The sequence below is a fragment of the Porphyrobacter sp. ULC335 genome (assembly GCF_025917005.1).
Lineage (GTDB): Bacteria > Pseudomonadota > Alphaproteobacteria > Sphingomonadales > Sphingomonadaceae > Erythrobacter.
The window spans coordinates 3,537,078-3,618,402 of the sequence record NZ_CP078091.1 but is presented as its reverse complement, the minus strand read 5'-3'; the positions used below and the strand labels follow the sequence as shown (position 1 = coordinate 3,618,402).

Sequence of the window (81,325 nt, the reverse complement as noted above, 5' to 3'; positions counted from 1 at the left end):
GATCCTGCGGAACCCCCCTGTCAGCCAGTATGTAAATCACCCGGGCTGTCCCGCGCCGGGTGGAGTGCATGTAAAGAACGCATCGGCTCTTTGCGCAAGCGAGGACTTTTAAAAAAAGTGAAATAATCCTGTTGACTCACCTGTGACCCGCAGGCTTGCGTTGAAGTATCTGAAATACATCAATAATCACCAAATTTCGGGTGCGAATCGTGGTGAATCCTGAGATTTGCGCGGGATAGATGTGTCGCGTTTCGCGCAAACGAAAAGAGCCGCGCTGATCCAGCGCGGCTCTTGCGGTTCGGGAACCGGTTTCAACCCGTATTCGCGCCTATGCGCGACTAACGGGATGACCGCGATTCGAATCAGAGAGTGGCGACTCGGCGCGTCAGGCGCGAGAGCTTGCGGGCCACGGTGTTCTTGTGCAGCACGCCGCGTGCCACGCCGCGGGCCATTTCCGGCTGAGCCGCCTTGAGCGCGACAGCGGCCGCTTCCTTGTCACCGGCTTCGCATGCCGATTCGACCTTCTTGATGAAGCTACGGATGCGGCTGATGCGCGCACCGTTGATTTCGGCGCGGGCGGTGTTGCGACGGATGCGCTTCTTGGCTTGCGGCGTATTGGCCATAATTCGTGTCTGTCTCGCGGTTGGTTCGGGCCGCTTGGGGCGACCAGGAAAGTGATGACGGTTTGCTCGAAAACGGGCGAGCGGACGCATGGTCCAACCGCCGGAAAGCAGCGCGCATAGTCAGAACTGCCCCGAAGGTCAACGATTCTCAGAGGCCACGCGTTTCGGCAGCAGATCCATGCTTGTCGGCGGCGTGTGCCGACGCAAGGGCGACCGCCCGCCCGCAGGCGCCCGCAGCGGAGCGAAGGAATAGCGCCGAGGACGCGCCCGCGGAGGCGGGCGCGCAATCAACGTTGGCACACGGGACAAAACCACGTGCTGCGCCCGCCTTGCGCGATGCGCTGGATCACGCCCCCGTCATCGCGGCGGCAGGCTTCCCCTTCGCGGCCATAGACATCGAAGCTGCTGGCGAAATAGCCCAGCTCGCCATCGGGCCGGGCATAGTCGCGCAAGGTCGAGCCGCCGTCGCGGATCGAGGCTTCGAGCACGTCGATGATCGCAGGCACCAGCCGTGCCAATTGCGGCCCGGTGACCTTGCCGGCCGGTTTGGTCGGACGGATGCCCGCGCGCCACAGCGCCTCGCAGACATAGATATTGCCGAGCCCCGCCACGATGCGCTGATCAAGCAGGGCAAGCTTGATCGACAGCACCTTGCCCGCCAGCGCGGCTTTGAGATGCGCCGCCGTCAGCCCCGGCCCCAGCGGCTCCGGCCCGAGCGCGGCGAATTGCGGCCAGCGCTCCAGCACATTGGTTGCCACCAGATCGACCGAGCCAAACCGGCGCGGATCGCACAGCGCGAAGCGGTGGCTTGCGGTCTCCAGCAGCAGATGGTCGTGTGTGTCAGGAGTCTCGGGATCGATTCGCCAGCGCCCGCTCATGCCGAGGTGGAAGATCATCGTCGCACCCCGGTCGAGATGCAGTAGGCCGTATTTCGCCCGCCGCGATAGCGCGGTGACGCTCGCTCCGGTCATCACCTGCACCAGATCGGCGGGGAAGGGGCGGCGCAAGTCGGCGCGATTGAGCTGCACGCGCGTGATCCGCTCGCCCTCAAGGAACTTTGCAAGGCCGCGAACGGTTGTTTCTACTTCAGGTAATTCCGGCATGGTTTGCGCCTGTAACACCCTTTGCCTCGGCGGCAATTGTCTCTAGGGAACCCGGCATGAGCGACACCAACGACGAAACCGTCTCCTTCGGCTACACCCAGGTCACCCCGCAGGAAAAGACCCGCAAAGTGGGCGAGGTCTTCTCCAGCGTCGCGCGCAAATATGACATCATGAACGATGCGATGTCGGGCGGGATGCACCGGCTGTGGAAAGACCGCTTCGTCAAGCGCGTGAAGCCGCAGGCTGGCGAGCAGATTCTCGACATGGCGGGCGGCACCGGCGACATCGCCTTCCGCATGGCGGCGAAGGGCGCGCATATCACTGTCGCCGACATCAATCAGGACATGCTGGACGTGGGCGCCGAACGCGCACTGGAGCGCGGCTTTGACGAGGAAGACGGCAGCCTCGTCTTCACCTGCCAGAACGCGGAAAGCGTGAGCTTCGCCTCCAACACCTTCGATGCCTACACCATCGCTTTCGGCATCCGGAACGTCACCCACATCGACCGCGCTTTGGCCGAGGCGCTGCGCGTGCTGCGCCCCGGCGGACGGTTCTTCTGCCTCGAATTCTCGACCGTTGAATGGTCGGGGCTGAAAGAAGCTTACGACATCTATTCCGAGCATCTGCTGCCGCGCATGGGCCAGATGATCGCCGGTGATGCGGACTCCTATCGCTACCTCGCGGAGTCGATCCGCAAATTCCCGCCGATGCCCGCCTTCGAGCAGATGATCCGCAGCGCGGGCTTCGCCAATACCAAGGTTGAGCCCATCATGGGCGGCCTCGTCGCAATCCACTCGGGGTGGAAGATCTAGGCACGTGACCAGTTCCGTCGTCCATCTTTCGCGGCTTGCCCGCTGGGGCGTGACGCTGGCGCGCCGCCGCGCGCTGGTGGGGATCGAGAATGATCCCAATGCGCCGCTCCCGGTGCGCCAGTTCGTCCGCCTGGCGCGGCTCGCCACGCTGACGGGGAAGAACGGCCCGCGCGATTATGCGGGCGCGTTCCGCGCCATCGGCCCGGCGGCAATCAAGCTTGGCCAGAGCCTTGCCACGCGCCCCGATCTGGTCGGCGACGAGGCGGCGAATAATCTGCTGAGTTTGCAGGACAGCCTGCCGCCGGTCCCGTTCTCGCAGATCAAGGCGGCGATCGAATCGAGCTTCGGTCAGCCGATCGAAAAGCTGTTCAGCGAGATTGATCCCGCGCCCGTCGGCGCGGCCTCGATCGCGCAGGTCCACAAGGCCGTCACCACCGACGGCCGCAGTGTCGCGGTCAAGGTGCTGCGCCCCGGCATCCGCGAGAAATTTGCCCGCGACATTACCACCTATGAATGGGCCGCCGCTCATGTCGAAGCGATGGGCGGGGAGGCCAGCCGCCTGCGCCCGCGCCTCACCATCGCCAATTTCAAGCGCTGGACCAATTCGGAACTCGATCTGCGCCGCGAAGCCGCCTCGGCCAGCGAACTGGCCGAGCAGATGGCGGGCGTTCCCGGCTATCGCATCCCCGGCATCGACTGGGACCGCACCAATGGCCGTGTGATGACCATCGAGTGGATCGACGGCATCAAGATCAGCCGCGTCGATGAACTGCGCGCGCGCGGCCATGATCTCGCCGCACTTTCGGAAAAGCTGGTGATCAGCTTCCTGACGCAGGCGATCAGCGCCGGGTTCTTCCATGCCGACATGCATCAGGGCAACCTGTTCGTGGAGGATGACGGCACCATCGTTGCCATCGATTTCGGCATCATGGGCCGGATCGACCGCCGCGCGCGGCAATGGCTGGCGGAGATCCTCTACGGGCTGACCACTGGCAATTACCAGCGCGTCGCCGAAATCCATTTCGAGGCGCAATATGTGCCCAGCTACCATTCGGTCGGCGAATTCGCCACGGCGCTGCGCGCTGTGGGTGAGCCGATGCGCGGCAAGCCGGTGAAGGAACTCTCTGTCGGCCAGATGCTTGACGGGCTGTTCGCGATCACCCGCGATTTCGACATGCAGACCCAGCCGCATCTGTTGCTGCTACAAAAGACGATGGTGATGGTCGAAGGCATCGCCACCCAGCTCAATCCCGACATCAACATGTGGGATACCGCCGCGCCCTATGTCCGGTCGTGGATCCGTGACGAGCTGGGGCCGGAAGCGGCGCTTGCCCAGCGGATCAAGGACGACACCGACACGCTGCTGCGGCTGCCCGGCCTGATCCGGCGGCTGGAGGAGAAGTACCCGCCCAAGGGCGGCGCGCCCGAAACGCCGCCGCTGCCGCACATCCCGCTGATCACCGACAGGCGCGAAGGGCGCGGATGGCTCGGCTACCTCGTCACGGCTCTGGCCGGCGCGGGCGCGGTGTGGGGCGCAGTCGCGGCTGGCTGGATCGGATGATCCTGCCGGTCGGCGGGACCCTATCGCTGCTGGCAAGGTGGGAGGCGCTCGGCCGCCCCTTTGCACATCTTTCCCGCCGGGGCGCGGCGCTGGTGCTGGCCGTGCTGATGGCTGCGATGGCATGGAGCGCGTGGGCGAATGCGCCGGACGAGCAAGCCGTGCCCGCGCGTGTCGCCACGACAACCGCCACGCCCGCTACGACTGACAGGCCGAGAGGCGACATGGCGCTGTATGCCCGCATCAACGCGCGCATGGCGGCGGGCGCGGGCTATTACGCCGCAGCTTTGAACGAGCAGCGGGAAAGCCATTACCCGACGCGGCCCTTCGTCGCGGTGCGCCTGCCGACGCTGGCGTGGCTGCAAGCGCTGATCGGCGCAGACGGTGTGCGCTATCTGGCGATGGCGGTGGTGCTGGCCTGCCTGTGGGCGCTGAACACCCGGCTGGCGACTCTGGCGAGCCTTGAGGAACGGATCATTGCCAGTGCGCTGCTGGTGGCGGGCGGCGCCGCGGCGCTGTCGCCTGTGGCGGGGTTCGACCATGATTTCGTCGCAGGATTGCTGCTCTCGCTGGCGCTGCTGCTCTACCGGGCGGACCGCTGGTGGCCTGCGCTGCTGGCGGCAGGCGCGGCGCTGGCGGTGCGCGAGCTGGCCGCGCCTTTCGTGCTGCTGTGGCTGGGCTTTGCCATCGCCGGGCGACGCTGGCGCGAGGCGGGGGCGCTCGCAGTGCTGCTGGCATTCTTCGCCGCCGGAATGGGCCTGCACGCGCTGGCGGTCGGCGCGGAGAGGCTCCCCGGCGATCTCGGCTCGCAGGGATGGGGCGCCCTGTCGGGCTATGGCCTACCGCTGACCGGACTGGGCCAACTGACCGGATTGCGATTTCTCCCCGCCAGCCTCGCCGCGCCCATCGCAATTCTGCCTCTCCTTGGCTGGGCGGCAATTGGCGGACGGATTGGCCTGTTCGCGCTGCTATGGTTCGGCGGGCTGGCCACCATGTTGGCCCTGTTCGCGCGGCCCGAGAACTTCTACTGGGTGGAGCTTGCACTGCCCGCCTATGCCATCGGCCTTGCCTTCGTTCCGCGAGGGCTTGCCGAACTGGGTCGCGCCGTTGCAAGGCAAACTTAACCAAGCTTTGCCATGGAAGTGGCTTCGACTATGTCTGACACCCCGGAGCGTGGCGCGAAAGGCGATTGCGAGATGAGCGTACAGGAGGCGGCAGCGGGAAAACACCCTCGCATCCTGCTGGTCGTGGGCGGCGGGATCGCGGCCTACAAGGCCTGCGAACTGGTTCGCCTGATCCGCAAGGGCGGGGGCGATGTCACTTGCGTGATCACCCGCGGCGGGCAGCAATTCGTCACCCCGATGGCGCTTGCCGCCTTGTCCGAGAATCAGGTCTACACCAACCTGTTCGACCTCAAGAACGAGGCCGAGATGGGGCATATCCAGTTGAGCCGCGAGGCCGATCTGGTGGTCGTCTGCCCGGCAACGGCGGACCTCCTTGCCAAGATGGCGACCGGCATTGCCGATGACCTTGCCACCACGCTGATCCTCGCCACCGACAAGCCGGTGATGGCCGTGCCCGCGATGAACGTGCGGATGTGGGATCACGAGGCAACCCAGCGCAATATCAATCTGCTCAAGGCGGCGGGCGTCAATGTGCTCCAGCCCGACGAGGGCCCCATGGCCTGCGGCGAGTTCGGCTATGGCCGCCTGCCCGAGCCCGAGGCAATCTGGCGTGAGATTGCCGCGCATTTCGGTATCGAAGTTCCCGAACCGCAGCAGGCGTTGCTGGCCGCGCCCGCGAAGCAGCTTGCCGCGCCGATGGTCGAGGTCGAAGCGCTCGAGCCCGAGGAAGAGGATGATGGCGACGCCGCTATCCCTGCGGGCGGCATTGGCGGCTTCTTCTCGCGCATCATCCCGCGCTCGACCGCCAAGCGCACGCATGACGAGATCGAGGCCGAATACGAAGACCTGCCCGATCCGGCGGAAGAGGATCTGCCTTTCGAAGAGGAACCCGTTCCGGACTTCGCGCCGGATCTGGAGGGCCCGCTGCTCGCCCGCAAGGGCAAGGCCAACGCCGCGCCCCCGATGGACGCGGCCGCGCTCAACCACCTGATCGATCCGCGCCGGTTGCCGCCCGAACGGCAGGCCCCCGAAGTGCCCGAGGAGATCGAGGCCGATCTTGGCGAAGTCACCGAAGGCGAGGATTTCGGCCTTGCGCCCGCGCACCGTCCGCTGGCGGGACGCCACGTGCTCGTCACCGCCGGGCCGACCTGGGAAGCGATCGATCCGGTGCGCTACATCGCCAACCGGTCGAGCGGGAAGCAGGGCTTTGCCATCGCCGCCGCCGCCGCAGCGATGGGCGCGCGGGTGACTCTGGTGGCAGGGCCGGTGGCGCTCAAGACCCCGGCGGGTGTCAGCCGTATCGATGTGGAAAGCGCCAACGACATGGCCGCCGCGGTCAAGCGCTCGCTGCCCGCCGATGTCGCGGTGATGGTCGCCGCGGTCGCCGATTGGCGGCCCAAGGAATATCGCGGCGAGAAGATCAAGAAGCGCGGCGATGCCCCGCCTGCGCTGATGCTGACCGAAAACCCCGACATCCTCACCAATGTCGCCACCGCACAGCGCCGCCCCGAACTGGTGATCGGCTTTGCCGCCGAAACCGAGAACATGCTCGAACACGCCAAGGCCAAGCGCAAGCGCAAGGGCGCCGACTGGATCGTCGCCAATGACGTGAGCGGAGACGTGATGGGCGGGGATCGGAACCGCGTCACCATCATCCACGGCGATGGCATCGAGGTGCTGGACGACATGCCCAAATCGGCGGTCGCGATGGCGCTGGTCGAACGGATCGCGGCAACATTGCACGCTGAGGCGGCGGAATGAGCCTTCCCGTCGGCGTGCAAATCAAGCGCCTGCCCCACGGCGCAGGCCTGCCGCTGCCCGCCTATGCCACGGCGGGCGCGGCTGGGATGGATGTGGTGAGCGCCGAGGAGGTGACAATTGCCCCCGGCGCGCGCCATGCCGTCGCCACCGGCTTGGCGATGGCGATTCCGGCCGGATACGAAATCCAGGTCCGCCCGCGTTCAGGACTGGCGCTGAAGCATGGCATCTCGGTGCCTAACACCCCCGGCACCATCGATTCTGACTATCGCGGCGAGTTGAAGGTGATCCTCATCAACCTCGGCACTGAACCCTTCGCGATTCAGCGCGGCGACCGCGTGGCGCAGCTGGTGCTGGCCCCGGTGGTGCAGGCGGCGTGGGACGAGGTTGCGGAGCTTGACGCAACCGAGCGCGGCGAGGGCGGCTTCGGCTCGACCGGAGGGCATGCCAAGCTCTGAGGCTTGACGCCGCGCCCCGCGCGCAGCAAACTTCCTGCTGTCCGACCTATTGGAAGCTTCATGTCCGAGAATGTGATCCGCTGACGAGCCTTTGCGCGGTCTGATCCCGCGCAAGGCTGATCGTGTCGCCGCCGCAAGCAAGGCTTGCCGCGGCGCCTGTCAGCGTATCTTCTCAGGATAATTCCCTTGAACATCTCAAGAAACGAGCAGCGCACGCTGCACGCGCTCGCGCAGGGCGGGCAGATCCATTACCGACGCGATGCACATGGCAAGATCTACGAAGTCGATTGCTTCAACCGTGACGGCTTTCGGCTCGTCGACTGCAATCTGGCGGTTTTCAACCGGCTGCTGCGGCGGCGACTGATCCGCAGCGAGGCGGGCCAGCCCTATCGCATCACCCGCGATGGGCTGGCGGCGGTCAGGGCGCAGGTGGATAACCGCTAGGACAGCTTCGCCAGCAATGAATAGGCGGCGACCCTCGCGGCGCCGCCTATTCATCGGCAAGGCCTTGCCAAGGATCATCGCAAAAACCCCGCGACTTGCCGCCAGTCACTTGTCAACTAAATAAGTTGAGTTACTTTCTCCTGAGTCGGACCATACCAATGGACGGTCATTCACACGCTTTAAGGAGCGCCGAAATGGCCCATCAACTTGAACTCGACGCAGACCGGCTGCGGGATGATCCGCTGATCCTCGTCATCCCCGGCCTCAACAACAGCAACGAAAACCATTGGCAATCGCATTGGGAGGCAAAAATCCCGGATTGCGAGCGGGTGGATCTGGGAATGTGGGACGATCCGCATCGCAACACCTGGGTCAACAAGATCAACCTTGCGGTGCACCGCGCCGGGCGTCCGGTGATCCTCGTCGCGCATTCGCTCGGCTGCCAGGCGGTCGCGTGGTGGGCGGAATACGAGCAGCCCGCTTATGGCAACCCGGTGGTCGGCGCGCTGCTGGTGGCGCCGCCCGATGTCGAGCGGCCCGGCGTGGACGAACGCCTCGCTCGGTTCGCCCCCGCGCCGCGCCGCGCATTGCCGTTTCCCGCGTTCCTCGCCGCGAGCGAGAACGACCACCATTGTTCGCTGCGCAACGCGCGCGGGCTCGCGCAGGATTGGGGTGCCACCTTCGCCTATGCGGGCTCGATCGGCCATATCAACGCGGATTCCGGGATCGACGACTGGGCCTTCGGCCAGCTCCTGCTCGCCCAGCTGCTGCGCGAACACCGCACCCGGCAGGGCACTGGGCGGAGCGAGGAAACGGCGACCCGCCGCCGCGCTGCCGCGCGCTACACCCGCTTGCCGTGGATCCAGAGCGCCGAGGACGGGCGACGCGCGAGCGAGTGGTGACGGCCTCGGCGGGGCGCAGGCGGGCCTAGTCCGCCTGCGGCGCCGCTGGCTGCGGCGGTTGATCCGGCACCCGCCAGTGCATCTGCGATTCCCACCTGCCTTCGACGGGCTTGCCCTGCTTGTCCTGTGCCGGAGTGAACCGCGCGCGGCGGGTCAGGAGCTTGCAGGTGTTTTCGTCAATCCGGAAATTGCCGCTGCTCTCGATGATCTCGCAGGTCTTCACCCGTCCCTGAGGCGTGACGGTGAGGGCGAAGCGGACCGATCCTCCGCCATCGCAGCTGTGCCAGTCGCAGGCCCAGTCGGACCCGTTGAACCATGTCGCGGGCGACCGCGGCACCGGAGCAGTCTGGGCGAGCGCTGCGGCAGGCAGGCACAGCGCGGCGAGTGTGAAGGCAGGGAAAAGGGCAGGGCGGATCACGCGACCGACTTTACGCTGAAAGCAGGCAACAAAAAAGGCGGCGCGATCCCCTGCGCCGCCTCTCTTTTCCCGTCCAAGGGTCTGTTAGGCGCTGCCTTACACCATCAATCGGTGGGGCGCACGGTCTTTTCGTCGTCGCGGATGGTGATCCGCAGGGTTTCGCCCGAATTGCCCGGAAAATCGGTGAAGATCGCGTCCACCAGATTGGGCACAAGGCGCGGCAGGCGGTTGGAACGCGACACCGCTTCGGCCTTGCCTTCGAACAGGCGCTGGCCATCGGCGCGGCGATCAATCTTCACATCGACGCCGCTGGTGTAGACGGTGTAGCTGCGCACATCCGGCCCGCCGAAGAACGGATCGTTGAAGCCAAAGCCCCAGGCGCCGAAGCCGCCGCCCCAGCCGCCCCACCGGCCCCAGCCGGGACCGGCAAAAGCGCCACCATTGAAATCGGTGCGAACGCGCTCGCGCCCGCCATCAACGCGGTAATCGAAGCGGACCAGCATGTCGGCCGTTTCGGGCGAGGCGGCGCGGGCATAGCCCAGCTCCGACAGTTCGGCCGCAACAGCATTGGCATAGGTCGCAAATTCAAGCCCGCCGGCAAGCTTGGGATCCTCGGCGACAACCGCAAAGGTCTGTCCCTGCGGCGCAGGCAGCGGCACGGCGAAGCGCGAAACATCCGCCTTGAACGGCGTGGCGCACGCCGAAAGCCCGAGGGCCAAAGCGACGGGAAGGGCGAGGCGGGTCAGGGTCTTGATCGAAGTCATAGGACGCAGCATGGCATAACCTCTGTCAGATATCCATTGCCATGACAGCAACGGCTCTTGCGCGGGATATCTTATGACATCGGGATGAACGGCAATTGAATATCGCCGCCACCCAGCCTCGCTTCGTCGCAAGCTGCCGCGCTGATCAGTGACGCACCAGCCCCAGCGCCTGATAGGCGGCCGAGAGCGTCGGGGTGCCGCGTTCGCGCGCTTTGGCCGCGCCGCGCGCGAGGATCGCGTCGAGCGCCTCGCTGTCTCCCTTCAGTGCCACGAAGCGGTCGCGAATCGGGCCGAGGCTTGTGACCAGCAATTCGGCCAATGCCGGCTTGAAGCCGCCGAAGCCCTGTCCGCCATATTGGCCGAGCACCGATTCGACCGACTGCCCGGACAGCGCGGCGTAAATGCCGACCAGATTGCGGGCCTCGGGCCGGTCAGCCAGTCCGGCCTCTTCCGAGGGCAGCGGTTCGGGATCGGTCTTCGCCTTCTTGACCTTCTGCGCCATGGTGTCGGCATCGTCGGACAGGTTGATGCGGCTCATGTCGGAAGGGTCCGACTTCGACATCTTGGCGCTACCATCACGCAGCGACATGATCCGCGCGGCCTCGGCCGGGATGATCGGATCGGGCAGGGTGAAGACGGGGGCGTCTTCGGTACAGAAATCATTGTTGAACTTCTGCGCGATGTCGCGCGCCAGCTCGAGATGCTGCTTCTGATCCTCGCCCACCGGCACATGTGTCGCCTGATACAGCAGCACGTCGGCGGCCTGCAGCACGGGGTAGGTGAAGAGGGCGACCGACTGCCCCTCGCGGTTCTTGCCGGCCTTGTCCTTCCACTGGGTCATGCGGTTCAGCCAGCCCATGCGGGCTGTGCCGTTAAGCAGCCATTGCAGCTCGGCATGCTGCGGCACCTGCGCCTGATTGAACAGCACCGAGCGATCGGGATCGATCCCGCAGGCGACCAGCGCGGCGGTCATCTCCAGCGTCGCGGCCTTGAGCCCGGCCGGATCATGCGGCTGCGAGATCGCATGGAGATCGGCGAGGAAGAAAAGCGTCTCCGAGCCTTCCTCCAGAGCATCCTGCATCGCCACCCAGTTGCGGATCGCTCCCAGATAATTGCCGAGATGCAGATTGCCGGTGGGCTGGATGCCGGAAACGACGCGCATGATTGTCCTGACGAAGTAAGGTTAGCTCTTGCGGCGCATTAGGCGCTGGACCGTTGCCTTGTCGAGTACGCCGAGCACCACGGTCGCCGCGCCATAGGTGACAAGGCTGACCAGCAGGATCGCGCCCACCGCCGCAAGCCGCATGGTGAAAGCGCCGTCGAGCCAGGGTGTGATCACCTGCATCAATGCCACCAGTGCCGCTCCCATCAGGCCCGCGGCAAGCGCGATCCGCCCAATCCGGCCCAGCACGCGGGCAGGCAGGCGGAAATAACCGCGGCGGGCAAGGATCGCGCCCAGCAAGGCGATGTTCGCCCACGCCCCCACCGCTCCGGCCAGTGCGAGGCCCACCACGCCCAGCGTCGGGACCAGCACGATATTCAGGCCGACCGTCACCACCAGCGACGTGGCGGCGGTGTAGACGGGGGTCTTCGTGTCGCGGCGCGCAAAGAAATTGGGGGTCAGTACCTTGACCAGCACATAGGCCGGCAGGCCCACCACCAACGCCGAGGTGACCATGCCGGTCACGCGCGCATCCTCGGCCGTGAAGGCCTGCCCTTCCATGAACGCCTTCACGAAAGCGAAGCCGGTGATGAACAGCGCCACCGCGCAGGGCAGGGTGAGCAGCATCGCCAACTCGATCGCGTTGGCCTGAAGGCGCACCGCCTCCTCGTCCTCGGCCTTGGAGATGTAGCGCGACAGGGCGGGCAGGATCGCCGTGCCCAGCGCGATCCCGATGATGCCCAGCGGCAGCTGGTTCCAGCGGTCGGCCATCGCCATGTAGGTGAGGCTGCCGTCGGGCAGGCCGCGGATGAAGGCAAGGTCGATGAAGCGGCTGATCTGGTACACGCCCGCGCCGAACACGGCTGGCACGATCAACACGCCCATCTCCTTGACCCGCTGCGTGATCCGGGGCGTGCCCCTCGGGATGTGGAAGCCCGCGCGCCGCATGAACCAGTAAAGCCACAGCAATTGCAGCAGACCGCTGACCGAAACCGCGATGGCAAGGCCCACGCCGGTCGCCGCGCGGGTCGCCTCGCTGCCGGGTTGCAGCGCGCCCCACACCAGTGCGGTCAGCAGGCAGATGTTGAGCAGGATCGGCGCCGCCGCCGCCGCGGCAAAGCGTGACAGCGAATTGAGGATCGCCGCCACCAGCGTCGCCAGGCTCATGAACATCAGATAGGGAAAGGCGATCCGCCCCATCGTGACCGCCAGATCATAGGTCGCGGCATCGCCGCGCAGGTCTTCATTGGCGAAGGCCCACAGCACCCACGGCATCGCCAGCATCATCAGCGCGCCGAACACGACGAGGATCGGCAGCAGCACCGCCAGCACTTCGCCCGCGAACCGTTTTGCCGCGTCCTCGCCCTCGGTCATGTGGCGGTTGAACAGCGGCACGAAGGCGCTGGCGAAGGCACCTTCGGCAAACAGGCGGCGGAACAGGTTGGGAAGCTGGAAGGCGAGCTGCCACGCATCGGCGACACCGCCCGCCCCGAGCACACGGGCGAGCAGGATGTCGCGGGCAAAGCCGAACAGGCGGCTGACCAGAGTCAGCCCGCCGATTGTGCCGACGTTTCTCAGCAGGCTCATGCTTGGTTACGCCCGCCTAGGCCCGGATCAGGCGTTGCCCGTGACCGGCGTTATCGGCTTGCCGCCCGCGGCTTCCTCTTCCCGGCGCGCGGCGAGCTGCTGCGCGTAGAGTCCGTTGAAGTCGACCGGATCGACCATCAGCGGCGGGAAACCGGCATCGCGCACCGCATCGGCGACAACGCGGCGGGCAAAGGGGAACAGCAGGCGCGGCGCTTCGGCATAAAGGAAGGCGTGGGCCTGATCCTCGGGCACGTTGCGCATGCCGACGAGGCCGGAATAGGCAAGGTCGACGATATACAGCGTGCCGCGCTGCGAGGTGGCGGTCAGCGTCAGCTTCAGCGTGACTTCGTGCACGTCGGCGGCGACGACTTCGGAGGCAATGTTGAACTGCACGTCGATCTGCGGCGGCTCGGGCCACTGGTAGACGTCGGGCGCGCTCGGATTTTCGACCGAGAGATCCTTCACATACTGGGTGATGATCCCCACCGCCGGGCTGGTGTCGGCACCGTTCGGCTGCGGCCCTGCGGCGTCGTTGTTGTCGAGATTGGTGAGGACGCCTTCTTCGTCGGCCATGCTGTTCGTGTCTTTCAAAGTGGGTAACAGTTCATGCACCTGACGCATGCTAAAGGCGTCAGGACGCTTGGCTGCGCGCCTAGCAGGGGCGCAAGGCTCCCGCAACCACAGCGCAACGGCTCACCGGATTTGACCCGCGCTGCAACCTATCGGGCGTTGGCGAATTGTAATGAGACCCTATTTAAGGCAGGGTAATACTTCCTAGGATGGTGCGGCGTCCCCCCCCGCGAGCGCGCCAGGCTTGATGATCGGACTGACACAGTGCTCGAAATCGTTCTCCTCGCCATGGTGGCCGCTTTTCTTGGTCTGCGGCTTTATTCCGTGCTTGGCCGCCGCGCCGAGCATGAAGAAGAGCCTGTGCCACAGCGCTTCGAATCGGACGATAAGCCCGCGATCCGCCCGGCGGCTGTGCCTGCGCCCGTCGTCAGCCCGCGTGCTGCCGAGCTTGAAGGCGTGATGCCCGCGGTGGAGCGTGCGCTGCGCGAAATCGCTTCTGCCGACAGCAAGTTCAATCTCGCCCAGTTCCTTGAAGGCGCGCGCGGGGCCTATCGCATGATCCTCGAAGCCTATTGGAAGGGCGACCGTGAGACGCTGCGCGAATTGTGCGATGATGACGTCTACGCCGGTTTCGTCTCCGCCATCGAAGCGCGCGACGCGGCGGGCGAAACGCTGGCCAATTCGCTGATCCGGATCGAGGAAACGCGCATCCATTCGGCGGTGCTGGACGGCAAGACGGCGCGCATCGCGCTGCTGTTCGTCGCCGATATCGCCGCCGTGACCCGCGACAAGGATGGCACCGTGATCGCCGGTTCGCTCGACGATGCGATCGAGAGCCGCGATGTGTGGACCTTCTCGCGCAATATCGCCGCGCGCGATCCCAACTGGCTGCTCGACGAAACCGATGAAGGTTGATCGGCGACGGAGTTGATCGGCGGGTCTTGCGAGGCCTGCTTACGATAAGGAGCCGATAATGCGCGCGGTGCTCGCTCTGGCCATGCTGCTGGCGCTGGGTGCCTGCGGGCGTTTGATCCCCCAAGGGACAATGCCCCCGCCTGTTGCAAGGCCGCCAGCCGCGCCCGTCGCCCCGGTTCCGCCCGCCGCTGTGCCGCTCGCCGCGAATGCGGCGCTGGCAGGTGTCGCGCTTGGCCCGGCCTTTGCCGCTCTATCGGTCAGCGATGTCGATGCACGCGGGGCGCTCTCCAGCTTCATCGAATCCTGTCCGCGTCTGCTGGCGCGGGATGACGCGAGCGGGCTGACCCGGCCTGATGATTGGCGCGGCGCCTGTGACGCGGCGCGCAGCTGGGCACCGGCACGCGCCCGCGCCTTCTTCGCCGAACAGTTCACCCCCGTGCAGGTGGGCGACGGCAAGGCCTTTGCCACCGGCTATTTCGAGCCCGAGATCGCCGGAAGCCGTACGCGGCGTCCCGGCTTCGAAGTGCCGGTCTATGCCATGCCGACCGATCTGGTGCGCGGCTGGCCCGATGACGTGGCCCTTTCCGAGCGCACCGGCCGCCCGCCCTTGGGGCGTTATGACGAGGCGGGGCGGTTCGTGCTTTATCACGACCGTGCCGCGATCGAGGACGGGGCGCTCACCGGCAAGGCGCAAGTGATTGCCTGGGCTGCCGATCCGGTCGAATTCTTCTTCCTCCAGATCCAGGGTTCGGGCCGCCTCCGCACGCCCGAAGGCGAGGTGATCCGCATCGGCTATGCCGGGCAGAACGGGCGCGAATATGTCGGCATCGGCGGGGTGATGCGCGAACGCGGCCTGCTGGGCGAGGGGCCGGGCAAGTATTCGGGATCGATGCAGGGCATCATGGCCTATATCCGCGATAACCCGCGCGATGGCCGCGATCTGATGCGCCTCAACAAGAGCTGGATTTTCTTCTCCGAGCTGAACGGCGATGGCCCGCTGGGCGCGCTCGGCGTGCCGGTGCGGCGCGAGTCGTCGGTGGCTGCCGATCCTGCCTTCGTGCCGCTGGGCGCGCCGGTGTGGCTCGATCTCGACCGGGCCGAGGCCGATGGGCTGTGGGTGGCGCAGGATACCGGCGGGGCGATCAAGGGCGCGAACCGCTTTGACACCTTCTGGGGCGCAGGAGAGGATGCGCGGCGGATTGCAGGCGGGATGAGCGGGCGAGGGCGGGCCTATGTCCTGCTGCCGCGTGCCGCCGCCGCGCGGCTCGCAGAGCGATGAGGCCGCCGCGGGGGCTGACCACGGGCGAGCAGGCGGCCTGGGCGCATCTCGCGTCGAGCGTGAAGCCGCTGCCGGGGAAGAAGCGTCCTGATCCTCCGACGCTTCCCAAAGTTGCCGCTCCTGCCCCAGCCAAGCCCCTTGCCGCATCCAAGCCCGCCAAACCCGTTGTCAAACAGCGCCCGCCCCTCCACTCCCGGGTTGCGCCCGGCGGTCCCCCTCCGCGTACCGGGGAGGATGCAGGGCTCGATTCCCACTGGGACCGGCGGATGAAGGCGGGGCGGCTGGAGCCTGATCTGACGCTGGACCTGCACGGTCACACGCTCGATACCGCTTATGACCGGGTGATGACCGCGCTCGATCAGGCGCGGATGATGGGGGCGCGGGTGGTGCTGGTGGTGGCGGGGCGTGAACGTCCGGTCGATCCCGCCGACCGCATGGCCAAACGCGGCGCGATCCGCGCCAAGCTGCTCGACTGGCTGGCGGCAAGTCGCCATTCGGATGCCATCACCGCGGTACGCCGCGCCCATATCCGCCACGGCGGCGAGGGCGCGCTCTACCTGATCCTCAAGCGGCGCTAGACCCCCTCTAGACCCCCTTTAGACCCCTTCCAGGGTCGGTTTGGTGATGTTTCACGCGAAACATCAGGCGGTAAACGAGGCGATGTTCCGTCAGTCGCGGCACTTCATGGCGATCACCCGCCACGCAAGCTGCGAAGGTCGGCCCCCGACACTGCGGACTTCATTATCGATGCACTGCTGCTTTGGTGACCGGTCATCCGGCATGTTGCCGCGCAGTCTCCGGTCGAGTTCCAGCACGTCCTCAAGCTCCTCCGGGGTGAGCTCGCTGACGGCGCGCCGCCCGTCCCTCAGGGCAACATAATTGTCCCGGGCGCGGGCGAATCGATCAACGGCGGCCTGCGGCTGTTGCACACCAGACGTACCCTGCGCCTGAACCGGCACGGGCAGCGCCAGAGCGAGCGTTGCGGCGGAGAGGAGAAACCGGATCATCATGCGCGCAAACATCCAATGCCGGCGCTTTCAAGAACCTGAACAAAACGGCTCAGGATCATGCACTTGACGGGTTCGTGATCCTGATCAGCGCGGGACGATGCTGATGCCGCCATCGCTTTCGAGCATCGCATGGCGGACCTCCGCAGTCTCGATGATTCCATGCCTGAGTCGCACGGTCCAGAACCACTCCTGGAATGAATCATCCGCTGCGGTCGGCCGCTGTGCACGGGCGGCGTCCGAATTCACCATCGAGCTGTCTCCCTAGGATGCAATGATGTCGGACAGTGTGTTGCATGCTCCACAACATAAGTGAGGGCGAAATGCCCCCATCCTGTCAGGCAGGCCGCGTCGAAGCCAACCGGCGGGCGCCCGAAATATGGGCCTCTGCGGGGTGGGATCACCTCTCGGCAAGGAGAAAGCTCATGAACTTCCTACTGATTATCATTGTTGGAGGCATCCTCGGATGGCTCGCCAGCATGGTGATGCGGACCGATGGCCAGCAGGGCATCTTCCTCAACATCGTGGTGGGCGTGGTTGGCGCGTTGCTCGCCGGTTTCATCATCAGCCCGCTGCTCGGTCAGACGCCGATCACGTCGGGTGATTTCGACATCGGTTCGCTGCTCGTCTCGTTCCTCGGCGCGGTCGTGTTGCTCGCCATCGTCAATCTGTTCCGCCGCGGTTCGGTGCGGTAAATTAAGGAAATAATCCTATGAAAAAGTTTGTTACTATTGCCACCTTCGCTGTGGCTGTCACCGGTCTTGCTGCCTGCAACAATGCCGACGACCAGCGTGAAGACCAGCTCGAAGCGCAGGCCGATGACGTGCGCGAGGGCGCCGATGCAACCGCTGACGCTATGGAAGATCGTGCCGACACGCTCGACCAGACCGTCGACGGGGTGGATTCGACCGCCGAGCAGAATCTCGAGAACAAGGCGGACAACGTTCGCGACAATGCCGAGGTGAAGGCCGACAATCTCGAAGAAAAGGCCGACGAGCAGTAAAACTCGTCACTGCATCATTACAGACGGGGCGGGGTCCGAGGCACATCGCTCGCCCTGTCTGCATGCGGGCCTGCTCTATGAGCGGGCCCGTATTTACATGCTGGCCCGGGCGTGTTCCGGCCGTGTTTCCCCACCGTCCATGATCGCCCGCATCGCGGCTCGTCCGCGATTGATCCGGCTCTTGACGGTCCCCAACTTGCAGTCGGCGATCACCGCCGCTTCTTCGTAGCTCATCCCCGAGGCCGCGATCAGCAGCAGCATTTCGCGCTGGCTGTGTGGCAGCTGGCTGAGCGCGTCCTGGATATCCTCCAGATGGATCCCGGTTTCCTGTTCGGGTTGCTGGACCAGCAACCGTTCGGCGGCTTCCGGCTCCCAGCTCACCAACCGGCTGCGCTTGCGCAGCGTGTTGTAGAACTGGTGGCGCAGAATGGTGAACACCCACGGCTTGAAATTGCTGCCGGGCAGGAAGGTATGGCGCGATGACCATGCCCGGACCATTGTTTCCTGCACCAGATCCTCGGCCATGTCGCGTTGGCGGCACAGCGACCGTGCGAAGTTGCGCAGTGCGGGCAGGGAGGCGATCATCTCGGCGGTGAAACTGGGCGAGTCACATTCGCAGGTTCTACTGGGGGCTGGCATGGGTATCGCACCTTGTCCGTTACGTTCATCCCCCTGTCCCTCTTCGGCGACCTTCCCCGCGGGTTCACTATACTCGGCAAGGATTTGGCGGCGCGGACCTGACGCCCGGCGCTAAAGCGAGTCATTGGCCTATGTGAATTCGCTCTCCCTCTGCCGTTCCTATCAAAGGTCGCCCCCGTCTCCGGGGAACGACGAGATTGAAAGGACAGACAATGCGGATAGCACTACTGATCGCCGGGAGCCTGCTGGCGACCGCTTGCGGTGGCCGCGACGCGGCGGAACAGGCCCCCATGGCAGACACCGGCATGACCGAAGGCGACGCTGGCGGTGCCTTTGCCGAACAGCCGCCGAGCGCGCCGGAATTTGCCCAAACCGCCGCGATGTCGGACATGTACGAGATCGCCACTGCGAACCTCGCGCTCGAGAACGCCGATAGCGAAAAGACGCGTGAATTCGCGCAGATGATGGTGGCGGATCACACCAAGTCCTCGGAGGCGCTCAAGCAAGCGATCAGCGCATCCGGTCAGACCCTGCCCCTCCCCGCAAAGCTTGATGCCGAGCATCAGGCACAGGTCGATATCCTCGAACGGCTCGACGGGTTGGACTTTGACCGCGAATATATCAGCCAGCAGATCACCGCGCACCGCAAGACGCTGAGCCTGCTCAAAGCCTATGCCGGAAACGGCGATGTCGCCGAACTGCGGCAGTTCGCGCAGGCGACCATTCCTGCGGTGCAGAAACACCATGACTGGCTGGAAGACAATTCACCCGTATCCGGCGCGACAGGCGGTACGCCGGGCGCCACGCTGGGTGCGACCCCCGCGCCATAGGCCGGGGCCTTGCCCATTGTGCAGCAGCCCCCGCGCGAGTTCTCCCCTTGCGCGGGGGCTTTTGCTGGCAGTCGTATGGTCAGCCCTTGTTGCTTGCTGTCTTGAGAAGGCGCGGCAACTCCTCGGAGTCCGGGCCTCCTGTCAGCGCCTCCATGAACTTGCGCGACCACCACTGCACGTCGTGCTGGGTGATGCATTCAAGCATCGCACGGTGCCGCTCCTGTCGTTCGGCCAGCGGCATGGCAAGCGCGCGGGCAATGCCATCGGCCATGTCTTCGGTACTGTGCGGATTGACGATAACGGCTTGCTCAAGCTGCGCGGCAGCGCCGGCAAAGCATGACAGCACCAGAACACCCGGATCGGCCGGATCCTGAGCGGCGACATATTCCTTGGCGACGAGGTTCATCCCGTCGCGCAAGGGGGTAACCAGACCAACCCGGGCCGCGCGGTAGATGCCGAAAAGTTCGTCGCGCGAATGGCCGTGATTGACGTAGCGGATCGGCACCCAGTCGATCGAGGCAAACTGGCCGTTGATGCTGCCTGAAAGCGTGCTCAGTTCGGTGCGGATCTGCTGGTAGCTCGGCACATCCCCGCGCGAAGGCGGGGCGATCTGGAGGAGGAACACCTTCTCGCAGAGTTCGGGATGGTCGGTCAGCAACAGCTCGTAGGCGGCGAAGCGTTCCTGCAGGCCTTTGGAATAGTCCAGCCGGTCCACCCCGACGATCACGTCCCGCCCCACCGCGCTGACCGCCAGCCGCGTTTGCGCCTGCTTGGCGGCAAGACTGTGCACCGCGCCGCAGAAATCGGCCGTATCGAGCCCGATCGGGCAAACCAGCAGGCGCGTGCACCGCCCATCAAAGCGGACGCAATCGCCATCGCATTCGCAATCGAACTGGGCAGTGACATAATCGATGAAGGCCTGCCGCCATTCATCCGTCTGGAACCCGATTACGTCGTAATCGAGCATGCTTTTGACTAGTTCCTGATGATTGGGCAGCGACATCAGCAGGCTGGGCGGCGGCCAGGGGATGTGCAGGAAGAACCCGATGCGATTGGCAAAGTCGCGCGAACGCAGGTGCTGGCCCAGCGGCATCAGATGATAATCGTGCACCCAGATGAGGTCATCGGGCTCGATCAGCGGCGCAAGCGTCTCGGCAAAGCGCCAGTTCACCCGGGCATAGCCGCCCGCAAAGTCACGCGCGATCTCGGTCAGGTCCAGCCGGTAATGGAACAGCGGCCACAAGGTGCGGTTGGCAAAACCGTTGTAGTATTCGTCAACGTCCTGCGCTTCGAGGTCGATAGTCGCCGTCGCAACGCCGTCAGCGCGGCGGAAGGTGATCTGACCGGTGAATTCCTCGGTCTGTTCTCCCGACCAGCCGAACCAGATGCCGTTGCTGGTCCGCAACGCGGCCGCCAGTGCCACCGCCAGGCCGCCGCGATTGGCGTTTTCCCCGTCGGTGTCGACCTGAACGCGGTTCGAAATGGCAATGAGGCGGGGCATCACGTGGCCCTCCTGTTGGGCAGGGCGACGCGGCTGCGCTGCCGTGCAGGGGTGATCTGCGCGACAGGCGTGAACCGCCGATGCGCATGACCACGCCGCCTTTGCCCAAGGTGCATGCGCAAAAAACCGCTTATGTGATGAAACCGTCCGGAGCGCCTTCAAGCAGTTTGCTGATATGGTCGTGGACCGCCGCAGGGTCCGCCAGAATCGCGTCGGCATGGGCGGCAATCCGTTCGCCGACCGCGATCCCGCCCCCACCGCATTCGCGAGCGGCGGCGATGGCGGCGATATCTGTCAGATCGTCACCGATGTAGACCGGCACGCTTTCGGCGAAGGGGTGCAACTGCATGATCGCGCGCACCGCGTCCCCCTTGTCCGCGCCCGGCAAGCGCAGCTCGAACACCTGGTCGCCCGCCTGAATGACGAGATCGTGCTCTTGCGCACATTCCTTCGCCCAATCGTGCATCGCGTCGGCCAGGCGCGGGGCAAGCCGGTAATGCAGGCCGAGGCCATAGCTTTTCAGTTCGAGGACCACGCCCCGTGACGCGCCAAACCGGGCTTCGGTCTCCCGCGCGAGAAGGGCGAAGATGCTCGCCGGGGGCGGGGCGCGCAGCCGCCCTTCGTGGCGCAGTTCGAGCCCGTGGCTGGCGGCGACGGTGACCGGCCACAGGCTCCTGCCCCACAGGGCATCAAGCTGTTCGATCGAACGCCCGCTGATGATCGCGACGCGCGTGTCGAGCCGCTCCAAAGCCGTGGCGATCAGCCTGCGCAGGTCATCGCTGACGCTGACTGCCTCCGGCGTCCGGGCGATCGGCACCAGCGTGCCATCGAAGTCCAGCAGGAGCGAAAGGCGCGCGCCGGGCGTCACTGGCTCGCCTCCGGTTCCCGAGCCGTTTCAGGCTCTGGCTCATGCTCGGGACCGGCGCGGATTCCGGCGAGCGCGGCTCCCGCGGTCAGGCCGTGAACCACGGCCGACATCGCGATTGTCACCAGCACCACAAGCCACAGCTCCGCGATAGCCGATATCGTCGCTGCGCTTGCGGCAAAGGCGAGGTAGTAGATGCTCCCGATCCCGCGCACCCCGAAGGCGGCGGTGACAAAACGCTCGCGCGGGGCCAGCCCCGTTCCGCCCAGGACGATCCAGCCAACCAACGGCCGGATCACGAACACAAGGCTTGCGGCGATGGCGACATGCTCCCAGCGCACCCAGTCCACATAAGTGCCTAGCGCCGCGCCGGTCATCAGCAGCAGAATGGCAGTCAGCGCGTGCTCGATGGCGAGGTTGAAAAGATGCAGGTTGCCGTGGAAGTCATGTTCCACCTCGATCCGGCGGAACACCAGCCCGCCGACGAAACAGGCGATGAAGCCGTAGCCGCCGACCCATTCTGCTGCGCCGTAACACACCAGCACCCCCGCCAGCGCGAGCACGCCCGATCCTGTCTCGGCAAGGACATTGCGCGCTGGCCAGCGGAATACCACCTGCCCGAGCAGCCACCCTGTCGCCGCACCCGCCAGCGTTCCGGCGACAATGCGGTAAATGAAATCGCGGGCGAACCATTCCGCAGCCTCGGTGCCCGTCAGTCCGGCGATGGCTGCAATGGCGAGATAGACGAAGGGGAAGGCCAGCCCGTCATTCAGACCGGCCTCGGTCGTGAGGGCGAAGCGGACCGGATGCTCTCCCCCTTCGGTGGGAGGGCCAACCTGCACGTCGCCAGCCAGCACCGGATCGGTCGGCGCAAGCACGGCTCCCAGCAGCAGCGCGCTTGCCAGCGACCAGCCGGCAGCCAGACCAACCAGCACCATCGCTCCTATCGTCAGCGGCATCGCAACGACCAGCAGCCGCCCGGTCGAGCGCCAGCGCGTAAAGGGCCTGACGACATCAAGGCGCATCCCGGTGGCGAACAGGGCGACGATCACCGTCATCTCGCTCAGCACCTCCCACCATTCGGGGTTGGAGATGGGCTGGAACAGCGGCGGCGGCTCATCGATGAACAGGGCGCAGAGCACGCCCCCCAGGATCAGCAGTGCCGAAGCGGCAGGCTCGCGGCCTGACACAAAGCGCGGCAGCCAGAAGGCGACAAAGATCGCCAGACCCGCAAACAGCAGGAACGCGTGATAGGACATGGGATGTCTGCCGTCGGCCCCCGAAAGAAGGCGACCGCATGACGCGCGCCCGCGGGAGGGGCATTAACTCCGGTTAGGAACGCAGGCGAAGGCCAGCCGGCAGGGTGCTTCTAGGGTGTCCGGACACACATTTTCCGACCTCTATGAAGGAGAATCGCCATGTCTTTTCTGGATCGTATTGCCTCCGCACTCGCCCCCGCCGCTTCTGAGGAAAAACGGATGGAAGCCCGTGAACAGCTTGAGCAGATGGCTGTCAACGAACCCTTTGCCGAGCAGATTCTCGCGCAGCACCGCCAGATCGAATCCCTGTTTGCGCAAGCGCGTGACGAAAACGGCCCGCACGCACAGGCGACCATCGAAGAGTTGGCGCTGCTTCTCAACGGACACGCGATGGCCGAAGAAGCTGTCATCTATCCCGAGATTTCCGACCACAGCAGCAAGGCTCACGCCGGCATGGCCTATGAAGAGCACGCCATGACGAAGGTCCAGTTGGCCGCCTTGCAGAAGATGCAGCCCGGCACGCAGGAATGGCGTGAGAAACTCGATCATATCGAAAGCGCCGTGCAGCAGCATGTCTATCAGGAGGAAAGCAGCTGGCTGCCTGATGTTATCCGCTATGCTCCGGCGGAGGCGCGCCAGCGGATGAGCCTTAATTTCCGCGAATACTTTGACAGGTTCGAACGCGCCTGACCCCTGCGCCGATCCCGGACGGTGCGGTTTGCGACCCGCCGCGCTGAAGCCGGGTAACCGCCCGCAAGAGCTGTGAACGCGCCCGCATGCCGGGCAAGCTCACAATCTTGCGGGCTTTTTCGTGTGAGCGGCAGGCCTGTTGGCGGCCCGCAACAAAAAACCCCGCCCATTTCTGGGCGGGGAGTTGTTGGGGCAATGGCCGGACGAAATGGAAACAAAAAACGTGACCGGCCATCGAGTACCAGGGGGATCGGGATACCCCCGGGCAGGTTACGACCCTACCCGTCCGATTCGCGGCACGCTCTAACTTGGTTTGTTTCTGCGGTAATTGTCAGCGGCCCGATCCACCGGGGCGCACGCGCAAGATGCCGCGCCCTGAGGCCTGTCGGGCCGGAGCGCGGCATAAGGGGGCGGCGACGGACGGGGGCGTGTCCGCCGCCGCGTCGTTCAGCTCGAAGCCGGGCCGGATAATCCGCTGGCCCCGTCGTTCGAGCTGCCCGATCCGGTGGGGCTTTGGCAGTCACCTTGCGCGCGGCTATTCCGGGCCTGGCTATCGCGACTGCGCTGGTTGGCCATACTTCATCCCCAAATGGTGTCAGCGGGACACTGCGGAGCCCCGCACACGCAACTTGTCCGCCCAGAATGCCACCGGGCAGGTCAACGCCCCTTATCCTGCATTACCCACGCTGGACGCCCCACAGCCGCGCCGCGCGGCCTTGTCGCAGCGGGCTGGCAGTGCCATGTTAGGAGCAGATTTTTGGAAGACGTTGCAAAGGCTAGGGAAACTCTGATCGAGAATCGGCCAGACTTCAAATGGTGTTACAGGCTCTATTGCCAAGCATTTGCATAACCGCAGGTGGCAGTGCGAATTCTTTTCGCGGTGAGCCGCATTAGATTCGACAAATGGCTTAACTTTTGATTGAGAGAAACGTCAGCCATTCAGCGAGAGTGTAGTTATCGCAACGATACAAGGAGCACGCTAATGTCGAATGCCTTTTTGCTACGGCTTATGCATGCTGCCGAACTCAGCGACCAAGAGATTGCGGCAGTCGAGGATCTGTGTCGCCAGCCGAAAGAAATCGGCGCTAAGAAGTACTTGTCGCGCGATGGTGACGAGATGGTCACATTTCCGGTCATCCTGAGCGGATGGGCTGCACGCTATCAGATTTTGCGCAACGGTGCCCGGCAGATCACGCGTTTGCTGTTGCCCGGTGACGCCTTCTACTTCGACTGTTCGCCCGACGGAATCGCGATCGAGGAGGTCATCACCCTCAGCCCCTGCAAGATCGTCAACATTCTCCATTCGGACATGCGCCGGGTGATCGACGAGTTTCCGGCGGTGGGTGAAGCGCTTCGCAGCTATGGCAGCATGGAAAATGCCGTGCTGGCGTCGTGGGTGGTCAACGTCGGCAGGCGCGATGCGCTGGAGAGAATGGCGCATCTCATTTGCGAGACGCAGTACCGCCTTTCACTGGTCGACAGCGAGCAAGACGATCAGATTTATTTCCCGCTGACGCAGGACGATCTGGCCGACGTGCTTGGCCTGACCCCCTGTGCACATCAACCGCAAGTTGCAGCAGCTTCGTCAGGATGGATTGATCGCACTGCGTTCCAAGCAGTTGTCGATCCTTGATCTGCGCACTTTGCAGCAGATTGCGGGCTTCGATAGTTCCTACCTTGCGCCGCGGACCCAGACCCCGCGCGAGCAGGAGCGCGTACGACTCCGGGCGATCGCGGCCTGATCCGCGCGCCCGGGGCTGTGCGCCCCTAGCTTTCCCCGTTTCTCGGTAGGCCTGCCAGCGCCGCAACGATGTGCGGCCCATCGGCTGGCTTGCTGAGATAGGGGCTTTCCGCCAGATCCTCGGGCAGCATGGCCGTGTCGTAGCCCGTCAGAAATACGAACGGGATCGCCCGCGCCTTCAACTCGCGGGCGAAATCGAACGACAGGCCGTGGCCTAGGTTGATGTCGATCAGCACTACGTCAATCGGGCCATCTTCCAGCAGACGCGAAAGATCCGGGATTGTCGCGCAAGCGGCGACGACCTTCGCGCCGACCCTTTCCAGCATCTGCTTGCAATCCTGCGCCTGATAATAATCGTCCTCGACGATGAGGACGCGGCGTCCGGCAAGAGTTTGGTCGGTCATGGCTGGTCGTTTCGTCGTCAGGATCGGGGGTCAAGAATGCTGCCGGCGTCCGACAGCGGGAATTCAAGTTCAGCCAGGACGCCAGTGTCGTGGATTGCGAAGCGGCCTGCGCCCTGCAACTCGTACGGCACACGCTCTTCGATCAGCTTGCGGCCAAAGCCTTTTCGGTTCTGCTTCGTCTTTTGGCGCGGTGCGGTTTCCTGCCAGCGCAGGCTGACCCAAGGCATCCCGTTTTTTTCCTGTGTCGACCATATGATGCGGATATGCCCGGTATCGCCAAGCGCGCCATACTTGATCGAGTTTGTCGCAAGTTCGTGGATCGCCAGCGTCACGATCTCAGCCGCATGGGGGGAAAGCGCAACCTCTGGTCCGTCGACATGGCATTGATCGGGCTGCACGGCGTGGACCACCAATTCCTCGCGCACCAGCTCGGCGAGATCGACATTGCGCCCGGGCGAACGGGTGAGGGTGCTCTGGGTGCGCCCCATCGCCTGAAGCCGCCCGATCAGGTGATCGACATATTCGTCGACATGGCGGTGGCTGGGGGCTGAAAGCCGCGCAACCGAACGCACCATACCGATCAGATTGCGCACGCGGTGCTGCAATTCAGCAACCAGCAGCTTCTGCCATTCTTCCTCGCGCCGACGATGCGTGGTGTCGATCATCGCCCCGAGCATCCGCACCGGCTTGCCCTTATCGTCATAGAGGAACCGCCCGCGCGCGGAGAGCCAGACGACGTCCCCGTTAGGGTGGCGCACGCGGTATTCGTTGACGTAATCCTCACCGCTTTCCATGGCCTGCGCAATCTTTGCCTCGGCATCGGCCAGGTCATCGGGATGGACGCGTTCTGCCCATATTTCGAAGTTCGGATCGACTTCGCCCGGCTCGTAGCCTTCCATGCGGTAATGTTCGTCAGACCAGATCAGTTCGCCAGTCTTGACGTTCCAGTCCCATAGCCCGACCTTGCCGATCTCGCTCGCCACCCGCAGCATCTGCGCACCATGCAGCAGCTGTTCTTCGGCGAGGCGCCGGTTGGTGACATCGGTCGCCATGCCGAACCATTCGGTGATCGATCCGTCTTCGGCGAGCACTGGAACCGCGCGCGTCGACAGCCAGACGATCGAACCGTCAACCGTGTTGAGGCGAGCCTCGATCTCAAGTGGACCGCGTCGCTGGATCGCATCAGCAATCGCTGCCTGAACGGCGGCACGGTCGCTTTCCGGCACGAAGTCTTCGACCCAGTTGCGTTCTTCCCCGACATCGCCGAGCAGGCGCTTGCCGCCAACCTGTTGCACCAAGGTGCCTTCGGGGTTCATGCGGAAGATGAGATCGGAGGTCGCTTCGATCAGCGTCTGCAACCGGCTTTCGCTGTGGCGCAGCGCCAGCTCCATGGTTTTGCGTGCGCCGACATCTTCGAACAATACGCCCACCAGATAGGGGGCATGGTCGCCGATCGGGAAAGCGAATACGTCGAACCAGCGCCCCATCGCGACGGATTCGCTCTCGAACCTTTCGCTGACGCCCGAATGTGCGATCCGTCCATATGTCGCGGCCCACCGATCCTCGATATCGGGCTGGAGGCTGCGCATGGATTTGCCGATTGAATCCTTGAGCCCGGTATGCGCGACAAAGGCGTCGTTGGCTTCGAGGAACAGGTAGTCGACCGCCGCTCCATTCGGGTCGAACAGCACCTGAATTATGCAGAAGCCCTCGTCGATGGCATCGAAAAGACGCTTGTAGCGCTCATCGGTCTCGCGCCGCTGCTCGCGTGCGTGATGCTCGCCGGAGATGTCGCGGATGCGCGCCATGAGCGCCGGGCGCCCGTCATGGCGCAAGGGGGTCAGCACCACCTCGTAGACTTGCGGAAACTGCGCACTTTGGCGGACCAGCACTTCCGGGGTGCCGCGCGCGAGCACGCGCTCAAAGTCTCTCGCCCAGTCTGCCGCGGCCTCGGGGAAACGCTGGCCCAAGCTCTTGCCGGTCGGATCCTCGATACCGAGCAGGCGACACAAGGCCGGATTGCTGGCGAGATAGCGCCAATCGCGCCCTTCTTCGCCAGCCTTGCCGACCGGCTCGACAATGCAGGCAGCGTCGGGGAGCGCCCTGAAGGCCGCGCCGAACAGGCTCTCGTCTGGATCGTGAGGAAAATCCGACATCAGTTCGCCTTTAAAGCCGACGCCATAGGACGCCCGACCGGACATCTGACTAACATAGTTTGCCATTGCCGGAAGCCCCAGCCTCTCAGCTAACGCAAGATAAAGACGCCTGATTGAGCCACGCGCAGAACGGATTGTGCGGTTACGCAAAGCCCAACCAACCGGTGTGCGGGCAAAGGCGAACCGCCAGGGAGTTTATCTATGCGCGTTATGCTCACTCTCTTCGCCGTTGGCGCTGCCGCGTATGTGTTGTCCCGGCGTACAGCCGAGCGCGGCGGACAAAGTCGTGCCGCCTTTGCCAATGACCAGCCGGATAACGGTGCAAATCCTGTGCGCGATGCAGGGCCCGATGCCATGCGGGACGCGCCGATAAAGCCTTGGACTTCGGTCGATGAAGCAAGCGACCAGAGCTTCCCGGCGAGCGATCCGCCCGGGTCCTACTGATTTTCTTGCCCGACCCTGCGGCATGGTACTCGGCGTGGCGGATTTCCGGGGCACCCAGCCGCAGGGTGCAGGCCTATGATGCTCAAGTGAGTTAGTGTCGATTCTCGCGTGTTCGCCTTCAGACTGCGACCAAACCAGGCTGACTTATACCGGGATTGACGACCATGCAGACACTGACCTCGGCGGGGATCGAGTCCCTGTTCCGCCTGCTCGGCCGTTACATGCCGCTCAACGAAGCGGACCGCGAGGCGCTTTCATCCCTTGAGATGGGTCCGATCTGTACCCGTGAAGCGCGCAGTGACATCGCTAGTGAAGGTGAAAACCCTACCGCAGTCCGGCTGCTGGTTTCGGGCTGGGCGTGCCGGTACAAGGATTTGCCAGATGGGCGACGCCAGATCGTCGGCTTCTTCCTTCCGGGCGACTTCTGCGACCTCAATATCTATATCCTGAGCGAGTTGGACCATTCGATCGGCGCGCTGACAAACGTGCGCTATTACGACATCCAGCCGCATCAGTTTCAGGAAGTGCTCGACGAACGGCCGCATTTGTTGCGGGCGCTCCTCTGGCACGAGATGGTCTCGGCCGGTATCCAGCGCGAATGGCTGCTGTCGATAGGGCAGCGCTCTCCTATGGAACGGCTCGCGCACCTGTTCGTCGAGCTTTACTACCGTCTCCAGACGGTGGGGCTGGCCACGGGGCTGAGTTTCGATCTGCCGATCACACAGAACCACCTTGCCGAAGCGAACGGACTCAGTCTTGTCCATCTCAACCGCACGCTTCAGGAAATGCGGCGCGAAGAGCTGATCGAACTGTCGGACAAGCAGCTGCGGATTGTCGATCTCGACCGGTTGAAGCGGGTCGCGATGTTCAATTCCAATTACCTGCACTTCAACCGGTAGAGCAATTCCGACCATTCCGGGTGCAGTGTCCGGCGCGCCCGCGGGACCATGCCTCGTGCCTTGCGGGTTGGATCGTCCGCTTCCTGCGATGCGCTGCTGCGCATGCGCACGCGGACTAACATAGGCGTGTGCCTCCTGAGCGGGGGCGGGTGACAAGGGAAGGAGGTCGACACGCACTCGACCGGTCCCAAGGAGACACCCGATGCCGCGCACCCAATTCCGCAAGTCCCGTTCGCGCGAGGCCACGACGACCACCAGCGTCATTGCCAGCGCTGCCAAAAGCGTACTGGTGACTGCCGGCGTCGCGGCGCTCGCCAATATCGGGCGGAAGATCGTGACCCAGGCACCGACCGCTATGGCCAGCGACTGGTGTGAAGGCCTGATCCGCGAGCACGAGGCCACCCTGGCGGCGCTCGACAAGCTGGCGGCGATCTCGGCCGAGCACCCGCAACGCCGGGCTGTACAGCTGACAATGCTCAAGCAGCTGATCACCAAGCACGCGCTTGAAGAAGAGAACGTCGTTTATCCCATGCTCCGCCGCGGCGGTGATGGCGATGCTGTGGGCGACCTCCACAAGGATCACGGCGAGGTCAAGGCGATGCTCTACGAACTGAGCCAGATGGACAAGGCCGACCCTGCCTTTGACGTTACGCTCGAAGGGCTGCGGAGTTCGCTCCAGGAGCACATGCGGCAGGAGGAGGAAGTGCTCTTCCCCGCCCTGCGCGCACAGCTTTCCGATGAAGAGAACCGCAAGCTTACCCGCACCATGAACATGGCGGGCGTGATGGTCGCCTGAGGCCTGCTTTCTTTGCTCCCGTCCCCAACCCCCCGCAAAAGGAATCCCGACTATGGCCAGACAGCCGCAACCCCGCGATGCTCTCCAGATGCTCGCCGACGATCACCGCACCGTCGAGCAATTGTTCGAGAAGTATGACAACGCTCGCAGCCCCTCGGCGCAAGCCAAGATCGTCCGCCAGATTTGCGAGGAACTGACGATCCACGCGATGGTCGAAGAGCAGATCTTCTATCCTGCCATCCGGGAGGTCGTCGATCTGAGCATGATGGACGAAGCCCAGGTCGAGCATGACAGCGCCAAGGCACTGATCATCTCGCTCCAGCAGGGCGATCCGGCCGACGCGTTCTACGAAGCCAAGGTCAGCGTCCTTAAAGAACAGATCGAACATCACGTGTACGAAGAGGAGCGCCAGCGGGGCAGTATCTTTGCGCAAGTGCGCAAGGCCGATTTCGATCTGACCGCGCTGGGCGAGGAAATGGCGGCGCTGAAGCAGCAGCTCATGGATCAGGCCAAGGGCGGCGGCTTGCCGAAGCCCGAACTGGTCTCTCTCAAGGTCTGATCGCTACTCTTGCCGGGGCGGGCAGTTTTGAGACTGCCGCCCCTTCAAGAGCCTTCGGGCGCCGGCTTGATCGCCAATGCGACATCGTGCCCACCTCCTACGACCAGCACCACGAGAGTCCCATCTTGTCGGGTCTGCGCGACGCTGTGTTCGCGCGCTCCGGTGACGGTATTGATCTGCGAGACAGAGTAGCAACCCGGATCGAGGCCGGTGATCTCCACCGGATTGGCCGTGGTCGTATGGGCCTCGTCCGCCATCAGGCAAACGACCGCCTGCCTGTTATCGCCGCAGCCGCAAGCCAACCCGGCCAGGCCGTGCACCTTGAGCCGGTCGCCCAGCGGCGCGCGGCGGAAACTGCCCCAGTCGATCAGCGGAAGAAACGCCGCCAGCACGCTCTGCGCTTCATGCATCGCGGGCAGCAGCACGTGCGGATGCCGATAGGGCCAGCGCATCCCGCCCCCCGCCCCGCCGCTCGCCAAGTGGGCCCATTGGGTGCGCCTGAAGCATTCGGTGTCAAAGGCGTCGGGCAGAGTTGCGTGGCGGTCCTTGAAGGCGTGGATCGGGCCATGCTCGGTATCAAGCAGGGGCCGCTCCGGCGGACATTCGGCAATTGCTGCGCTCATCAGCCGGACCGTCGCTGCGGCCGGATCGAGCGAGCGGCGCGGTGCATCGATCGTGCCTTTCTCGTAAAGGTGGATGCTCGCAAAATCGAGGGAAGGGTGGCGGAAGATGATCTCCCCAAGCGGGGGGTCTTTGACGAGATTGGGCAGGAACACCGAAACGGTCTGCAAATGCGCGCGGCCATGCAGGCGCATCTCTTCTGCCCGCAGCGCCTCGGACACCTCGGTCACGAAGTCGTGCACGGCGTTCAGGTCACCGCCTGCGTAGTAAGCATCAATCTCGTTCCACAGATCCCAGGCGAAAATCGCGGGGCTGTGGCCCCAACGGCGTGTGGCAAAGTGCATGCGGTTGATGATTGCCGCGCGGGTATCGCCGCACGTCAGCATCGTCTTGGGTGAATGGCTCGGCCCGCCGGCGTGACGCGAATAGGGGTGCGTTTTCCAGCGTCGTGCCATGAAGAACGTGTCGAAGGGCGTGAGCAGGAAGCGGATGCCATGCCGTTCGCCCAGCGCAATGAGATCGTCCCACATCTTCACCACCTCCGGGTTGAACTCCCCGGCGCGATGTTCGAGGTGGCGGTGGCGCACCTGGCTGTAGTCGAGCATCAGCCGCAGGCAGGTCACGCCCTGCGCCGCCAGATCGGCGAAGTGACGCTCGGTCACGTGCGGATCACGGCGGCGGTACAGCCCGGCCAGATGCGGCCAGGTGATGGCCTCATTATGGCCAACCGGCGTCCATGCGACACCGGCTTCCGTCGCGAAATAGGGCGCACCCGGAGCGCAGCGGATCCATGCGCCGGGCTCAGGCTCGGGCGGGGCGACCCTTCGCAGGGCCTCCTGCGCCAGCGAGGCGACCTCCTTCATTCCGCGGCCACCGCACCCGATCCGGCCATCGCCTCTGCCTGCCAGCGCGCATCAAGCCTACGCCACGTGGCGAGTGCCTGCCCGACGATCTGGTCCATGTTGTAATAGCGGTAGGTGGCAAGCCTGCCGACAAAGGTGACATTGTCGCAAGCCCGCGCCAGCGCGTCGTAGCGCTTGTACATCGCTTGTGCCGCCTCGTTCGGGATGGGATAGTATGGATCACCTTCATCCGCCGGATATTCGCGGGTGACGCTGGTCACGGGCGCGCGCTGTCCGGTCAGGTGCTTGTACTCGGTGATCCGGGTGTAGGGCACAGCTTCATCGGGGTAATTCACCACGGCTACAGGCTGCGCCTGCTCGCACTTCAGGGTCTCGTGCTCGAAGCGCAGCGAGCGATAAGGCAGCTTGCCGAGCCGATGGCCGAAATATTCGTCGATCGGCCCGCTCCAGACCAGATGGTCCCAGGTGATGTCATCGGGCAGATCGTCGAACGACTGACCGGTCATCACAGTGATGCGCGGCTCGTCGAGCATGGCGGCGAACATCGCGGTGTAGCCGCGTGCCGGCATGCACTGGTAGGTATCGGTGAAATAGCGATCGTCGGTGTTGGTGCGCGCTGGCACACGCGCGGCAACCGATTTGTCGAGCTCGCTCGGGTCGATGCCCCATTGCTTGCGGGTGTAGCCTTCGAAGAATTTCTCGTAGAGATCCACGCCCACCTGCGCGACCACAGTTTCGCGCGAGCTGCGGATTTCGGGCACGTCAACCGCGACCGACTTCAGATAGGCTTCGGCCTCCGCATCAGTGGCGAGATCCAGCCCATAAAGCACGTTCAGCGTTGTCCGGTTGATCGGCATCGGCACCAGCTTGTCGTCGACCTGCGCCAGCACACGGTGCTCGTAAGGGAGCCAGCGCGTGAAGCGCGAGAGATAGTCGAGAATGTCGCGGCTGTTGGTGTGGAAGATGTGCGGCCCGTATTTGTGGACCAGAATGCCTGCCCCGTCCTTGTGGTCGAAGGCGTTGCCCGCGATGTGTTCGCGCTTGTCGATGACAAGCACTGACCGGCCTGATCCGGTGGCAAGCCGTTCGGCCATCACGGACCCGGCAAAACCTGCGCCCACCACCAGCACATCGTAATGGCGCGGCGACCGGTGGGGTGCGGCGCTGACGATCTTGTCGACCTGGCGGGTGACCAGCGCGTTTTCGAGCTTGCTTGAGATCCGGGCTGCGATGCCATCCCAGCTTTTGTCGCCAAGGCAATCGCGTGCTTCTGCCCGCCATACGGCGCGGGCGGCGTCCGGTGCAGCCAGCAGATCGGCACAGGCTTCGACAAACCCCGCCGCATCATCGGCGATCCGGATGCAATTGAGATGGCCATAGCCGCTCACAACGTCCCGGATCGATGTCGAGACGACCGGCAGGCCGCTTGCCATATACTCCGGCGTCTTGGTCGGGCTGATGAACGCGGTCGATGCGTTGCGGGCAAAGGGCATCAGCGCGACGTCCCAACCCGCAGCATAGGCGGGGAGTTCCGCATAATCCTTGCGCCCCAACCAATGGATATTGGCTGCACGCGGCAAATCCGCGTCGCTGATTTTCACCACCGGGCCGACCATCACGAAAGTCCAATCGGGGCGGAGCCGCGCCGCTTCGGCTAGCAGCGCGAGGTCCATGCGTTCGTCGATTACGCCGTAATAGCCAAGCCGCGGGTGGGGTAGCGCAGCCTGATCGGCCGGCTCGGACAAGCCATCAGTGCCGCGCGCGAAATGGGCCACATCGACGCCCGAGGGGACGCAGTGGATGTTGTGGTGGCGGGCGGCCCTCGCTTCATAAAGGCTCGCCCCGCCGCACAGGACAATGTCCGCGCGCGCCATCAGTGCCGCTTCGCGCTGGGCGATGTCGGCGGGTGCAAAGGCGAAATTGGCAAGCTCGTCCATGCAGTCATAGACGACCAGATCGGATTGGGCTCCGGCGCTGAAGCCGAGCATCATCGGTGTCTGATACCAGAACACCAGCGGCCCGGCGTCGGCTTCGAGCGTCGCATCGAGGAGGCTGCGAAGTTGCGCATCACGCTGCGCTTCATCAAGACCGGCGGGTAGAACCGGCACCACCCGATCGAGACCGGTTGCCAGACTCTCACGCTCTAGCCGCGGCGTTTTGCACGCCTCATCCTCGCGCGGCTCCTCCCAGTACAGCACGTCGAAATTGTCAGCCAGCCGCGACATGATGTGCTGCGGCCGCTGGAAGACGAGGTTCCAGCGCAAGTGCGAAAAGCAGACGAGCCGGGCGCGCTGCGCAGGCGTGGAGGAAGAACGCGACTGGGACGGGCGGTGCATAGCAAAAGGCCTTCCAAATGGAGTGTGGCCGCAGTCCTGAGATTGGGGAGGCGGCGCCGCAACGGGGCGACAGCCCACCATAGCCTGCCTTGCAAAACATAAGTCTCACATAGGTGAGAACCAAACAAAACTGCCTGAATCTGGCGTGTTGTGAACCCATGTTATGGGTCATGGATCAGGACGACCGCAAATTCTCTCCAACAAATTCCGAAATCAGTGAGAGTCATAAGCGGAGTTTCTGATGTCCTCTTCATTCGCGGTTTCGATTCTACCGTTCTGGATACTCGGTCTGCCGCTGGTGGTCGCTATCATTAGCTTTCTGTGCCTTCCAAGGCAGCGTGATTTGGCTCCGCCAGAGCCCGTTCGTTGGCGCCGCAATATACACGACGACCCGAACATCTGATCTTTGGCCCGTGTGGCCGCAAAAAAGGGAGCTGCACCATGTTCAGCCACAACAAGCGCCTGCAATACACCGTCCGGGTGTCCGAACCGAATCCTGTCCTCGCCTCGTTGCTGCTCGAACAGTTCGGCGGACCCGATGGTGAGCTGGCAGCGGCAATGCGCTATTTCACGCAGGGCCTTGCCGAGGATGATCCGGGCCGCAAAGACCTGCTGCTCGATATTGCCACTGAGGAACTGAGCCACCTGGAGGTGATCGGTTCCATCGTCGCCATGCTCAACAAGGGCGCCAAGGGCGATCTGGCAGAAGCCGCGCTTGAGGAAGCCGAGCTCTACAAGTCGCTGACGGCGGGCGGCAACAGCCATACGCAGTCGATCCTTTATGGCGGTGGCCCCGCGCTGACCAATTCATCGGGCGTGCCATGGACCGCGGCCTATATCGACTCGCGTGGCGACCCGACCTGCGACCTTCGTTCCAACATTGCCGCCGAAAGCCGCGCCAAGATTGTGTACGAACGCCTGATCGCGATCACCGATGATCCGGGCATCAAGGACGCGCTGGGCTTCCTGATGACCCGCGAGATTGCGCACCAGAAGAGCTTCGAGAAGGCGCTCTACAGCATTGCCGACAATTTCCCGCCCGGACGGCTGGAAGGCGTGAAGCCTTACGATACGCTTTACGTCAACGCTTCGACCGGCCCCGGTGATACCGAAGGCCCTTGGAATAGCGGCCCGGAATGGGAGCGGGTCGAGGATGTCGTGGCGGCTGGTCCGGTCGATGGCGGCGAGGGGGCGGCACATGTCGATCTGCCTGCCGACAAGCTCAAGACCTTGCGCGCCATGGCCGAACGCACCGCTTCCGATCCGGAAAGCGATCCGCTGACCGGGGCTGATCTCGGCAGCGCTGGCGACTGACGCGGCCGGGGCCATGCCCGATCCGGCGCTCATCGGAATAATCGCGAGCCTGATCGCCGGGGCGATGACAGGGCTCGGCGGGGCGGTTGTGGCCGTGTCGGGCCCACCCGATGAACGCCGTCAGATTCTGCTGATCGGATTTGCGGCCGGGGTCATGATTGCCGCAGCGTTCTTCTCCCTGATCCTGCCCGCATTCGACCAGATGCGGGTGGGCGGGGCTTCGGCTGCCATGGCGGCCGTCGGGGTGATCGCTGCCGTATGGATCGGTGCGGCGGCCATGGGGCGTATGGGGCTGTTGGCGGATACGCTCGCGGTGCGTGGGGCTATCCCGGCGCGTTTCGGCACATGGCCCGAGGCCGAGGACAAGCGGCGCATCGCCTTGTTCATCGTCGCCATGACCCTGCACAACCTGCCCGAAGGCACTGCGGTTGGCCTGAGCTTCATGTCCGGTGACCCACAGCTTGGCTGGGCAACCATGCTCGGCATCGGCATCCAGAACATTCCCGAGGGCATGGCGGTCGCTGCCTTGCTCGCGACACTCGGATGGAGCCGGACGCGTTGCGCTGCTGCGGCGCTTGCCACCGGATTGGTCGAACCCGTTGGCGGCGCGCTGGCTGTCGCCTTGGTGGAGGCATCCGCCGCAGTGCTCCCCTGGGCTCTCGGTTTTTCAGCAGGGGCCATGCTGTTCGTCGTCGTGGCCGAGATCATCCCGCACACCCGGCGGCGGATCGAGCACGGCTCGGCCACGCCTGCGCTGATGGCCGGTCTGGTGCTGATGATGGTGCTGGACGTCTCGCTATCCTGACCTGCATTTCTTTATTTCAAGGAGTTACTCCATGTCCAAGTCCCATAGCCCGACGATCGTTCCCAAGCTGGAAGAGGGTGATTTGCCCGGCCTCGAAGCCAATCTGAAACCAAAGCCCGATTGGGAACCGCGCTATCCCGGTTCCGGGCGGCTCGACCGCAAGGTGGCGATCGTTACCGGCGGAGACTCCGGGATCGGACGCGCGGTCGCCGTTCTGTTCGCCCGCGAAGGGGCGAATGTCGTGATTTCCTACCTCGAAGAGGAGGAAGACGCGCTCGCCACGGCCGAGATGGTCGAGGACGAAGGCGCGCATGCTGTCACCATTGCGGGTGACATCGGCGACCGGGACCATTGCCGCGAGATTATCGACCTTGCGATCCGCAAGTTCGGCAAGATCGACATTCTGGTGAACAACGCGGGCGAACAGCACCCCGACAAGGACGTCACCGAAATTAGCCGCAAGCAGTTGAAGCGGACCTTCCAGACCAATGTCTATGGCATGTTCTATCTGGTGCAGGCCGCCATGCCTTATCTTGGCCGCGGCGCAGCGATCATCAACTGCACGTCGGTGACGATGTATCAGGGTGCAGCGGAGCTGCTCGATTATTCTGCCACAAAGGGCGCGATCACCGCCTTCACCCGCAGCCTTTCGCAGAATCTGGCGGAGCAGGGCATCCGGGTCAACGGCGTCGCGCCGGGGCCGATCTGGACGCCGCTCAACCCGATGGGCGGGGCGAGCAAGGACAAGCTGGCGCATTTCGGCGAGTCCACCCCGATGGGCCGCCGTGGCCAACCCAACGAGGTCGCGCCTTGCTTCCTGTTCCTTGCTTGCGAGGATTCAAGTTACATGACCGGTCAGGTGCTCCACCCGAATGGGGGAACCATTGTCGGCAGCTGACACGGCGATCCCTGACGAAGGGGCGCGCTTGCGCGCCCCTTCGCCGGGTGCGCACTGCTTGCTTCAGAAAAGAATGGAAGACCCCATGACGATCGACTGGGTTACCGTAGTCGGCACTATCGGCGCCTGTGCCTCGGTTGCGAGCTTCACGCCGCAGGCCTGGAAAATCATCCGCGAGCGTTCGACCAAGGGCTTGTCTCTGGCGATGTTCGCGCTGACCAGCCTTGCATTCGCGGCCTGGACCACCTTCGGCGTGCTCCAAGGCGAATGGACGCTGATCATTCCCAACGCGATTTGTCTGGTGTTTGCCCTGTTTATCCTGGGCATGATCGCCTTGCCGCAGCGCAAGACCGAGAAAGTGGCCGAGGCCCTTGACCCCAAGGACTAACGGCCCCGCCCGTTCGGGGCAGGGCCGTCAGATCATTGTCAGTAGGTCACGCCGTAGTAGGAATTGACCTCACGGTCGTAATCGGCGTCATACTGCGGCTCGTCGTCATTGCTGTAACGCGGAGCATCCTCAAGGGTGTCCTTGTCGAGATCGACAACATAGCCGCCGTGTTCGACGCTGTAGCTCAGCTTCGACCATGGGACCGGATAGTAATCTGCGCCGATGCCCAGAAAACCACCGAACTGCATGACAGCGTATTCTGCCTGCCCCGAGCGCTTATCGACCATGAAGTTGGTGATCGTGCCCAGCCGTTCGCCGTCCAGACCGTAGACAGCGGTGCCCTCGACCTTGTTTGAGCCGATGAGTTCGCGGGTTTCGTCAGTGTTGATTGCGTCTGCCATGGGATTGTCCTCCTGTGATAGGCACACGCAAGCTGCTGCGGGGAGGGCTCGGCAGCACTCACATAAATCAGATGGAAGGCGAACCGCCCCTGCGGTGCGATGGGGCTAAGCCTCGCGAGTCATGTCCCTCGGCTGGCCGTGCCGCCGGTCGCACCATGAAGACAAAAGGTGCGCCGGGATCGCTTTGCTGTTCGACGAAACCGAGCCGCTGATAGATCCGCTTGGCGGGATTGTCGGCGATCACGTCGAGCGTGCACTGTCGCTGCGCTGCATCGGCCACCGCCAGCCATGCGCGCAGCATCGCCAGCGCCGCGCCGGTGGAGCGGTGTTCAGGGTGCACGGCGATATCCACGCCATGACTTGCCCCGGGCTGCTGCCAGTCGACGATGATGCGCGCGATCGTCACGCTTCCATGCGTAATCACCCGGCGCATGGCGAGCGGGCGGGTGCTGCGATACGTCGCTTCGCGGCTTTGGAATTGCAGGTCGATCAGCGCTTCAGGCAGCAACTCTGCAAGCGGGGAGCACGCGGCGTACAAGCATCGCAGTGCATCGTGATGCTCGGGCCGCTCCGCTGCTATGTCGAGGCGAGGTGCGCGCTGCCTGAACTGCGCGTCGAAGGCGCGGGCCGCGGTGTCGGGATCGGACATGTTCGGGCCTGCTCCCTCCCTACAATCAGGCGCTTGCTTCTTGCTCCTGCGCCCGGTTGGGGTAATTGAGTCTCATGAGCAACGACGAAATCATCCCGCGCCCGATTCATCTTCAAGAATTCGTTCCGATGGTTGGGCAGGTGCTGCTCGCCGATTGTAACCCGCGCCCGGCGGAGCTGTTGCTGGTTTCCGCAACCCCGCTGAAGCAGCATGCCACGATGATCGAGCGGCTGCCTTTCACGCTCATCTTCCGCAGCAAGGCTGAGGTGCAGCTGATCGAGGCCACCTATCGGCTGCGTTGCGGCGAATGGGGCCCCGAGCTGGTTCACCTCATTCCGGTTGCCAAGCCAATGGGTACGGACACGCCGGGACACTACTATCAGGCGGTCTTCAACTGAAGACGGTCCGGGCCGCCGCTTTTCCAGCGGCCCGGACCTGTCGTTCAGATCAGGGGCGCGCGGGGAAGATGCCCTGCAGCGCGATGCACACCGTCACCGCCAAATAGGGCGACAGAATCGGAACGGGCGTGCTTCCACCCGCAGCGCCGAGGGTGATCGACCCGGCGATGTTGAGGCCGAGCGCGATGGTCGGCGTGGTGCCGGCGGGCAGGTAAACTTCCGGAACTGCCGTGCCTGTCCCGGTGTCGGCCCCGCGACCGAAGATCGCACCGGTCGACGGCTCCTGCTCGGTGGACTTGATGTTCGCCGCGTTGAAGGCGTTGGGGTTGGGGGCGACGGGGTGCGTGTGTGATGGCATCTGGCTGGTGTTCAGCGTGATCGCTTCGGCACCGCCCACCTGGCCGAGGGCATAGGGGCTGAGGCCCGGTCCCTGACCGATATTGACCATCGAGCGGCCCTGCAGATCAGGCAAGGCGAAGGTCGTTGTCCCGTTGCCGCCGTAGGTGGTGCCCAGCAATGCAAACAGCGCGGAATTCTGTGCGATCGGCAAAAGCTGGCCGGCACATGATGCGTAGTTGTCCGGAACATAGGTCCAGCCGCCCTGGATAATCTGACCGAGAAATGGATCTGCCATGATAACTCCTCCCATTGCCTGAAGCCGGTGAGAAACCGGCGCACGGACACAAGCGGCCCATGGCCGGAACGACCATACCGTTGACTTGAGGAAAGGGTGCGACCGCTTCCGTGCAGGTCGGAAAGTGCGCGTGGCCGCTTATCTTGTCAATGATAATGCAGCGGCACGTCAGCAATAAAGGGGAAGTGAAGTTTGTCTGCCTTCATCGCCCTATAGGGGCTATGGTAAATAGGCCGGAAAGCACAGGAAGTCATGTTGCAGAATCGTGACGTGTCCGTTCTTGCTTATCTCATGGGGCATACCGGAAGACTGGTCCGCAGGCAGTCACGATTCCGAAGGAACAAAGTCAGGCAAGCGTGAGCCCGCTGTGCGGCTCTACCTTGCGCCGATACCGTGTACGATCACTCGTAGCGTTTTCAGCGCCACGAGAAGATCGAGCCACAGCGAGATGTTCTTGATGTAGTAAAAATCGAAGCGCAGCTTTTCGAGTACGTCGGATACGTCTGTTACGTGACCCTGGTTTACCTGTGCCCAACCGGTGATGCCCGGCCGGACAATATGCCGGTAGGGATAGAACGGCAGTTCGGCCTCATACCACGCGGAAAGCGAACAGGCTTCGGGCCGCGGGCCGATAAAGCTCATCTCGCCGCGCAGGACGTTGAAGACCTGGGGCAACTCGTCAATCCGCGTCTTGCGCAGCAGTCGTCCGATCCGGGTGATGCGATCATCGTCGCAGCGGGTCATCGCGTCTTCGCGGTTCTCGATCGTTCCCTGGCTCCGGCGCCGTTCACGCATGGTGCGGAACTTGATCATCCTGAAGGTCCGACCCTGATAGCCCATCCGCTCCTGAATGAAGAACGCGCTGCCGGCTGAATCGAGCCGGATGAGCAGGGCGATCATTGCAAACAACGGGACGCAAATCGGGATGAGGATCAGCGCGCCGATGATATCGGTCGCCCGCTTGACCGAGGTGTAGGAAATGTTCGGGATCAGCGATCCGAGATCATTCTCGCTGAGGTGCGAAATCTTGACCTGTCCGGATTGCATCTCGGCAATCTGCCGGAAGTGGTACACCGGAATTCCCGCCAGTGCGGCCTGTGCGAACAATCGCTCGGCGCGTTCCGAATGCGGGTAGTGCAAGTCGGCGACAATCGCCCACTCCCGCCATCCTGTCTCGATCAATCGCCCGAGGTCATCGAGCGACGGCGCGGGGAGGTACTGGCTGTTGAGCGTGATTTCGGCGGCTCTGCCACCGGCAACGATGAGATGCGGCTTGACCAACCGGCGTGCGTAGACTGCGGACAGGAAGCTTCCCGCCACCGCAAAAACGGCGCCGACCGTGAAGTAGGACCCGGAATAGGGAACCCGCAACAGCGCCACAGTGGCAAGCACACCGGCGAAAACGACCAGATTGACCGGCAAGACATATGACAGGTGCCGCGCGTTTGCGTGGTCCTTGAGCTGGAACAGGATATACCACGAAAGCACAATCGAGGAGACCAGCGCCGAGGTCGTTTCCACGAAGGCATCGGCAAAGAAAACGCGGTCCATGACCGACCAGAGCAACAGCGCCGGCCCCAGGCCGACCGCCAGCAAAAGCGGCAGTTCAAAGCGCTTCAACAATGCCGCGCGGCGATGCGTCGGAACGGTCGTGTAATCGAGGCTTTGCCAGCCATCTTCGGAGCCTTCGTCCGGCTCCGCATCGGGGTCCGGAGCCGTGCTGTCGGCGGCGGCATCTTCATCCACGGGCCAGAACGGAGGCTGATCCAGATCGATCCGCGCCGCCCCGTCTTCCGAATCAGGGATGAGTGCCGATGAGCCTTCCACGGAGATACTCGTCATTCTGCTACCCTGACATGTATCGCGCCGCCGCTGGCCACGGAGGCATCACGGAATGGCTGCGCCCCATCCAGCGATTTCGCAAATGAGTCAAGCATTACCGTGGCTTGACGCTTGCATCGAACAGAAAGACCGGCCTGCATTGCACAACGCACACCTTTGCCGTCGGCGGTAGCAAACGAGAACGCTCCCGGCTTCCCGTGGAAAAAACCTAGACCCTCACGCCCAAGAGATGTCGCGGCCTGACCGGATAACAAGCCGATTACTCTCGGGGTTCGCTGTGCCAGAAACCATTCGGTCATGCCATCAGCCCCTAGGCGCACGAATCGGGCGCATGTCGTCTGCACTGCATTAAACACGAAAAAGCTTGGAAGTGAAACGGTTTAGGGTCTTTGCGGTGCGCTCCATGCCGGGTAACAAAGCCGCCAATGCGCCGGTTTCCCTGTCGTCGCGGCTGCAACTGCATGGGGTTCTGCCTATGGTCGGCGGCCGGCTTTCGCCGTAAGGGATTCATCATGGATGACGGAATTCGGATCGGGCTCGAAGGCGCATCGCCCGAATTGCTGGACGCCTATCAGGATTTCGGTCTTGAGCGCGCCAGGCAGGGGGCTGCGGGACTTGCGTGGACCTTCGGCATGCCGGCTGCACCTTGCCCGCCTTTCTGCGTTGCCCGCAGCGGAGGCCGGATCATCGGGCTGTCCGCCAATATCGCCGCACGGGTCAAGCTGGGCGCGCAGGAGGGGACGGCCTTCCAGGCGGTCGATTCCTTCGTATCCGAAGAAGCGCGCGGGAAGCGCCTGTTCTCGCGGCTGGCGCACGGCTTTGCCGAGGCAGCGGGCGAAGCCGGGGTGGATGTCACGTGGGGCTTTCCCAATGCCAATGCTGCCCCGGCGTGGTTCGGCGGTCTGGGCTGGCACAATTTCGGCCAGGTGCCGTTCCTTTTTCGTCCGCTCAATGCGTCCTACCTGCTCCGGAAAGCCGGGCTGCCCGGCGGCCTGCGCCTCGCTCGTGGAACAAAGGTGGCAAGCGTCTCGCCGCGCGAATTCGGACGCGAAACCGATCAGATTTGGGCTGACTTCAGCTCCAATATCGGTTGTGCCGTCATGCGCGATGCCGAGGCACTCAACCGCAGGATATTCGGAGCGCCCCACGCGGGCGAATACAGGGTCAGCATTTATGGCGAGGGCCGCGACCGCGCGCTTGTCGTCACCCGCATGCTGGAGAAGCATGGAACGCGGATCGCCTATGTTGTCGAGGCGATGGGCGGCAAGGGTTTGAAACCCCTCCTGCAATCCGAAATGAATCACTTGGCGCGGCAGGGTGCGCAGATCGCCCTTGCATGGTGCTTTCCGTGGTCTCCCAATTTCCGCGATTTTCGCGGTGCCGGCTTCTACCCCATGCCCGAGCGGCTGCGGCCTGTTGAGATCAACTTCGGCGCGCGTGCACTCAGCGCGCGGGGCGTGGCCGCCGAAGTGCGCGAAAACTGGTATCTCTCTTATATGGATTCCGACGGAGTATGACCGGCACGGCCATCATATCGCTTGATTGCGAGGGGCGTTGGGGTGTCGCAGATCACCTGACGCCCGAGGTGGCATCAGGCCTGACCGACGCGAGATTGCGGCAGGCGTACCGCGATATCATCGCACTGCTCGGACGGGCCGAAATCAGCGCGACATTTGCCTTTGTGGAGCTCTTCACGCGGCCGGCATCGCCCGAAACCACCCGGCTGGTGCGGGAGTACGCTGAAGAACTGCCCTATCTGGCACGCGCCGCTTCTGGCCTCGCGGCGGGCGAAGAGGGTTGGGTTGGGGACTGGGCTCTGGACATGGCCGGTAGGGGCCAGCACGAGATTGCGTTCCACGGGGCCACCCACGTTCCGTGGACAGACCTTTCGCGCGAACAGGCGCGGCGGGAGATGGAACTGGCGCGGCCAGAGCATCGGCAGACCATGGTGTTTCCGCGAAACGAAATCGCGCATCTCGATGTGCTGGCCGAGTTTGGCTGCAAGGCGTTCCGGGGCGCGCGCAAATATCCGAGCCGCGCGCAATCACTCCTGTCCGAGTTTGATCTTGCGGTCCCTTCCCAAGCACTGCCGGATCGGGATGTATCCCGGCCAGCCGAAATCCCGTCGGGCGTTTTCATCAACTGGATGAGCGGACTGCGGAGGCTGGTGCCGCCTGCGGTGACGCGGCGGCGCGCCCGCAATCTTCTGGCTGATGCAGCCCGTTCCGGCGGCGTGGCGCATTTCTGGCTGCATCCGGAAAACGTGGCGACCGCGCCCGCGACCTTGGCGAACCTTCAGGCGATCACCGAGGAAATCGTGCGCTTCAGAGACGCAGGAACAATACGCGTCGAAACGCAGCTTTCGGCCTTGGCCGATTAGAGCACTTTCCGACCATTCTGGATCGCCCTGATCGCATCAGGAAGCCAGCGGGCTTCCTGATGCGATCCCGAAGGGGCGGGCCGATTTTGGCCCAGCGCCGCGTCGATCGTCGGTCACTATGCTTTAGCATAGCTCCCTCCTCTCTCCTCGCGCTGAGCCAAAATCGACTCCGTCAGGGTGACCCAGAATGGCCGGAAAGTGCTCTAGCTGCCTGAGAGCGTATCAGACGCTCCGGCGCCGCGTCAGCGCGGCGATTGTTTCGCGGTAAGCCTGGATGACGAGCGCCTGATCGAACTCGCGCGCCATCTTGTCGTGGCCTGCACGCCCCATCGCGGCGCGAGCGTCCGGGGTCAAAGCGAGGAAGCGCCCCAGCGCCTCGGCGAGGCTGGCGCTGCTGCGGGCCTCGCACAGAAAACCCGATACGTCGCGCTCAAGCACCGCGCGGCATCCGGGCACGTCGGTCGCGATGACGGGGCGGGCCATGGCTGCCGCTTCGATCAAGGTACGCGGCGCACCTTCGCGATACGAGGGCAGAACCACACAAGAAGCAGCCGCGATGAAGGGGCGCACGTCATCCGTGGTGCCGAGATACTCGACAATGCCTTCGTTCACCCAGCCCTCAACCATCGCCGCGTCGATCGCGGTGCGATTTTCCGAGCCAAGCGCGCCCAGCAACTGAAAGCGTGCCGCCGGATTATGCGCCTTGATGATCCGCGCCGCCTCAACGAATTCGATCACCCCCTTGTCGCGCAACAGGCGCGCGATCATCAGGAAAACGGGCGGATCGGCAGCATCGGGCATGGGGACAGGCGCAAACTGAACAAGATCGATGCCCGATCCGGGCAGGAGCCGGGTCTGCTCCTCGCGAACAATCCTGTAATTCACAAACAGATCGCGGTCGTCGGCGTTCTGGAAAAACACCTGAGGCAACGGCCCAAAGGCGCGCCGGTAGAGCTGCACCGAAACCTGTTCGAGGACCCGCCCGGAGAGGAATGCGGTGCCGAGACCGGTGACATTGGGCACAAATGGCACGCCCGCAGCCCTTGCCGCGGGCGCGCCGAAAATGTTGTTCTTGATCGTGTAGCTCAGCACGACGTCGGGCGCGTGGTCACGCAAGGCCTTGGCGAAGCGGCGTTCGAGCCGGAGATCCTCGAGAGGATTAAGCCCTTTCACGCTCATCGCCAGCGGGCGCACATCACAGCCCAGCGCCGCGAGTTTCGCAGCTGTCTCATCCGGCGGGGCAAGCACTGTGACGCGGTGGCCATCGGCGAGCAGCGCCTCGACCAGCGACTTGCGGAAATTCCAGATGTTCCACGCCGCGTTCACTGTCATCAGGACATGTATGGGTCTGCCCTCCAGCCGCGCGCATTCTCGCGCGCCGGTCTCTTTATCCTTCACGGCGAGAAAGAAAAGGGCGAGAGGGGCATCACGCGCCGGAGAATCGCTTTGCGGGACATGATGTTATGCCTAGCCGTTTCGACATGGTGTGCGGATGACTGGCACCGCATTCCTCAAGGTGCTTCTCGGACTGGTGGCTGCCGTGATCGGCGCTGTGGTGACCTATTATGCCGTTATCTTCGAAGGTCCTTTTCCTGACCATCCCGTCCTGCGCGGCCAGAATGACCTCGCACTGCACGTTGCCGCGTTTCTTGTCTTTTCCACACCGCTTCTGCTGCTCGGGAGGTGGAATAGAACCATCGCGGCGCTAGTCGTGTTTGCGGGAATGATCGAAATTGTGCAGATATTTCAGGTACGCCGCAACGCCGACTGGGGTGACTTCGTAGGGAGTGTCGCCGGGATTGCCTTGGCGGCGCTTTTTGTCATGGGACTGCGCGGGATCAGATGGCTGGTTGCATCGAACAAGGAACAGACGAATGACTGACGCTTCCACGCCCATGATCGCCGTCATCGGCCTTGGCTATGTCGGCCTGCCGCTGGCAGCCGAATTCGGCAAGCACCGGCCTGTCATCGGCTTTGACATCAGCGCCGAGCGGATTGCCGATCTCGCTGCTGGCCACGATGTGACCTGCGAAGTTTCGTCGGACGAACTCGCGCAGGCCCGGCATCTCAGCCTGACCACCAACCCGGCCGATCTGGCCGCGGCGTCGATCTTTATCGTAACGGTGCCGACCCCGATCGATGCGCACAAGCGGCCCGACCTGACCCCCCTTCTCAAGGCAACCGAGACAGTGGGCCGCGCGCTCAAGCGGGGCGATATCGTGATCTACGAATCCACCGTCTATCCCGGCGCGACGGAAGAAGACTGCGTCCCTCTGCTAGAGAAGGTGTCCGGCCTTACCTTCAACACCGATTTCTTCTGCGGATACAGCCCGGAACGCATCAATCCGGGCGACAAGGCCCACCGCCTGACCACCATCCTCAAGGTGACTTCGGGCTCTACCCCCGCAGTCGCCGATACGGTCGATGCGCTTTATGCCAGCATCATCACCGCCGGCACCTACAAGGCGGAGAGCATCCGCGTGGCCGAGGCAGCCAAGGTGATCGAGAACACGCAGCGCGATCTCAACATCGCGCTCGTCAACGAGCTTGCGATCATCTTCAACCGCATGGACATCGATACCGAAGCGGTGCTGAAGGCTGCGGGGACCAAGTGGAACTTCCTGCCCTTCCGCCCCGGTCTGGTCGGCGGGCACTGCATCGGCGTCGATCCCTATTACCTGACCCACAAGGCAGAGGCGCTCGGCTATCACCCCGACGTGATCCTTGCCGGGCGGCGGATCAATGACGGCATGGGCGCCTATGTCGCGCAGCAGATGGTCAAGGCCATGCTCAAGCGGCGCATCCATGTCGGCGGCGCGCGCATTCTGGTGCTCGGCCTCACCTTCAAGGAAGATTGCCCCGATCTGCGCAACACCCGCGTGGTCGATGTGATCGGGGAGCTGCGCGATTACGGCGCGATCGTCGATATCCACGACCCGCTTTCAGACCCGGTAGAGGCGCGGCGCGAATACGGGCTAGACCTGATCGCCGAACCCCTCACAGGCATCTATGACGGCGTTGTGCTTGCGGTGGCGCATGAGACCTTTCGCAAGGCCGGCGCGGCTGCGATCAGGGCCTACGGGGCTGAACAGAGCGTCTTCTTTGACCTGAAAAGCGTCTTCGATCGCGACGAGAGTGATTTGAGGATCTGAAGATTTTTTCAGCGCTATCTTCAAGCAAGGAATTTCTGCGCGCGCTTGGCGGAAGTGCGGGGATTTACCTGTTCGGCACGGCGATGGCCTTCCTTGTCGGCATCCAGCTGGCCCGGGGGCTGGGTGTCGCGGGCTATGGCCTGTACGGATCGGCGATAGCGGCGGCCGGTCTGGGAGCCTCGATCGCTTCGGGCGGGCTGAAATTGCATGCGACCCGCGACCTGTCAGCCTACCGCGCGCAGAACGACCATGAAAGCGCCGCCCAGCTGGTGGGTTGGTCCCTGCGCAATGTTTTCCTTCTCGGCATTGCCGCAGCGCTGGCCGTAGGGGTCTATACCTTCTGGGGGCTGGAGGCCCCGCCGGTTCTGGCATTGTCGACGATGGCTGTCACCGCGCTGATGGCGCTGCTGGCACTGGTGGGGGCGATCCTGTGCGGGGCGGGCAAGCTGGTCCTCGGACCGTCGCTCGATACAGCGGTCAGGCCTGCCGTGCAGTCGGGGCTCCTCTGGATCGTCTTGCTGACGGCGGGGACCATCGAGCCAGGACTGGCAATGGTCCTGACCTTCGCAGCCATCTTGCTGGCGCTACCTTTCGGTTGGCGAACCGTGTGGCGCGTCTGGCGCGCGCCGCGCACCGGTTCTGCCGGCAAGGCAAAGACAGGCGAATGGCGCAAGGCCAGCACCACGATGGGCATGGCCACGGTGATCCAGGCGACAGAAGTGGCCATTCCGATCCTAGTCGTCGGAGCGTTCTCCACGTTGGAGCAGGCTGGCCTGTTCCGGGTTTCGACCGCCATCATGGTGTTTTCCAGCCTGCCTATCACGATGATCCAGGTCATGGTTCCCGCCATGGCGTCATCGCTTTACCAGCAGCAGGACACCGAACAGCTCGGGCGCCTGTCGCTGGCCTCTGCCACGGTCATGCTGTTCCCGACCCTCGCCATTGCCGGATGTCTCTGGATTTTCGGGGAGAGTTTGCTTGCTCTCGCCTTTGGCAATGATTACCGAGCCGCTTGGCCGATCATGTCTGTTCTGGCGGGAGGAAGCGTCTTGAACGCGATGGGGGGGATCAGCATCAGCCTGCTTCATGCCGCACGGCATGACGTGGTGGTCACACGCGGCTTTGCCATTTCGCTGGCCGTGACGTGCAACGCGCTCATCATCGCCGTCATCGAAGGGTCGGGCATCGCCTTCGCGCTTGCAGTGCTGGCGGGTATTCTGGTGAGAACGGCCTATCTGGCTGTGACGGCCTACCGGCTTGTCGGGATCGACCCGACCATCTTCGGAGCATTGCGATTGTTGATCCGGCGTCGGGCGCGCGGCAAATGAGCGCCCGGCACGATCTCGCAGTCATCGCGTTCAAAGGCGGGTCTGCCTCATCCTGATGCGCAGAATTGCTTTCCTGCTTCCAGATCTGGGCGGTGGCGGCGCCGAGCGGCTCAGCCTCACCCTCGCGAGCGAACTCGCGCGTGCCGGATATGGTGCCGAATTCGTTCTGATGGAGACAAAGGGAGAGCTGCTGGACGAGGCCCGGGCATCCTTCCCCGTGCATGATCTCGGCTGCTCCAAGGCACGCCTGCTGCTGCCAGTCCTTGCCCGTTTCCTGCGACAAGCCCAGCCCGATGGCCTGATTGCGGCGATGTGGCCGTTGACGGCGATCGCCCCCGTCGCGGCACGCATGGCCGGTCTGCGCGGCAGGGTGCTGGTCAGCGAGCACGTATTTCTGTCGCAGCAATACAAGGACTGGGGCCGAATGCACGGTCTGGCGCTGCGCGCGTCGGCCACCGCCGGCTACCGCCTCGCTTCGGCGCGGGTCGGCGTATCGCGCGGGGCTTGCGAGGACATGGCGGCTTTATCGGGCATGCCGATCGACAAGTTCAGCACGATCTACAATCCGATTCCCCCCGCAACCCAGCCATCGGTCGACGCGCTAAGCGCCGCCAAGGCCCTGTGGGGGGATGGCGGCCCGCGCGTCCTTTCGGTCGGCAATCTGAAATCGCAAAAGAACCACGCCCTGCTTCTGCGCGCCTTCGCTGCTTTACCGCAAAGCAATGCCCGGCTGATGCTGGTGGGGCATGGCGACAATCAGGCCACCTTGAACGCGCTCGCCGGCGAGCTGGGGATCGCTGACCGGGTCATCTTCGCAGGCTTCCATTCCGATCCGGCACCGTTTTACGCCACGGCTGATCTGTTCGCCTTGTCCTCGGACTACGAAGGCTTCGGCAATGTCATTGTCGAGGCGCTGTCCTTCGGCTTGCCGGTGGTATCGACTGACTGCCCGTCGGGGCCTGCCGAGATCCTTCAGGACGGGCGGTATGGTCGGCTGGTCCCGGTCGGGGATGCGCCCGCGTTCACGCAGGCGATGAAAGATGCGCTGGACGCACCCGTGGACCGCGAGGCCCAGGTCCGCCGCGCGCAGGACTTCGCGCCCGAAATCGCGGCGCGCCGGTATCTTGAGCTGCTGGCGCTATGATGCCCTCCACGATCTACCTCACCCGCAATGGCCTGCTCGAGCCGCTCGGCCAAAGCCAGGTGCTGGCCTATCTGCGAGGGCTGTCGGGCCGGTATCGTATCACGCTCATCACCTACGAGAAGGCGGAGGACCGGGCGGATATAACGCGGATGGATGCCATGCGCGCCGAATGCGCGGCGCTGGGTATCCAGTGGCTGCCGCAACACTTCCGGGCGAGCCCCAAGGTGATCGCACCGGCGCTGTCGATGGTGCGCATGGTGTGGCTCCTCCTGCGCGAGACGCGGGGGCAGAATGCGCGCCTGATCCATGCACGCTCCTATATCCCTGCTGCGGTGGCGCTGATCGTGTCGCGCCTCACGGGCGTGCCCTTCATTTTCGATATGCGCGCGCTGTGGCCGGAGGAGTTGATCACCGCCGGAAGGCTCACACGCGGCTCGCTGTTGCACCGGGCGATGGTGGCGGCGGAACGCGCCTGCCTCGCCCGCGGGGGCGCAGTGGTGTCGCTGACGCATGCGGCGGTTGAACATTTGCAGCGGATCTATCCCGATGCGCTGGCAGGCCAAAGGATCGCGGTGATCCCGACCTGTGCGGATCTCGACCGTTTCGTGCCGCCCGCGCAGCCCTCGGCCAAGCGGGTGATTGGTTGCCTTGGCACCGTGCTGAGCGGCTGGTTCCGGCTCGACTGGCTGGCGGCTTTCCTGAAGGTGGTGGCCGAACAGGCCCCCGACGTCGTGTTTGAACTGACCACGCGGGACGATGCGGCGCAGGTTCGCGCGGCGCTTGATCCGGACGGGCATTTGGGCAGCCGCCTGACAATTGCGCCTGCCGCGCCGGAGGATGTGCATCAGGTCATTCAGGGACAGACGGCTTCGGTGATGTTCTTCACCGACGGGCTGAGCAAGCTGGGAAGCTCGCCGACCCGCATGGCCGAAATCCTCGGGTGCGGGATGCCGGTCGTCGCCAATGATGGTGTGGGTGATGTGGCCTACATCATCCGCAAGTATCGCGTGGGGGTGCTGGCCCATGCGCCAGACCCGGCATCAATGGCGCAGGCCTGGAACGACCTGTTGGCGCTGTTGCAAGACCCTGATATCGCCGAGCGGTGTCGCCGGGCGGCGGAAGAGGTCTTTTCGCTTGAGGCCGGAACCGCCGCCTATGCGCAGCTATACAGCGAATTGACCGATGGTGGGCGCAGATGTGCGGACTGACCGGAGTACTTAGCGCCGAGGGTCAGTCGGCCGACGGCCTGCCGCGCCTTGTTCAGGCGATGACGTCGGCTCTCGTGCACCGCGGGCCCGATGCGGAAGGGGTGTGGGCCGATGCGGGCATTGCCCTTGGCCACCGGCGGCTGTCGATCCTCGACCTTAGCCCCGCGGGTGCCCAGCCGATGCATTCGGTCTGCGGACGCTGGGTGATCGTGTTCAACGGTGAGGTCTATAATCACCTCGACCTGCGCGACGAGCTTGGTGCTGCTGGTGCCGCGCCGGAATGGCGCGGACATTCCGACACCGAGACCCTGCTGGCCGGGATCGCGCATTGGGGGCTGGACGAAACCCTGGGCCGCGCGGCCGGAATGTTTGCGCTGGCGCTGTGGGACAAGCGCGAGCGTCGCCTGTCGCTGGCCCGCGACCGGATCGGCGAGAAGCCGCTTTACTGGGGATGGGCGGGGCAAGCGCTGGTGTTCGGGTCGGAGCTGAAGGCGCTGCGTCGCCATCCCGATTTCCCGCGCGGGGTGTGCCGTCAGGCGCTCGCCCAGTATCTCCGGTTCGCTTATGTCCCCGCGCCCCGCAGCATCCACCCCGGTGTTTACAAGCTGGAGCCGGGATGCATCCTCACGGTTGAAGGCACGCCTCCGGCAGGCCCGCCGCACGAGCCGCTGCGGCCGGGGGAGTGTTACGGGTCGCTCTCGATCCGGCGCTACTGGTCGCTGGACGAGACGATCGAGGCCGGGGCCGCATCGCAATTCACCAGCGAGGCGGAGGCTCTTGAACAGGTGGAAGCGGCCCTGCGCCGCTCGGTCGGCAGGCAGATGCTGGCCGATGTGCCGCTGGGCGCGTTCCTATCCGGCGGGATCGACAGTTCGCTGATCGTCGCCCTGATGCAGGCGCAATCGTCGCAGCCTGTTCGCACCTTCACTGTCGGTTTCGAGAAAGCTGCCTTCAACGAAGCGCCGTTCGCGGCTGATGTGGCCCGGCATCTGGGCACGCAGCACAGCGAACTGACTGTCACCGAAACCGAGGCGCGCGAGGTCATCCCGCTGCTGCCGCACATGTATGACGAGCCCTTTGCGGATTCGTCGCAGATCCCCACTCACCTCGTCTGCAAGGCGGCCCGCGCCGATGTGACCGTTGCGCTGTCTGGCGACGCGGGGGACGAGTTGTTCGGCGGCTACAACCGTTATTTCTGGGGCCCCCGCATCTGGAACAAGCTGGACTGGATGCCGCATCGGCTCCGGCGCGGGCTGGGGACGGCGATCCAGACCGTCCCGATCCCGGCATGGGACGGGATGGGCGTGTTTGCTGGCGGTCTGGTGTCACGCCCGGGGGACAAGGCGCACCGGCTTGCTGCGCGCCTGCGCGATGTGCGGACGCTGGATGACCTGTATCGCAGCCTCGTGTCGGAATGGCCGGGGGAGACGATGGTCGGCGGCGTGGCTTCGCCCGGTGCCTCGATCCTTGATGATCCGCTTCCCGCGTCGCTCGGCAATGATGCAGCGGCACGGATGATGGCGCAGGATATGCGCACCTATCTGCCCGACGATATCCTCTGCAAGGTCGATCGCGCGGCGATGGCGATCAGCCTCGAGACGCGGGTGCCGTTCCTCGATCCAGACGTCATCGCCGCCTCGGCCCGCTTGCCGATGCCGATGAAGATCCGCGACGGGCAGGGCAAGTGGGCTCTTCGCCAGATACTCTACCGCCATGTGCCGCGCGAGCTGATCGAGCGGCCCAAGACAGGGTTCAGCGTCCCGATCGGCGAGTGGCTGCGCGGCCCGCTGCGCGGCTGGGCGGAGGATCTTCTGTCCGAAGAGGCATTGCGGCGCGATGGTCTGATCGATCCCGTTCCCGTGCGTCAGGCGTGGCGCGAGCATCTCGACGGACGCCGCGACTGGACGAGCCGCCTGTGGATCATCCTGATGCTGCAGGCGTGGCGGAGCGATGTTGCGTGAAGGTGCTGATGGCAACCCGCTATGACGCATCGGGCGCCTCCAGTCGCTTGCGGCACATGCACTATGCCGGCGCGCTCAGTGCGGCGGGGATCGAGACCGCGTGCGCGCCGTTCTTTGATAGCGCTTATATCGAGCGTCTGTACGCCCAGCGCCCGACGGGGTTTCAGGCGACCGCCGCCTATATCCGCCGCATAGGGCAGCTGCGCCGGGCGGGCGCCGTTGACGTGCTGTGGCTTGAGAAGGAGGCGTTCCCATGGCTTCCATGGGCGGTCGAGAACGGGCTCTTGCCCAAGGGTGTGCCGCTTGTCCTCGATCTCGATGACGCGGTGTTTCACAATTACGACCTCCACCGGTCGGGGATTGTCCGCCATCTGCTCGGAGACAAGATTGACCGGTTGATGGCGCGGGCAGCGCTGGTGACGGCGGGCAACCCCTATCTCGCCGATCGTGCACGGGCTGCGGGCGCGGCGCGGGTCGAGATCGTGCCGACTGTCGTCGATTTGAACGCCTATGTGCCAAGACCCGCCCACGGGGCAGGGGACATGGCAAGAATTGGCTGGATCGGCACGCCCAGCACATGGCAAGCCTATGTCCAGCCGATGCTGCCGCTGCTGGCACAGGCCGCGCAGGATGCCGGCGCGCGGATCATGGCGGTCGGCGCGGGGCATGCGGCAACGGCCCACCCTCTGCTCGATAGCCTGCCATGGAGCGAGGAGACCGAGGTCGCGCACATTCACCAGATGCGTATCGGGATCATGCCGCTGGCCGACACACCCTGGGCAAAGGGCAAGTGCGGCTACAAGCTCATCCAGTACATGGCGTGCGGGCTGCCCGTGATTGCCTCACCCGTCGGCGTGAATGGCGACATTGTCGAGCATGGCGTCAACGGGTTCCTCGCCCGGACCGAGGACGATTGGCGCGTTGCGATCCGGACATTGCTTCACGACCCGGATCTGGGCCAGCGCATGGGTGCTGCGGGCCGCAAGAAGGTGGAAGAGCACTATTCGCTCCAGGCCTGGGGGCCGCGAGTGGCGACAATGCTGCTGGGCGTGGCAAAGGGCGAAAAACTGCCGTGATCTACATCCTCTTCGCCCTCGTGCTGTTCGTGTTCAGCCATGCCTCGTTGCGGTACAAGAAGCTGCGGCGGCAGGCCTACTATCCCGTCCTGCTGGCACTATTCGTGTTTGCGGCCTTCCGCTTTCAAGTCGGGTGCGATTGGTCGGGATACTACTATCAATATGTCGCCGCCGAGGATGTCTCGGAAGACCTGATAGCCAATCTGAATGAGCCGATCTGGTGGCTCATCATGAGACTGATCAAAAGTCAGGGTTTCAGCTACCCCGTCATCAATATCGTATCGAGCGCGATCTTCTTCTACGGCGTCCATGTTCTGGCGCGCAGGCAGCCGGACCCGCTGGCATTTCTGGTCTTTCTGCTGCCGATCCTTGTCATCAACATGCCGATGTCGGGGATCAGGCAGGGGGCGGCGATCGGCCTGATCTGCATCGCCTTTGGCGCCTTCATCGATCGACGGCCGTTGCGTTTCGTCCTGTGGGTGCTGATTGCCGGAGGCTTCCACACCAGTGCTCTGGTGTTTCTGATCTTGGCGCCTCTGGCGACCGGCCGCTACAGCAAAGAACGCCTGACCGCGGCGGCGATCATCGCCATTCCCGGCCTGCTCTTTCTCGCGGGCGGGATCAGTGCGGGCGTGGCGGCCACCCGCTACATCGGCAACGGCATCGATGCCTCCGGCGCAATCTTCCGGGTCGGGGCCATTTTTCTGACGGCGGTCTATTTCTATTATTTTCTCCGGAAGAAATGGGAGCGCAATTTCAGCCGCGATTTCAGCCTTGTCAGCATCGGTGCGATGGGGATGACCTTCGCCATGCTCCTGTTGCTCGTTTCGAGCGTCATCGCTGATCGCTTTGCCTATTATCTCATTCCCATTCAGGCGGTGATGTTTGCGCGGCTGCCCTTCATCCAGTTCCGGTCAGGCAAGTGGCTGCACGTGGCATTGCCCTATGTGGCGCTGATGACCATGCTTGTCGGCTGGACTCAGACATCATCATTGTTCGAGCAGTGCTACCTGCCGTACCAGAGCTGGATTTTCGGGATGCCCGCGGGCGATATCCTGAAAGAAGGGGTGTTCGAATGACAAACCGGGAGAGCACCGGCAAGGCCTCGTCACATGGCGGAGCGGGCGGCCTGTCCGGCGCGGTCTTGGCTGCATCCGGCCCATGGCTGCTCTGGGTGGGAGTGTTTATCATCGCACTCGCGCTTCTGGGCGGCAGCTCCCGCGCCGATCCGATCCAGAATGCCATTCTGCGTCCGATCGCGGCCTTGCTGCTGATCCCCGCGCTCTACCGCCTGCGCGCCGCTGACCTCGCAAACTTCAGGGCGATGATTGTCCTCGGCAGCGTGATGCTCGGCTGGATGATCCTCCAGCTGGTCCCGCTTCCGCCCACCCTGTGGCAGTCATTGCCGGGACGGGAGAGTATTGCGAGGCTTGACCAGCTTGCCGGCATAGAGGGGGTTTGGCGGCCGCTTTCCCTTGCCCCGTTCCGCGGACTGGACGCCGCGCTTGGCATGGTTGTTCCGGTTGCTGCGCTGCTTCTGGCGCTGTCTGCGCGGTTGAAGGCGCAGGCGATCTTGCTCGCCATCACCGCCATGGGCCTGATCAATGCCGCTTTCGGCATCCTGCAAGTGATCGGCGGGCCGAAGAGCCCCTTCTATCTGTTCGCATTGACAAGCCGGGGCGCGCCAGCGGGCATCTTCGCCAACGAGAACCATTCTGCCGTGTTCTCTTCGATCGTCCTTCTGGTCATCGCACGGCTGGCGATCAGCGGCCCGGCGGGCAATCTGCCAAAATGGGTCAGGTTGTCGCTGGCTCCGGCAAGCCTTTTCGTGCTGCTTGCCGTGCTGATCAGCGGATCTCGCGCAGGGCTTGCCACCACGGTGCTTGCGCTGGGGGCAGGGGGGCTGATGCTATGGTTCGGGTTGCGGGCAGGGGAAACGCCCTCGTCCCGCAAGGGCTCATCGGCAGGCACCGACCGTCGCTTCGGCCTTGCTCTGCTGGCAGGCGGGGCGACGGCCGTCGTTGCTGTCGTCGCGGCATTTCTGCTGCTTGACCGGGCGCCCGCCGCCGGAGACCTCCTGACGAGCAAATCTTTCGAGGACCTGCGCTGGTCGCTGTGGCCGGTCCTGACGGAGATGATGAGAGATCACTGGCTGGTCGGCACCGGCTTCGGATCGTTTGACGCCGTCTATCGCAGCTACGAGCCGACCGCCCTGCTTCTGCCGCTCTATGTCAATCATGCGCATAATGACTGGGCGCAGCTGGTGATAGAGGGCGGGCTGCCGGCGGCAACCTGTCTGCTCGGGATGCTGGGGTGGGTGTCAGCGAGTATCTGGCGGATTGCCCGCCGCACGCCTGGGTCTGGCGCGCTGGTGGTTTTCTGGGCGGCATGGCTGGCGATCATGATGGCTGCCTCGGCGGTCGATTACCCGCTGCGGACTCCGATTTTTCAAGCCGTGTCGGTATGGCTGATGCTGTGCCTTGCTTTCGACAGCATGGCGTCAAAGGCCGGGGCGAACGAATAGCACCGATCCTGATGTAACAACCGAAATGGGTTGGCGGGCCGCCAAAATCCATTAAGGAACGGGCGGGAGACAAGGGGCATTATGGTTTCGAATCTGCGACATATTGTTGTTCTTGCCATCGCCGGGCTGACCGCCTCGTGCGCCTATGACCGCTCCGTCGGGCTTGCGCCTGAGATCGAGGTGACCGCGCTCGAATCGCTCCCCGCTCCGCGGATTGAAACCGCCTATCTGATCGGCCCGCAGGAAGCGCTGCAGATCGAGGTGGTCGGTGCCGCGACGCTCAGCGGGACTTACCTGACCGATGTAGGGGGGCAATTGGCCTTCCCGCTGGCCGGGATCGTGGACATCGCAGGCCGATCGCCAACCGAAGCGGCGCAGATGATCGCCGACAAACTGCGCGGCCAATATCTGCTCGACCCGCAGGTGAGAGTGATCCCCAAGGATTTCCCCGCTCCGTCCATCTCCATCGGGGGGCAAGTGACCAAGCCGGGGAACTATCCTGCCGCCGGCCAGCCGACGCTTTTGCGGATGGTGAACCTGTCAGGCGGGCTGACCGATTCTGCGAGGCTGGACGATGTCCTCATCCTCAGAACGGTGGCCAATCAACGCTATATCGGCGTCTATAATCTCGGGGCGATCCAGCGAGGGAATTACCCCGATCCGCAGCTTTTTCCCAATGACATCGTGATGGTCGGCGATTCGCCAGAGCGGCGGCGCCTGGACATTCTGCTCCAGGTTCTTCCGCCGGTCATTACGACTGCCGCGATCCTGATTGCACAGTGATGACATCCAACTCAGCCAACGCAAACTTCCGGGCAAGCTCCAACGGAGATGCCGATGAGGCCATGTCTGCGGACGACGAGCAGGGCTTCCACCTTGATCTCGAACGCTACTGGATCGAGGCGCGCGCCCTGCGTTACTGGTTGCTCGGGATCGTGGCGGCCGCGCTGCTGGTCGGCCTTATTGCAACCCTGCTTGCAACCTCGCTCTATCGCGCAAGCTCGCGCATCGAGGTGTCGCAGATCACGACGAATGTGACGTCGGTCGACAGTGTGAAGAGCGACACGCGGGTCTCGGCACTTCAGTACCTGACGACGCAATACGAGCTCTTGTCATCAAAGTTCATGGCGGCGCGGGTGGCCGATGCCGGCAACCTGCTTCGGGATGAAGCCTTCATCGCCGCTGTCGGCCTCGATCAGGCGCAGGGGGTTACTGATAAAGACATCCAGAATGCCCTGCTTGAAGGCATATCGATTTCGCCGATCGAGCAGTCCAGCCTCGTCGACATCGAATTTTCAAGTTCGTCCCCCGCGGTATCGGCCAAGGTCGCCAACCTCTGGGCTGCGGAATTCATCAAGGCCAATTACGAAAAGCGGTTCGGCGCAAACATCGAAGCGCGTGATTTCCTGAGCAAGCAGATCGCCGAACTGCGCGAGCGGCTGTCCATCTCCGAGCGGGAGCTGGTCCAATATGCCAACGCGAACGGAATCCTTGTGCTTGAAGCGGCCGGCAACGAAACCGGATCGGAAACCGCGACGCAGACATTGATCGCGTCCGATCTGACGGCGCTGAACGAAGCTCTGGCCGCGGCGGTGACTGATCGCATCACGGCCGAAGCGTCGCAGATGACGGGCGATTTCCCCGCGCAGGATCCGCGCAGTTCCCTGAAGGCGGAACTGGCGAGGAAAGAAGCCGAGCTCGCCAGCTTGCGCTCAAACTTCGGGCCGAAGTTTCCACCTTTGTTGGAAAAAGAAGCCGAAGTCGCTTCTCTGAAGTCCTCCCTGTCGGCGGATTCCCGCGCGGCTTTGCGCTCGGCAGCAGCCCGCGAACGGGAATTGCGGGCCAAGCTCGAACAAGCGAAGGGAAGCTTCCTCGGCCAGCAGGAATTGACCATCCAGTATGGCATTCTCAAGCGCGAGGTCGATACGAACCGGCAGCTATACGACGCGCTGCTGCAGCGCTTCAAGGAGCTTGAAGCGTCCGGTGCCGGCCAGAACAATATCGAGCTGATCGATCAGGCTGATGCCCCGCAGGTGCCCTATTCCCCGAACCTTGTGCAGAACCTGCTCATCGCCCTCGCGTCCGGCATCGTTCTGGCTGTTGGCTTGGTCTACCTTCGCGTCTTGCTGAGCCAGACGGTCAAGGATCCGCAGGACGTCACGCGCCGTCTTGGCCTGCCCGTGCTCGGCCTCATTCCCAAATCCTCTGCCGAGGATATGCGCAGCGAGATCATGACGCGTTCCTCGGAGGTCAGCGAGGCATACAAGTCGGCAAGGACCAATCTCACCTTCCTGACGCCGCAAGGTGCGCCGCAGGTGCTGATGATTGCGTCCTCCGTGCCCTCAGAAGGCAAGAGCATTTCCTGTCTCGCGCTGGCGACAAGCTTCGTGCATCTCGGCAAAAAGACCCTGCTGATCGATGCGGACCTGCGCAATTCGCGGATGCAGAGCCTGATCGGCGAAGAACTGGAGAACAAGGGCGGACTGGTTGCGCTTTTGACCAATAATTCGTCCAGTCTGGATGAACAGGTGAGCACGATCGAGGACTTCGGGTTCGATTTCATCCCCCACGGCCACACCCCGCCGAACCCGGTCGAACTGCTCGCCGGTCATCGCTTCAGGGAGCTGCTGGCCGAGGCGCGGCTGCGTTACGACATGATCCTGATCGACAGTGCGCCGATGCTGTCCCTTGCTGACGCGGTGGAGCTGTCGCGTGCGGTCGACGGCGTGGTCTACGTGATCGAGTCCGACCGGATCAAGATCAGGGCCATTGAGAACGCCATCCACCGCCTGACGCGCACGGGCGCGCAGGTCTATGGCGCGATCGTCACCAAGCTGAACGCCGACAATGTCGGCTATGGCTACGGTTATGGCTACGGATATGGATACGGCTACGGGTCGGAGTCCGATGCGGCGAGGGAACCGAAGGCGAAGTGAAGGTTGACGGAGCCTTCGGATGAGCTCGCGGCCCGGGAAGGGCAGGTTGATCCTTGCCAGCCTGCTGGCCATCCCGCTCGCTCTTCTATCGGGAGCGCACGCCCTCAGCAGCGCAAGCCTGCGGAACGCGCCCGAGCTTGCTCTGGCGGTTTACCCGTTCAACGGTCTCGCCAAGGAGAAGGTCGCCTATAACGCGCTGGTGGCCAACATCAGCAATGCCGCTGGCACGACCGGTCAGGCAAGCCGCGATGCCGACCCGTCCGGCGGCGAATCCACCTTGCGTTCGCGCATCGGCGAAGCAGACCTTGCACGCTTTGCCAGCGCCGCCGCAGACCCCGCGCGCGAGGCGATCCGGCGTGAACCGCTCTCCGCGCGCGCCTTCGTGATTCTGGCGCTGTCCGAGCAGAACGCACAGCAAAAAGACATGATCGTCCGGCAAGCCTCCCGGCTCACCAGGCGCGATATTGCCCTTCAGGCGCTGGTTCTCGAGCAAAAGGGCAAGGTCCGCGATTACCCCGGTGTGATCGGCACGCTCGACGAGATTTTGCGCGTCCACCCGCAGCGGCAAGGGGAGTTCTTCCCGCTCCTGGTCGAAGCGCTCCGGACCAAAGCGACCGTACCCGAGTTTGCCAACCTGCTGGCACGGCCTCTGCCGTGGAAAGACTCGTTTCTAAACTTCGCGCTCGCCGACGAGCAGGCGCTGGAAAATCTGGCTGCGGTGCGCGAGCGAATGGTGACGGCCAACGAGGACTTCGACAGGAAAATCGTCGCCAAGCTGGCGAGCAGCGGCCAGCTCGAATCTGCCGAACGCATCTATCGGCGTGTCGGCGGCGCGGCGGTCTCTGGCGCCAAGCCGGCCCAAGTCAGCTGGCAATCGACCTATCCGCCGTTTGATTGGCAGCTGGCCGACCAGCCGGGTTTCCGCGCCCGGATCGGCGATACGCCGAGCGTGCTGGAGATTGATGTCGAGCCGGGCAATGGCGGCGTGATCGTATCGCGGCTGGTGAGCAATCCGCAACGCCAATTCACGCTGCGCCTCGTGCATGACATCCAACCGGCATCGCAGCTCAAGGACATGAAACTGACGATCGCCTGCCACGGACAGGCGGCGCCCTTCCTTGAGCGCGCCTTTGTGGCCGGAGAGATCAGCCTCTCGGTCGATCAGCCACCTGCATGCGAATATCTCGATATCGCGATCACGGCGCGGGCATGGACGGACTCGCGTGCGCTGGCTGGCACACTCTCGCCGCTGCGGATCAGTTCAGCCGCGCCGCAGCCAGAGTGAGAGGCGGACAGCGTCGGCAATCTTCGACCGCCCTTCTGCGCCGGTCGCGTAATGCAGCGCTGCCGCCAGTCCGGGCTCGCTGTTCTGTGCGACCGTCTCGCCAGCCTCCCCGCGGCGGCGCTGCACCATGGCGGCAAGCTGGGCCGGCCAGCGATAGGGTGGCAGGCGCAGCAGCTGTCCCGGCCAACCCACCGCCGAGCGATAGGCCGTATCCATCATCATCAGCCGGGCGACCTGGTCCATTTGGCTGTCACCGAGATCCGCGGGCGCGTGGCCCTGCCAGTCCACGGCAAGCCCGCTGACCCGCTGCCCGAAGGCGAGCGCGAGCTGGCACGCCCGTGTCGCTTCGATCCGCTCTGCTTCGTCCCAAAACAGCGCCCAGTCGATTGGCCCGCGCTGCACGAGTGTCGTCATGTCCGTCAGCAGCAGAGGGCCATTGTTGAACTGGTGATCCAGCACGGCGTGGACGATCAGATGCAGCAGGGTGTCGGTCGGGCATAGCGCCTGCATGCCAGCGAATTCTGCCGGAACGGCCCGCATCCAGGCCCGATCGATGAATTGCCGTTCGCGAGTTGCTGCCCGGTCATCATGCGTATCAAAAACATGCAAGTGCAGCTCGACCACGGCCTTGCCATTGGTCATCGCCGGAAGATGTTTGCCCGATGGCGCGTCATTCGGGTCGACAACATAACCGATCGAACGCAGCAGATCGGCCGCGGCGCGTGCATCGTCCGGCCGGATCAGAACGTCGAGATCGCGCATCGGTCGCAGGGCAGGATCGAGCACGCCCGACCAGATGAAAGCGCCGCCCTTGAGCACTGCCGCAGACACACCAGCCGCGCCAAACGTTCTGCCGATCCGCGCAAGGGCACCCTTCTGCGCCAGCGCGCGCATAGCCGAGCGCTGGTAGCTGCCCTGCCATTGGCACATCACGTCAGACGGAATGCCCCAACCGCCTTCGCTGGCACGCCGATACAGCAAGGGGCGGAGACGGTGCTGGGCCGCCTGCGTGTCGAGAGCGCGCCACGCCGCGTCATCGAGACGGGCCGCGGTCTCGTCGGCCGTCGCGCGGTCGTTCCACAGCAAGGCAAAAATCGGGTTCATCCGGTCACGCCACCCCCGGATCGCTGTCGCATGCGCCCCGTCCACACGCAATGCCGCCAGGAGGCAGGATCATGCCCTTGTCCCTTTGGCCGAGAGGCGGCTGATCGCTTCCAGAGCCCGATCGACCCGCTCGGTTTGCGATGGCGCGTCGAATTGCCGGACCTCCGGCAGAAGCACCATGGGAACCGTTCGTGCCAGCGCCAGAAGGCTTTCACGCACCCTCGCCCTGTTCGGCAGGGCCGTAAGAATCCGGGGGCGGAACAGGATTGAGCCGTAAGCCAACGCCTTTTCCCCCGGGCTGACCTGTTCACCCATCGCACGGCCCAGCAACAGAATACCGCCTACGGGCCAGCCGACGTCAGCGGCGCGCGCGCACGGCCTGACCAGCAGCTTGCCCCGTTCGTCGTCGGTCGGTTCGGGCAGGCCTTCGATGGCGAGATTCGTGCAGGTCTCGGGGTGGAGCCGCATGGCCGGCCGCCCGCGCCAGGCGAGCGGCTGGGGCGTAGTGGTCAGCGGGGTCAGGTCATCGGCCAGCAATTCAGCGCCCGCTTTCACCAGCTCGGCGGTCAGCGTCGATTTGCCCGCGCCGGAATTGCCCGCGATCAGCCACGCCTTGCCATGCAGCACCACGGTCGAGGCATGCAGCGGCAGCATCCCGCGCATTGCCAGCGTGATCGCCGCAACCGAGCTGTAGAACGCAACCGGCAAGCGGCCTCCCCAGGATGGCCCCGGCACCCAGCCGACCGCTGTGCCGCCGTGAAGGTCGAAGCTGATCGCGTCGTCACAATCGAACCGGACACCCGCATCGGTAATGCTGGCGCGGCCCACCGTTAGCCCGGGCGCGGTGATCCGGGTGGCGGGTTGACGGCACACTGCGATCGCGCCGGGGCCAGCGGTGGGGGCCGCATCGAACTGGTCGAGCGGAAGATCGCCGGTCCAGTCAAGCCCCGCAAATCGGGCGCAATAGGGCAGGGCCACGGTCAATGGGGGATGAGGTCAAAGGCGACACAAATCCGCCGCCCGCCCTCGACGCCATGCGGATGGGTGCGGTGATAGGCATGCGACGGAAACAGGTTGAGCAGGCCGGGCTGCGGCCGGACCAGCCTTGATCCATACGCCGCGGCAGCCTCGCGTCCGATCTGCATGTCAGGCAAGCCGAATTCGAGGCAACCGGCTGTGCTGTTGCCGCGCTGCACGGTTTCGGGAACCGCGACATAGTAGCCCCCGCTCGCCCAGCCCTTGGGGTGCATGTGCCACCGCTCGTAGCCCTCTGCGCCGGTGATGACGCACCACATCTCGATGTGGGCCTCAGCGGGCCGAATTCGCAACCAGGGATGATCACCGTCTGGCAGCGCGGCGATGGTCTTGCGGACATGGTCAATGATTAATTGCCGCAATGCGCGCATTGCAGGCGCCGTCGCTGTGGCCGGTTCATCGACCCGCAGGCTCGCGATCGAAGCGGTGCCATGCCGCCCTTCGCGGATGCCCGGGCTGTCGAGAAGTTCCTGCGCAATCGCTGCGTGGAAGCTTGGCAGGTCGGCCCAGCCATCGGGCGCCGGGGGGACTGACTGGGAGAGGAAGCGCTCCACGCCCGTAACCTCCCGCGCTGCATGAATGTCCCCGCGTTGCGCCAGCGCCTGTGTGCGGATGCCAAGCAGCTGGATGTGGCCCGCGCCCTTGGCTTCAATGGTATCGCACAGCACCAGCGCCCGGTCCGGCTCGCCTCTGGCCAGCCACCGCCCGGCCAGCAACGCGAAGGCATCGCCATTGGACGGATCCAGATCCAGTGCGGCCGCGAGAACATCCAGGGCCTGCGTCCCATCACCGGCTTTCAGCAAGATCCGCGCTCGGTCCGTCAAGGCGTCGGCGCGGGAAGTGTCGCTATCGGTCAGCGCTTCAGCGATTCGGGAAGCTGCCAGCGCACGCTCCAGATCCTTGCGGGTGCCCCGTCCCAGCAGGGCTGCAACGAGAGTCTTGGCTGTAATATAGTCGGCTGGCTCGCCGCTTGGATCAAGCAGGGCGATTGCCTCGCTGAATTCATCAAGCCGGTTGTGCAACTGCGCAAGCTTTACGCGCACCGCCGGCGTTTCGCGCAGGGCGACGGCGCGCTCAAGCAGCGCACATTCCTCGCGGTCGGTGAGCAGTCTGGGCGGATGGGCGACAAGGGAAAAGGGTGTGTCCATCGCCTTGGTGCCAGCCCTTCAGGCCGGGCTGACGAGCCGCAAGTCCTGCATCTGGCCGAGCAAGGCGGTCACCGAACGGTGGCAATCCTCGGGCGAAACGGCGAAGGATTCGCACATCACGCGCTCGATCGTCGCCTGGTCTGCCGGATTCTCCAGGACTTCCCAGACCGCGGCCGCAGTCGGGTTCAGGGCGACATAGGTTCCGGTGTCGATGTTCACCATGACATAGGAATCGTCGATCTCGGACCCAACCCAATCATCGCTGCGTGTCCAAACTTGTCCGACCATGCCCACACCTTTCCTCGACCTGTCTGGATGCAAGCGCGGCCCTATCATAGGCCGGTTGCCCCGCCAAGCAGGCGCAAAACGCGCTTAATTCAGCCTGAAATGCGTTTTGGGAACCGCTAGCTGGCGTTTCAGGCGCATTTGACCAACTTAGGGATGCGATCTGTCTCAGTACAAGCACTTAGCGCCGATTCACCAATTTTTTGCTGTTGCACCATTAGATCGACGGCGGTATGGAGCGCTTAAGAGTTTTCGGAGAAGAAACATGAAGTTCGGAAAAGTTTCGCTCGGTGTCGCCGCAGCTGTCGCCCTCGCTGCCGCTCCGACCCTGGCCCAAGCCGCCTTCGCTCCTGCCGTTGCGCCGATGAATGGCGATGAGAGTGAACTCAGCGAAACCGGCTCGATCGTCGTGGGCGTCGTTGCCGTGGCAGCGATCGTTCTGGCCGTCGTGGCAAGCTCGGGCGGAAACGATAACGAAGTTCCGGTCAGCAACTAATCCCAAGAGACCATTGCTGTCTCGTAAAAGGGGCTTCCGGTAAACCGGGAGCCCCTTTTCGTTTCTGCGTGCTCTGTCCCCTACGCCTGAAGATCGAACGCCACGCAGATCCGCTTGCCTTGCCCTTCGTGCGGATAGGTGCGGTGGTAGGTATGTGAGGGAAAAGTCAGCAGCATCCCGCCTTGCGGGCGGACAATGCGCTCTCCGTAAGCTGCTGCGATCTCGGCCCCCAGAATATCGTCAGGTAATCCGAAGCTGAGGCATCCCTTGCGGTCTTGCCCTTGCGCGATCTCATCAGGCACGCTGACATAGTACACACCGCTCAACCAGCCGAACTGGTGCACGTGCCACGTCTCATGCCCATTGCCCTCGGTAATCACGCACCAGATGCGCAGCCGGGCGTGGTCGGGCCGATATGCGGCCCAGCGGTGATCTGATCCGGCAAGGGCGGCGACCTGCTCTTCGAGCGATTCCCTGATCTGCGCCACCAGCGCATTGAAAAGCGGCGTATCGGAACGCGACGGGTTTTCGATTCGCCAGGTGAAAGCCGAGGCGCTCCCGTATCGTTCGTAGCGGGTGTCGGGATGGACGAGCAATTCCTCCGCCAGTGCGGCGTTGAATGCTGCAATCGACGCCCAGCCGGGTGGAGGTGCGAGAGTGCGCTTCTGGTGGAGTTGGTCAAACCCCTCGGCATGACGGGCCGCTTCGATGTCGCCTGCCTTGGCATGGGCCAGCACCTGTGCGCCGAACACGCGGGCATGTCCCACGCCCTGCGCGAAAAGCGCATCGGTCAACGCGAGAACCTTATCGCTGCGACCCGCCGCCACTTCGATTGCGGCAATACGCTTGCAGGCGTCCTTGTTGTGCGGATCGAGTGACAGCGCCTGCCGCAAGGTGGCAAGCGCCAGCTCACGCTGGCCGAGGCGCGTTTCGCATTTGCCGCGCATCGCCAGTGCACTCGCGCGAGCGGCATCACTCTCCGCCAGATCGAGGGCCCGGTTCGCCGCGCGGAAAGCTTTCTCGTCATCCTCCCGCGTTTCGCGTGACAGGTAGGCGTGAGCGAGATCGAATTCTTCGTGAATGTTGAGCGAGGGCGCATTCTCCAGCAGGGCGATCACCTCGTCTTGACGGTCATCGTGCATGAGCAGCTTGGTCAGACGCCCGCGGGACGCGGGTGTGGGCAGCTTCGCATAGGCGGCGCGCAGCAACGCGAGTTCCTGACCGACGGTCAAGGCCTTGCGGGGCTCGGTCTCGATACCCATCGGGCTAAACAGCTCGTTTCTCCTTATCGCGCAACGGGCTAACGATAACCCCAACCCGCATCATAGCGCAATGATGACCGCAGGTGGCCCATCGAGGGGGATATTGGCCACGCTTTGAAAGTCACGGTCCAGCATGATGATGCTGCCGGGAAGAAGGTCGCGTTCAGATCGCGGGCCGAATACCGATGCGCCCACAAGAATGCGATCTTCCGCTACCGACAGGCCGCGCGTCATCCGCCCCGGCGCGACGGCAATCCGCCGACCATTCGCGTCAATGATGTCGCCGCTCTCCGATGCGCAATGCCACAGCGTCCCGTCGGTATCGGCAGCTATATCATGGCATCCCGGCTCCGGCAGCGCGTGGCGGCCGGTCTCCTTCCATTGCCGGTCGAGCAGGATCAACTCGCTTGGACGGGACGGCACGCGCTTTCCGTTATGCGCCATGATCGCGATCCCGCCTGCCACCTCGGCAATGGCGTTGATGTGCATGTAGTTGCCGCCGCTGTCGCTCGCGCTTGCGGTTGGGAAAGGGCGCTGCACATCGACCGCAGCGCCATCCTCCGCAAAGCGCAGCACGCATTGATTGGCGGTATCCAGCACGCACAGCAGATCATCGATGAAGGCAATCTGGTGGCAGCTGGCATCAAGGCCTGTGGCGAGCACCACCGGTGCGGTCAAAACGCCGTCCACCAGATCCATCGCGATCAGCCGCCCCATCGGGCGCCACCGTTCGCGCCGCGCACAGTTTTCGAACAGGAACACACGATTTGCGCGCCGGCACAGTCCGAAGAACCAGCCGTGGGCAACCAGATGCGCGCTGTGTTCGTCAAGGGCAAACAGGCCGTTCTGCGTGCTGACGAGCCAGCGGGCTCCCTTGAGATCGGGCTCGGTCAGCCGCACATCGCCATCCCGATAGCTTTGGCGGGCCAGTGCCGTGCGTATCGCAGAGCGCGCATCAGGATCGAGAGTCATGGCCATGGCGGGTTCTAGTCTTGGCACTACGGCCCGCAACACAAAAGACTTTGGCGCGGACTTTCGGACTGTTAGGTGCGTGTCCCATGCCCAGCACCAGCGCCCCAACGCCCCGCGCAAGCGGCATATACGGGTCATTCCGGCTTGATGGCGGCTCCCCCGATCCGGGCGAGATCGCCGCGCTCGGGCTGGCTGAGGCTTCGGACAAGGCGCCATGGGCAATCGCCGGTCATGATCCTTTCGCGCCCGATGCCGTGTCGCGCCATGACGAGCGCGGGGCTGCAACGCTGATTGTCGGCTATATCGAGGATGCAGACGAACTGGCGCTGCGTCTCGGCCTGGATCCGCGGTCTTCGCCTGCCCGGATCGCAGAGGCTGCGCTTCAACGCTTCGGCCATGACGCCCCGGCGCATGTGATGGGCGAATGGTCGCTGCTGCACCGCGAACCGGACGGCGCGGTCACGCTGATGGTTAGCGCAGGCGTGCGCGATCCGCTCTTCTATGCCGCGTCGGGGCAGCGCCTTGCCGTCGCCCCGGATCTGTTCGCGCTGTCCCGGCTCGATTGGGTCGATACCCGGTTCGATGAGGCTGGCCTGCTGTTTCCGGTCGCGCGGGCGGCTTTGCGCGCGGCGCGCGGGGACACGACGATGCTGCGCGGTGTGCGCCAGCTGGAAAGCGGCGCGAGCGTCATCATCGATTCGCAAGGGTCAGTAATGCGGAGGCGGGCCAATGTGCTGATCGCCCAGCCACCCGCGCGCCACAGCTTTGACGAATTGATGGAAGAGGCTGAAGCGCTGCTGCGGCACATTATGGCCACCCGCCTGGCGCGCACGCAGCGCTGCGCGCATATGCTGAGCGGCGGGCTTGATTCGTCGCTCCTCGCCTGGCTGGCGGCCGAGGAGCGATCGGCTGGCCGCGACCCGATCGCCGTCACATCCGCCGCGCCCCCCGGCAGCGGACTGACAGACGAGACAGAATATGCCGCCATCGTCGCCCGGACGATCGGCGTGGAATGCTACAAGGCCTGGCCCGGCGAAAACGCGAATATCTATCGCCCCGCGCTTTCGATCCTGAGCGGACAGAACGGCCCGCCCCTCAGCAATCGCCATGTTCTGACCGATGCGCTCGTGACGAAAGCGATGGCGCATGGTGCCACGCTCTTGATCGATGGCGCCTATGGGGAAATGTCGGCGACGGTCAGGCTGACCGCGCAAGGGTTGAAGGACAGGCTTCGCGCGCGGGCAGGGCAAATCTATCGCGGAGTGCGCGCCTTCGGTTCTTCACAGGCCCCGCACGGCCCCTTCCATGTCCGGCTGGCACCGCACCGTTTGGCGGCCATGCCCGACGTCATGACGGAAGCGCTCGCCAAGCCTGCCCCGACCTTCGCTATGCCGGGTAAGGGGGATCTGTTCGGCTACATTCCCGGCATCGAGCGTGGCCTTGCCCTGCCGACCGAGTTCTACCCGGGTGGGCTGCGCATCGAGATGCCGTTCCGCGATATGCGGCTGCTGCGCCTGTTCGCAGGAATGCCGGTCAGCACCTTGTTGCAGGGCGGCGCAGATAGACCTGTGGTGCGTCGCATGCTCGAGGGGCATCTGCCGGATTCGATCCGTCTGCGCCGCGGCGGCATGCCCGCATCGCCCGATCACAACCACCGCTTGCAACATCAGGCATCCACCGCGAGTGAGCGCATCGCCCTGTTCCGCAAGGCGGGGATCGACGACTGGCTGGACCTCGACTGGCTCGATCAGGCGCTGGCCGGAATGGCGGTCACCGGGCCGCAGAGCGTGAACCATGGCAACGAAGTGCAGCTGACCGCGATGATGGCGGAATTTCTGCTGTGGTGGGGCGATCAGGGGCGCGTGACCACGCCGTGACGGCCATCCCCCGCCCGACCAGCCGCTAGAACCGCGCCACTTCCCGATAGTTTGCCATGGTTTCCCTGCCTGTCACGATGATCGACGCTGCCGATAGCCAGGCATGTGCGGTCATGGCGGGCTGGCTGGCATCGGCCCCGAGCGACAAGGTCGAGCCATAGCCCCGCCGCGCCAGCATCACGCGTGCCGCTATCGCGCAGATCAGGCAATGCGTCCGGCGCGGTAGCACAGGGCCGAGGAATGCGATGATCCGGCGCAAGTCACGCGCCAGTTGCAGCGGTGGTTGTTCAAGATCGGTCGGCTGCAGCCAGCCCCGCCACTTGCGCGAGGGCAATAGCCGCACGGTGGCCCAGACGATTCCGATCTGCGCCAGCGCTTCCACACCGAGCACCACGAAATGGGCCAGGCGGGCGGGTTTACGCAGCCATGTTCGGGCAGGGGCCATGCCGTGCCATACCGCGCAAGGCGCCTTGCGGGAAGCCGCCATGCTTTCCGCAAGGCCCGCATGGGTCGACAGCCGCTGTGCGAGCGGCGATAGAGAAGGCATGACCGGCGAGCGGCAGTTGTACAGAGGCTATGGCCTCACGATCGACAGCATGTTCGCGATTCCGGGCGCCGTTCCCGTGGGGCCGGGTGTGGGCCAGCCCGAAATCGTTATCAGCGCGGGCGACACTGCAATCGGTCCGGTGGACCTGGCCCTTGGGCCCTATCAGCGCAGCGGGGATGCCTTGCTGCTCGATGTGCCGGGAGTGGCGCGGTATCTTGCGCGATCTGCCGGGGAAATGGTGATCGAACCCTATCCCCATGCCCGGGCCGACGATGTCTCGGCACTGCTTGTCGCCACGGGGCTGCCGATGCTGCTGTGGATGCGCGGCGGCATCGTGCTCCACGCTGCCGGGTTGATCATGCCGGGGACTACGCGCGCCATTGCGCTTGCCGGGCCCTCCGGCATCGGAAAATCAAGCCTTGCCCAGCGGTTGCTGGCGGACGGTGCAAGGCTGCTGGGTGACGACAGCTTGCTGCTGTCCGTCGCGGACGATGAGACAATGGCAAGCGGCTTGCCTGCCAGTTATTTCCTGCCGGGTGCCTCGGCCGTGCAGCGCGACCTGCATGCCGTCCCTGCGAAAGCGCAGGTCGAATACGCGCCCCTTGGTGCAGTCATCGTCCTCTCGGCGGCGGAGCCGGAAACAGTGAGCCTCCCCTCGCAGCTTGGCGGCGCAGCGGCGTTGGAGGCGTTCTTGCAGAACCGCCACCGTCCCCGCGTCCCCGATATTCTCGGGCGGAGCAGCGCGCTCCTGCCGGTTACCGCGCAGCACTGCCGCAATCTGGTTGTCTACCGGTTGGAGTATCCGCAGGGCGATCTGGCCGAGGCGCAATTGCGGCTTGAACGCCTCATTACTGCCATCCCACTCCCACGCAGCTAGTTTGGGTTACTGCGCGGGCGGTGCCAAAGCCTTCACCGCCTCGGCATCGCGCCGGAGATAGGCGCGGCCTTCCAGCACGAAACCGTCCAGTTCGCGCCGCCGCACATAACGGTCCAGATCGTCGATCCGGTTGATGAAACCCTTGCCGTTGAAGTTGAGCGAGGTGTTGCACAGCACGCCGTACCCGGTGCGCGCCTTGAAGGCGGTCAGCAGGTCGAACATCGGCGCATTGCTGGCCTTGCTCACCGTCTGGATGCGGGCGCTGCCGTTGACATGGGTCACGGCGCGCAGCGCGTCGGTGGTGGCGGTGAAGGTGTAGAGCATGTGCGGGCTGGGCGCATGGCAACCGAACCAGCGCGCCGCCTCGTCCTCCAGACACACCGGGGCAATCGGGCGGAACTGTTCGCGCCGCTTGATGACATTGAGCCTTTCGCGGGTTGCGTCGGTGAACGGCGCGGCCAGGATCGAGCGGTTGCCCAAGGCGCGCGGGCCGATTTCGTAGCGGCCATTGACCCAGCACAGGATCAGGCCCCGCGCGAGCAGCTCCGCCACTTGCTCCGGCCCTCCATCGATAATGTCATAGTGATCCCGCTTGATTGCGCCGCTGCTGTCGAAGGCGTCGCCCGCATAGACATCCCAGCGGATCGTCGGGTCGCCGGTGAAATGCCATTGCGCGTCGATGGCGGTGCCGATTGCCGAACCGGAATCATTCGCCACCGGGGGCACGAATACCTGGGGGAACAGCCCGCTGGCGGCCCACTTGCTGTTCCAGTCACAATTCAGCCCGCACCCGCCAGCGATCAACAGCGGCAGGCGCTTGTGCAAATTGGCCTCGGCAAAGCGGTAGAAGGTATCGAAGATGCGGTCGCTGGCGATCCCGGCGAAGTTGCGGAATTCGGGGTCCTCCACGCCGACATTGTAATGGGGGGCCCGCTCGATACCCGGATAGTGATCGAGCCGTACGACCGGAGCCGACATCAGATAGGTAAGAAAATCCTCTTCCCCTGCTGTCGTCTGGTTGCGCGTTGCATAGGATGCCAGCGCCATCAGCTTCCCGGCATCGCCGAAGCGGGCAATGGCTCGGTCCTTGGGAAATGTCGGGTCGGCAAGCCCGTACACGGATGCATAGCGAATGCCCGGCTGGCTCAGCACATCGCCCAGCAGTGTGAAGTTGAACGCCTCGTCGATCTCGTAGAAGGAACCGATGACGCCTTCCCACACCAGTACATAGCAGGGCGTGCCTTTGGGCAGGCCGGACAGGCCGAATGCACACAGCAGATGCGAGCGTTCGTGGGTGGACGAGAAATAGGGCAGGCTTCTCCCGAGAATCTCGCGCTGCCCGACCGCAATCCCTGCAGGGTCGATGCCGCGATAGCCGACATGCGGATATGTCTTGGTCAAAGGAGATTCGTTCAGCCCATAACCGCCCATACAAAACACGTCGGGGGTGTCGCCCAACGCTTCAAGCGCCACGGCAATGTGCTGCTCGCCTAACGCGGCGTAGCGGGCGTTGCTGTCTTTCTCAGCCTCACGGGAAAAGACCAACTGCCCGTCCACAAGCCAGACGGCGGCGCCATCATGGCCTGGGTTGCAAGCCAGTATCTTCATCGGTGGGGTCGGTGGTCAGCCATTGGGCACAAGGGCGGAGAGTTGCTGGCTGAAAAATGCGAGAGGCCCTCACCAGCCATGGCTGCCCGCCATGCCGCAATCGGCACGGACTAACGACATAACGCGGCGAGAGGCGCGATCATTTCAACGTGCCCGGCGGCCCGCCGGACACTCCGCAGCGTGCAATCAGCTGCGCTGGCAATCGGGTGCGGCATTGCCACCGACATCTGCGCCGAGATTCGACAACTGGCTGGTCTCGCCAATATCGAGCGTGCGGATCGAAGGCTCAACCCAGGTCTTGCGGCTATCGGCGGCAGGAACGGTCGTCTTGATATCGTCCATTAGCTTACCCTCATAATGCTGAGCCTTATCCCTACGTGCAGTCGGACGATTTTACAATGGCTTTTCAATCCGAAGCTTTGAGACATGGCGCATCTATCCCGCTTGCTGCCAGAGCGGTGCGGTGCAGACCCATGCTTGACTGCTCAAGCCTGTCTGAACCGGACGCTGGCTCCGGCGATCATTGCGCTGCGATAGTGATCGGGCCGGGCGCGAGGCCTTGGCAGCGGCGGTCATGCATGGCCCGATAGGCTGATTCGAGATGCTGCGTGTAGCGCGCCGTATCGAACAGCGGGGCGGTGAGCCGCCGGGCGGCCAGCGCCTCGCGAACCGCGGCGAGCGCATCGGGCTGCGTCGCGAGACGGATCGCCTGCTGTTCGTAATCCGCCGCTGACGCCGTAACCAGTTCGGGCAGGCCCAGCGCTTGCAGCACGCTCGCCGCCACGCGTCCCGGCCAGGTGCTGCCTGCCAAAGTCAGCACCGGCAGGCCCGCCCACAGCGCATCGGTGGTGGTGGTGTGGCCATTATAGGGCAGGCTATCGAGCGCGAGATCGGCGCAGCGGTGGCGGGCAAGATGCTCGTCCGGCGGCAGGCGCGGCGCGAACACCAGCCGAGCGGGATCAACGCCATGGCGGAGAGCAGCTTGGCGCAGGTTAGCGGTGGCGACGGGGCTCGCATCGAGCAACCACAGCACGCTGCCATCGACTGCGCCCAGAATTCGCATCCAGCGGGCGAAGGTCTCTGGCAGGATCTTGTGGCAATGGTTGAAGCAGGCAAAGACGAAGCCATCCTCCGGCAACCCGCATTCGGTGCGGGTGAAGCGCCGGTCGCTGATCTCGCGCTGCCGGTCGGCCGGGTAATAGGTATCGGGCAGGTGGACGATCGCTTCGCTGTGCCATTGCCGTTCTTCCTCGGGCACGACGACCGCATCGGCAATGGCATAATCGACCTGCGGCGCGCCGCTCGTCGCCGGGCAGCCGAGGAAGCTGACCTGCACCGGGGCCGCGCGGTGACCCAGCACGGCGCTGCGGGTTTTGCCGAAATAGCCGTTGAGATCGACGAGGATGTCGACAGCCTCGGCGCGGATCCGGGCGGCCAGCTCGGCGTCACTGAGGGCTCGGACGTCGGTGACCTGCGCAAAGGCGCTCGCGATCCGTTGCCGCAAAGGCGTGCCGTCATCGCCGCCATTGTCGAACGCGATGATCTCGAACCTGTCACGGTCGTGGTGGTCGAACACGCCAGCCATGACCAGCCCATTGGCGGCCAGATTGAGTTCGCCCGAGAGATAACCGATGCGGATGCGTTCGCCACGCTGCGGGGGCGGAAATCCGGGTGGTTGAGCCAGAGTGGCAGCAACACGCCGCTGCCGGTTCTGCGCCGCCTTCAGCAGGCTTTCCGGCGAATCCGCAATGGCATGCCAGTAGAAAGGGTGCACCGCATCCTTGCCCGCCTCCAGCTCTGCGGTCACGGCGGCGACAAGGCTGTCCAGCCCGTCCCAGTCGCAGCACAGCATTTGCGCCTGAAGGATCAGGCCCGACACACCGGGCCGGTCGGGTGCAAGCCGCTGCGCGCTGCGCCACGCTTTCAGCGCGAGTTCGTGCTGGCGCAGGGTATAGAAAATCGATCCCAGCGCGATCCATGCCGGCGCCGATGCCGGGTCGATCTTCGTCGCCTTAAGCGCGCTGGCCAAGCCCTCGGCCTTGCGTCCCAGCGCAAGCAAGGCGCGGCCGCGCAGACTATGAGCATCCGCGCGCGCTGGGGCCAGCGCTATGGCGCGGTCGAGCGCAGTCACGGCCTCGGCAAAGCGCCGCGCATCGAACAGGACCTGCCCGGTACGGATCTCCTCGGCAGCCGATGACATGCGCAATTCTCTCCTCGATACGGCGGTTTATGGAGGCCGGTCTTGCTCCACAAGCCCCGCTGTTGGCACGCCCCGTCCGGCAAGCTAGGCTGCGGCGATGCAGCAGAGGGACAGCACCGGAACGGCAGCGCCATGGCGATAGGTGAAGCGGCCGTGCTGCTGGCGCTTGCCTGGCTGGCGCTGACGGTGCTGTTCCAGTTCCGCCCCTTCAGCCTCCGGCACCAGACGCTCGACCGGCTTGGTTTGCTGCCGCGCTGGCTGTTCTTCACCCAAGGCGTCGGGAGTTATTCGGTTTCGGTAGAGGTCCGTCTTCGCGATCGGCACGGGAATGTCGGCGCTTGGGAGCCTGCGCCGCTGTGGCCGCCGCGGCGCTGGTGGCACGCGGCTTTCTTTCCTGACCACGCTCTTACCGGAGCCCTGTGGCTCGCGGCCGACCGGCTCGCCCTGCGCGCGGAGCGGGGGGATAGCGCCGCGACCTTGGCCGGGACACAGGCGTTCGCCACGTTGCAGTCGCACCTGCGGCGCCAATTGCCCGCGCAGGAGCTGCAATTCTCCGTGCTGCGCGGCGAACCGGCGGGCGAACATCCCGAGCGTCTGTTCGTTTCAAAGTTCATCGGCCCATGACCGACGATCTTTTAACCGTGGGAGAGACCTATCTTGCCGCAGCGCGCATGGCGCTGGCGGTGTGGCTGATGCTGGTCAGCGCGCACTGGATCGCCAGTGCAGGCGTGTTCGGCCCCGATGGCGCTGTGCCGTGGGTGCGGATGGCGGGCAAGGGCGTGATTGCCGGGTTGCGCCGTCGGCTGCCGGTCCCACTGCTGCGCCTGTGGATGGCGGCGCAAATGGTCATCGCCGTCATGCTTTTCCTCTCCGCTTCGACGCTGCTCGCAATGGCCTGTCTGTTGGCGGCGCTGGTCAGCCACGGCAGCTTTCTCTTGTTGGGCGGAGATTACGGATCGAGCGGCGCGGACAAGATGGGAATGATCGTGCTGGCGGGCACTTTTGTCGGCACGGCCGGGCTGATGACCGGCGATGATGCGCTGCTGCTGGCAGGGTGCCTTGTCAGCGGAGGGCAACTGCTGATCTGCTACATGGTCGCGGGCCTTTCCAAGCTGAGGCAGCCCGCATGGCGCAGCGGCGCCGAGCTTGAGGGGGTGATGGCTCATGCCATCTGGGGTGCGCCCTGGGCGGCCGCGCTGCTGCGCCCGCGCCCTGTCGCGCAGGCCGCCAGCTGGGTGCTCATGCTGGGAGAAGCCCTGTTCCCGCTGGCGCTGTTGCTGCCAGAACCCTGGCTGATCGCCGCGCTCGCCGCGATGCTGGGCTTTCACATCGCAACCGCCATTGTCATGCGGCTAACGCTGTTTCCATGGGCCTTTGCCGCCGCCTATCCTGCAGTGCTGCTGCTGGGGCAGGTGGCAAGGAACGCGATCGCCTGACGGTGCTTTTCTGGCCACCCCCGGCGGAATACCTATAAAGTTTACGCTCCGCACAGTGACACAACCCATCAAGGCTTGCCTGCAAGCGCGAACTCCTGTTTGAGACATGGCCATGAACCGCGAGAGGATCATTGTTGCGGATGACCATCCGCTCTTCCGCGAGAGCCTGTGCCGATTGGTGGCAGGCCACCTGCCCGATGCCGAGATCAGCGAGGCAGGTTCGGCGGCCGAGGTGCTCGATCTGGTCGAGCGCGAGGGTGCTCCTGATCTGTTCCTGCTCGACCTGCTGTTCCCCGGCATGACGCCCCGCGAAACGCTGAGCCTGCTGCGCCAGCGCTGCCCGAAATCCTCGATTGTCATCGTCTCGATGTTGGACGACGAAGCGACCATCGAGCGGATGATGGAGCTGGGGGCCGATGGCTACATCGTCAAGGCGATCTCCGGCAGCGAGATGGTAGAAGCGATCATGGCCGTTCGCGCAGGCCGCTTCGTCATTGCCCGGCCGGGCCAGTCCGCAGCCGGGGACGTCATTCCCGCGATAACCGACATCATGGACCTGACCGCGCGCCAGCGCGAGATTTTGGCCGGTGTTATCGCGGGCAAATCGACCAAGCAGATCGGACGCGAGCTTGACCTTTCGCCCTTCACGGTTCGCAATCACCTGACCCAGCTATTCCGTGCCTTCAAGGCCGGGACGCGCGCTGAACTGGCCAGCAAGGCGCAGGTCGTCGGCCCTCACTGACCTCAGGCAGCGAGGCGGAGCGATGATATCGCGGATCGCAACTCCGCCGGTGCCAGCGGCTTTCCGAGCAGGAGCGGCGATGAGCCGGTGCCGGTGTAACGGCTCACGTCGACATCGTGGGCGCTGAGGATGATGGCCGGAATATTGCGCCCGCACGCCGCCCGCTGCCTTGCGATCACATCGAGCCCGTTGATGTCGCAAGCGATGTCGTAATCGGTCACGATCAGGTCCCACCCGCTGCCCGGTTCCGGCATGGTGGGCTGGGCCTCGACCTCGCAGCCCCAGCCGCGAAGCAGGCGAGCGGTCACATCAAGGATTTCGGGCTCGTCCTCCACCAGCAGGATGCGCAGGCCCTCCAGCGGAGCGGTCGGCATGCGCCGCCTCGCAGCAGGGCTGGACGCCGGGTGCGTCGCCGCGACGCGCCTGAGCCCATGGAGCGCGGCGATCGTGCCCCTGCCAGGGGTCGAGCGGATTTCCGGCTCCAGCTCCAGCAGCTCGGCAAGGCGTTTGACAATGGCAAGCCCCAGCCCGACGCCGCCGCCCGCTGATGAGAACTGCCCGCCGTTCGCCTGATAGAACTCGTTGAACACCTGCGGCAGATGATCGGCCGCGATCCCGGGGCCCTGATCGTGCACTTCGATGCTGAGCGTGCCGTTCCGCATGCGGCACCCGACCAGAACCCGCGCGCCGCGTGCGTGCTTGATCGCATTCTCGATGATATTCTGGAGGATTGTCAGCATCAGCATCGGGTCGGTCTCGACCCAGTGCTTCGTGGGCATGAAGGCGATTGCTCCAGTGGCATCGTCATCGCTTGCGGCACATTGCGCAGCAAGGTCGTCGAAAAGCTTCTGGACAGGCACCGCAACAGGTTTCGGCGTGGTCCCTCCCCCATCGATCGCCGAGATATCGAGCAACGACTTGAACATCGCCGTCACGCTCCCGAGCGACGTATCGAGGCGGTCTGCCAGATCCTTCTGGTCATGCGAAAGACCGGTCTGGCGGAGGCTTTCGAGAAACAGGTGCATGGCATGGACAGGCTGGCGCAGATCATGGCTGGCCTGCGCCAGAAAGCGCGACTTGGCTTGCACAGCGGCGCGGGTCGCTTCTTCGGCACGCTCCTTTGCGCGCAGCAATGAATAGGCGAAGGCCGGAACCACCAACGCGGTAACGGCGAGTGTCGCGGGGAGGACCGGGTCTTCCTGCCAATGCGGTGTGGCAAGGAAGATGATGGCCAGAGAGATCTGCGCCAGTGCGGTTCCGATAACCAGATACTGGCGGCCGAAGCGCACGCCGTTGCCAAGCGCGACCCATACGATGAAGACATAGGTGGGCAGCATCACGGTGCACCCGGCAATGATGCTGAAGCTGGCTGTGCTGAAATCGACCAGCATCGCGATCCCACGCCGCACAGGATAGTGTCCGGGGTAGCGGCGGATCAAGAGAAGCAGCCCGGATGCAAAAGCGATGAAAGCAGCATAGGCCGCGAGCAAATTCTGGGCCCAGCTTTCAATCTCGGCCCCGTCAGTCACGACCAGACTGGCGATGACAACATAGGCTGATACCAGCAGCGCGATCGGAATCCTGACATTGGCCTGCATCCGCTCGGCCTGATCTTCGGCGGCTGTGGCGGGTTGATACCCCGCTGCAAACAATCGCATGATATGCTTCCCCCTTGCAGCCCTTCCGGATGCTGCGCGCCCGGCCCGATACCACGCCGCACCCGGACGAAGAAGCCCGCTGGCAGAGCGATCCTTCAAGGGGGCGGAACGCGGGCGAACATCGGAGCGAAATTGCCCGGGCCGAGTGAGGGAGTAGGCGCAGACACGCTCCTCTCCGATGCTCGGGACGCTGAGTACTCGCCGGCACTCAGCCGGGCAACGCGGGCACTGTACTGGTACGTCGGGTGCCGGCCATGTGCCCGGCCATCGCTGCTAGCGGACCGGACAGCGGCGGAAGATGCGCGCAGTCTCCGAACCGCGGATGCGCAGGCGAAGCGTCCCGTCATCGGTCTGCGAGAGGATCAGCACCACTGGCTTGCCCTTACCCATTCCCAGTTCGAGGATCGCGTCGCGCGCAGGCGGCTCCTGGTCAGGACGGAGCAGCACGCCGGCGATCTTGCGCTGCTTGCCCGACAGCGTGACGCTGTGGCTCGCGATCAGCAGCGCGTCGCCCGGCCTTGCCTTGTCGCATTCTGCGGTTTCATTGACCCAGCGACCAAGAAATGTCTGCGGCACGATCGGCGGTGTGACAGGTTCGAAGATCGCGCGGCCACGGTAGACGGGCTCGGGCGGGGCATCCTGTGCTGCGAGCGGCGCAAGCGCGCCGAGACCTGCGGCCAGCAGGGCAGTGCCGAGAAGCCCCGCGCTACAAAAGCGACGCATCGAAGACCATCGCCTGCTCGCGGCCCTGCGCGTCGGTCACTGTCAGCGCCGTCCACTCCGCTCCCGCCTCGTAACCGAGGCTGATGAAGGCAGAGCCGTGCACTGCGTTGACCCGGAAGCGCCCGGCCGCCGGACGGCATTTCCCCTGCGTGATGGCGGTCTGGAAAGCGGTGATCTGGTGCCCGTTGCGCTCGCCCGGTCGGCGCACCGGCGGGATCGCGGCGATCACCCTGGCGGCTGCCGCACGGTCGGAACAAACATAGGCGCGCTTCTCGCCGCTTTCGATCGTCAGCGTGCCGTCTGGCGCATGCAGGTATAGCCAGCGCTCGAAATCGTTGCGGGGATGACGGTTGTTGGAGGCTTCGTCGATGATGCCGATCACCTGTTCACCCGAGGGCCGATGCGCCGCGAACAGCATGAACGGCCCTTCGCCTCCGGAGGCAATATCGCGCCGCTCCACAACGCTGGAGATTTCAAGCGGCCCCGACGTTTGAACGCAGCCAGTTACCTCCAGGCCCTTGAAAAACATGCCGAGATCGAGCCTGCCATTGGCGTTGGCGACGAAATACTCGCGCAGCATGCGCGTGGCGGTGTTGATGTCGCTGCACAGCACCACGCCGCCCAGATCTTCCGGAATGTCAGTCCGCGTCGGCAGCTCGTCGTTGGCGGAAAGGGGCGAAAGCGCGGACAGCGCCAATGCCGCCACGCCCCAACGCACGCCTGAAGATCGGATACGCAAAGCACTCATCGCCGTGTTCCTACCAACTTCGCGTCAATCGCCAAGGGGCCGCCGCCGCGCGCCATCAGGTGCAGGCCGATCACTACCAGCGACAGCGCTGGCCACCACAGGCGCAGGTCCTGCGACCAATGCACCATCACCAACGCGACGACAAAGGTCACCGCGATGATCAGCCCCGCCAGCCGCACCCCGACCCCAGTCACGAGCATCACCCCTGCCAGCAGCTGGGTGAAGACAGTCAACCGCGCGCAGAAGGCCGGAGCAGGGAAGCCCGCCGCCGTCATGAAGCCGATGAATTCCTCCATCCGCGCAGGGTCGGTGATGTTGTCCCACACGCCATAAACGAGGAATATGCCGGTCGCCAGGCGCAGCAAAAGCAGCGTAAGCGGCTCGGCGCGGCCCGGGGGTGTTGGTGCAGCGGTCGTCATTGTGCCTCGCCCGTCATGAAATTGTGAACGAAAGTCCGGCGCTCGCGGCTGTCATAGACAGCCTGAAGTATGCACTTCTGCTTGCACAGCACCTTGGCCGCTTCGCCCGCCCGCTTGGGGCTGGTTTCGGCGGTGACGGAATGATCTCCTCCGCCCAGCACATAGGTCTGGAGGTAGCCGTTGCCCGAAAAGGCCACAATCTTGCACTGGCGCCCCGTCGCTTTCGTGCAACTGCCAAGCGCCGCGTTTTCAGCTTCTTGCAAGTCGGTGTAGCCGGACGCGATGTAGAGCTTGTCATCGTAGCCCTCGGCCCCGTCGACCCAGGCGGCCAATGCGTAGGATTTGCGCACTGTCGCCGTGTCCGGGATGTAGTGGCTTTTGCCTGATCCGAACTTGCCGATGACTTCGCACGGCAATGCCTGCCGGGCCGAACACTGGGCCAGCACTTGCTTGCGGACCGCACCGTCGTCGCCGTTCCACGCGTTATAAAGCGTGCCGCTGCGGTCGCGGATGATGGACATGGACGAATTGTTCCAGCTGCCGATCGACTTGCAGCCACCGCCCATGGCGCGGTTGCAAGCTTCCAGCGCGTGGTTTTCCAGAGCGCTGCCGCCAAAATCCTGATTGCCGACCATCCACACATCGTCGGCATCTGCGTGCCAGGCGATTGCGCCGTAGCGGTTGACTATTGTCGGCGGCGTTTCAGGTAGCCTGTCGCCTTGATTGCGAGGGCCACAAAGCGGTATATCCGTCTTGCCGTCCAAATCTTTGGTCATGCCAATGATCAGCTCGTCAGCCCCCGGTCCGCCGGGACAGGGGCGACCGTACGACTGCGCCGCAGCCGGCAGAACCGCCAGCCATGTCGCACAGGCCAGAGCGAAAACGAGAAACAGGCGAGCTTGCATCATTCAATCCACCATCAGCCGGGCAAACGCGGACTCGCTGAAGCCCAGCACCCCTTCGACTTGCCCGCGCAGTTCTGCAAAAGTGATCATCCTTTCCGGTGCGTAGATGGTATCATCGATGCACGTTGCCCCATCGGCCTGAAGCGAGGCGCGCAAATACATCTCCGTCTGGTTCCAGCGGGCGACGCGCGCTTCGGATGCCTCGGGCAGCGCCATGCACATCCGCGTCTGCACCATCTGGCAGCGCTCTGCCTCGCACCGGGCGAGAAACACTGTAAAGCGAGCGCCCTCGGCCTCGAAGGCATAGCTGCCTTCCCCGGTTGGCTTCGCCGCGACGGAATGCCCCATATCGGCGAGGGCCGCCGCAATCGTCGCCGGGCGCACAGCAAGAACCGTGCGCAACTCAGCGGGATCACCTGCGATGGCGCGGGACGGCAATATCGCCAGCAAAGCCGCCATCAGGCAGAAGGAACCTAACCGGGCGAAGGAGCGCGATGTTTGGGCAGACATGGCAACAAGCCTATCGCCAGGCGGGCTGCCGCGCAGCCTGCGTCATGTCCTAGTACATTGCAGTTGACGCGACTCCGCCGGTTCCGGTCTAGCATGCTGGTTCGGATCGGTTTTCATGCAGGTGCCTTGACTAATGATGGCGAAGAATATCGGGGTCGCGGCGCAGCGTCTTCTCGTGGCATTCACTGCAATAGCGTTGGCGGCTGGCTGCAATGCCGAGGCCAGGGATCAGGCAAAGGATGCCGAACGCGAGGCATTGCCGGAGGTCGGGTCCACGCCTGAAGACAGGGAGGGCATCGGCAACACCGCAGGGACCGACGGCGCCAACGACCGTCCCGATTTCAAGGTGACCGAGAGCGA

At 64.2% G+C, this 81,325-nt stretch carries 83 protein-coding genes (1 of these 83 running past the window's edge); 44 read left to right on the top strand and 39 right to left on the bottom strand.

Annotation, left to right across the window (positions count from 1 at the left end; translation table 11 throughout):
- Window positions 1-362: 362 nt before the first annotated feature.
- Together rpsT and mutM are read right to left on the bottom strand one after the other, a co-directional pair.
- Complete coding sequence (gene rpsT / locus KVF90_RS17350; RefSeq protein ID WP_160759329.1) at window positions 363-623, bottom strand: 30S ribosomal protein S20; 261 nt, start codon at window positions 621-623, stop codon at window positions 363-365.
- Between the two features lie 287 nt (window positions 624-910).
- Window positions 911-1,726 carry a bifunctional DNA-formamidopyrimidine glycosylase/DNA-(apurinic or apyrimidinic site) lyase gene (mutM, locus tag KVF90_RS17345; RefSeq protein WP_264392800.1) on the bottom strand — a complete coding sequence of 272 codons (816 nt, stop codon included), beginning with the start codon at window positions 1,724-1,726 and terminating at the stop codon, window positions 911-913.
- 56 nt (window positions 1,727-1,782) lie between these two features.
- On the opposite strand from mutM, the gene KVF90_RS17340 reads away from it, so the two are divergent.
- The 7 genes from KVF90_RS17340 (at window position 1,783) to KVF90_RS17310 (ending at window position 8,782) form a co-directional block, all read left to right on the top strand.
- Entirely contained in the window at window positions 1,783-2,538 is a 756-nt protein-coding gene (locus KVF90_RS17340) for a class I SAM-dependent methyltransferase (RefSeq protein WP_264392799.1), read from the top strand.
- A gap of 4 nt (window positions 2,539-2,542) precedes the next feature.
- The gene (ubiB, locus tag KVF90_RS17335; protein ID WP_264392798.1) at window positions 2,543-4,099 is read left to right on the top strand and encodes a 2-polyprenylphenol 6-hydroxylase; all 1,557 of its coding nucleotides are present in this window, start codon (window positions 2,543-2,545) and stop codon (window positions 4,097-4,099) included.
- Entirely contained in the window at window positions 4,066-5,220 is a 1,155-nt protein-coding gene (locus KVF90_RS17330; protein WP_264392797.1) for a hypothetical protein, read from the top strand. The genes ubiB and KVF90_RS17330 overlap by 34 nt, the downstream gene beginning before the upstream one ends.
- A gap of 72 nt (window positions 5,221-5,292) precedes the next feature.
- Window positions 5,293-6,981, top strand: coding sequence for a bifunctional phosphopantothenoylcysteine decarboxylase/phosphopantothenate synthase (locus KVF90_RS17325; RefSeq protein WP_264394585.1), 1,689 nt, complete (start codon window positions 5,293-5,295; stop codon window positions 6,979-6,981).
- Window positions 6,978-7,436: a dUTP diphosphatase gene (gene dut / locus KVF90_RS17320; protein ID WP_264392796.1), complete on the top strand. Its 459-nt coding sequence runs from the start codon at window positions 6,978-6,980 to the stop codon at window positions 7,434-7,436. Before KVF90_RS17325 ends, dut begins: the two co-directional genes overlap by 4 nt.
- 186 nt (window positions 7,437-7,622) lie before the next feature.
- Window positions 7,623-7,880, top strand: a complete 258-nt coding sequence (locus KVF90_RS17315) for a YjhX family toxin (RefSeq protein WP_264392795.1) — start codon at window positions 7,623-7,625, stop codon at window positions 7,878-7,880.
- Between the two features lie 194 nt (window positions 7,881-8,074).
- Window positions 8,075-8,782 carry an RBBP9/YdeN family alpha/beta hydrolase gene (locus KVF90_RS17310; RefSeq protein WP_264392794.1) on the top strand — a complete coding sequence of 236 codons (708 nt, stop codon included), beginning with the start codon at window positions 8,075-8,077 and terminating at the stop codon, window positions 8,780-8,782.
- Window positions 8,783-8,807: 25 nt separating this feature from the next.
- Here the strand turns inward: KVF90_RS17310 and KVF90_RS17305 are convergent, their stop codons facing one another.
- From KVF90_RS17305 to secB, 5 genes are all read right to left on the bottom strand, one after another.
- On the bottom strand, window positions 8,808-9,200 hold the full coding sequence (locus tag KVF90_RS17305; protein ID WP_264392793.1) for an energy transducer TonB: 393 nt from the start codon (window positions 9,198-9,200) through the stop codon (window positions 8,808-8,810).
- 104 nt (window positions 9,201-9,304) lie between these two features.
- Window positions 9,305-9,976 (bottom strand): DUF4136 domain-containing protein, encoded by a 672-nt coding sequence (locus tag KVF90_RS17300; protein WP_264392792.1) that lies wholly within the window; start codon window positions 9,974-9,976, stop codon window positions 9,305-9,307.
- Window positions 9,977-10,109: 133 nt separating this feature from the next.
- On the bottom strand, window positions 10,110-11,126 hold the full coding sequence (gene trpS / locus KVF90_RS17295; RefSeq protein WP_264392791.1) for a tryptophan--tRNA ligase: 1,017 nt from the start codon (window positions 11,124-11,126) through the stop codon (window positions 10,110-10,112).
- A 21-nt stretch (window positions 11,127-11,147) separates the two neighbouring features.
- The gene (gene murJ, locus KVF90_RS17290) at window positions 11,148-12,713 is read right to left on the bottom strand and encodes a murein biosynthesis integral membrane protein MurJ (protein ID WP_264392790.1); all 1,566 of its coding nucleotides are present in this window, start codon (window positions 12,711-12,713) and stop codon (window positions 11,148-11,150) included.
- A 27-nt stretch (window positions 12,714-12,740) separates the two neighbouring features.
- Complete coding sequence (gene secB / locus KVF90_RS17285) at window positions 12,741-13,286, bottom strand: protein-export chaperone SecB (protein WP_264392789.1); 546 nt, start codon at window positions 13,284-13,286, stop codon at window positions 12,741-12,743.
- Between the two features lie 285 nt (window positions 13,287-13,571).
- Here secB and KVF90_RS17280 point away from each other — a divergent pair, with 285 nt between their 5' ends.
- Genes KVF90_RS17280 through KVF90_RS17270 form a run of 3 tightly spaced genes read left to right on the top strand, consistent with a single transcriptional unit; the run spans window position 13,572 to window position 16,055 of the window.
- Window positions 13,572-14,198, top strand: coding sequence for a Tim44/TimA family putative adaptor protein (locus tag KVF90_RS17280; RefSeq protein WP_413677035.1), 627 nt, complete (start codon window positions 13,572-13,574; stop codon window positions 14,196-14,198).
- A gap of 58 nt (window positions 14,199-14,256) precedes the next feature.
- Entirely contained in the window at window positions 14,257-15,477 is a 1,221-nt protein-coding gene (locus KVF90_RS17275) for a murein transglycosylase A (protein ID WP_264392787.1), read from the top strand.
- Window positions 15,474-16,055, top strand: a complete 582-nt coding sequence (locus KVF90_RS17270) for a Smr/MutS family protein (RefSeq protein WP_264392786.1) — start codon at window positions 15,474-15,476, stop codon at window positions 16,053-16,055. Before KVF90_RS17275 ends, KVF90_RS17270 begins: the two co-directional genes overlap by 4 nt.
- Window positions 16,056-16,145: 90 nt before the next feature.
- On the opposite strand, the gene KVF90_RS17265 is transcribed toward KVF90_RS17270, so the two are convergent.
- Window positions 16,146-16,487 carry a hypothetical protein gene (locus KVF90_RS17265; protein WP_264392785.1) on the bottom strand — a complete coding sequence of 114 codons (342 nt, stop codon included), beginning with the start codon at window positions 16,485-16,487 and terminating at the stop codon, window positions 16,146-16,148.
- Window positions 16,488-16,571: 84 nt separating this feature from the next.
- Window positions 16,572-16,736 carry a hypothetical protein gene (locus KVF90_RS17260; RefSeq protein ID WP_264392784.1) on the bottom strand — a complete coding sequence of 55 codons (165 nt, stop codon included), beginning with the start codon at window positions 16,734-16,736 and terminating at the stop codon, window positions 16,572-16,574.
- 173 nt (window positions 16,737-16,909) lie between these two features.
- Between KVF90_RS17260 and KVF90_RS17255 the strand changes: the two genes are divergently transcribed.
- Both KVF90_RS17255 and KVF90_RS17250 read left to right on the top strand, forming a co-directional pair.
- Window positions 16,910-17,179: a GlsB/YeaQ/YmgE family stress response membrane protein gene (locus KVF90_RS17255; protein WP_264392783.1), complete on the top strand. Its 270-nt coding sequence runs from the start codon at window positions 16,910-16,912 to the stop codon at window positions 17,177-17,179.
- 17 nt (window positions 17,180-17,196) lie between these two features.
- Window positions 17,197-17,487: a hypothetical protein gene (locus KVF90_RS17250; protein ID WP_264392782.1), complete on the top strand. Its 291-nt coding sequence runs from the start codon at window positions 17,197-17,199 to the stop codon at window positions 17,485-17,487.
- 93 nt (window positions 17,488-17,580) lie between these two features.
- Here KVF90_RS17250 and KVF90_RS17245 read toward each other — a convergent pair whose 3' ends face one another.
- Complete coding sequence (locus tag KVF90_RS17245) at window positions 17,581-18,126, bottom strand: sigma-70 family RNA polymerase sigma factor (protein ID WP_264392781.1); 546 nt, start codon at window positions 18,124-18,126, stop codon at window positions 17,581-17,583.
- Window positions 18,127-18,338: 212 nt separating this feature from the next.
- On the opposite strand from KVF90_RS17245, the gene KVF90_RS17240 reads away from it, so the two are divergent.
- Window positions 18,339-18,956, top strand: a complete 618-nt coding sequence (locus KVF90_RS17240; protein WP_264392780.1) for a DUF4142 domain-containing protein — start codon at window positions 18,339-18,341, stop codon at window positions 18,954-18,956.
- A gap of 79 nt (window positions 18,957-19,035) precedes the next feature.
- Here KVF90_RS17240 and KVF90_RS17235 read toward each other — a convergent pair whose 3' ends face one another.
- The 3 genes from KVF90_RS17235 to KVF90_RS17225 form a co-directional block, all read right to left on the bottom strand.
- Complete coding sequence (locus tag KVF90_RS17235; protein ID WP_264392779.1) at window positions 19,036-20,457, bottom strand: alpha,alpha-trehalose-phosphate synthase (UDP-forming); 1,422 nt, start codon at window positions 20,455-20,457, stop codon at window positions 19,036-19,038.
- Between the two features lie 130 nt (window positions 20,458-20,587).
- Complete coding sequence (gene otsB / locus KVF90_RS17230; RefSeq protein WP_264392778.1) at window positions 20,588-21,325, bottom strand: trehalose-phosphatase; 738 nt, start codon at window positions 21,323-21,325, stop codon at window positions 20,588-20,590.
- Window positions 21,322-22,581, bottom strand: coding sequence for a cation:proton antiporter (locus tag KVF90_RS17225; protein WP_264392777.1), 1,260 nt, complete (start codon window positions 22,579-22,581; stop codon window positions 21,322-21,324). The genes otsB and KVF90_RS17225 overlap by 4 nt, the downstream gene beginning before the upstream one ends.
- A 159-nt stretch (window positions 22,582-22,740) precedes the next feature.
- Between KVF90_RS17225 and KVF90_RS17220 the strand changes: the two genes are divergently transcribed.
- Both KVF90_RS17220 and KVF90_RS17215 read left to right on the top strand, forming a co-directional pair.
- A complete protein-coding gene (locus KVF90_RS17220) occupies window positions 22,741-23,271 on the top strand; it encodes a hemerythrin domain-containing protein (RefSeq protein WP_264392776.1) in 531 nt (176 codons plus the stop codon).
- A gap of 982 nt (window positions 23,272-24,253) precedes the next feature.
- Window positions 24,254-24,904 carry a Crp/Fnr family transcriptional regulator gene (locus KVF90_RS17215; RefSeq protein ID WP_264392775.1) on the top strand — a complete coding sequence of 217 codons (651 nt, stop codon included), beginning with the start codon at window positions 24,254-24,256 and terminating at the stop codon, window positions 24,902-24,904.
- 134 nt (window positions 24,905-25,038) lie between these two features.
- On the opposite strand, the gene KVF90_RS17210 is transcribed toward KVF90_RS17215, so the two are convergent.
- Both KVF90_RS17210 and KVF90_RS17205 read right to left on the bottom strand, forming a co-directional pair.
- A complete protein-coding gene (locus KVF90_RS17210; protein ID WP_264392774.1) occupies window positions 25,039-25,416 on the bottom strand; it encodes a response regulator in 378 nt (125 codons plus the stop codon).
- A gap of 17 nt (window positions 25,417-25,433) precedes the next feature.
- Window positions 25,434-27,572, bottom strand: a complete 2,139-nt coding sequence (locus KVF90_RS17205; RefSeq protein ID WP_264392773.1) for a PAS domain-containing protein — start codon at window positions 27,570-27,572, stop codon at window positions 25,434-25,436.
- Window positions 27,573-28,180: 608 nt separating this feature from the next.
- On the opposite strand from KVF90_RS17205, the gene KVF90_RS17200 reads away from it, so the two are divergent.
- From KVF90_RS17200 to KVF90_RS17190, 3 genes are all read left to right on the top strand, one after another.
- Entirely contained in the window at window positions 28,181-28,915 is a 735-nt protein-coding gene (locus KVF90_RS17200; protein ID WP_264392772.1) for a Crp/Fnr family transcriptional regulator, read from the top strand.
- A 202-nt stretch (window positions 28,916-29,117) separates the two neighbouring features.
- Window positions 29,118-29,711, top strand: a complete 594-nt coding sequence (locus KVF90_RS17195; protein ID WP_264392771.1) for a hemerythrin domain-containing protein — start codon at window positions 29,118-29,120, stop codon at window positions 29,709-29,711.
- A gap of 52 nt (window positions 29,712-29,763) precedes the next feature.
- Window positions 29,764-30,270, top strand: coding sequence for a hemerythrin domain-containing protein (locus tag KVF90_RS17190; protein WP_264392770.1), 507 nt, complete (start codon window positions 29,764-29,766; stop codon window positions 30,268-30,270).
- A 44-nt stretch (window positions 30,271-30,314) separates the two neighbouring features.
- On the opposite strand, the gene KVF90_RS17185 is transcribed toward KVF90_RS17190, so the two are convergent.
- The gene (locus KVF90_RS17185) at window positions 30,315-31,754 is read right to left on the bottom strand and encodes a hypothetical protein (protein ID WP_264392769.1); all 1,440 of its coding nucleotides are present in this window, start codon (window positions 31,752-31,754) and stop codon (window positions 30,315-30,317) included.
- A complete protein-coding gene (gene glf, locus KVF90_RS17180) occupies window positions 31,751-34,090 on the bottom strand; it encodes a UDP-galactopyranose mutase (protein WP_264392768.1) in 2,340 nt (779 codons plus the stop codon). Before glf ends, KVF90_RS17185 begins: the two co-directional genes overlap by 4 nt.
- A gap of 441 nt (window positions 34,091-34,531) precedes the next feature.
- Here glf and KVF90_RS17175 point away from each other — a divergent pair, with 441 nt between their 5' ends.
- From KVF90_RS17175 to KVF90_RS17160, 4 genes are all read left to right on the top strand, one after another.
- Entirely contained in the window at window positions 34,532-35,404 is an 873-nt protein-coding gene (locus KVF90_RS17175) for a manganese catalase family protein (RefSeq protein WP_264392767.1), read from the top strand.
- A 13-nt stretch (window positions 35,405-35,417) separates the two neighbouring features.
- Window positions 35,418-36,209, top strand: a complete 792-nt coding sequence (locus tag KVF90_RS17170; RefSeq protein WP_264392766.1) for a ZIP family metal transporter — start codon at window positions 35,418-35,420, stop codon at window positions 36,207-36,209.
- 31 nt (window positions 36,210-36,240) lie between these two features.
- Complete coding sequence (locus KVF90_RS17165) at window positions 36,241-37,107, top strand: SDR family oxidoreductase (RefSeq protein ID WP_264392765.1); 867 nt, start codon at window positions 36,241-36,243, stop codon at window positions 37,105-37,107.
- A gap of 85 nt (window positions 37,108-37,192) precedes the next feature.
- On the top strand, window positions 37,193-37,495 hold the full coding sequence (locus KVF90_RS17160) for a SemiSWEET family sugar transporter (protein ID WP_264392764.1): 303 nt from the start codon (window positions 37,193-37,195) through the stop codon (window positions 37,493-37,495).
- Between the two features lie 38 nt (window positions 37,496-37,533).
- On the opposite strand, the gene KVF90_RS17155 is transcribed toward KVF90_RS17160, so the two are convergent.
- Window positions 37,534-37,896, bottom strand: a complete 363-nt coding sequence (locus KVF90_RS17155; protein WP_264392763.1) for a PRC-barrel domain-containing protein — start codon at window positions 37,894-37,896, stop codon at window positions 37,534-37,536.
- Between the two features lie 67 nt (window positions 37,897-37,963).
- Window positions 37,964-38,545 (bottom strand): GNAT family N-acetyltransferase, encoded by a 582-nt coding sequence (locus tag KVF90_RS17150; protein ID WP_264392762.1) that lies wholly within the window; start codon window positions 38,543-38,545, stop codon window positions 37,964-37,966.
- Between the two features lie 74 nt (window positions 38,546-38,619).
- Between KVF90_RS17150 and KVF90_RS17145 the strand changes: the two genes are divergently transcribed.
- Window positions 38,620-38,943 carry a DUF6916 family protein gene (locus tag KVF90_RS17145; protein WP_264392761.1) on the top strand — a complete coding sequence of 108 codons (324 nt, stop codon included), beginning with the start codon at window positions 38,620-38,622 and terminating at the stop codon, window positions 38,941-38,943.
- 49 nt (window positions 38,944-38,992) lie between these two features.
- Here the strand turns inward: KVF90_RS17145 and KVF90_RS17140 are convergent, their stop codons facing one another.
- The 3 genes from KVF90_RS17140 to KVF90_RS17130 all read right to left on the bottom strand — a co-directional run bounded on the left by KVF90_RS17140 (window position 38,993) and on the right by KVF90_RS17130 (window position 41,718).
- Window positions 38,993-39,577: a phage tail protein gene (locus KVF90_RS17140; protein WP_264392760.1), complete on the bottom strand. Its 585-nt coding sequence runs from the start codon at window positions 39,575-39,577 to the stop codon at window positions 38,993-38,995.
- Between the two features lie 375 nt (window positions 39,578-39,952).
- Window positions 39,953-41,419, bottom strand: a complete 1,467-nt coding sequence (locus KVF90_RS17135; protein ID WP_264392759.1) for a sugar transferase — start codon at window positions 41,417-41,419, stop codon at window positions 39,953-39,955.
- Window positions 41,416-41,718, bottom strand: a complete 303-nt coding sequence (locus KVF90_RS17130) for a hypothetical protein (protein WP_264392758.1) — start codon at window positions 41,716-41,718, stop codon at window positions 41,416-41,418. The genes KVF90_RS17135 and KVF90_RS17130 overlap by 4 nt, the downstream gene beginning before the upstream one ends.
- A gap of 213 nt (window positions 41,719-41,931) precedes the next feature.
- Here KVF90_RS17130 and KVF90_RS17125 point away from each other — a divergent pair, with 213 nt between their 5' ends.
- Window positions 41,932-42,936, top strand: coding sequence for a hypothetical protein (locus tag KVF90_RS17125; protein WP_264392757.1), 1,005 nt, complete (start codon window positions 41,932-41,934; stop codon window positions 42,934-42,936).
- Window positions 42,933-43,799: a polysaccharide deacetylase family protein gene (locus tag KVF90_RS17120; RefSeq protein WP_264392756.1), complete on the top strand. Its 867-nt coding sequence runs from the start codon at window positions 42,933-42,935 to the stop codon at window positions 43,797-43,799. Before KVF90_RS17125 ends, KVF90_RS17120 begins: the two co-directional genes overlap by 4 nt.
- Window positions 43,800-44,021: 222 nt before the next feature.
- Here the strand turns inward: KVF90_RS17120 and KVF90_RS17115 are convergent, their stop codons facing one another.
- Entirely contained in the window at window positions 44,022-45,131 is a 1,110-nt protein-coding gene (locus KVF90_RS17115; RefSeq protein WP_264392755.1) for a glycosyltransferase family 4 protein, read from the bottom strand.
- A 160-nt stretch (window positions 45,132-45,291) separates the two neighbouring features.
- Between KVF90_RS17115 and KVF90_RS17110 the strand changes: the two genes are divergently transcribed.
- The 12 genes from KVF90_RS17110 (at window position 45,292) to KVF90_RS17055 (ending at window position 60,413) form a co-directional block, all read left to right on the top strand.
- A complete protein-coding gene (locus KVF90_RS17110) occupies window positions 45,292-45,681 on the top strand; it encodes a hypothetical protein (protein ID WP_264392754.1) in 390 nt (129 codons plus the stop codon).
- The gene (gene tviB / locus KVF90_RS17105) at window positions 45,674-46,951 is read left to right on the top strand and encodes a Vi polysaccharide biosynthesis UDP-N-acetylglucosamine C-6 dehydrogenase TviB (RefSeq protein WP_264392753.1); all 1,278 of its coding nucleotides are present in this window, start codon (window positions 45,674-45,676) and stop codon (window positions 46,949-46,951) included. Before KVF90_RS17110 ends, tviB begins: the two co-directional genes overlap by 8 nt.
- A gap of 83 nt (window positions 46,952-47,034) precedes the next feature.
- Window positions 47,035-48,279 carry a hypothetical protein gene (locus KVF90_RS17100; protein WP_264392752.1) on the top strand — a complete coding sequence of 415 codons (1,245 nt, stop codon included), beginning with the start codon at window positions 47,035-47,037 and terminating at the stop codon, window positions 48,277-48,279.
- 55 nt (window positions 48,280-48,334) lie between these two features.
- Window positions 48,335-49,423 carry a glycosyltransferase gene (locus tag KVF90_RS17095; RefSeq protein WP_264392751.1) on the top strand — a complete coding sequence of 363 codons (1,089 nt, stop codon included), beginning with the start codon at window positions 48,335-48,337 and terminating at the stop codon, window positions 49,421-49,423.
- Window positions 49,420-50,631, top strand: a complete 1,212-nt coding sequence (locus KVF90_RS17090) for a glycosyltransferase (protein WP_264392750.1) — start codon at window positions 49,420-49,422, stop codon at window positions 50,629-50,631. The genes KVF90_RS17095 and KVF90_RS17090 overlap by 4 nt, the downstream gene beginning before the upstream one ends.
- Complete coding sequence (gene asnB, locus KVF90_RS17085) at window positions 50,619-52,592, top strand: asparagine synthase (glutamine-hydrolyzing) (RefSeq protein WP_264392749.1); 1,974 nt, start codon at window positions 50,619-50,621, stop codon at window positions 52,590-52,592. The genes KVF90_RS17090 and asnB overlap by 13 nt, the downstream gene beginning before the upstream one ends.
- Entirely contained in the window at window positions 52,589-53,668 is a 1,080-nt protein-coding gene (locus tag KVF90_RS17080) for a glycosyltransferase family 4 protein (protein WP_264392748.1), read from the top strand. The genes asnB and KVF90_RS17080 overlap by 4 nt, the downstream gene beginning before the upstream one ends.
- On the top strand, window positions 53,665-54,747 hold the full coding sequence (locus KVF90_RS17075; RefSeq protein ID WP_264392747.1) for an EpsG family protein: 1,083 nt from the start codon (window positions 53,665-53,667) through the stop codon (window positions 54,745-54,747). Before KVF90_RS17080 ends, KVF90_RS17075 begins: the two co-directional genes overlap by 4 nt.
- The gene (locus tag KVF90_RS17070; protein ID WP_264392746.1) at window positions 54,744-56,192 is read left to right on the top strand and encodes an O-antigen ligase family protein; all 1,449 of its coding nucleotides are present in this window, start codon (window positions 54,744-54,746) and stop codon (window positions 56,190-56,192) included. Before KVF90_RS17075 ends, KVF90_RS17070 begins: the two co-directional genes overlap by 4 nt.
- A gap of 81 nt (window positions 56,193-56,273) precedes the next feature.
- Window positions 56,274-56,975 carry a polysaccharide biosynthesis/export family protein gene (locus KVF90_RS17065; protein WP_264392745.1) on the top strand — a complete coding sequence of 234 codons (702 nt, stop codon included), beginning with the start codon at window positions 56,274-56,276 and terminating at the stop codon, window positions 56,973-56,975.
- 152 nt (window positions 56,976-57,127) lie between these two features.
- Window positions 57,128-59,128, top strand: coding sequence for a GumC family protein (locus KVF90_RS17060; protein WP_264392744.1), 2,001 nt, complete (start codon window positions 57,128-57,130; stop codon window positions 59,126-59,128).
- A 19-nt stretch (window positions 59,129-59,147) separates the two neighbouring features.
- Complete coding sequence (locus KVF90_RS17055; protein ID WP_264392743.1) at window positions 59,148-60,413, top strand: hypothetical protein; 1,266 nt, start codon at window positions 59,148-59,150, stop codon at window positions 60,411-60,413.
- On the opposite strand, the gene KVF90_RS17050 is transcribed toward KVF90_RS17055, so the two are convergent.
- From KVF90_RS17050 to KVF90_RS17035, 4 genes are all read right to left on the bottom strand, one after another.
- Window positions 60,390-61,517, bottom strand: coding sequence for a nucleotidyltransferase family protein (locus tag KVF90_RS17050; RefSeq protein WP_264392742.1), 1,128 nt, complete (start codon window positions 61,515-61,517; stop codon window positions 60,390-60,392). The two genes, KVF90_RS17055 and KVF90_RS17050, sit on opposite strands and share 24 nt — an antisense overlap.
- A 69-nt stretch (window positions 61,518-61,586) precedes the next feature.
- Window positions 61,587-62,501, bottom strand: a complete 915-nt coding sequence (locus tag KVF90_RS17045) for a hypothetical protein (RefSeq protein ID WP_264392741.1) — start codon at window positions 62,499-62,501, stop codon at window positions 61,587-61,589.
- Window positions 62,498-63,700, bottom strand: coding sequence for a 2OG-Fe(II) oxygenase family protein (locus tag KVF90_RS17040; RefSeq protein ID WP_264392740.1), 1,203 nt, complete (start codon window positions 63,698-63,700; stop codon window positions 62,498-62,500). The genes KVF90_RS17045 and KVF90_RS17040 overlap by 4 nt, the downstream gene beginning before the upstream one ends.
- Before the next feature lie 18 nt (window positions 63,701-63,718).
- Complete coding sequence (locus KVF90_RS17035) at window positions 63,719-63,988, bottom strand: PqqD family protein (RefSeq protein WP_264392739.1); 270 nt, start codon at window positions 63,986-63,988, stop codon at window positions 63,719-63,721.
- 262 nt (window positions 63,989-64,250) lie between these two features.
- Between KVF90_RS17035 and KVF90_RS17030 the strand changes: the two genes are divergently transcribed.
- Window positions 64,251-64,481 (top strand): hypothetical protein, encoded by a 231-nt coding sequence (locus KVF90_RS17030; protein WP_264392738.1) that lies wholly within the window; start codon window positions 64,251-64,253, stop codon window positions 64,479-64,481.
- An 80-nt stretch (window positions 64,482-64,561) separates the two neighbouring features.
- Here the strand turns inward: KVF90_RS17030 and KVF90_RS17025 are convergent, their stop codons facing one another.
- Together KVF90_RS17025 and KVF90_RS17020 are read right to left on the bottom strand one after the other, a co-directional pair.
- Window positions 64,562-65,743 carry a putative 2OG-Fe(II) oxygenase gene (locus tag KVF90_RS17025; protein ID WP_264392737.1) on the bottom strand — a complete coding sequence of 394 codons (1,182 nt, stop codon included), beginning with the start codon at window positions 65,741-65,743 and terminating at the stop codon, window positions 64,562-64,564.
- A gap of 60 nt (window positions 65,744-65,803) precedes the next feature.
- Window positions 65,804-66,721: a hypothetical protein gene (locus KVF90_RS17020; protein ID WP_264392736.1), complete on the bottom strand. Its 918-nt coding sequence runs from the start codon at window positions 66,719-66,721 to the stop codon at window positions 65,804-65,806.
- 80 nt (window positions 66,722-66,801) lie between these two features.
- Here KVF90_RS17020 and KVF90_RS17015 point away from each other — a divergent pair, with 80 nt between their 5' ends.
- Complete coding sequence (locus KVF90_RS17015) at window positions 66,802-68,592, top strand: asparagine synthase-related protein (protein WP_264392735.1); 1,791 nt, start codon at window positions 66,802-66,804, stop codon at window positions 68,590-68,592.
- A gap of 25 nt (window positions 68,593-68,617) precedes the next feature.
- Here KVF90_RS17015 and KVF90_RS17010 read toward each other — a convergent pair whose 3' ends face one another.
- Entirely contained in the window at window positions 68,618-69,037 is a 420-nt protein-coding gene (locus tag KVF90_RS17010; protein ID WP_264392734.1) for a lasso peptide biosynthesis B2 protein, read from the bottom strand.
- A 100-nt stretch (window positions 69,038-69,137) separates the two neighbouring features.
- Here KVF90_RS17010 and KVF90_RS17005 point away from each other — a divergent pair, with 100 nt between their 5' ends.
- Complete coding sequence (locus KVF90_RS17005) at window positions 69,138-70,016, top strand: hypothetical protein (RefSeq protein ID WP_264392733.1); 879 nt, start codon at window positions 69,138-69,140, stop codon at window positions 70,014-70,016.
- Window positions 70,017-70,022: 6 nt separating this feature from the next.
- Here the strand turns inward: KVF90_RS17005 and KVF90_RS17000 are convergent, their stop codons facing one another.
- The 3 genes from KVF90_RS17000 to KVF90_RS16990 all read right to left on the bottom strand — a co-directional run bounded on the left by KVF90_RS17000 (window position 70,023) and on the right by KVF90_RS16990 (window position 73,824).
- Window positions 70,023-71,417 (bottom strand): carbamoyltransferase C-terminal domain-containing protein, encoded by a 1,395-nt coding sequence (locus tag KVF90_RS17000; protein ID WP_264392732.1) that lies wholly within the window; start codon window positions 71,415-71,417, stop codon window positions 70,023-70,025.
- A 393-nt stretch (window positions 71,418-71,810) separates the two neighbouring features.
- Window positions 71,811-71,966 (bottom strand): hypothetical protein, encoded by a 156-nt coding sequence (locus KVF90_RS16995; RefSeq protein WP_264392731.1) that lies wholly within the window; start codon window positions 71,964-71,966, stop codon window positions 71,811-71,813.
- Between the two features lie 178 nt (window positions 71,967-72,144).
- Window positions 72,145-73,824, bottom strand: a complete 1,680-nt coding sequence (locus KVF90_RS16990) for a tetratricopeptide repeat protein (RefSeq protein ID WP_264392730.1) — start codon at window positions 73,822-73,824, stop codon at window positions 72,145-72,147.
- Between the two features lie 132 nt (window positions 73,825-73,956).
- On the opposite strand from KVF90_RS16990, the gene KVF90_RS16985 reads away from it, so the two are divergent.
- The 3 genes from KVF90_RS16985 to KVF90_RS16975 all read left to right on the top strand — a co-directional run bounded on the left by KVF90_RS16985 (window position 73,957) and on the right by KVF90_RS16975 (window position 76,002).
- On the top strand, window positions 73,957-74,448 hold the full coding sequence (locus KVF90_RS16985; protein ID WP_264392729.1) for a hypothetical protein: 492 nt from the start codon (window positions 73,957-73,959) through the stop codon (window positions 74,446-74,448).
- On the top strand, window positions 74,445-75,260 hold the full coding sequence (locus KVF90_RS16980; protein WP_264392728.1) for an HTTM domain-containing protein: 816 nt from the start codon (window positions 74,445-74,447) through the stop codon (window positions 75,258-75,260). Before KVF90_RS16985 ends, KVF90_RS16980 begins: the two co-directional genes overlap by 4 nt.
- Window positions 75,261-75,372: 112 nt before the next feature.
- Entirely contained in the window at window positions 75,373-76,002 is a 630-nt protein-coding gene (locus tag KVF90_RS16975) for a response regulator (RefSeq protein WP_264392727.1), read from the top strand.
- A 2-nt stretch (window positions 76,003-76,004) separates the two neighbouring features.
- Here KVF90_RS16975 and KVF90_RS16970 read toward each other — a convergent pair whose 3' ends face one another.
- The 6 genes from KVF90_RS16970 to KVF90_RS16945 form a co-directional block, all read right to left on the bottom strand.
- The gene (locus KVF90_RS16970) at window positions 76,005-77,660 is read right to left on the bottom strand and encodes a hybrid sensor histidine kinase/response regulator (RefSeq protein ID WP_264392726.1); all 1,656 of its coding nucleotides are present in this window, start codon (window positions 77,658-77,660) and stop codon (window positions 76,005-76,007) included.
- 273 nt (window positions 77,661-77,933) lie between these two features.
- Window positions 77,934-78,383 carry a hypothetical protein gene (locus KVF90_RS16965; protein WP_264392725.1) on the bottom strand — a complete coding sequence of 150 codons (450 nt, stop codon included), beginning with the start codon at window positions 78,381-78,383 and terminating at the stop codon, window positions 77,934-77,936.
- Window positions 78,367-79,131 carry a hypothetical protein gene (locus KVF90_RS16960; RefSeq protein WP_264392724.1) on the bottom strand — a complete coding sequence of 255 codons (765 nt, stop codon included), beginning with the start codon at window positions 79,129-79,131 and terminating at the stop codon, window positions 78,367-78,369. Before KVF90_RS16960 ends, KVF90_RS16965 begins: the two co-directional genes overlap by 17 nt.
- The gene (locus tag KVF90_RS16955; RefSeq protein ID WP_264392723.1) at window positions 79,128-79,550 is read right to left on the bottom strand and encodes a DoxX family protein; all 423 of its coding nucleotides are present in this window, start codon (window positions 79,548-79,550) and stop codon (window positions 79,128-79,130) included. The genes KVF90_RS16960 and KVF90_RS16955 overlap by 4 nt, the downstream gene beginning before the upstream one ends.
- A complete protein-coding gene (locus KVF90_RS16950) occupies window positions 79,547-80,326 on the bottom strand; it encodes a DUF4189 domain-containing protein (protein WP_264392722.1) in 780 nt (259 codons plus the stop codon). Before KVF90_RS16950 ends, KVF90_RS16955 begins: the two co-directional genes overlap by 4 nt.
- Window positions 80,327-80,458: 132 nt before the next feature.
- The gene (locus tag KVF90_RS16945) at window positions 80,459-80,965 is read right to left on the bottom strand and encodes a YbjN domain-containing protein (protein ID WP_264392721.1); all 507 of its coding nucleotides are present in this window, start codon (window positions 80,963-80,965) and stop codon (window positions 80,459-80,461) included.
- 133 nt (window positions 80,966-81,098) lie between these two features.
- Here KVF90_RS16945 and KVF90_RS16940 point away from each other — a divergent pair, with 133 nt between their 5' ends.
- Window positions 81,099-81,325: the 5' end (the start) of a hypothetical protein gene (locus KVF90_RS16940; protein WP_264392720.1), read on the top strand. 493 nt of this gene lie beyond the right edge of the window; the window shows 227 of its 720 coding nt (coding positions 1-227); the start codon lies at window positions 81,099-81,101; its stop codon lies off the right edge, out of view.

Excerpts from the sequence above, each read along its gene's own strand:
- KVF90_RS17235 (WP_264392779.1), bottom strand. The coding sequence starts at position 20,457 with ATGCCCCGCCTCATTGCCATTTCGAACCGCGTTCAGGTCGACACCGAC.
- KVF90_RS17145 (WP_264392761.1), top strand. The coding sequence starts at position 38,620 with ATGAGCAACGACGAAATCATCCCGCGCCCGATTCATCTTCAAGAATTC.
- KVF90_RS17240 (WP_264392780.1), top strand. The coding sequence starts at position 18,339 with ATGCGGATAGCACTACTGATCGCCGGGAGCCTGCTGGCGACCGCTTGC.
- KVF90_RS17115 (WP_264392755.1), bottom strand. The coding sequence starts at position 45,131 with ATGACAGTGAACGCGGCGTGGAACATCTGGAATTTCCGCAAGTCGCTG.
- KVF90_RS17200 (WP_264392772.1), top strand. The coding sequence starts at position 28,181 with ATGCAGACACTGACCTCGGCGGGGATCGAGTCCCTGTTCCGCCTGCTC.
- KVF90_RS17260 (WP_264392784.1), bottom strand. The coding sequence starts at position 16,736 with ATGGTGAATTCGGACGCCGCCCGTGCACAGCGGCCGACCGCAGCGGAT.
- murJ (WP_264392790.1), bottom strand. The coding sequence starts at position 12,713 with ATGAGCCTGCTGAGAAACGTCGGCACAATCGGCGGGCTGACTCTGGTC.
- KVF90_RS17160 (WP_264392764.1), top strand. The coding sequence starts at position 37,193 with ATGACGATCGACTGGGTTACCGTAGTCGGCACTATCGGCGCCTGTGCC.
- KVF90_RS17220 (WP_264392776.1), top strand. The coding sequence starts at position 22,741 with ATGTCTTTTCTGGATCGTATTGCCTCCGCACTCGCCCCCGCCGCTTCT.
- KVF90_RS17340 (WP_264392799.1), top strand. The coding sequence starts at position 1,783 with ATGAGCGACACCAACGACGAAACCGTCTCCTTCGGCTACACCCAGGTC.
- dut (WP_264392796.1), top strand. The coding sequence starts at position 6,978 with ATGAGCCTTCCCGTCGGCGTGCAAATCAAGCGCCTGCCCCACGGCGCA.
- KVF90_RS16955 (WP_264392723.1), bottom strand. The coding sequence starts at position 79,550 with ATGACGACCGCTGCACCAACACCCCCGGGCCGCGCCGAGCCGCTTACG.
- KVF90_RS17270 (WP_264392786.1), top strand. The coding sequence starts at position 15,474 with ATGAGGCCGCCGCGGGGGCTGACCACGGGCGAGCAGGCGGCCTGGGCG.
- KVF90_RS17050 (WP_264392742.1), bottom strand. The coding sequence starts at position 61,517 with ATGAACCCGATTTTTGCCTTGCTGTGGAACGACCGCGCGACGGCCGAC.
- KVF90_RS16950 (WP_264392722.1), bottom strand. The coding sequence starts at position 80,326 with ATGACCAAAGATTTGGACGGCAAGACGGATATACCGCTTTGTGGCCCT.
- KVF90_RS17005 (WP_264392733.1), top strand. The coding sequence starts at position 69,138 with ATGACCGGCGAGCGGCAGTTGTACAGAGGCTATGGCCTCACGATCGAC.
- KVF90_RS17090 (WP_264392750.1), top strand. The coding sequence starts at position 49,420 with ATGATGCCCTCCACGATCTACCTCACCCGCAATGGCCTGCTCGAGCCG.
- glf (WP_264392768.1), bottom strand. The coding sequence starts at position 34,090 with ATGCACCGCCCGTCCCAGTCGCGTTCTTCCTCCACGCCTGCGCAGCGC.
- KVF90_RS16960 (WP_264392724.1), bottom strand. The coding sequence starts at position 79,131 with ATGAGTGCTTTGCGTATCCGATCTTCAGGCGTGCGTTGGGGCGTGGCG.
- KVF90_RS17310 (WP_264392794.1), top strand. The coding sequence starts at position 8,075 with ATGGCCCATCAACTTGAACTCGACGCAGACCGGCTGCGGGATGATCCG.
- KVF90_RS17175 (WP_264392767.1), top strand. The coding sequence starts at position 34,532 with ATGTTCAGCCACAACAAGCGCCTGCAATACACCGTCCGGGTGTCCGAA.
- KVF90_RS17040 (WP_264392740.1), bottom strand. The coding sequence starts at position 63,700 with ATGGACACACCCTTTTCCCTTGTCGCCCATCCGCCCAGACTGCTCACC.
- KVF90_RS16945 (WP_264392721.1), bottom strand. The coding sequence starts at position 80,965 with ATGTCTGCCCAAACATCGCGCTCCTTCGCCCGGTTAGGTTCCTTCTGC.
- KVF90_RS17250 (WP_264392782.1), top strand. The coding sequence starts at position 17,197 with ATGAAAAAGTTTGTTACTATTGCCACCTTCGCTGTGGCTGTCACCGGT.
- KVF90_RS17225 (WP_264392777.1), bottom strand. The coding sequence starts at position 22,581 with ATGTCCTATCACGCGTTCCTGCTGTTTGCGGGTCTGGCGATCTTTGTC.
- mutM (WP_264392800.1), bottom strand. The coding sequence starts at position 1,726 with ATGCCGGAATTACCTGAAGTAGAAACAACCGTTCGCGGCCTTGCAAAG.
- KVF90_RS17110 (WP_264392754.1), top strand. The coding sequence starts at position 45,292 with ATGACTGGCACCGCATTCCTCAAGGTGCTTCTCGGACTGGTGGCTGCC.
- KVF90_RS17120 (WP_264392756.1), top strand. The coding sequence starts at position 42,933 with ATGACCGGCACGGCCATCATATCGCTTGATTGCGAGGGGCGTTGGGGT.
- KVF90_RS17190 (WP_264392770.1), top strand. The coding sequence starts at position 29,764 with ATGGCCAGACAGCCGCAACCCCGCGATGCTCTCCAGATGCTCGCCGAC.
- KVF90_RS17215 (WP_264392775.1), top strand. The coding sequence starts at position 24,254 with ATGTCGAATGCCTTTTTGCTACGGCTTATGCATGCTGCCGAACTCAGC.
- KVF90_RS16975 (WP_264392727.1), top strand. The coding sequence starts at position 75,373 with ATGAACCGCGAGAGGATCATTGTTGCGGATGACCATCCGCTCTTCCGC.
- tviB (WP_264392753.1), top strand. The coding sequence starts at position 45,674 with ATGACTGACGCTTCCACGCCCATGATCGCCGTCATCGGCCTTGGCTAT.
- KVF90_RS16965 (WP_264392725.1), bottom strand. The coding sequence starts at position 78,383 with ATGCGTCGCTTTTGTAGCGCGGGGCTTCTCGGCACTGCCCTGCTGGCC.
- KVF90_RS17030 (WP_264392738.1), top strand. The coding sequence starts at position 64,251 with ATGAAGTTCGGAAAAGTTTCGCTCGGTGTCGCCGCAGCTGTCGCCCTC.
- KVF90_RS17185 (WP_264392769.1), bottom strand. The coding sequence starts at position 31,754 with ATGAAGGAGGTCGCCTCGCTGGCGCAGGAGGCCCTGCGAAGGGTCGCC.
- KVF90_RS16980 (WP_264392728.1), top strand. The coding sequence starts at position 74,445 with ATGACCGACGATCTTTTAACCGTGGGAGAGACCTATCTTGCCGCAGCG.
- KVF90_RS17125 (WP_264392757.1), top strand. The coding sequence starts at position 41,932 with ATGGATGACGGAATTCGGATCGGGCTCGAAGGCGCATCGCCCGAATTG.
- KVF90_RS17130 (WP_264392758.1), bottom strand. The coding sequence starts at position 41,718 with ATGACCGAATGGTTTCTGGCACAGCGAACCCCGAGAGTAATCGGCTTG.
- KVF90_RS17135 (WP_264392759.1), bottom strand. The coding sequence starts at position 41,419 with ATGACGAGTATCTCCGTGGAAGGCTCATCGGCACTCATCCCTGATTCG.
- KVF90_RS17170 (WP_264392766.1), top strand. The coding sequence starts at position 35,418 with ATGCCCGATCCGGCGCTCATCGGAATAATCGCGAGCCTGATCGCCGGG.
- KVF90_RS17165 (WP_264392765.1), top strand. The coding sequence starts at position 36,241 with ATGTCCAAGTCCCATAGCCCGACGATCGTTCCCAAGCTGGAAGAGGGT.
- KVF90_RS17020 (WP_264392736.1), bottom strand. The coding sequence starts at position 66,721 with ATGGCCATGACTCTCGATCCTGATGCGCGCTCTGCGATACGCACGGCA.
- KVF90_RS17100 (WP_264392752.1), top strand. The coding sequence starts at position 47,035 with ATGGCCTTCCTTGTCGGCATCCAGCTGGCCCGGGGGCTGGGTGTCGCG.
- KVF90_RS17195 (WP_264392771.1), top strand. The coding sequence starts at position 29,118 with ATGCCGCGCACCCAATTCCGCAAGTCCCGTTCGCGCGAGGCCACGACG.
- KVF90_RS17155 (WP_264392763.1), bottom strand. The coding sequence starts at position 37,896 with ATGGCAGACGCAATCAACACTGACGAAACCCGCGAACTCATCGGCTCA.
- KVF90_RS17055 (WP_264392743.1), top strand. The coding sequence starts at position 59,148 with ATGAGCTCGCGGCCCGGGAAGGGCAGGTTGATCCTTGCCAGCCTGCTG.
- rpsT (WP_160759329.1), bottom strand. The coding sequence starts at position 623 with ATGGCCAATACGCCGCAAGCCAAGAAGCGCATCCGTCGCAACACCGCC.
- KVF90_RS17205 (WP_264392773.1), bottom strand. The coding sequence starts at position 27,572 with ATGTCGGATTTTCCTCACGATCCAGACGAGAGCCTGTTCGGCGCGGCC.
- KVF90_RS17065 (WP_264392745.1), top strand. The coding sequence starts at position 56,274 with ATGGTTTCGAATCTGCGACATATTGTTGTTCTTGCCATCGCCGGGCTG.
- asnB (WP_264392749.1), top strand. The coding sequence starts at position 50,619 with ATGTGCGGACTGACCGGAGTACTTAGCGCCGAGGGTCAGTCGGCCGAC.
- KVF90_RS17255 (WP_264392783.1), top strand. The coding sequence starts at position 16,910 with ATGAACTTCCTACTGATTATCATTGTTGGAGGCATCCTCGGATGGCTC.
- KVF90_RS17025 (WP_264392737.1), bottom strand. The coding sequence starts at position 65,743 with ATGGGTATCGAGACCGAGCCCCGCAAGGCCTTGACCGTCGGTCAGGAA.
- KVF90_RS17265 (WP_264392785.1), bottom strand. The coding sequence starts at position 16,487 with ATGATGATCCGGTTTCTCCTCTCCGCCGCAACGCTCGCTCTGGCGCTG.
- KVF90_RS17280 (WP_413677035.1), top strand. The coding sequence starts at position 13,572 with ATGGTGGCCGCTTTTCTTGGTCTGCGGCTTTATTCCGTGCTTGGCCGC.
- secB (WP_264392789.1), bottom strand. The coding sequence starts at position 13,286 with ATGGCCGACGAAGAAGGCGTCCTCACCAATCTCGACAACAACGACGCC.
- KVF90_RS17150 (WP_264392762.1), bottom strand. The coding sequence starts at position 38,545 with ATGTCCGATCCCGACACCGCGGCCCGCGCCTTCGACGCGCAGTTCAGG.
- KVF90_RS17095 (WP_264392751.1), top strand. The coding sequence starts at position 48,335 with ATGCGCAGAATTGCTTTCCTGCTTCCAGATCTGGGCGGTGGCGGCGCC.
- KVF90_RS16970 (WP_264392726.1), bottom strand. The coding sequence starts at position 77,660 with ATGCGATTGTTTGCAGCGGGGTATCAACCCGCCACAGCCGCCGAAGAT.
- KVF90_RS17245 (WP_264392781.1), bottom strand. The coding sequence starts at position 18,126 with ATGCCAGCCCCCAGTAGAACCTGCGAATGTGACTCGCCCAGTTTCACC.
- KVF90_RS17035 (WP_264392739.1), bottom strand. The coding sequence starts at position 63,988 with ATGGTCGGACAAGTTTGGACACGCAGCGATGATTGGGTTGGGTCCGAG.
- KVF90_RS17275 (WP_264392787.1), top strand. The coding sequence starts at position 14,257 with ATGCGCGCGGTGCTCGCTCTGGCCATGCTGCTGGCGCTGGGTGCCTGC.
- KVF90_RS17325 (WP_264394585.1), top strand. The coding sequence starts at position 5,293 with ATGAGCGTACAGGAGGCGGCAGCGGGAAAACACCCTCGCATCCTGCTG.
- KVF90_RS16995 (WP_264392731.1), bottom strand. The coding sequence starts at position 71,966 with ATGGACGATATCAAGACGACCGTTCCTGCCGCCGATAGCCGCAAGACC.
- trpS (WP_264392791.1), bottom strand. The coding sequence starts at position 11,126 with ATGCGCGTCGTTTCCGGCATCCAGCCCACCGGCAATCTGCATCTCGGC.
- KVF90_RS17015 (WP_264392735.1), top strand. The coding sequence starts at position 66,802 with ATGCCCAGCACCAGCGCCCCAACGCCCCGCGCAAGCGGCATATACGGG.
- KVF90_RS17140 (WP_264392760.1), bottom strand. The coding sequence starts at position 39,577 with ATGGCAGATCCATTTCTCGGTCAGATTATCCAGGGCGGCTGGACCTAT.
- KVF90_RS16985 (WP_264392729.1), top strand. The coding sequence starts at position 73,957 with ATGGCGATAGGTGAAGCGGCCGTGCTGCTGGCGCTTGCCTGGCTGGCG.
- KVF90_RS17010 (WP_264392734.1), bottom strand. The coding sequence starts at position 69,037 with ATGGCCCCTGCCCGAACATGGCTGCGTAAACCCGCCCGCCTGGCCCAT.
- KVF90_RS16990 (WP_264392730.1), bottom strand. The coding sequence starts at position 73,824 with ATGTCATCGGCTGCCGAGGAGATCCGTACCGGGCAGGTCCTGTTCGAT.
- KVF90_RS17070 (WP_264392746.1), top strand. The coding sequence starts at position 54,744 with ATGACAAACCGGGAGAGCACCGGCAAGGCCTCGTCACATGGCGGAGCG.
- KVF90_RS17210 (WP_264392774.1), bottom strand. The coding sequence starts at position 25,416 with ATGACCGACCAAACTCTTGCCGGACGCCGCGTCCTCATCGTCGAGGAC.
- KVF90_RS17300 (WP_264392792.1), bottom strand. The coding sequence starts at position 9,976 with ATGCTGCGTCCTATGACTTCGATCAAGACCCTGACCCGCCTCGCCCTT.